We start from the raw sequence: 115,343 nt of genomic DNA on the forward strand, positions 1-115,343 counted from the left end.
TGAAGGCGTCCAGGGCGAGTCAGTTTTGATGGGATCCACATGGTTACTTACCTATTTGTTACTTTATAGTTATTAGTTCCCCGATAAAATCGCTCGGGGAAGACGTTGTTGGCTAGCCGATATTTTAGTGAGTGCGAAAATCAAACCTTGGCACTTTCTAAGATCCTGAATCGAGTTCAGGATGACGCGTGTGCGTCATTGTTTGCATCTTTACGTCTAAAACGCATTCGTCATGCTGGAAGCCATGTAATGGCTATCCAGTATCTTAGATAGTGCGAAATTCAAACTTTGGCACTTTCTAAGGTCCTGAATCGAGTTCAGGATGACGCGTGTGCGGTGTTGTTTGCGTCATTACGTCTAAAACGCATTCGTCATGCTGGAAGCCATGTAATGGCTATCCAGTATCTTAGAGGGTGCGAAGTTCAAACCTTGGCACTTTCTAAGGTCCTGAATCTAGTTCAGGATGACGTGTGCGCGTCATTGTTTGCATCTTTACGTCTAAAACGCATTCGTCATGCTGGAAGCCATGTAATGGTTATCCAGTATCTTAGTGGGTGCGAAAATCAAACTTTGGCACTTTCTAAGATCCTGAATCAAGTTCAGGATGACGCATGTGCGTTATTTTTGCATCATTACGTCTTTAAACGCATTCGTCATGCTGGAAGCCATGTAATGGCTATCCAGTATTTTAGTGGGTGTGAATATCAAACTTTGGCACTTTCTAAGGTCCTGAATCGAGTTCAGGATGACGTTTGTTCTAATTATTTTAATTCTTAAGTCCGATCCTGCTTTGATTTGGTTTAGGTGTCCTCTATTTCTGCTTTCTACGCCTTAGATTTGTGATGTGGATCGACTATGCCCTAGTTTTCAAGGGGTAGTACGGTCGCACTTGCACAGGATTGTGGGAAAAATCATACAAGGGAGCCGAGTTTTCACGTGACTGATTTCACGTTTTTCATAATACCGAAAATTACTTTGCTCACATTTAAATGTTAAGGATGAATGCCAAATTGCACTTGAGTGTGATCATTGTCTCGCGTTGTATGGGGTCACCCCCTTATTGTGGGATCTGGCTCAACAACTTAATTCTCTCTCCCCCCCTACGCCCCGAATACTCCTCCTAATCATCCCCCTTCGTAGGAGGATGAAGCATTGTCAGGGTTGAAGGATGATGACCACAGATGGAAATTACTAAACGATGAGAGTTCCTTTATGAAACCAGCTCAACAAAAAAAGTTCGACAAAAAACAATTCCAAGCAAGCGTTAAGAAACACCTTACAGCGACTTACGCAACGACTGAAGAGAATGCATCTACACGTCAATGGTATCTAGCAATGGGCCAAGCCCTGGCTGAATTCACTACCCTTGACCTGCTTCAAACTGAATCAGACAAGAAAATCACTAACGCAAAAAGCGTTAACTACCTATCACTAGAATTCCTTATTGGCCGTCTAACGGGCAACAACTTGATCAGCATGGGCCTTTACGAGAACGTGACTGATGCAATGGGTGAACTTGGTTTCAACCTAACTGACCTTCTAGAAGAAGAGCGTGACCCATCACTAGGTAACGGTGGCCTTGGTCGTCTTGCTGCATGTTTCATGGATTCATGTGCTGCTCAAGAATTCCCAACTGTAGGTTACGGTCTGCACTACGAATACGGTCTATTCAAGCAATCGTTTGAAGATGGTCGCCAGAAAGAAGCACCTGATGCATGGCGTGGCATTGAAGGCTACCCATGGGAAGTAGCTCGTCCAGAGCTTGCTCAAGAGATTGGCTTCTACGGTGAAGTTCAATGGACTGTTGAGAACGGTAAAGAAGTTCGCAAATGGGTTCCTGGTATGAGCGTTAGAGCTATGCCATGGGATCTTCCAATCGTAGGCTATGAGTCTTCTACGGTTTACCCTTTGCGTCTTTGGGAATGCCAAGCGATTGCACCTTTCTCTCTAGAGAGCTTCAACAACGGTGACTACTTCGAAGCTCAGCACGCGCTGATCGATGCAGGTAACATCACTAAGGTTCTATACCCGAACGACAACCACGAGAAGGGTAAAACTCTGCGTCTAATGCAGCAGTACTTCCACTCTGCAGCGTCTGTTCGCGATATCCTGCGTCGTCACGAAGCGGCAGGTTACTCTCTAGAGGACCTACCTAAGCAAGAGACTATCCAGCTTAACGATACGCACCCAACTATCGCGATTCCGGAGCTAATGCGCATCCTAATCGATGAACGCGGTTTTGAGTGGGATGCAGCATGGGCAATCAGCTCACAAACGTTCGCGTACACTAACCACACACTACTTCCAGAAGCACTAGAGACTTGGCCTGAGTCGCTAATCCAGCGTCTACTTCCTCGTCACATGGAAATCATCTTCGAAATCAACCACCGCTTCCTACAAGAAGTACGTGCAATGTGGCCTGGTGACGGTGAGAAGCAAGCTAAGCTGTCTATCATCCAAGAAGGCTTCCATCGCATGGTGCGCATGGCGAACCTATGTGTGATCGGTTCTTACGCAGTAAACGGTGTAGCAGCACTTCACTCTGCGCTAGTTAAGACAGACTTGTTCCCAGAGTTCCACGAGATGTTCCCAACTCGTCTGCACAACGTAACGAACGGCATTACGCCTCGTCGTTGGTTGAAGTTCTGTAACCCAGGTCTATCGTCTCTTATCACTGAGAAGATTGGCTCTGAGTGGCCAGCTAAGCTTGAACAGCTAGAAGGCATCTCGAAATTCGCCGATGATGCGAAATTCCAAAAAGAATTCATGGCGGTTAAGAAACAGAACAAAGAGCGTTTGGCTGCTTGGGTTAAAGAAAACATGGGTATCGAGCTAGATACGAATGCTATCTTTGATGTGATGATCAAGCGCCTGCACGAGTACAAGCGCCAGCAGCTTGATTTACTACACGTGTTGTCTCTATACCACCGCCTACTGAATGACCCAGCATTTGATATGGCTCCACGTGTTGTATTCTTCGGCTCTAAAGCGGCACCAGGTTACCACCTAGCGAAAGAGATCATCTTTGCAATCAACAAGGTTGCTGAGAAAGTAAACAACGACCCACGCCTAGGCGGTAAGCTGAAAGTGGTATTCATCCCTGATTACCGTGTAAGCATGGCAGAGATGTTGATCCCAGCCGCTGACGTTTCTCAGCAAATCTCTATGGCAGGTAAAGAAGCATCAGGTACTGGTAACATGAAGATGGCTCTAAACGGCGCACTAACTATCGGTACGATGGACGGTGCAAACGTTGAGATTCGTGAAGAAGTAGGTGATGAAAACATCTATATCTTCGGTCTTGATGTTGATGGTGTGAAAAGCACGCAAGCGCGCGGTTACAACCCGTACGACTACTACAATACTGACCACCTTCTAAAAGCGTCTTTGGACCTTCTACTAGGTGAAGAGTTCACCCCTGGTCAACCTGGTCTTCTACGTGCAACGTACGACAGCCTACTAGACGGCGGTGACCCTTACCTATGTTTGGCTGACTTTGCCTCTTATGTTCAAGCACATGAAGATATGGACGCGCAATACCGTGACCAAGCTGGTTGGGCTAAGAAAGCCATCATGAACACAGCACTAGTTGGTAAGTTCAGCTCAGACCGTTCGATTCGCGACTACGTGAACAACATCTGGAAACTAGAAGCGGTTAGCCGTTAATAAAAACAGCAAGGGTGGGAATCAGTTCTCACCCTTGCAAAATTCGTCATCCTGGAATTTGCAACGCAAATATCCAGGACCTTAGGAAGCACAAGGCTTAGACATGTACTTACTAAGATCTTGCTGGGCTGGCTTCCAGTTTTCATCAGGATGACGATACCTCTGATAGCTTGCAGCTAAAAGCTGACAGCTTTTTTATAAGAATTACATTTTGTTTGAAGGCGTGTTTCGTCTTCGGAGAGAGCGATGAAAGAACAATCCGCACTAAAAAAAGTCGCTGAAATGGCTCGTATTGCCGATAGCTATGTCAGTGCTTGGGGAGACCAAGCTAGCGTTGAAGATGAAACCATTGAACGCTTACTTGCAGCTCTAGGTTACGATACGAGCAGTGACGAAGCACTGCTTAAATCAGCAGAGAAAATGCACAAGAAAGAAGTATTAGCGCCAGTGCTGGTGGTTCGTGATGACGAGCCAGTAGAAGTGGAACTAAACCTAGGCGTAAGCGCTCGTGAAAGCGAGTTTGCATGGCGTTTAGAAACAGAGCAAGGTGAAGTCCTTGAAGGCTACCTGCAGTCTCAAATCGTAAGAGATGAGCGCAAAGAGGGTGGTCCACTAGTCTTTGCATTGCCTGCTGAAATTAAGTGGGGTTACCACAAACTGATCGTGACTCGTAAGCGTCGTAAAGCCCCTTATGAGATGACACTGATCGTTACGCCAAAGGCGTGCTTCAAACAAAGTGATATTGAAAACGGCAAAAAACTGTGGGGCCCAAGCATCCAGCTTTATACCCTACGTACTCCTCACAACTGGGGTATCGGTGACTTTGGCGATCTGAAACAGCTAGTGGGTGATATTGCCGCTCGTGGCGGTGATTTTGTGGGTCTAAACCCAATCCACTCATTGTTCCCAGCAAACCCAGAAGGCGCTAGCCCGTATAGCCCATCTTCTCGTCGCTGGTTGAACATCATGTACATTGATGTGAGTTCAGTACCTGAGTTTGCGCTAAGTGTGGAAGCGCAGCAGAAGGTAGGTAGCGCTGAGTTCCAACAGCGTCTGCAAAAAGCACGTGAGATTCAGCACGTAAACTACAGCGAAGTATCCGATCTTAAGATGGCGGTATTGCCTCTTCTATTTGCTGAGTTTAAATCTCGTCACCTAGACAAAAATACTGAACGTGCACAAGCGTTCCTGAGCTTTGTTGAGGAAGGCGGAGAAAGCCTGCTTCATCAAGCCGCGTTTGATGCAATGCACAAAACACTGCGTGATGCCGATGAGCACATGTGGGGTTGGCCTGTATTCCCTGAGAAGTACCGTCGCTTTGATAGCGCTGGCTCTCAAAAGTTTATTAAAGATCACAAAGACTTGGTTGAGCTGTACATGTACCTGCAGTGGATTGCAGATACACAGATCAACGAAGCTCAAGCGCTAGCAGAAGAGAAGGGTATGACCCTTGGTCTGTATCGCGACCTTGCAGTAGGTGTTGCGGATTCTGGCTCTGAAACATGGGCTGATGACGGCAACCTGATTCTAGATGCAAGCATCGGTGCTCCGCCAGATGTATTAGGTCCTCTAGGTCAAAACTGGGGTCTGCCACCGCTGAACCCACAAGTGCTGCAAGAAACAGGCTACGATGCATACGTTAAGCTATTGCGCGCTAACATGAAGCACTGCGGTGCACTGCGTATTGACCACGTATTAGGCCTTCTACGCCTTTGGTGGATTCCGAAGGGTGAGAACGCGACTAAGGGTGCGTACATGTACTACCCAGTGGAAGATATGCTAGCCATCCTTGCGCTAGAATCTCACCGCTTCCAGTGTTCAGTTATCGGTGAAGATTTAGGCACTGTGCCTGATGAAATCGTTGATATCTTGCGTGACGCAGGTGTGCACTCGTACAAGATCTTCTTCTTCGAAAACCACGAAGATGGCAGCTTCATCAAGCCAACTGAATACGCAGAGCAATCTATGTCAGCGCTATGTACTCACGATATGCCAACGCTACGCGGTTTCTGGCACTGTGATGATCTGAAACTGGGTGCTGAGCTAGGTTTGTATCCAAATGAAGAGCAACTTGCTGGTCTATTTGACGATCGCTTAGAGTGCAAGCAGGGTATTTTGAACACAATTCGTGAAAATAACCCACAGTTCTTGTCGACAGGCATTGGTGAAAACGCAGAGTGGGTTCCTATGGATCGCTACCTTGCTGAAGGTCTACAACTGCACGTTGCTGCCGGCTCTTCTGCTCTACTAAGCGTACAGCTAGAAGATTGGCTAGAAATGGAAAAACCAGTGAACATCCCAGGTACTGTTGAAGAGTATCCGAACTGGCGTCGTAAACTGTCTGTGAACCTTGAAGATATGTTTGGCCGTGAAGCAGTTAACCACATAGCAAAACGTTTAACAGAAGTTCGTGATCAAGCTTCCAAAAAATGATAATTGACTGTTTGATGCCTAAAAGTTCGGCACGGCTCAAACTTTCATTTTCGTAATTTTGTTACAGTTCACAGCGAACTGAAATGCCCGCGCTTCAGCGGGCATTTTTGTATGTGGTGATTGCACATTTTAGATAATGTGAACGGCCTCGTCATACTGGAAAGCGAAGCTTATCCAGTATCTTAGGGTGCACAATTCCAAGTTTTGGCACTTACCAAGATACTGGATAAACACTAAGTGTTTTCCAGTATGACGGTTTTTTTGCCGTACTTTGAAGTGTCATCCCGGCCGAAGAGCCGGGATCTTAGAGAGCACATAGTGGGCTATACCACTAATCTCACGACATTCAACATACCTTCAAATAAGTATGTTAATCTGAACAATTAGCTTAGCGGCAACATGATCGCTGACAAAAATAAAACGGCTAGGGTGGGGGCAGGGTGCTCTCACTGATAAAAATTATAAATAAGAACTAATTATCGAAGGAGATTGGGCGTGGAGAAGCCTCAGGACAAATTTAAAACTGCTTATCACAAGTTGAGTCAAGCAGCACTTACTGACCCATTTTCAGTATTAGGCCCATTTGTTAGAGAGAAAGGTCGTTACCTTACTGTTTGGATGCCGGGCGCAAGCCGTGTAGAGGTTATCCTTGGTGATAAGCGCATCGAATTAGTGCGTGACGAGATGGATGCGTTTGTTCTTACTGAAGAGCGTGACCTGACTTTTACTCACTATAAGTTAGCGGTTCATTGGGGTGACGTCGAGCAGATCATCGACGACCCATACCAGTACCACTCTCTATACGAAGAGTTCGATAACTTGCACACTCCTAAAGAGATGTACAAGCATATGGGCTCTCAGTTCGTTACGCTAGAGCGTGATGGTAAGACGATTTCGGGTACTCGTTTCCTTGTTTATGCACCGCATGCGCAAGCAGTAAGCATCATTGGTAACTTCAATGATTGGGACGGCCGTCGCCACCCAATGCAGCGCCTTGATTACGGAATTTGGGGTCTATTCATCCCTGAGTTAGCCGAAGGCTCTCAATACAAGTACGAATTAAAAGGACCACATGGCGAAAGCTTGCCGCATAAGCAAGACCCATGGGGCTTCCAGCACGAGCAATACCCTTCTTTTGCTTCTGTGACTTACGATCAGACCAAATACCAATGGCAAGATAGTGCATGGCAAACGCGTTCGTTGACGGAAAAGCGAAAAGAAGCACTGTCTTTCTATGAGCTGCATGCCGGTTCTTGGAAGCGTAATGCCGAAGGTGAGTTCTTAAACTACCGTGAACTGGCGGCAGAGTTGATCCCGTACCTTGTGGATCTTGGCTACTCTCACGTAGAGCTGATGCCGATTTCTGAGCACCCGTTCTACGGTTCTTGGGGCTATCAGCCGATTGGTCTATTTGCACCAACCAGCCGTTTCGGTTCGCCTGATGACTTCAAATTCTTTGTCGATCAGTGTCACCAAGCCGGTCTAGGCGTTGTGCTTGACTGGGTTCCAGCGCACTTCCCATCTGATGATCATGGCTTAGCGAACTTTGACGGTACGCCTCTGTATCACGATCCAGATCCACGTCGCGGCTGGCACCAAGATTGGAACTCGTTCATCTATGACCTAGGTCGTGAGCATGTTCGTCGTTTCATGGTGTCTAACGCACTGTTCTGGTTTGAGCATTACCACATTGATGGTATCCGTGTGGATGCGGTTGCTTCAATGTTGTACTTGGATTACTCGCGCAGCCACGATCAGTGGATTCCGAACCAAGACGGTGGCAACGAGAACTACGATGCGATCGCTACCTTGAAGTGGATGAACGAAGAAGTGTACAAGCACTTCCCGAACGCGATGACCATTGCGGAAGAATCTACGGCATTCCCTGGCGTATCTGCACCAACATTCTTGGGCGGTTTAGGCTTTGGCTTTAAGTGGAACATGGGTTGGATGCATGACAGCTTGTCTTACATTCAGCAAGATCCTATCCACCGTAAGTACCATCACAACACCATCACATTCCCGTTGATGTATGCACACAGTGAAAACTACGTACTCTCTTTATCTCACGATGAAGTGGTATACGGTAAAGGTGCGATCCACGACAAGATGCCTGGTGATGAGTGGCAAAAAACCGCTAACTTGCGCGCTTACATGGGTTACATGTACGCACAACCGGGCAAGAAGCTGAACTTCATGGGTGCTGAGTTTGGCCAAACGGCTGAGTGGAACCATGATGACCAACTTCAATGGTTCTTGTTGGACTACGAGCGTCATGAAGGCGTGCTGAACCTGACTCGTGACTTGAACAAACTGTACAAGCAAGAATCAGCGCTGCATGATCTTGATTACGACCCACGTGGTTTCGAGTGGCGTTTGCAAGACGAAGCAGAAGCGAGCGTTCTAGCGCATGAGCGTATAGATGAGAATGGTGAGCGCGTATTGGTTGTTTCTAACTTCACGCCTGTGCCTCAACATGAGTTCCGTCTAGGCATCCCTGGTGAAGCTCAGTATGAACTGCTGCTTAATACTGATGATGCGAAGTACAACGGCGCAAACGTTGAAGTGCCAGCGACACTAGAAACAGAAAGCGTTGTAAGCCAAGGCTTAGAGCAATCTGTTCACATGGTATTGCCACCGCTATCGACTGTGTTCTATAAGAAAGTAAAGTAACATCGACTTAGCCTATCAAGCATGGGCTGAATTGATGAACGAACTAAACCCCAATCAGATTATTCTGCTTGGGGTTTTTTAATGCCTATAATTTGGAGTCGGTCAGTTATTAATTGAGCTGTTTATACTAACCTTATGTAAATATTTGGTTTTTCTTTGGCAAAGCAGGATGCTTTGTGCGCTTTAAAGGGACGTTATGAAACACAGTTTGTTGGCAATGTTTGCCTTGTTTTCTTCAGTGGTTAGCGCGGAACAGCAAGAGCTGGATGAAAGACTCAAGATCAACTTAGGCATGTTTTGGATATGGCAAACCGACACTATTGTGGCGGCAACGAAAGAAGGCTTGGTAGGATCTAAAATTCATCTTCAGGATGATCTCAATCTCGACACTGAAAACAAGAACTTTAAGATTGATGGCTACTACCGTTTTACTAACTATCACCGAATTGAATTTGCCTATCTCAGTTTACGTAGTGATGGAAGCAACGAGTTAACACGCGATATTACTTGGGATGGGCAAGAGTATAAAGTCGGCGCGTTTGTAGATTCATACTCTGATATTGATATCTACAAAATTAACTATGCCTACTCGTTTTATCACAATGAGGACGTTGAACTTTCGGTATCCCTTGGTGTGCACGCAATGGATTTTGATGTTGGATTGAGTTCGGGAGTGAAGGTCGAGGACGGTTCGAATGGTGGTGTAATGAGAACAGGGTCGAGCGTAGATCTAATTGCGCCACTGCCTGTTATCGGATTTCGTTTAGACTACCAGTTAGCTGAAGATTGGAAGGTGATAGGTTCGGTCGATTACTTTAGTTTGAAAATAGATGACTATAGTGGCTACTTCCTCGATTTCATAATTTCCGCTGAATATAGCATTACCGAGTCGTTTGCGACTGGGGTTGGTTTTACTTCTACCTCACTCAATTTCTCTGTTGATAAAGATGACGATTTTGCCATGCGACAAGATATGTCCGGTGGTTTATTTTATATTAGCTATATCTATTAGCACCAAGCGCACGCTCGGTTAATACTGGGCTTATTGTTATCGGAAGAACCCTCTTTGTTCTTTGATGATTACACTCATTACTAATTTAAGAACGGAGTCTTATGATCACCTCTTTGTACGCGGGCATTTTAGCTGTTTGGATCTGTTACCTGTCTGTTCAAGTGATTAAACAGCGCCGTAAACATCGAGTATCCCACGCTGATGGACAAGTCGACGACTTAGCAGTAGCGCGCGGTGCTCACAGTAATGCCACCGAATATATTCCTATTGGACTATTGTTATTGATGCTTGCCGAGTTCAATGGTGCGCCTGAGTGGGCGATTCATATCTTAGGTACATTGCTGGTGGTAGGGCGTTTATCCCACGGCTTAGCGGTATTGAATCGAAAAATGAAGGGTCGGGTGTTTGGCATGATGAGCACGTTTGGGGTTATCGGACTGCTTGCTGCATTGAACGTAGTACAGGCAATTTTGTAATAACAGACCTTAGTCTTAAGGAGCAGAGAAATGAAAATTGGTTGGCCACCGGCTTGGTTGCTTGTTTTCTTAGGGCTGCTCCTTAATGTGCTCGCCATAGTGATATCTAGCCAAATACTGGATGATCTATCACGGAAAAATGCGGCTCTGTATGAAGGACAAAACAATAATCTACGGTCTATCCAACTGGCGTGGAACCGAGTTGAGAACCTCGAACGAAAAAAGGAAACATTGCTGGTGGTACTTGGCCACGATGACAGCAATCAAGCGGTGAATGCAGAGCTAGCAAAGCAGATCGAGGTCTGGACGGGTAAACCTGTGCCTGAGCTTTCTATCAATAACCTACAAACCCTGTCACTGATGCTAGAGCGAGAGCAAAACCAGCAGCGCGACCTCATTGATAAGTACTATCTCAATAACATTTCATTGCTAGAAATGACCTCAAAAAACGATATGCAAATTAGCCGCTACAAGAACATTGCGTTGTTCTTGCAGATTTTCGGTTTAGCTCTGATATTAGCGCGTGACCTAAGACGGAAAGATTAGCGGCCAAATCAAGTTTTCAGTCATTTGCCTGCCTATGTTAGAGTAACCACTCTATAGTTGCGATTCACGGACGAACATGAGCGATAAGATCTACTTCAACACCTCTAAGAAATTTAACCTACGCCGTTCTTTGGTGAATGTGGGTACTCGTGTACACCATAAGGTTGCACCTAAGCATGCTCGCAAAATTGCCAGACAATTGTTGCTCACTCCGGTTCGCAGTAAACCTAAGAATCCAGAACCTAAGGGTATGATCAAGGGTGTGGTTAAATCAGCGCATGGCGATCTAACCACTTATACCTTAGGGTCAGGGCCACTGTGGGTGCTGAACCATGGGTGGTCAGGGACTGCCAACCAGTTTTTCCCTTTAATGGAATTTATGGCTCAATCTGGCTTTACCGCCTTGGCTTATGATCAGCCAGCGCACGGTACCAGTGGCGGTGCTTATGGCCATATTCCTGCGTTTGTGCAGGGGTTAGAAGCTATCTTGGACAGTGTCGACAAAGTCGATGGGATCATTGCTCACAGTATGGGGACGGCCTCAACGGTGGAGTGTAAACATCACAAGGCCATTGATTGCCCATTATTGTTGATTGCTCCGGTACTTGAATACCTTGAAAACCTGTTTGGTAGCGTTAAGCGCTCTGGTTATTCGATGAAACTGTTTGAAGAAGTCGTCGAAGAGGTGAGCAGTGAGTATCACTATCCAATTCATACCATTGACCCGTATGGCAAACTGAAACTGCGAGAGCATGCAACGGTTATCGTTCACGATGAAGGGGACCGTTTTACCAGCTTTGAGGTGTCAAAGCGCGCCGCAGATGAGATGGATAAAGTCACCCTGATTGCGACCAAAGGCCTTGGTCATGGTCGAATTATGAAGAGTGATCCGGTAAAGCAAAACTTTATTGAACTCGCCGGCAACTAGTCGTTTCTCCATTTTATACAAGTGCCTCTGTTAATGGTGGCACTTGTTTCTATTCCCTAGTGTCTTACTGGCATATCCAGTATTCCTCGTTATGCCTAAACGTTCTTAATTAGACCTTTGCGAAATAAGAGTCCCACTCCTAGTCTTTAATTAGCATTTGTTAATATAAAGGCGAGCGCAATGAATCCAGTTTCAATCAAAAGCTTTTTCCACTCCGGTTCAAATACTTATAGCTATCTTGTTACTGATAATGCGACAAAATCGAGCGCAATCATTGATCCTGTGCTTGATTACGATGCTGCAGCGGGGGTGACTTCGACCTGCTCTGCTGATGACATCCTCAGATACGCTGAACAACAACACTTAACGCTTCAGTGGATATTGGAGACACATGTTCATGCCGATCACTTAAGTGCTGCTAGCTATCTTAGAGAGCGCTGCGGAGCAGCAATGGCAACGGGAAGAGAAATCACCACGGTACAGTCAACGTTTAAGCAAATTTTTGGCTTAGAAGAGTTTGTTGCTGATGGTAGTCAGTTTGATCTTTTGTTAGCAGATGGCGAGGCGATTCCGTTGGGAGAATCAAACATTCACGTGATGCATACGCCAGGTCACACACCGTCGTGCGTTACCTTTGTTGTAAACGAAACGGCTGCGTTCGTTGGAGACACGATTTTTATGCCCGATATGGGTACGGCGCGCTGTGATTTTCTGGGAGGAGATGCTGAGCAGTTATATGCCTCGATACAGAAGATACTTGAACTGCCGCCGGAAACCGAGCTGTATATGTGCCATGACTATGGACCAAACGGCCGAGAATGCTTATACAAAACGACGGTAGAAGAGCAAAGGAAGAGTAACATTCATGTACACCAAGGGTGTGCTAAGTCCGAGTTTGTTGCGATGCGAAATGAGCGCGATGCTACGTTGGCCATGCCTGCCTTAATCTTGCCAGCAGTACAGATTAATATTCGCGGTGGGCGTTTTCCTGAGCCAGAAAGCAACGGAGTCTCCTATTTGAAGACTCCGTTAAATGTGTTTAAGAAATGATTGACTAAGCGTTGTAAAAGCTCAGAGTAAAGTGCTTAACCCGGATGACCATCCGCCCTTGGCGTGGCGAGCATTTTGGCAAACTTAAGTAGATACAGACCAAAACTTAGCATCCACAATACGGTCGCCACATCGAGTAGTTGCATTGTGTATTCTGGGTATAGGCCAACACCCACACTTCTGACTAAGGCGGACAATATCAATGCACCAAACGCGACACCCATGTTAGGGCCTTGATAGATATTACGCCCGGTATGCCCCATGGTGACACGCGTTATCATGGCTAATATCAGCCCTGAAAGAGCGCCGATAGCAAACAGGTGCAAAGAGGTGTGTGCAAGCCATGCATTTGTCGTTAGCCCCTTTAGTAATAAATAGGCAGGTATACAGGCGTAGGAAGCGTGTAGCGCCCAAACTAGGGGTTCGCTGATGGTCTTCCATGGCTTCCATCTCATCACCTTCACTAATTGAAATACGCCTGCCCAGATAAACAGCGGTGTTTCCAGCTGGCTTAAGGTCAATGGGAAAAAGCTCAAGATAAACAGCAGAACCAGAGGAAGGTTACCTGCGACTTCTAGCCATAACACAGGCTGCGGCTTATCAAAGTTGAATTTGCGAGAGGTAAAGAATGGGATCACTCGCCCGCCCATAACTGACAGCAACAACATGAACCACCAAAGCATCGCTTGCCACACTGCGCTTGAAGTAAAGGGTGCAACACCTGTGATGGTCGCGTAACTGGCGAAGTTCGCAAAGATGGCGAGAGCAAATAAAGGAACGAAGAATAGGTTTCTCCAGCCTTTGGATTTGAATACGCGAGTACCGACCTCATAAGCTACCGCTAATAAGAACAAGCTTTCTACCACAGAGATAAGCCAAAACGGTGCAGGCGTCCAAAAGAGGATACGTGGGGCTAGCCAAAGCGCCACAATGAGACCGAGTCGAGTACCTTTAGTACCGTTAACCCCAGTCCAGTTTTGAACCGCGGTGAGTACAAACCCTGCAACAATAGCCATAGCAAAACCAAACAACATCTCATGAGCGTGCCACCAAAGGGCAGGAGCACCTAATGCTTCCGGCTGCCCGTTTTGGAACGCGTAGATCCACACTGGAACCGCAATAAACGCATACAGGGCACCAAGTAAGAAAAAGGGACGAAAGCCAAGTCGAAGCAATGGTGTGATCGCTTCTTCTTTTGCTTTATCTGTGATGTTTAGCATAGCCAAAACCTTAAAGTTGCAATTTGAATGCAACTTTAAATTAGAGTGGGGGATATTGCAAGTATAGATAAGGGTATCAGCTGACAGCTTTAAGCCTTCAGCTGTCAGGTTTTGGGCCTAGGACCTAGGACCTAGGTTCTGGGATCTTTCATATGTGTCATTCTGGAAGTTGCAAAGCAACTATCCAGAATCTTAGGGGTTGAAAGGGTTGGCTAGAATATATTTGCCTCGGGGGCGGTGTTAGATGCCCGACCAGAGTGCTGGCCCAGAAAACACTTTGGGCATGACGATTTTCTGGGGTTTTTTAGCATGAGTAATGATAGCTTTGACACGAGCGTAGTGAGAAGCTTGATAGCTGATAGCTGATAGCTGATAGCTGATAGCTTTCAGCTTTCGGCTTCAATTTCTTCTCTACTTGCCTTATTCCCAGACATATAAAGCAACTCAGATACCGCTTCCTTAAGCATCACCGAAGGGACTTTTATGAAGTATCCGGCCATCAACAACATCATCACTGGATCGGCGTATGCGGCGTATGCGCTTAGTGAAGTTTGTAGCATTATCCAAGCCGCAACAAAACCTAAGAGTACCGCCACACTGATTAGGGTGTCCATTTGCCATTGCTTAACTTCTGCGGCGATAAGGCCTGAATCTATATCTTTGTTTTTCTTAGCTAACATTGTCCAACCAATAGCGCAGCCGATCACGTTGATAAGGCCGAATAAGGTTGCAATTGAGGTATCGATTTCACGGCCACCATCAATAACAGAGTGAATAGCCGAGTAGAGTGAGATACAGACTAAACCTAGAATAACCGCCCCTTTAATAGCGATGACGATAGGTTCAAGCACCGCTAATCCATTTGGGAAACGTTTACTGTTTGGGCGCGCCATTAGCGTTGCTGCAAGCAATGACAATAAAGTTAACGCTAAGCTGATAAGAGAGTACGCACCATCAAAGATAATGACCATAGATCCGACCCAATTACCCAAGACAATGCCACTAACGGCAAAGCCAAGCGTTAACAGGGCTGAATAAACTAAAATGCGGCGTTCGGAGGAACGTTCTCTACCACTCATGATGAACCTTTTGAATGAAATTAACTGTGGCTATTGTTTGCGAGTGGCAGGAAGCTTTCAATCAAAGTTTGCTTAGGTTCAAGTTATTACTTGAAAGAATGGGAAATTAGTCTTTAATATCAACTGGTTATGCCAACGCAAAGGTGTCAATAATATTGACACCCACTGGAGCTAGAAATCAAACAAGTAATCACTGAGCTTATCGCAGAGCCAAACCATACCAGGGTGCGCTTCCATACCAGTAGAGGAGAACATACAGAACTCTTCTTGGGTGAGCCCGTAAGTGTGCTTAATGACTGATAACGTTTCATCCCTTAATAGATGACGAATGAGCGGTTCTGGCAGAACCCCCCATGCACCTTCTGTGCGAATGGTGCTGAGAATGTAATCAAAACTTGAAAACCCAATGTGTTTGAGAGAAAAGGGCAATAATTCAGGATTATCTTTATCATTGAGGTATGCCAGTGTTACCTGCATAGCGTTACGCAATTCTTCGTCGGAGACACGTCGTTTTTGACTCAGGGGATGGTCTTTATTACATACCGACATCATTCTGAGTTTACCAATGGGCGTATACTCGATTCTAGGGTCGTCAACTCGTTCATAATCAACGCCGAACGCAAAGTTGACCTGCTTGGTTTCGACTAGGTTGGAGAGATCGCCACTGGACGCCAGAATGATGTTAAAGGTGGTGGCCGGGTATTTGTTATTGAGTCGATGAGAGAGCTCTTGCCATATCTCATCTGGAATCGCATCATCCCGGGCAATTCCCACCTCGGCAGTAAAATCCCCCCGTATATGTTGGCAGGTTTGTTTGATGCGCGATGCCATTACCAGCATGGATTCGCATTTTTTGAAAATGGCTTTACCTGCTTCAGATAATTCAAGGTTATTACCACTGCGAACAAACAATTCCGTGTCTAACTCTTTCTCGAGGGCTTTGATTGCCATAGAGAGCTTGGTACGATTGCAATCGAGTTGCCGAGCGGCTTCTGATACGGAGCCATGTTGGGCAACTTGAACAAAGGCTTCTATATGGGAAAGGTTCATTTGTACTCTTTTCCGAATGTGTAGGCTTTCAAAATTAACTGATTGGGTGCTGAAAAATCAAGCGACACATGATCTAAGCCCAATATCTCTTTGTATTAAATGCAATTTTGTATCTTTTTTTACCAAGATTTGCTTTACTCAGCGTAGGCAACAAACTTTAGGATGGATAGTCAGATGGTGCACAATTGGGATGATTATGCTGCTGAGTGGGAGAAAGACCCAGCAACTGCTCAATTCTCAGATCTAGTTTTCGCAGAGCTTCAAGCGCTTCACTCACTGAAAGGCGCAAATGTATTAGATTTTGGTTGTGGTACTGGCTTGTTGAGCCAAAGAGTAGCGCCGTTTGCGCGCAGTGTGGTTGCTCTAGACGCTTCTGAAGCCATGATAGAAGAGCTGGACAAGAAAACCTTGGCGAATGTAGAACCGGTAGTTGACGAGCTTACTCGTGGATTGGTGGCTCAGCACCCTGCATTTAGAAAACAGTTCGACCTTGTTATTGCCTCATCAGTATGTGGCTTTATTCCGGACTTCAAGGAAGCGGCGACTATCATCTATTCGTTACTTGATGAGCAAGGGATATTTGTTCATTGGGATTGGTTGAGTGAAGATGAGTCAGAGGGGCTTACTCAAGAGTCTGCGCACTCCATACTCCATCAAGCCGGTTTTAGTGATATCGAAATCTCTATTCCTTTTGAGATCGAGATGAAAGATGGCACAACGATGCCTGTTTTAATGGGTGTCGCCTACAAGTAAATATAAAACCCAGTTACGTTGCTCGAGCCTCATAGGATTAAGAGACGAATATTTAGCTGGGTTTAAATGCCTCTCACTTTAGGATTAGATTATTCATCGTGAATAATCATTTCAGCATTGCTCATCGACAGAAGTGAGTCTTCCCGCATCTGTAGTTTTTATTTAACATCTAACTCCACTCATCTACACACTTAACGAATTAGTTCGACATAACTTAGTGTGAAAAATAACTCATTATTTAAAATCTCCTATATATCATTTGAAACCTTCATTGATAAATTTATATATTTCCAATCGAAATAAGCACTCAAATAATGACAACAGAAACTTGTCATAAACCTTCCGAAGACCAGCAATATTCACGTTTTGAGCATTAAATAGCCAGTAAGTTATTTATAATGTGATCTAGGCACGCTTTTTATTTGGTTTATTAAAAAATCATTACTACTCTGTTACAAAAGGTGATTTGTAGGACTAGACCACAAATTAGTGGTTTATGACTAAGCAGGGGGACGAGGATATATACCTTCTCTGTAAGTTGCTTTGGGCAAATGAGCGAATAGCATTTTCGCCAATAATAAAGAATAAGTCGATTAAGTCGTACGACATTTACAGTGTTTTTAGCACAACTTTTATACACATAGGTAAATGGAAAGACATTATGAAAAAGACAGTATTAGCAAGTGTAATTGCGGGTATCGCATTTAGTGGACAAGCTTTTGCGGTGGAATTGTATAACAGTGAAGGCACTACCTTTTCATTCGGTGGTCATATTTCGATGGGTATTGGTAACGATGGAAATGATGACTTAGTGGTACAGTCGATTTCCCCTCGAATTAATATCAGCGGTACTCAAGACATGGGAAATGGCTTCAAGGCTGACTTCAAGGGGGAATGGGGCTTCCGTCCTTTGAAAGATACTGATGCAAATGGTGATGAAAAAGATGCGTTTTTTACTCGTTTGGGTTACATCGGTGTTTCTCATGATACCTGGGGACGAGCATCAGGCGGAACAGAGTGGTCACCATATTATTCTGTAGCTGGCATCGCAGATATGCCAATTGCATTTGCCAATGATTTTTTATACGTACAGGGTGGTGCTTTAGGTAGTTCTCGAGCGGAAAGAATAGTAGCTTATCGTAAAACATTTATGTTTGGAGAAAATTTAGATCTTAACCTAGGTGCAGGTTGGCAGGGACAAAACGGGGCCTACGGCGATCGAGGTCAACTTGCTCTGTCGTTTGATCTAGGAGCTATTAACGTAGGTTACGCATTTAGCACGGGCTCTGTTGCCGGGCAAAACGATGATGCTATGGGTAACACACTCTCCGCTAAATATGGTTCATACGGTGACGGACTATTTGTTGCAGCAGTATATGAAATGGGTAGTGACTTCCGTAATGCTCTTGGTGGTGCGGCTTATGACTCAACCAGTGTAGAAGCGATTGCGGCGTTCGCACTAGCAAATAGCCTCAACTTCTCTTTGAACTACGAGTCTCATGAAGATGATGACAGCAGTATAACTGTCATTAGTCAAATGGCACTGCAAGTTGAGTACAACTTCACTCCTGCATTTATGGGTTATGCTGGTTACCAGCTTGACTTAGGTGATGATGTATCAAGTGATGACGATCTATACGCTCTAGGTGTTCGATACTATCTATAACTCTCTTTTATAGAATACCTAATGAAGGCAGGGCGAAAGCTCTGCCTTTTCTTTTGGATGCAACTTCAGTTTTCGTTGGGGGTTTGGACTAAACTTGCTACAATCCGTGCCTTTCTCTTTTAGGTCTGTTTAGACCCAACGTACAGAAGAACACTATGACTACTGAAATCTACAAAGAGTTTATGTTTGAAGCCGCCCATAAATTACCTCACGTACCTGAGGGACATAAGTGTGGTCGTCTGCATGGACACTCATTCTTGGTTCGCCTTTACCTTAAAGGTGAAGTGGACGCTCATACGGGCTGGATTATCGACTTTAGTGATGTAAAAGAGAAGTTTAAACCAATCTACGATCGTCTTGATCATCATTACCTTAACGATATCGAAGGCCTTGAAAACCCAACCAGTGAAGTGCTGGCTAAATGGGTATTTTCGCAAACTAAGCCGTTACTGCCGCTTTTAAGCAAGGTTGAAATCAAAGAAACTTGCACTGCTGGTTGCATCTACACGGGTGAATAACGTGCTTAAAATCAATGAGATGTTTGAAACCATACAAGGAGAGGGCTTCTTTACTGGAGTGCCTTCTATCTTTATTCGTCTGCAAGGATGTCCTGTGGGCTGCGCTTGGTGTGACACCAAACAAACCTGGGATGTGAACCTAGAAGACGAAACAGATTTTAAAACGGTTTTACTAAAGAAAGGCGATGATGAGCGTTGGTGCAGCACGAGTGAATCCGCGCTGGTGGCCTATTGCCTTGAGCAATACTCGGCCAAACACGTGGTCATTACCGGCGGCGAGCCATGCCAGTATGACTTATTGCCTTTGACGAAAGAACTTGAAGCAAACGGCTACCGTTGCCAAATAGAAACCAGTGGTACTTTTGAAGTGCTGGCGACCCCAAACACTTGGGTAACGGTTTCACCAAAGATTGGCATGAAGGGCAAACTTCCTATTGAGCCAAGCGCAATGTCTCGTGCCAACGAGGTTAAGCACCCAGTAGGTAAAGAGTCAGACATTGACGACCTTAAGGCTTTGCTTGAAGTGAGCATGCTGCAAGATGGGGTAGAGGTTTTGCTACAGCCTATCAGCCAAAAACCACGAGCGACTAAGCTTTGTATTGATACGTGTATTGCTAACAATTGGCGCTTGTCGGTTCAGACGCATAAGTATTTGGATATTGCTTAACAACTTACAGCTGTCAGCTTTATCGAGGTCGTATCAGATAAAAACAAAGTCATCCCCGAGTGTTTTTCTGGGCCAGCACTCTGGTCGGGGATCTATAGGTTGAAGAGATTCCCGCTAAGAGCCCGCGGGAATGACGGTTTTATTAGCTATCAGCTTCAAGCTTTCAGCTGTCAGATAAACACAAAATCATCCTCGAGTGCTTTTCTGGGCCAGCACTCTGGTCGAGGATCTATAGGTTGAAGAGATTCCCGCTAAGAGCCCGCGGGAATGACGGTTTTATTAGCTGTCAGCTTCAAGCTTTCAGCTGTCAGATAAAAACAAAGTCATCCTCGAGTGCTTTTCTGGGCTAGCATTCTGGTCGGGGATCTATAGGTTGAAGAGATTCCCGCTAAGAGCCCCCGGGAATGACGGTTTTATTAGCTATCAGCTTCAAGCTCCAAGTTGTTCAAACGCTGTCATCCTCGAATTCTTTTATCGAGGATCTATAGGCTGAAGAAATTCCCACTAAGAGCCCGCGGGAATGACGGTTTTATTAGCTATCAGCTTCAATCTTTCAGCTGTCAGATAAAAACAAAATCATCCTCGAGTGCTTTTCTGGGCCAGCACTCTGGTCGAGGGTCTTTAGGGTGAAGAGATTCCCGCTAACGACATGCGGGAATGACGGTTTCTCTGTCTGATAGCTGAAAGCTTAAAGCTGACAGCTGGTTTTTCACCAATTCCTATACCCGCACGTATCTATATGAAAACGCACTCCCGAATATAGCCCCATTCCCATTTTATTTTCTTTACCCACAATCTTATAAATACTCCAAAGCTTTTTATGTAGCTCTTCGCGGGTAATATCGTTGATGGGTACTAAATCTAAAGCACAAAAGTTGAGATGTTGGCTCTTGGTTGCGCCACCTGAGGTTTGATTGTAATACTGCGTTCTATCGCCAGAGACAGGAACGAGTGGCCCTAGTACGGGTTCGACATGTTCTTGAATGAATTTAACCGTTCGCACCATATTGGGAACGCGTTTTTGATCAGGCACGGTAAATACAGAGGTTCCATTCATCGCCCAGTTTGTACCTTGTAGAAGAATCAAATGTAAGGGCATGGTTTTTAACGGTTCTTCGGTAATCCCTGCGTCTCGGAGTTGTTGCGCAATCTCTCCCACTCGACCTTCAGCTCTATTCATCAGCATCCATCCACGAAATGCGGCACGGGTGGGGACCTTATAGCCTTTAACTTCAATCACTAAGTCATTGTATTCAAGTTCGTTTTCTGAGTCGTATAGCTTAAGCAGATCATTTGATGATGCGGAAAAACTGATGCTTAGTAGCATTAAACAGGCAAGACGAATCATGATGGCTCTCCTTTGCATTTAGTGCTCCCAGTATAGACGCTAATGAAAAAGTTGATGAAAATCGCAATTTATCGAGCCATTTGAATTTGACCGTTTACCTATCGCTATCTATTTTCTTAACCAAGAGAGTGATTGATGTTTATTTGAACAGCGGTGAGCCACAATGTCGGAACATATTTTTTATCGAGCAGGGTATAAGTATCAGCTAGCTGAAGATTTCATTATCAAAGTGGACATTTTCCCGCAGCAGAATATAGATATGGAGTTTATTGGTCTGAGTCTAGATGGTTGGCTTACGGTGCGCTCTGGTTACGCGTGGGATGGTCCCTCCGGCCCTGTAGTGGATACCTCAAGAAATATGCGGGCATCGCTGGTTCATGATGCGCTTTACCAACTGCTGCGCTGTGAACACATACCCGCGCAGAAAAAGGACGCAGCAGATAAACTGTTTGAAAAGATATGTGTCGCTGATGGGATTGATGAATTCACAGCGCATATGTTTTATCTTGGATTAAAACTTGGGGGCAAACCTGCCACCGAACCACGTAACAAGAAGCCTACCTTAAAAGCGCCTTGGAAATAATTATGCTTTGTTGGAGCCTCCCCATATGAGATCGGGGTCAAAACACCTTAAATGTGAGTGTAATATTAAGTAACGACTCTAATCTACCTTGTCTAATAATTGTCATCTATCTGCAATATCATCATCTACCTTGTAGGCGCTATACTGACTTTTCATGCCTTAGATTAGTTATAAAGTAGATTATTATGCCAACTAAGCCCTTGCCTCAACCTTAGTTAGTCAGCATGAGATTATAGCTCCGCCCTGCTAAATCATTCATTCACCCTATGATTACTCGATTTAGGATGATTCTTGATATGGCATGCATCTTGTAGGGTATGGGTATCGGCTGAAGTAGCAGCCTAAGTTGTAAAAGGTGTTTTATGAAAAACCCCATTATTCAAGATAAAGATTCAACACTCGCCACTGATGTTATGTTGCATGCATTTGACTGGCCGTATCGAGAGATTGCTGAGAAGGCTCAGCAGATAAGCCAATTAGGCTATAAAACAGTTTTAGTTTCACCGCCAATGAAGTCGTTGAAACATGAGAAAGGTACCGCTTGGTGGCAGCGCTATCAGCCACAAGATTATCGAATTATTGACAATGAACTGGGTAATACCCTCGATTTTCAGACGATGATGACCTGCTTAAATGACTATGGTATTCGCGTGTATATTGATGTGGTGTTTAATCACATGGCTAACGAGTCGTACTTGCGCTCAGACCTGCAATACCCTAGCCAGCAAGAGCTAGAGGATTACGCGAAGGATCCTGAACACTATGAGTCTTTGAAACTGTTTGGAGACTTAAGCGAACCACTGTTTACAGAAAACGATTTCGTTGAAGCGTTTGGTATAGAGGATTGGCAGGATCAGTGGCAAGTACAGAATGGTCGCATCACTGGCGGGCCACACGATCCGGGTTTGCCTACACTGCGTGATTGTGAGCATGTAATTGAGCAGCAGCAAGCTTACCTGTTGGCTATGAAGGCGATGGGAGTGAAGGGTTTCCGCATTGACGCTGCAAAACACATCTCTATTGAGCAACTGCGTAAAGTGTGGACAAAAGAGGTCACGGAAGGCGTGCACATTTTTGGTGAGATCATTACTGATGGTGGTGCAACCAAGCAAGAGTATGAGCTTTTCCTAAAGCCGTACCTAAAGAAAACTAAGCTGGGTGCTTACGATTTCCCTTTATTTAACACGGTATTACAAGCGTTTCAGCCAAAGGGGCGTATGTCTGCGCTGATAGACCCTTATAACTTTGGTGAAGCGTTGAAGCGTCAGAGGGCCATCACCTTCGCAATTACCCACGATATTCCAAACAATGATGTGTTCCAGGGTTTGATTATGCCGGAAGAGCATGAATGGTTGGGCTATTGCTACATTCTTTGCCGTGATGGTGGTGTGCCGTTGGTCTATACCGACCTTAATACTAGTGGCATCCTTGATTGTGAGGGTAACCCGCGCTGGATGAATGCGTGGCAAGACCCACGTATGAAGACGCTTATCGAATTCCACAATTACGTCCACAGTGCGCGTATGGTGGTGTTGGAAGCGAGTGATGACCATCTGCTGTTCAGTCGTGGGGAACGAGGCTTAGTCGCCATTAACAAGGCTGATACGGTGAAATCGATCCGTATCCGCTGGGATGATCCCATGTTCGATATCGTTCAAGAGCAGGGGATCTCTCCGGTTGATGGCTATTTAGAGTTGGATATTCCTGCGAAAGGGTATTGCTGTTTGGTAGGGGAATAAGCCCTGTCATCCTGAACTTGATTCAGGATCTTAGAGAGTGGCTATGGCTGGCTTTCGCAGATTCTAAGATACTGGATAAATACTGCGTATTTTCCAGTATGACGGTGTGTTTGGGATTAGCTGGTGGTTAGTTCGAAAGGCGTCATCCTGAACTCGATTCAGGATCTTTGAGAGTGCCTATGGTTGGCTTTCGCAAATTCTAAGATACTGGATAAATACTGCGTATTTTCCAGTATGACGGTATGTTTGGGATTAGCTGGTGGTTAGTTCGAACGGCGTCATCCTGAACTCGATTCAGGATCTTAGAGAGTGCCCTGGGTAGGTTTTCGCAGGCTCCAAGATACTGGATAAATACTTTGTATTTTCCAGTATGACGGTGTGTTTGGGATTAGCTGGTTGTTAGTTCGAACGGCGTCATCCTGAACTTGATTCAGGATCTTGGAAAGTGACTATGGCTGGTTTGCGCAGACTCTAAGATACTGGATAAATACTTCGTATTTTCCAGTATGACGGTGCGTTTGAGCAAGGCTGGTTGTTAGCCGGAACGGCGTCATCCTGAACTTGATTCAGGATCTTAGAGAGTGCCCATGGCAGGTTTTCGCAGATTCCAAGATACTGGATAAATACTCTGTATTTTCCAGTATGACGGTGTGTTTGTGATTAGCTGGTGGTTAGTTCGAAAGCCGTCATCCTGAACTTGATTCAGGATCTTAGAGAGTGCCCATGGCAGGCTTTCGCAGATTCCAAGATACTGGATAAATACTGCGTATTTTCCAGTATGACGGTGTGTTTGAGGACGACTGGTGGTTAAATTCGAAAGCCGTCATCCTGAACTTGATTCAGGATCTTAGAGAGTGCCCATGGCAGGCTTTCGCAGATTCCAAGATACTGGATAAATACTTCGTATTTTCCAGTATGACGGTGTGTTTGAGCAAGGTCGGTTGTTAGTTGGAACGGCGTCATCCTGAACTTGATTCAGGATCTTAGAGAGTGCTTATGGTTGGCTTTCGCAGATTCTAAGATACTGGATAAATACTTTGTATTTTCGAGTATGACGGTGTGTTTGAGGACGACTGGTGGTTAAGTTAGAAAGGCGTCATCCTGAACTTGATTCAGGATCTTGGAGAGTGCCTATGGCTGGCTTTCGCAGGCTCCAAGATACTGGATAAATACTTTGTATTTTCCAGTATGACGGTGTGTTTGAGGACGACTGGTGGTTAAGTTCGAAAGGCGTCATCCTGAACTTGATTCAGGATCTTGGAGAGTGCCCAGGGCTGGCTTTCGCAGATTCTAAGATACTGGATAAATACTGCGTATTTTCCAGTATGACGGTGTGTTTGAGGTCGACTGGTGGTTAAGTTCGAAAGCTGTCATCCTGAACTTGATTCAGGATCTTAGAGAGTGGCTATGGCTGGCTTTCGCAGATTCTAAGATACTGGATAAATACTCTGTATTTTCCAGTATGACGGTGTGTTTGGGATTAGCTAGTGGTTAGTTCGAAAGGCGTCATCCTGAACTTGATTCAGGATCTTAGAGAGTGCCCAGGGCTGGCTTTCGCAGATTCTAAGATACTGGATAAATACTTTGTATTTTCCAGTATGACGGTGCGTTTGAGGTCGACTGGCGGTTAAGTTTGAAAGGCGTCATCCTGAACTCGATTCAGGATCTTGGAGAGTGCCCATGGCAGGTTTTCGCAGATTCTAAGATACTGGATAAATACTTTGTATTTTCCAGTATGACGGTGCGTTTGAGGACGACTGGTGGTTGGTTCGAAAGCCGTCATCCTGAACTTGATTCAGGATCTTAGAGAGTGCCCTAGGTTGGTTTTCACAGACTCCAAGATACTGGATAAATACTGCGTATTTTCCAGTATGACGGTGTGTTTGGGATTAGCTAGTGGTTAGTTCGAAAGGCGTCATCCTGAACTTGATTCAGGATCTTAGAGAGTGCCCAGGGCTGGCTTTCGCAGATTCTAAGATACTGGATAAATACTGCGTATTTTCCAGTATGACGGTGTGTTTGGGATTAGCTGGTGGTTAGTTCGAACGACGTCATCCTGAACTTGATTCAGGACCTTAGAGAGTGCCCTAGGTTGGTTTTCACAGACTCCAAGATACTGGATAAATACTTTGTATTTTCCAGTATGACGATGTGTTTGGGATTAGCTGGTGGTTAGTTCGAATGGCGTCATCCTGAACTTGATTCAGGATCTTGGAGAGTGCTCATGGCAGGTTTCCGTAGACTCTAAGCTACTGGATAAATACTGCGTATTTTCCAGTATGACGCACCTATCATGTCGATCAGTGCTGTCTACTTATTCTTCCTTGCTCGGCTCTCGTTCTGCACTGAGCGATACATCTTACCCAATTGCTTATCATGAGAGCGCAGTTCTGCGAGAGATGCGCTATTACGGGCTTGCTCTCTTTGCAGTTTTAGGTAGTTGTTCAAACGGCGGTCGTCTAACTCACCTGACTGTAGAGCCTTTTGAATCGCACAACCTGGTTCGTTTTGGTGTGAGCAATCTGAGAAGCGGCACTGTGAGGCTATCTCTTCGACATCAGAGAAGGTCTCACTTATTCCTTGCGCCACGTTTGCCAGCTGCAGCTCACGCATTCCAGGAGTGTCTAAGAGTACGCCACCACTCGGCATTGGATGGATGGTACGTCCTGTGGTGGTGTGGCGGCCTTTGCTGTCATCTTCGCGAATGGAGCCTGTTTTCTGCGCTTCCGTTTGCAATAAAGTGTTCACGAGAGTGGACTTACCAACCCCAGAAGAACCAAGGAAGGCGACGGTTTTTCCTGTTTTACACCACGCAGTCAGTGACTGAACGCTATCAAAGTCTAGTGCATTAACGGCTTCTATCATTAGCATAGGGTCTAGAGATTGAACCTGTTGCTTTAGAGCCTCTGCATCCTCACACAGGTCGGCTTTGGTTAATACGATCACCGCCTCAACCTGCGCTTCATTGGTTAACGCGAGATAGCGCTCAACGCGGCTGAGGTTAAAGTCATCGTTCAAAGACATTACGATAAATACAGTGTCTATATTTGCCGCTATGTACTGCTCTGCAACCTTAGAACCGGCAGCCTTTCTCGAAAATACAGAGCTTCTTTCTAAACGTCTCTGAAACTGCTGTTCATGATCGAGTAGCGCCCAATCTCCAACGGTCATGGATGGCAGAGACTCATGCATTGGCAGTGACACTTCACCTTTCTCTGTAATGAGCTGATAGCCAGAGCGATGGTGAGCAGAGATGCGAGCAACAACGGAATCTTCATAATCTTCAAGAGTCAGTTGTTGCTGAAAGAAGGGTTGCCAACCGAGGTTTTGAAGGTTCATTTAGTGCATCATCATTTTTTTGACAGGTACTGATAGGTTTAGCATACGACCTGTATCAAAAGTAAGCGTAAGAGGAATCACCATGCCTTCTTTTAATGGCTCTTTGATGCCAAATAGCATGATATGTAGACCATGTGGCTTAAGCTCAGTATCACTTTTTCCTGGAAGGTCTATCTTGTCTAGTTTGCGCATTTTCATCACGCCATCTTGCATGACATGGGTATGTAGCTCGGTGACTTCTGCGATAGGTGTTTTTGCCGACAGTAGTGCGCGGTCTTCCGCTACAGGGTTGTTTATGGTCAAGAAGATTGCACTGGTGGTTGAAGTTGGCGGTGTTTCCTTAGCGTAGGCACCTGAAACGGTTGCAATATTGTTGGCATACGCAAAAGGGGAAAGTAGCACTAGGATGAAAGTAAGAAGGCGAGTTTTCATGGTTGCATCTCCATTGTGATGTCATTAATAGCTTTAACTAGTGGTGCTGGAGTAAGAGTGTGTTGCACCTTGGTCATTTCCGTACCATCAGGTGCGAGAAAGTAAAAGTATGAGCTATGGTCAACGGTATATTCAAGAGCCGAATCTTCAAGTGTCGTTTTTATGTAGATAACGCCGTATTTTTTTGCCAAAGCTTCTAGTGTTTCAGGATCGGCTCGGTAGCCTTCGAAGTTCTCATGAAAGTATTGCGCGTATTGATGGACATCATCGCCAGAGTCTCGGTCGGGATCTAAGGTGACTAAGATAGGACGTATCTTAGTCAGCGCTTCTTCGGGGACTTGGTGTAATGCAGCGCTGAGCATTGCAAGAGAAGTAGGGCAGACATCTGGACAGCGAGTGAAGCCAAAATAGACCACATTGATACGCGGATCGTCTGGATTAAATAACGGCTTTTGCTCTCCATTAGCTCCTGTCACTAAGGGGTGCTCTGCTCGTTCGCTTTGTTGGTGGACTTGCTTTTGGTCTTGGGCATCTAAATATGATTTAACCCCGAAACCTAAAGCAACTGCGACAATCATGGTGAGTGTCCAGCTTTTACTCATCTTTGCATCCTTACTGAGATGGGAAGTGTTCCGTTTGAAGATTGGATGGAACCGATCCATGTCATAGCATCGCTATGGCAAACTGGCAGTAATAAAGAACCAGAAAACGTGTTATTACCTTGATTGCTGAGTACAAACTTTGCCACACCCATGGACATTTCCTTGCCCTCGAGTTCTATCCATAGTTGCTCATCGTTATTATCTGGCCAGGTTACCTCAATAGAGGTGGGCTGCATCGGTGAAACAACGTCTTGTTCTAGCACTATGCTTGCATCATTTATGGTGCAGACTGTGGTGGATAGTTGGCAATATTCAATATCAGATTTCAGTTCTTTATTGGCTAGAGATATCTGAACCGTTTGATAGATATCTTTAGCAAAAAAGCCTAGCGCCAAAGCAAGTATGAAAGCTAGGCCTTTGAAAATGTTGTTCATTATTTGTCTTCGGCAAATTTCTCTAATGCCAATACTAGACCAATTGCGACCAACATCATTACCACTGCTAACGCAGTTTGTGATGGTGTACGCGTAATCGATTCAAAATTGTGAGGCATGAGGTTTTCTTGCAGTAGTGGTACTTGCTCTCCGCTGGAATTAGTGCGCCATGTAAGCGTCTCTTTCCAAGGCCAAATCTTTGGCAGAGTGCCCACCATTAAGCCCACTAAGAACATTAATGTAATGTCTCGAAAGCGCTTTAGTAGCCAAGACAACACGTGAGAAAAGCTTAATAGGCCGATCAAGCACCCGGTCATGAATAACAGAAGGAAAGAGATATCTAACCCCTTCACAGCGCCGATAACAGGGGTATACATACCAATCAATAGCAGAATGAAGCTTCCTGAAATGCCCGGCAAGATCATGGCGCAGATAGCAATAGCGCCCGACAACACAATATTGATCAAAGTAGGTTCAAGATTTAGAGGATTAAGTACTGTGATGGCAAAGGCAAAGGCGATACCTAAGGCAAAGCCTATCCATTTACTCAGTTCAAAAGATTTTATCTGGCGCATAATATGCCAAACAGACACTAAGATAAGACCGAAGAAAAATGACCATAGTGGAACAGGGTGTGTGACCAATAGCCAAGATATCAGTTTGGCTAGTGTGAGTATGCTGGTGAAAATCCCTGCAAATAGAGAGACTAAAAACAAGCCGTTGATATGATCGAACGCTCCCTTGATGCCTTTTGAGCGCAGCACGCCAATAAGAGAAGGGTTAACGCGGCGAATACTCTCCAACAAGGTATCGTAGATGCCAGTGATAAACGCGATGGTACCGCCAGAAACACCAGGTACAACATCGGCCGCACCCATAGCCATTCCCTTGAGGAAATTGGTGAAGTAATTCATAAAGTTAGTTTTTGAAGCCAAGTCCATTAATGTTTGTCATTGTAAGGGAAATGGCGGGGAGGGGGAATAGGAGAAAGCTGTCAGCTTTAAGCTATCAGCGGTCAGAAAATTTTTTCATCGTCATGGTCGGGCATCTGTTTCTTTAAAAGGTCCCCGATAAAACCCTTCGGGGACGACGATCTTCTAGCGGTCAGCTTTAAGCTATCAGCCGTCAGAAGATTTTTTCATCGTCATGGTCGAATATCTGTTTCTATAAAAGATCCCCCCGATAAAACCCGCGGGAATGACGATTATTAGTTGCACGAACCACTTATAGCTGACGGCTTGCGGCTGACAGCTATAAGTTAGATTTTATCGCGTTATTTCGCTAAGTAACTCATCAAGAACTGAGAAATCTTACGCATATCTTCGATAGCGATGTACTCTTCAGTGGTGTGTACTTTAGCCATACCTGTCGACAGGTTAACGATTGTTAGGCCTTTCTCGGCAAAGATGTTGGCATCACTACCGCCACCTGTAGAGGTTACGATTGGCTCGATGTCTAGCTGTGTGAATACGTCTTTTACCGTTTGGATGTGAGGGTGTGATTCAGGGATCTGGAACGGGTTGTATGCGCGAGTTGAAACGATATCTACTTCGGCGCCATGTTTGGTCGCAGCCGCTTCGAAGGTTTCAACCATATGAGCCACTTGCTTAGCTAGTTTCTCTTCATCAAGAGAACGTGCTTCTGCTTCGATGTATAGGCTTGGCATTACGATGTTGGTCGCTTGGCCACCTTTCACAACACCGATATTGGCTGTGGTTTCTTCATCGATACGAGACAGGTTCATGTTTGCGATGGCATCAGAGGCAACAGTCAGGGCATTGATGCCTTGCTCTGGCGCTAGACCGGCGTGAGCAGGCTTACCTGTGATGTTTACCTTAAGGTTTTGCTGACCCGGAGCTACGGCGATGATGGTGCCGATAGGGCCGCCTGAGTCTAAAACAATGCCCATTTCAGATTCGATCTTGCTGCAGTCGAATTGCTTAGAGCCGTGCAGACCACCTTCTTCAAATACAGTGAACGCGATCTCGATGGTCTTGTGTTCAACGTTGTTTTCTTGAAGGGTTTTGATTGCTTCGATGATTGCGGCAATGCCAGACTTGTCGTCACCACCAAGAATAGTGTCACCTGCAGAGCTAATGATGCCGTCTTTGATTACAGGCTCAATGCCGTTGCCCGGCGTTACCGTATCCATGTGACAGCTTAGTACGATGCTACCGTCTAGTTTGCCTGGTAATTTGGCGTAAATGTTGAAGCCATTTGACAGCGTTTCAGGGACTGCTAAGCGCTCTACGTCAAAGCCAAGTTGCTGAAGCTGAGATTCGATTTCAATGGCGACTTCTTTTTCGTTGCCTGATTCGCTGTCAATTTTTACCAGTTGTAGGAAGTTATCTACTAAACGATTTTGATCTACTTGTGTCATGGAATTACTTCTTTATCTATTCATGAAGCGGATAGTTACACATATTGCGTGCTACACGCCCTTGACGCAGATCAATTTTGCGTCCGATTTCAGAATAGATGACCATTAACCCATAGGTGAGTGGCGATACTTGCAGCATAACCAAGGGCAATGATCGGCATCCATTTTAGGTGACCAAAGAAGGTATATTTACCATGGGCGGCACCCATTAATGCAACGCCTGCCGCAGAGCCTATAGACAACAAACTGCCTCCCACACCTGCGGTTAGGGTAACTAACAACCAGTTGCCCATGGATAGCTCCGGCTGCATGGTCAAAATGGCAAACATAACGGGAATGTTATCGACAATTGCGGACAGTATTCCAACCATGACGTTCGCCCAAATAGGATCCCACTGGGTGTACATGATTTCAGACACTAACCCTAGATAGCCAAGCAAACTTAAACCGCCCACACACATTACGACGCCATAGAAAAACAGTAGGGTGTCCCACTCGGCATGAGAAACTCGTCTAAATACATCAAATGGAACCACAGAGCCAAGACGCTTTAGAGCTGCTTTATCGTGATGTGCTTCTGCTTCTGCTCGCTTTTTAGCAAGAGAGCGCGGCAGTGTCTTGCGCAGGTAGAAACCAAAGAATTGTAGGTACGCCAGTCCCATCATCATGCCAATAACTGGAGGGAAGTGCAGTAAACCGTGGAAAGCAACGGCTGTTGCAATAGTTAAGATGAATAAGGCGACGATGCGTTTGGCACCACGCTTTAACTCAACATACTCATGTACGGCATCTGGACTCGTTTTTGGTACAAAGAATGACATGATCACAGCTGGCACTATGTAGTTGACCACAGAAGGAGCAAATAGAGTCAGGAACTGCATAAATTCAACGTGACCCGCCTGCCACACCATTAGGGTTGTAATATCACCAAAGGGACTGAACGCGCCACCTGCGTTTGCTGCAATGACAATATTGACACAGGCTATGTTGATAAACTTGTAGTTGGTTCCACCGACTTTCATCACCACGGCGCACATCAATAATGCGGTAGTCAGGTTATCGGCGATAGGTGAAATAAAGAATGAAAGGATACCCGTTATCCAGAATAGGGAACGCAGGTTGAAGCCCTTACCTACCATCCAAGCTTGAAGGGCATCAAACAGGCGACGCTCTTCCATGGCACTGATGTAAGTCATGGCAACCAGCAAGAATAGAAGTAGCTCTGAGTATTCTAGTAGGTTGTGATCGAGTGCGGATTTAGCCACATCCATCTGCCCTAAGCGCTGAAAGGTAAATCCGATCAAAATCCAGATAAGCCCTGCAGCAAGCAATACAGGTTTAGATTTTCTCAGCTTTAGGACTTCTTCGCCCATTACGAGGCAATAGGCCAACGCAAAGATAACAAGAGCGGCATACCCAACACCTGATTGGGTTAAGTCGGGCATAGCATGACTAGTGGAAGAAAAGGCAAAAGGGGAGACTAAAAGAGAAATTAGCGCCACGCACAACATAGACGAGAAAGACTTCACTGCGACTCCTTGCAGATGATTAGTTAACTTAAACAGTATTCCTTGTTGATTGACTAGACTTAACTGACTGTTAAACAAAGCCAAGTAACAAAGATAACCAGACCCACCTAGCCTAAACCTGAAATGAAAACAATAGCTTGAATTAGATCACCCTTTAGCAAGGCAGATGAAATAACTTTGTTAATTTGAAGAGTGGTTTGAGTTGCGTAAATGCGGTTAGGGAAGTGGTTTTTGTTTGTTCGAGTCACTTGTGAAACCGATGTTTTACTATTAGTTTTAACAGGCTAACTGCAAGAAATTTAAAGGATTACTAATGAGTGAACAAACGAGCGGTCAAGACTCCCCATTGACTAGCAAAAGGGTATTGTTGTTATTTGCCCATCCTTCTCAGTCTCGTTCAGAGGTGAATATTGCGTTATATAAGGCTGCAAAAAAGGTTCCGGGTATCACCTGCGTTGACCTCTACAGCGAGTACCCTAAATACGACATTGATATAGAGCGGGAACAGCAGCGTTTGTTGGACCATGACGTCATCATTTTTCAGTTTCCTTTGTACTGGTACTCCACACCTTCAATCCTCAAAGAGTGGCAAGATTTAGTCCTTGAATATGGCTTTGCCTACGGTCATGAAGGGACTGCGATACAAGGTAAGCATTTTTTCTGCGCTATTACAGCAGGGGGCAAGGAAGATGCCTACCAAACGGATGGCTACAACCATTACACCATTCGAGAGTTGCTGCACCCGATAGAGCAAACCGCAGCGTTAACGGGCATGCACTATTGGGCTCCGTTTGTTTTATTCGGTTCGCGAACGGCGCTAGAAGAAGGCAGGGTTAAAGAACATGTCAAAAGCTGGAAGCAATTGCTGGAGGCGTTAGTAGAGGGGCGAGTGGATGAGAACCTCGCAACGTCTTTACCTCAAATTAGCGGCAACTTAGAAGCCGTGATTAAAGGAGCGCAGTCATGACAGGTTACTTTTTACAGGCGTTTATCTATCTGATTGCAGCCGTTATTGCCGTTCCTATCGCTAAGCGTCTAGGGTTAGGTTCAGTACTAGGGTACTTAATTGCCGGGGTCGTTATTGGCCCAATTGCTGGGCTTGTCGGTGAAGAAACTACCACCATTCAGCACTTTGCTGAATTTGGCGTGGTGATGATGTTGTTCCTAGTGGGTTTGGAGCTTGAACCTAAGATGCTTTGGAATATGCGAAATCGCCTAATGGGGTTGGGAGGCATTCAAGTCTTCGGAACCGCAGGCATAGTGATGGGTATTGCCCTAGTCCTTGGCATGCAGTGGCAAATAGCCTTAGCCATCGGCCTTATTTTCTCTCTTTCTTCTACTGCTATTGTTTTGCAGACCTTTAATGAGAAGGGACTTACCAAGACTGAAGGCGGTCAAAATGCCTTTTCCGTGCTGTTATTCCAAGATATCGCCGTTATCCCGATGCTGGCCTTTATCCCTCTACTTGCTTTACCCGAACTCGTAGAACTGGCTCAGACAGCGGTCGGTGAGAATGCAGACCACCACCCAGAGCTAAGCTTGGTCGCAGGACTACCGGGTTGGGCTTATGGCTTGGTCATCACTGCGTCCATAGCCATCGTTGTAGTCGGTGGCCATTTTGCCAGTCGTCCATTGTTTCGGTTTGTGGCCGCTTCTGGGCTTCGCGAAATTTTTACCGCTACGGCTTTGATGCTAGTGATTGGTATTGCCGCGTTGATGGGGTTAGTGGGGCTTTCTCCTGCGCTAGGTACCTTCCTTGCGGGCGTTGTATTAGCTAACAGTGAATTTAGACATGAATTAGAGTCCAACATCGAGCCGTTCAAGGGCTTGTTGCTTGGACTGTTCTTTATCACTGTGGGTGCTGGCATCGACTTTACGGTTTTGTTCAGTGATTTCTTTGTCATTATTGGTCTGACTCTGGGACTCATGCTTCTCAAGGGCCTTGTACTTTGGGCGCTGGCCATTGCTTTCAAAATCAAAGGGGTTAATCGCTGGCTGTTCGCCTTAAGCTTGGCACAAGCGGGTGAGTTTGGATTCGTGCTGCTTAGCTTTACTATGCAAAACAATGTGCTACCAAACGATATTGCGACAACCTTGTCGTTGGTGGTTGCGCTCTCAATGTTCCTGACCCCAGCTCTGTTTATTTTTTACGATAAGGTCATTCTTCCTAAGTATGAGAAAGCGAGCAATCAAGATGAAGAAGATGACGTTATTGACGAGCAGGGCACAGTTATTATTGCAGGTGTTGGTCGATTTGGTCAGATAGTCAATCGCTTGCTCGTAAACAATGGCGTTGAAACCGTTGTGCTTGATCACCAAGCTACGCAAGTGGCTAACTTAAGAAAAGTCGGCATCAAAACCTACTTTGGTGATGCCACCAAGCCAGACTTATTACATACCGCTGGTATTGAGCATGCCAAAGCGCTGGTGGTGGCGATCGACAATGAAGAGGCGTCCCTTGAATTGGTCAAGTACGTGAGACACACCTATCCGCATGTGAAGGTAATTGCGCGCGCATTTGACCGTGGGCATTCTTATCAACTTCGTCAAGCGGGTGCGAGTCATATCGAAAGTGAAACCTTCCATTCTGCATTAGAAGTAGGAACGGTGGCGCTTCGTTGTATGGGATTCCATCCCTTCCAAATCGAACAGCAACGTAATTCCTATATCAAGGTAGAGAGGGAAAGCTCAGATAATTTGTATCATGCTTGGCTAGATGATGCCGAAGGGGAGCGTTACGATAACAACTTCATCAAACTTTTTGTTGAGTTGGAAGATAAAATACGTGACGCTATGGGCTCAGATCGCAGTGATAACCATACTCGTTCTGAACGAGGGTGGACACCGCCACCAAAAGGATATGCAGATAAATTTGAGGACTCGTCAGAGTGACACAGCATAAATCGTGGCAAACACCACAAAACTTCTTAATCCTGATTTCAATTGTGGTGCCAGTCGCTTTTTCAAGCTGGATGGCACTACTGAATAACTTTGTTATTGAGCGTGCTAACTTTGATGGTGCAGATATTGGTTTACTGCAAAGCGTTCGTGAGATCCCTGGGTTCTTAGCGTTTACTGTGGTGTTTGTGCTTTTGTTTATTAGAGAACAAAAGTTCATGTTGGTGTCGCTGTTTATGCTGAGTTTAGGCACGTTTCTAACGGGCTTCTTCCCCAGTGTCACTGGCTTGTTGTTGACGACTTTATTGATGTCGACAGGATTCCACTACTTTGAAACTTTAAAACAATCCCTCTCGCTACAATGGCTATCTAAGGATGAAGCGCCAGAGATGCTTGGCAAGATGATCTCCATTGGTGCGCTTGCCTCGCTTATCACCTATGGCGCTTTGTGGATTATGCTAGAGGTGATAAAGCTCGATTACATAGTAGTGTATGCCATAACGGGCGGGGCTGCTTTAGTGCTAGTGGCATTGATGACCATTGGCTTTCCGCAGTTTAAAACAGATACCGTCCAGAACAAGAAACTCGTATTAAGAAAGCGCTACTGGCTTTACTACGCTCTTACCTTCATGAGCGGTGCCCGCAGGCAGATATTCACCGTGTTTGCAGGGTTCTTGATGGTTGAGAAATTTGGCTATTCAGCCGCTGATGTGACTTTGCTGTTTTTGATCAACTATTTGTTCAACTTCCTATTTGCCAAGAAAATTGGTCGTTTTATTGGTGTCGTGGGAGAACGCAAGGCGTTGGTATTCGAGTACGTTGGTTTAATAGGCGTATTCTTGGGTTATGCCTTTGTTCAATCCGCGGAATGGGCGGCCGCACTCTATGTTATCGATCATTTGTTCTTTGCTCTGGCTTTAGCTATAAAAACCTATTTTCAAAAAATTGCAGATCCAGCAGATATGGCCTCTACCGCTGGCGTTAGCTTTACCATCAACCATATCGCCGCTGTAGTCATCCCTGTGACCTTTGGTGTGATTTGGTTAACTTCCCCTGCGCTAGTGTTTGTGATTGGCGCGGTAATGGCTGCTGTATCTCTAATTCTATCTTTGAATATCCCAGCGAGGCCGACTGAAGGGAATGAAGTTAGGTTATTTAGCTGGGGTAGGGTGTAGTAGCTATCCTTTATTGCTGACAATGCGCGCGCAGTAAGTAGATGGGTCTTGCTTGGAAAAGCGTAACACAAACTGTCATCCTAGAATTTACGCAGTAAATATCTAGGATCTTAGTGCGCACAATGCGTATTTGGGCAGACTCTAAAATTCCGCTGAACCAGCACTCTGGCGCTACATATTTCTAAAAAGCAACAAGCACAATCGAATAAGCAAAACAATCCCGGCTAATTAGCCGGGATTTGTGGTTGTTAAGAACCTAGGGCCCAGTATCTAGGACCCCAGACCCGATTCTTAATGATCCAAATACAAATAATTCTGCCAGCTCTTCATACGAATCAGAATCTTACGCATGATGGAAACATGGTGGAAACTGTCAGAATATACGGCGATTTGTACGGACGTTCCCAGCGGTAGGTGGTACTGTGAAATATCGTCAGTGATACGCAACTTCACCAGAGCACGACCAGCAACATCGAGCGATTTTGTTCCTAGCAATTTTCCAGAGGCTTGCACTTCACCTTCTGCCATTGCTGGAATAACGTTGACTACCTCACCTTTGAAAACCTTACCAGGTAGGCTTGGGAATAAGAACTCAGCTTCGAAGCCAGGCTTTAGTCGTTGCAACGAGTTTTGACGGAATGCCCCAATATAGTCGTACTCTTCAGCATGAATAAACACCATTGATGGCGCCAGTGGCAAAGGCACTGCCATCTGACCAGGGCGAAGGATCAGCTGCGTTACATAACCATTTGTTGGCGCTCTCACCACTGTTTCATCGAGATTGAACTGTGCTTGAGCCACTTCAGCTTTTATGCGCGCTACTGTGGTGTTTTCACCATCAACTTCAGACTCGTAGGCGACACGGGCACTGTTCTCCATTGCAATTTCTGCTTCTAGATCCGCTTCTGCACCCTTGAGATTTTGGCGGCGAGTGTCAACTTGTTGAGCTGTGAATGCGCCTTTTTTAAAGCCAGCGTAATAGCGATTAAACTCTCTTTTTACTCTATCGCGTTCAGCTCGTGCTCGGTGAACCTCAGATTGCGCTGCCTTGTATTCTGACTCTAACTGAAATACGGCTTGCTCTGCGGCCGCTAAATCGGCTTTTTTACCCAAAAGCTTGGCTTTATAGGGTTCTGATTCGATAGTGAATAAAGGTTCGTCTTTCACTATAAAGGTATCGGGTTTAACATTCACTTCTACGACGTGACCACGAACTGTGGGTACGATAGGGGTGGTGTTATAAACTTGACGACCAATTTGTGTGAAAGGGTGGTTGTAGTTCATTAATAGAATTAGCGTACCAATCAATATAACCCCACCTAATACGGCCGTCGGGACTGACCATTTATTTAAGGGGATCTTGAATATTTTGAAGATCGCGACACAAATAGCGGTGTAAGTGAGTATCAGTAGTAAATCCATTACGCATCTCCCTCACTTTGAGTCGGCTTAGCACTTGTTTGCGGTTGAGGCTGCGACTGCTTAAGCTGTGCGACTTGCTCTGTTAATTCCTGAACCTTTTGATTTAGTTGAGTAATATCATGATGAAGGTCAGATTGTTCTTGTTTTATTTGAGTCATTCCCCAACCTCTATCTTCACGCCATAACGTGGCCCATATCCACAGAAATGGCCATAAAGCGTGTAAGGTGAAAAGGCTGATCCAGCCAGTGACATGGATGGCATCTTGGTGAGGGTGATTGCGTTTTTTTGCAATTTCATACGGGATATCGTGAATAACGATAATGCCGTAGAAAATGACAAGAGCGACGAAAACCAATAGCCCAAGGGCAACGTAATCGAGAGACATGTTTCATCCTTGTAATGCTTGTTCGAATATTGTTATTTCATTTTCGACGTTAATGTGTGTAAATACAACTAGTTTATTGATTACATGGACTTTTTCCATGTGATGTATTGTAAAATTTGTATAGGTATTGAGCTATTCAGTTATCTAAGCAAGTCATCATCTAAATAGAGGCTAAATATTGAATTTCATAGGAGAGATAGCGGCCATAGGTGCGGCTATTGTCTGGGCAATTGCGACTTGGATTTATGGTCAGTTTAGCCATCGTTTTAGCGCCTTACAGCTCAATATCATTAAGGGCGTAATAGCTTCAGCAATGATGTTGGTGGTTTTGCCATTTTTGCCACAAGCAAGTATAGAGATCTCAAAACAGCACGCTTTAATACTGGGTATCTCAGGGGTTATTGGTATTGCTATCGGTGACAGCGCTTATTTTGCGTCGTTGAAGCGGATTGGGCCGAATAACACGTTGCTTCTGGAGTCATTGGCACCTCCATTGTCAGGATTACTCGCGTTACTGTTCTTAGGTTTAGGCCTTAGTATTTTTAACTGGCTTGGCGTTATTGTTACAACAATAGCGGTGACATCCGTAGTACTTCAGCCTTCCGCCAATAGGGGAAGCGTATCTAAATCTGGCATCGGTTTTGGGCTGTTAGCGAGCGTATGTCAAGCCAGTGGCGTCGTGATCTCGCACTTTGCACTAGTGGCAGGGGATATAGACCCGTTAGTCGGCGCATTACTTCGTTTATCAATCGGCGTGCTAGCCGTAGCAATGATTATTCCGTTTGTAGAACGAAAGCCGTTTTCTAGTCTTTTCAAACTAGGCAAAGGTATGGGAAAAACGGACAAATACTACCTGTTAGCGGCAATTGCAGTAGGCACGTTCTTTGCGCTGTGGCTACAGCAGGTGGCTCTTAAGCATGCGAATCCAGCGATAGCACAAACTCTTATCGCAACGAGCCCGTTGTTTATGTTGGTTATCTACAAGATTAAGGGGTTAGCTATTTCTAGGCGCTCGATCATTGGCACCCTAGTGGCTATTGGTGGTATTGCTTTGCTACTGATGGGGTAGTTGGTCACTGAAGTAGTTGGTCAAGTGACAATGGTTTTTCTGATATGCCAGCATTCACCGCTGGCGTTTCTCCAGGCTTCTCTTGATGACACAGATTATTCCACGCTCGATAGATATCAAGTAACGGTAGCAACCCTTCAGGACGCCTTTTTCTTCTTGGTTCATTAACACTGCTTTTGAACATAGCATGAAAACGATCCATGTAATGGGTAACCGGAGACAATTTAGGGAGTTGATGCGCCTGTTTTTGAGTGAGGTTACTTTCTACTAACTGACAGATAGCACGCTGGTCGGCCTTACCTCTCAAGTGCCACTGTTCTGAGAGTGACCAAGGCACCTCAGAGTCTTTAAACTTGAAGATTTGAGGTTTGCTACCTGCTTTACCTTCTGTCCATTTCTCATCATCCAGTTGATATAGAAGGTCGAGTGATTGCTTTTGGCGCATCGCATTGAAGCTTAGCATGGCTGCATCCGCTAGCATGGGCTCAAAGCTCATACTGATGACCACTTGCTCTTTGTTCCCCAGTGAATGGTTTAGGCGTAGATAATGCGCTGCCGTGCAATAGATAGGGGAGACTAAGCTAGATTTAGCTGGGTAATTGAGCTGAGTTTGGTTATGTAAAGGGTTATTGCGGTGACTGCGCTCTTGGTGCCCGGTGCTCATTGACTCTAGGATATCTCGCAAAGTGCTACTTTTGGGTGGGAGCGGCGCTGTATTGATGCTTGCTAGGAAGTCACTACCAATGAAACGATGACCCGTGATGTTTTCTTGCTCGTTCAGGTTTAAAGACTGCAGGGCAATGTAGTGAGAATCCAGGTCAGCAGTGCATACCCACAGTACACCATTGTGGCTTTTAGGTTGTAAAAAATTCCAATCACTACCCAAGTGAAAGTGTTGCCCCTTATTGTGCCAATGATGATCAAACACCGATGATTTCTGGCGGCAAATAGTCGCCATAGATTTGATGTGATCATTTAACGTTTTGGCCTGAATCTTTAGTTTGGCTGCAATTTCTTTAAGGCTAAATCCGGTTAACAATAACGCTAAAATTGTCACGTGGGTCTTCAAGTTGGGGTTTTTTACTGAAAACCTATCGACGATAGTTTTTTGACAACTCTTACAACGATAACGTTGTTTATCTCCACTAAAACCAAAAGCATAGTAGCGGCTAGGGTGCAGCTGAACGTTTAAGCCTACATTCTCACATTGTTCATTTGTGCATGCGGTTAGCCCCAAATTCATGTGTTCAAGTTGTGCTGTTACTTCTTCGTTTAACTCGGTAGGCGAAATGATTGGTGAAATAGAGTGACAGCTAACGCAGGCAATTTGCGGATTATTGATACTAAGTGACAATGAGTAATTAGCGGCATTTAGAGAGCCAAAATCAGCACATAATGGATTTTTGCAGAAGTTAAGCGCAAGTAATTGTGGAGAAAGGCTATCAGACACGGGCAATACTAGGTTTGGAAGATTAGATTGATTTTACCTAATTTTTTGTTCTGCAGACATTTTTTTAATTAGAAGTGCTCGTTTGTTCTATTTGTTGCGTAACATTTAATGATAAGTTAACACTTCGACTCTCAGTCAGAAATCAAGGAATGAAGATGGCAGATGCATTTATAGAAACACCAGACAATACACATATTCAAATCGGCATAAGTGCTTGTGTTTTAGGTGAAAAAGTCCGCTTCGATAGCGGCCATAAGATCAGCAAGTTTGTTACTAAAGAGCTCGCTCCCTTCTTTGATTTTGTTCCCGTTTGCCCTGAGGTAGGGATGGGGATGAGCGTACCTCGCCCAACCATTCGACTAGTGACTAACGAAGAGCGCATCGCATTGGTCGAAACAAAAGACGCTTCTAAAGACTACACCGATGGGATGCTTACCTACTCAAATAACAAGGTAGAAGAACTCAAGGGTCAAGAGTTGTGCGGTTACATTGTTTGTGCGAAGTCACCAACCTGTGGCATGGAGCGCGTCAAGGTCTATTCCAAAGGGGGCGCCTCGAAAGAAGGCATTGGAATGTACACGGAAATTCTAATGAAGGAAATGCCTTGGTTGCCTGTGGAAGAAGATGGTCGCCTCAACGACCCTGTGCTTAAAGAAAACTTCATCTCAAGAGTATTTGGTTTGAGAGATTTTTATGACTGCATGGGAGGCCAGCCTACTTCAGGTAAAATAGTGGCGTTCCATTCTCGTTATAAGTTAACTCTTATGGCGCATCACCCTGATTCTTACAAAGAGTTGGGTCAGTTAGTGGCGTGTGTCGCTGACTATGATCCGGAGGAGTTCTTTCAACTGTATCGTTTGAAGTTTATGGAAGCGTTAACTAATCGCGCTAGCCGTAAAAACAATTCTAACGTTTTGATGCACATTCAAGGTTACTTTAAAAAATGGCTCTCTTCACAAGAGAAGCAGGAGCTTCGTAAGGTCATTGATGAATATCGTGAAGGATTACTGCCGCTGTTAAGCGTGCTAACGCTCATTAAGCACTACCTTTCGCTCTATCCAGACGAATATTTGCAGAACCAAAAGTTTCTTGACCCACACCCGCAAGAACTGCGCTTACGTTACAGTTTGTGATAAGGGGTGTGTATGAGAGGTTTAGTATGGTTTCGTCGAGACTTACGAACGCTTGATAACACCGCGCTAATTCAAGCAATCCGCACCATTAGCGACTCTCAACGCGATAATCAGGGCCTTATGGCCCTGTTTGTTGTTACACCTGAGCAGTGGAAAAAGCATCACATGTCACCGATGCAGGCGGATCTGATTCGCAGACGTTTGGTGACGCTTTCGGAAGAGCTTAAAGCGCTTAATGTCTCCCTGCACGTCGAGACAGTGGCAAGCTTTAATGAATGCCCCTTGTTACTTGCGCAGCTGTGTACTCGTTTCAACATAGACCAAGTATTTGCTAATGCGGAATATGAAGTCAATGAAGTAATGCGTGATGAGGCTACGCAAAAGACATTGTCTGCTCATCAGGTCGAGCTTTCGTTGCTGGCGGATAAATGTGTTTTCACACCCGGCACTTTGCTTAACAAGCAAGGGAGCTACTTTAAAGTCTTTACTCCCTTTAAAAAAACCTGGTTACAACGCTTTTCCGTCGAACAAAGCTTGGTGCATAAGCCAAAGACCATAGAGCGTAATGCGTTATTGGATGAAAACATGCAGGTCAACTCAGATCTGGATTACCCAACTGCAGACAGCTCCAAGTGGCATAGTGATACCAAGACTGTGATTGCAGAGCTTAGGCGCTTTGCCATCGAAAGGGCCTCGGATTACCAACAAGACAGAGACTTTCCCGCTATTGATGGTACGAGCCAACTTTCCCCGTACTTAGCGCTAGGTATGCTCTCTGTCAGGCAGTGTGTGGCTAGGCTCTTAAACGGTCGCCACCCCGAGCAATTAGATGAAGGGGAACAAACTTGGTTAAGCGAGTTGATTTGGAGGGAGTTTTATCAGCATCTGATCTACTTTGAGCCAAAATTATGCAAGGGTAGGGCATTTGTCCCTTGGAGTGATAATTTACACTGGCAAGGAGAGGGCGCACACCTCACCAAATGGCAACGAGGTGAAACAGGTTACCCGATTGTCGATGCCGCCATGAAGCAACTCAATGAAACCGGTTGGATGCATAACCGTCTTCGCATGGTCGTGGCCAGCTTTCTGACTAAAGATTTGCTACTGGATTGGCATGATGGTGAAGCCTACTTTATGAGCCGATTAGTAGACGGCGACTTTGCGGCAAATAATGGAGGGTGGCAGTGGTCAGCCTCTACCGGTTGTGATGCCCAGCCATACTTTAGGATCTTCAACCCCATCTCTCAGGGGCAAAAATTCGACGCCGATGGCAGCTTTGTTAAAAAGTGGCTACCTGAACTAGAAGACGTTCCCACCAAATACGTGCATTGTCCTTGGTTGTGGGCTGATTTCGGGAGTTTGAACTATCCTCAACCTATAGTTGACCATAAACAGCAAAGAGAAAAAGCTTTGCAGATGTATAAGGATGCTAAGGGCAGTGGTGATTAGATTCGTAGTACAGATAGTTGTCTTGATGGCTTTTTGTTTATCAGGTGCACAAGCGGCGACGTTCAAGTTACCAACCGATGGAAGTCATGTTGTGGGTAAGTTACAGCGTCACCAAGTGGAAAGAGGAGAAACCTTTGCCCGCCTTGCCAACGAATATGATGTAGGCCTATTAAGCCTTATTGCGGCCAACCGAGGTATTGACCCTTTCCTTCCTGAAGGAGGGGAGGTGCTAACAATCCCTAATCGTTTTATCTTGCCGACCGCAAAACGTGAAGGCATTGTTATTAATCTTGCCGAACTTCGTCTTTATTATTACGACCCCGATGGAATACATGTGCATGTTTTTCCAGTAGGCATTGGCCGTATTGGTCGAGAGACACCACAAATGGTGACTTCCATTAGTGCGATGATTGAAAGCCCGACGTGGACGCCTCCTAAATCGATAAGAATGGCTTACGAAGAAGAGGGTATTGAGCTTCCTGAAAAAGTGCCAGCAGGGCCAGACAACCCACTAGGGGAATATGCGATGCGCCTGAGCTATGGCTCAGGACAGTATTTAATCCATGGTACAAATAAAGACTTTGGTATTGGACTCAGGGTAAGTAGTGGCTGTATTCGAATGGAGCCTTCAGACATTGAGTGGCTATTTGCGCAAGTAGAGCGAAGAACTCGTGTAGAGATTGTCAATCAGCCTATTAAGATGGCGGTAGAGCCAGACCACAGCGTCTTTGTCGAATCCCATGAACCTTTAACAGCAAGGAACGGCAGCAAACAGTCATTTGATTGGCCACTGGAATTGCAAATATGGTTGGACACTTACCAAGAAGCTTATTCAAGAGTTAATGGCGTCATTCAAATTCAAACCGGAATGCCGATTATGGTGTATGAGGGCTCATTTGAATAATGATGCAATTTTTTGCTAGGTTCTAAGAACTAAAAGTGACAGACACAAAAAAGCCAGCAATTAAGCTGGCTTTAAAATTTAGTGTGTAGTGAGACTACTTGGTGTAAGACTGAGCGATATTGTCTAGGCGTTCGTTTGCACGAGCTGCTTCGTCTTGAGCGGCCATTGCGGCCTCTTTAGCTTCCATTGCAGATTGGTCATGCATTGCTGCATCTTTTTCGTGCGCTGCTTTCAATGCTGCCACATCTTGTTCAAGCTGAGATACTTTAGCGTCTTGATCTGCCATTTTAGCTGTAGTTTCTTCGTCTGGACCTGAAGCACAACCAGCCAATAATAAAACTGAACTAACCCCTGCTATGAGTAAAAATTTATTATTCATACGAACTCCCTGATTTCTTTTTTAGTAAAGCCATAATTACCTTTGGCTTTCTTAGTGTAGACGTTGAATAAAATATGTTCGAATAATTTATAAAAATTAGGTAATTATCTGCAAAATGTATTTTTTTAGTCTTGTGATAATGAGATATTTTTGTGATCTAAGTCGCCAACTAGGGTATTATTAGCCGGATTTTTTTATAGCATGCTTTCTCTATTACTAACCTAGGGCAGGTGAGAAGCATACTAACCCCGTTTAGGAGAGCACTTTGAAGTTTAGAGAATTAGGTTTAGACAATCGTTTAATGAAGAATTTGGATCATTACTCATTTAAGAGTGCGACCGAAATTCAACAGCAGGCCATCCCTGTTGCGTTGGCAGGCAAAGACCTGTTGGCATCGTCTAAGACCGGTTCTGGTAAAACATTAGCGTTTGTTTTGCCAATGCTACACAAGGCTCTTAAAAGCAAAGCATTCTCAGCAAAAGATCCACGTGGTGTTATCTTAGCGCCAACACGTGAATTGGCGCGACAAGTGTATGGCGAATTGCGCACTATGCTAGGTGGTCTTTCTTATACCGCGACACTTATTGTTGGTGGTGAAAACTTCAATGACCAAGTAAAAGCATTGCGTAAATACCCTCGCTTTATTGTTGCAACCCCTGGACGTCTAGCTGATCACCTTGAGCATCGCTCACTATTCCTTGATGGACTCGATACCTTGGTATTGGATGAAGCCGATAGAATGCTAGACCTTGGCTTTGCGCCAGAGCTGCGTCGTATTCATAATCTTGCAAAGCACCGCCGCCGTCAAACACTGATGTTCTCTGCAACTCTAGATCATGCTGAAGTGCATGATATGGCGATGGAGATGCTAAACAATCCAAAGCGTATTTCTATCGACAGTGCTAACGCGCACCACACCGATATCGAACAGAAATTTTACCTCTGTGACCACCTTGACCATAAAGAAGCCATTCTTCACCGTTTAATAGAAGAAGCCGATTACAATCAGGTGATGATCTTTACGGCCACTCGCTCGGATACAGAGCGTTTAACCGCAGAGCTGAATAAGAACAACCTCAAGGCGGTAGCATTGAGTGGCGGACTCACTCAGACGCAACGTAATACCATCATGAGTCAATTTGAACGTACGGTATTTAAAATATTAGTGACTACCGATATTGCATCTCGCGGCATCGATATTGCGAATGTATCTCACGTTATCAACTTTGATATGCCAAAACACACTGAAGAGTATGTGCACCGTGTTGGCCGTACAGGTCGTGCGGGCAATAAAGGCATGGCGCACTCTCTTGTTGGGCCAAAAGACTGGGACAGCTTCAAGCGTGTTGAAAGCTTCCTTCAGCAAGATCTTTCTTTTGATGTGCTTGAGGGCTTAAAAGGTAAATTCAAAGGTTTGAAACCTAAGAAGCCTGCGTTCAAAGGCAAGGGTGGTAAACCCGTTAAGACAGCGACAACGCAAAAGAAAGTGGCGAAGAAGTCTGTTAAGCGCGATAAAACCTTCCACACTAATGTGGCAGTGGGTGATGCGGTGTTTATTCCTAAGAAAAAGACTCCGCCTAAAGTCGATAGTGACGATTAATCCAGCATAGTGTTTGAAAAGCGAAGCCATAGAGCTTCGCTTTTTTTATGTCTGGAAGTTAGGATCTGTTGACCTTTTGAGGTTATTTTTGTAGCGATTTGTTGGGTATTAATACAAGGCAGTCGCTTTTAGGTGTGGTGGTTCCACATGAAAAGTGACTAACGCGGTAGAAATGCCCAACAAAGCGCTACCCGAAGGGCTCGGCAAGAAGGGCTCGTCCAGAACCCATTTACTCTGCGTTGAGCGACTTTTGCTTAGATGACTAGGCGGCAAGTCCCTCGCCTTGATTAAATGATTTCTGGTCGAGCAAAATTTAATCGCAAAAGGTCAACAGACCCTAGTCAATAGGGCAATAAACACCTAATTGTTCGATTGCCTCAAAAGCTGTACGGTAAATTTCTGCAAATTTGTATTTAATTGTGACAGTTTCATGACGTGTAATTGATGTCTATTCGCTCAATATCTCTAGTGGTTTCCTCTGACTTTGAAGGCTGGAGCTTGCAAAATAGCGAATAATTAGTCGCTAAACCTTAAAGGTTTCACTCCGATTTTACCTTGTAACTCGTTGTTATTAATTGCTTTATCTAATCAATTGTAAGTTGATGGTCACCTGATTTTGGCTGATCAATTTAGTATCCAAACTCTGAACACCGCTCAATCCTACGTATCCGAATCGTTGCATATGCACCTTATAAATAACCGTTAATTGTCATTTACCTTTCAAGGTTCTGAAACATAAGTGTCATAAAAGACGCTTAAAGTGTCCCTCGTCGATTAAACAAACCCACGACAATATGAATGTCGTGAAATTGATTCCCATTAAGGATAAACAGATGAAAAAGACAGTTATCGGTGCAGTAGCACTTCTAGGCGCACTATCTATGAACACTGCAACAGCAAAAGAAACTATTTCTGTTGTTGGTTCTAACAGTGCTGCTCCACTGGTTGAAGTTTTTGCTGAAACCTACATGAACAAGGGTGAACCAGTATTTATCGAAATCCAAGCGCCAGGCTCTTCTGCTGGTGTTCGTGCTGCTAAAGACGGTTCTGCTGATTTAGGTATCTCTTCTCGTGACCTAAAAACTGAAGAAAAATCTGACGACCTGAAAGAGTTGGTTATCGCTCGTGACGGTATCGCAGTTGTAGTTAACCCTAACAACTCTGTTCAAGGGCTTACTGCTGAGCAAATCACTGCAATCTACAAAGGTGAAATCTCAAACTGGAGCCAAGTTGGTGGTGACGACAAGCCTATCGTAGCAATCACTCGTGACACAGCTTCTGGTACTCGTGGTGCATTCGAAGACATCATGAGCCTTAAAATGGAAGTATCTGGTATGAAAGTATCAGCGATTTCTCAACGTGCTCAAGTTGCAAACGGTAACGGTGCTCTTAAAGTATCTGTAGCAAACAACCCATACGCTATCGGTTACATCTCTCTAGGTACTGTTGACGAGACTGTTCAACCTCTAGCTATCGATGGTGCGGCTGCAACTGTAGCGAACGTACAAAACGGTTCTTACAAAGTTGCTCGTCCATTCCTAGTACTTTACAAAGATGGCGCGCCAACAGCTGAAACTCAACAATTCCTAGATTGGATGGTTGGTGACGAAGCTCAAGGCATCGCAGCTAAGAAAGGCTACATCACAGTAAACTAATTCGAACGACTTTAAATTTGCTCAGCCTGTGAAGGCTGAGCTTTTACTTGCACCCCATGTTAATGACTGGGTTTAGTGCACATTAGATTTTACCATCGCAATTAATAGTGAATTTTTCTATGAAAAATCAGAATGTTCAGACTTCTGCTATCGCTGGCGGCCCTTCAATTAGAGAAGATCGCGGCGTAGATTGGAGAGAACGAATCTTCCATGGTCTGTTCTTATCCAGTGCCATTATTGGTATCGTTTCACTTGCCATCATTGCTTACTTTATCTTTAAAGAAAGTATCCCTGCATTTCAACAAGCGGGTATTTCTGGCATCGTTTTAGGGCAAAACTGGTTGCCACCGGCGCTATACGGCGTTGCAACCATGATTGTTGCCTCGTTAGTGTCAACGCTAGGCGCGGTTTTGTTCGGTGTGCCAGTGGGTGTATTAACGGCGATCTTTATTGCTGAGATTGCACCAAAGCGAGTTGCTGACCTTATCCGTCCAGCTATCGAACTGTTAGCCGGTATCCCATCTGTGGTTTATGGCTTCTTTGGCTTGGTTATCATCGTTCCACTTATTCAAGATATCTTTGATGTTCCTGCAGGTAACACAATCCTCGCGGGTATCATTGTTCTGGGCGTGATGATTCTTCCAACGGTAATTACCGTATCGGAGACCTCTATCCGCGCTGTGCCTCGCACGTACAAAGAAGGCTCTCTTGCCTTAGGCGCTTCAAAGATTTACACCATATTCAAGCTTCTCGTGCCAGCAGCTCGCTCAGGTATCATGACGGGTGTCATTCTGGGTATCGGTCGTGCACTTGGTGAGACAATGGCAATCATCATGGTTATGGGTAACGCTCCAGCAATGCCAGAAGGCATTCTTGATGCAGCACGTACTCTAACTGCGAACATCGCTATCGAAATGTCTTATGCAAGTGGTGTTCACGCTAGTGCGCTTTATGCAACTGGTGTGGTGCTTCTGGTCTTCATCATGATGCTAAACGGTGCGCTTTTGTACCTTAACCGTCAAAAAGCGAGATAAGAGAAATGGATACAGTAAAACTAAAACAAGCTCGCCAGCGCAAAGACAACATGCTTAAACTGTTTGTATGGTTGTCAGCGGGTCTAACTGTAGGCTTTTTGTTCTGGGTTATTTGGTACATCCTGTCTAATGGATTGCAGTTTGTAGACTGGGATTTCGTCACGGGTGATTACTCTCGTACCGGTGATTCTCAGGGCATTTTCCCAATGATCGTCTCTACGATCTATATGGTTATCGCTTCAATTTCTATAGCGGCGCCATTGGGCATCATGACGGCTATCTACCTCACTGAATATGCAAAAGTGGGCAGTAAGTTCGTTAAAGTGATTCGTTTTTGTACTGAATCACTGGCGGGTATCCCGTCAATTATCTTTGGTCTATTTGGTATGACCTTCTTTGTGACCATTTTGGGATTGGGCTTCTCAATTCTATCTGGTGCATTAACGCTAAGTATTCTGATTTTGCCGGTGATTATCCGCGCTACTGAAGAAGCATTGATGGCTGTGCCACAAACTTTTCGTGAAGGTTCTTACGCATTAGGTTCGTCAAAAATCTACACTATTTGGCGCTTGATTTTGCCAAGTGCAACACCAGGTATTTTGACGTCTGTTATCTTGAGTATTGGTCGTGTTATCGGTGAATCAGCCCCTGTATTCTTGACAGCAGGTATGGTTGCACGTATTCCTGAGTCACTATTTGATTCAGGCCGTACGCTTACCGTTCACCTATACAAGTTAACAACTGAGCTATTTACTATCGACGAGTGGAACCAAGCCTACGGTACAGCGACTGTACTTATCGTAGTGGTACTACTGATCAACATGTTAACCAAGCTAATCGCTAGCCGCTTCAACAAAGCTACTTACTAATTGTTGCTAGATAGACTTTAAAGAATTTAAGAGATACTGAAAAATGAACAAATTTAATATCGAAAACCTAGATCTTTACTATGGCGACAATAAAGCGCTAAAAAGCATTAACTTACCAATCCCATTGCGCCAAGTAACGGCTCTGATTGGTCCATCAGGCTGCGGTAAATCAACGCTTTTACGTTGTCTAAACCGCATGAACGACCTGATTGAAGGTGTGAAAATCACCGGCCTTGTTGAAATGGACGGTCAAGATATCTACGGCAACATCGACGTAGCAGACCTTCGCATTAAAGTAGGCATGGTATTTCAAAAGGCAAACCCATTCCCAATGAGTATCTACGAGAACGTAGCATACGGGCTTCGCGCCCAAGGTATCAAAGATAAAAAGCACATCGATACGGTGGTGGAAAAGTCACTTCGTGGTGCTGCTTTGTGGGATGAGGTGAAAGATCGCCTAAAATCACACGCATTTGGTTTGTCGGGTGGTCAGCAACAGCGTCTATGTATCGCTCGTACTATTGCAATGGAACCCGATGTCATCCTAATGGATGAGCCAACATCAGCGCTTGACCCAATCGCAACGCATAAAATCGAAGAACTAATGGAAGATCTTAAGAAAGACTACACCATTGTTATCGTAACGCACTCAATGCAACAAGCGCGTCGTATTTCTGACCGTACCGCTTTCTTCCTAATGGGTGAGTTGGTAGAGCACGACGAAACACAAGTAATCTTCAGTAACCCAAGAGATGATCGCACTCAGGGTTACGTAAACGGTGACTTCGGTTAACAGCACTGTTTAGAAACGGAATTAACTATAATAATAAGCGATGGAACTTTGCCCCTCTTTGTTAGAGGGGCCTTTTTACGTTATAAGGGTTTCATCATTGGATTGACCTGACAATCTCAGCTGAGTAAACTCAGGTCAGTCTAGATATGAGGTAATAATTGTGAGTGATTTCGAGAAAGAGCTAGCCGATATGGCGGAGCAAGCCGAACAGCAGCCAGAAGAGCAACTTCCTTCAATTGAAGAGCAAAAGCAAATCGTTGCGGAGCTGAAAAAGCTAGAAGAAGCGGGAGAGCTAACACAAGAAGCTCTTGAGAAGCATTTTGCTAAGTTCTACGCAAAATCAGACGCGCCAATTCATTAGATTCGGTCTGATGAGTGTGTAAAAACCGAGCTATGAAGCTCGGTTTTTTTATGCACGCCATTCCATATCGAGGGTACTGATAAAAATAAGTGTTTATATTCCAAAATCGTCTAAAAATCACATACCGAATACTTTGTGAAGTATCAATAGCTTAGATTAATGGCTTCATAGAGCTGTCGATATCGCCTTCTTTTAGATATTGATTTAGCTCAATAAACTTCTACCTTTAAAATGCCTTCAAACGGAATTGTAAAGGCTTCTATCTACATTCCTAAACGTCAGTTAGGGATGATCAGCCTTTCCTTTATATTGGTATACCTCCGTTTGAGCCAGAGACGTTTAGGGAGGAACCATGTCTCTTTCTTATGCATGTGGTTATGTAGTGACACGCTCAGATGAGTTTGCAAGTGCATCCACAGCGATATTGAAACAACACTTTTCATCGACTCGATTTTCTTCATTCACCTGTGTGAGCGATTGCTTCTGTCCAAACCGCGATAAAATTTCAAGAAGTATCTACCTTATTGACATGCAGACGGTCAGCAGTCCTGTGCGAAACGGCGTAAACCCAGTTCATGAACACGGTGATTGGTTAGCCGTTAACGTTGAAGAACAGGGGTTCCAGCTAGGCGATTGGATTCTTAATGGCTTTTCCGGAGTGATAATGAAACGACGCTGTTTAGAACAGCTCGCTCCTGCTGTTGAAGCCATTAGCCATGGTGAGCTTTGGTATAGCCGCCAAGATCTTAGCAAATTAGCCAAAGCTTACGTGACTAACGAGTTTGATCCACACGTAGCTGCGGATGACTTTGCAGTCATTCATGCGCTGACGCCTAAAGAGAAGCATATCTGTCTCATGATCTTGAAAGGATTGAATAATCCTCAGATAGCAGAGTCAGTTAATGTCAGCATCAATACGGTAAAAACCCATGCTTCCAGTGTCATGAGAAAGGTCAATGTGCACTCAAGAGCGGAACTTATTGCGTTAGCGGTACAACAAAAGACAAATTCACCCAAAAATCACCCTATGAATGGAACCTAACTCACCATATAGGGTGACGTGAAAACCAAATAGCAACACTAAGCTTTTCTCGCAACGTGGTTAAAAGTAAAACTTAGCGAGGGATTGAAGATGAAGAGTTTTTGGTTAGCAGCATTAGTCAGCTTGCTGACGCTAGGCATGAGTGGAAGTGTGCTAGCGACAGGTGAAGGTGATAGACACGATAATGATCAAGGGCGTGGACATGATCAGCATCAAGGGCAAGGGAATGGTCATCACCATGACGATGACGACGATGATGATGACCACAGTAATTATGAGTGTGGTCCAAAATGTACCGAGTCAACTCAAATAGTATTGAAAGGTCGCATACCTTGTATCTGTGACATTTCATTGCCATCAGCAACGGATATTAGACTGTTTAGGTCTCGTCAACTTACCCGTGGTGGCAGCATTGATGATGTTGAAGTAGGTAACTTTTCAGCGAGCTGTAATACTGGATCAGTTTACTTAAAAATTGCTTCTGCTAATGGTGCATTGAAGAACATTGACGTAGAGAATACCTATATCAATTACGATGTAGATGTAGGTGGTCTAGGAGTTTTCAATGCTGACACTGGTGGTTCTGAGAAGTCATTTGTTTGGATGTTTGATGAAGGCGGAGTAGCTGTTAATTCTGCAACGATGTTAAAAGTTAAGAACCTAGGTGCTGTTAATGGTAAAACAGCAGGGCGATATAGAGATGTTTTGACCTTAACCGTGAGTGGTATGCCACTTTAATGGCCTAGCAAAAGCTTTCTAACATTGAGTTCTAAATTTATGTGGGCACGTGTGCCCACTTTTCCGTAGGGATATGGAGGGACGTTTCAATGAAGAGGTTTTGTGTATCAATTCTATTGTTGTTAATGGTTTCATTTAATGTATCGGCGTATCAAGTATCACCAATGTTCCAAACTTTTGAGGTTGCAGGTAAAGCCTCTCAAGGGAGCTATGAAATTCTTAATACTGGCTCGCAAGAAATTGTCCTTGAAGCGGTTGTGTACCAAGTTAATTTCGATAGTTTGGGAAATGAAGTGTTGAATGAAACCGGTGATGATTTCTTGATACTTCCTCCTCAATCTAAGATTGCTGCACAGGCTAGTCAACGGTTTAGGGTGAGATACCTTGGGGATGCGTTAATTCCTCAAACGATTGTTTATAGAGTGATTTTTGAACAAATAAAAACGAGTGATGACTCTGAAGAAGGCAGCGGGTCAGTACAGTTTATGGTTAATTTTTCGACCATGATTTTTGTATCACCTATGAACTGTAAACCGGAAGTAACATCATCTATTTCAAATGGTAGCTTAATACTAAGCAATCCCAGTTCATGCGTGTATGACTTGAATCTTACTCGTTTTGAATTCTCTAGTGGTTTGTTATCAGAGTCATTAGGATGGGCTGATTTGAACGTGGAAACAGCAGGGTATTTACTGCCCAGTCGAACCCAAAAAATAAAACTGCCTAAGCAAGTAGTAGATTCTAAGAAGGTAAAGATTATAGGTCCTTATTAGTTCATTGCTATGAAAGCATATTTGCTACTTATTTGTGTTCTTTTTAGTGAGCTACTTTTTGCAAATCAAGAGTGGTTGTTCCCCATGCCTGTTTACTATGACGATAAGGTTGTAGGAGAGGTTAATGTTTTCACTGATGGTGAGTCACTAAAAGGGGTTCCAGCTAATGAAATTAACAAAGTTTTGAGTCGTGTGGTTTCACCAAATATACGTCAAGAAATAGGGAAGTACGGGTCTCAGAAGATAACTAACAAAGAGTTAAACAAACTCGGGGTATGGCTAAAATTTAATTCGAATGATCTAAGTTTGGATATTCAGTTGCAAGCAGATGCAACGAATAAGAATTTAATAGATTTTGATGGTGCTTATAAAGATAAGGTGTATTCAGAATCGGCATTTTTTGCTTGGCACAATGTGTTTAACTTTACCAATGATTATGTAGTAGATGATGACAGTAATGCAGCCAATCGATGGCTAGGAGAGTGGGTAGCTACAGGAAATCTTGGTGGAGCTTTCGGCATTAATTTCGAAGCGGCTGGATATGTAGAAGGAATAGATTCAGAGTTGTTTGAAAGTGACTCTAGAGCCTACAGAGGGGATGTCAAAATGTTCATTGATAGGCCAAGGTACCCGGTTAGATTCTCGCTTGGAGATGTAAGTACTTTGACATCGGGGCATATCCCATCAGTTAATTTGGGAGGGTTTGCTATAGAACGATTATGGTCCAGTCTTCAGCCAGAAAGAAATATTCAAAACGGAGGCTCTCAATCTATTTATTTGAGAGAGAGCGCAAATGTCTATATCTACATTAATGACATCTACTTTACTGATCTCAGGCTTTCTCCAGGCCGATACCAACTAGAGGATTTGCCTTTAGACCAAGGTAGTAACGATATTAGAATCGAGATTCAGTATCAATCCGGACAACGTGAAGTCATCAATTACAGCCAATTTTTCAATACACGTTTATTGCGAAGAGGTATTAGCGATTTTTCGTTATACGTAGGTGCTATATCTAATATTATCGATACTGAATATGAATACGATGAAGAACAGTATGTTGCACAAGGGTTCTATGAATATGGACTAACTGATCACTTAACTATTGGTCTTAATTCAGCGTACCATCCAGACGGTCAAATAATTGGTGGTGTTATTAATTTGGGCGCGCCATTCGGTAATATTGGTAGTCGTTTCAGTGGATTGGCATACCAGGATCAAGACGAGTTCGGAACTATAGCGAGCATTGACTACGAGCACAGCATATTTGGAAACTACGGTTACTCGAGCCCTAACCTACGATTGTCATATGAGGCATTTTCTGATTATAGAGCAACACCATGGATAGTTGGTGGAGATTTAATATCTGGTATGCGGTTGCTAGGGAACTATAGATATTACGTAACTTCAAGTATTGATTACACACTTCGCGGTAGTTGGTTTTTGGATCAAGACTCAGAAGAAAGCTCTTATTTCGGAGCCTTGGACATAACTTGGGCACCATTAGATTTTACTTTTACGAGCAGTATTGAGTATGAGTATGATGAAAGTACATCTGTTGGTGAAACGTCTTATTACTTTGTCGCACGATGGGATTGGTATTCTTCGTTAGATTTTTATTCGGCAAGTGCTGAGTACCAAACACGGACAAACAGGGTTCGCGGTACATTTTCTAAATTTTCCCAGTCAACACCTGGGGGGTATGGTTATGAATTAATTGCAGATGCAGGTGAGGATGACCAGAACTATTCCGTTCGCGGTGATTATGTTGCGAACCGTTTCACGACAGAACTTGAATATCAAGCCGAGCTCGATGATTTAAACGATGAAAAAAATCAGGCCGTATCAGCTAGGTTCAGTACCGCAGTTTCGGTTATGGACACAGATGTTGCCTGGGGAAGAAGCTATCGTGGTCCAGCAGTAATTGTAAAAGTTGATGATACCTTGGAAGCACCTGTCTTAATTAACGGAGTGTCGGAAGATGAACCAGAGTCAATCGCTTCACAAAGCCTATCTGGTTTAGTTCCTATTTACGGTGCACACGGAACATCAACGTTGTATATAGATGTTCCTGACGCTCCACTGGGCTACGATTACGGTCCAGATAGCTATGAGTTTACAGCCGGTACTTATACTGGACATACAATTAGAGTGGGTTCAGAAGCATCCAAAACTGTAATAGGACAAATGTGGGATGAGAACGGTAAACCTATTTCATTAAGAAATGGAGTTATTATTTTAGAAACAGAAGAAAAAGCATTTTTTACTAATAAAGCGGGGCGCTTTGCGTTAGATGGAATGCAGGCGGGACGTTACCGTGTTGAGATGCGAGGACGTCCTTATTTTGTTGGTGAATTGATAATTGAGGATGCTGAGAGCAATCTGGTTTATCTAGAACCAATTAAGTTGACTGTAAAAGGGAGGCAACCATGATTAGGTTTGTAGCTCTTGTACTGACTCTACTAGTAAGTAATTTAGTAATAGCGAAGACTTGTAATGGACGCTGGGATGTTAAGGTTGAGAATTCAAGCATTTCTTTTGTGGGGGAGAAGGCACGCATACCGATATTTATTCAAGCATCAAAAACCTTGAGGGAATGCAACCCACAAGGTGTGTACATCCGCTCCACAGTCCATCAGGGTGTACAGCTACAGAGTAATAATGCCTTATTAAAAGGATGGATTTCAGATGCTTCAGGCTCTAATACCGGATTTATAACTAATAAAGGGGTGATTTACCCTCTCTCTTTAGGAGAGCAGACGAAGTTATGGTTGGAAGTTCCGAATACATTAAGTAGCAACCCGGGTACGTACACCTCACAGCTTAACTTTTCTATAGTTGGGGTTGATGGCATTAAAGCTATTTCTGAAAGAGCACAGATACGGGTTGCTCCTTTTGTAGAACTCAAGGTTAATGGTAAAGGCACGAAGCGTACGATCGTTAACTTTGGCACTCTTAAAACGAATCAAGTGAAAACACTGAATCTGTATTTTCGTGCCAACACAAATGTAGGATTACTCTTTGATGCCGACTATGAAAAATTGAAGCATAAAAAGCTGCAAAATAGTTACGTGCCTTACAGTCTCTACCTTAACAATAAGAAAGTTGAATTTAACAACGCCGTGATATTGCCAAGGGTTGGCTATGGCAAATCTACGAGCAAACAGTTGAAGGTTAGGATTGGCGATACTAGTCAAGCTAGAGCGGGTTCTTATAGCGACACCATCACCATCACCGCCACCGCCCGCCCATAAAAAAATCCCTCGATATTATCGAGGGATTTTCAATTCTAAACACCTAAAAGCAATTACGCCTCAGGAATATCAGCGCCTACTTCTTGATGTAGACGGCGACATGCGCGGCCATCATCGTGGAATAGATGACAGCGTTTAGGGTCGATACCGATAGCGTACTTGTCGCCTGGTTCAACTTGTAGTGTGTCTGGTTGACGGAAGTTGATGTCAGTATCAGCACTCTCTACCGATAGGTAAACTTGAGTTTCTTGACCCAGTTTTTCAACGATAGTCACTTCACCTTCGATGGTTGCTTCTGAAGAATCAGACATCAGTAGATGCTCAGGACGAATACCAAGAGACATACGGTCGCCAACATTAACGGTTGTGCCGTCTACAGGGATATTGAAGGCTACTTTGTTTTCTAGCTCAACTTTCACATATTCTGCTGTAGCTTCAAGTGCGTGAACACTGATGAAGTTCATCTTAGGAGAGCCGATGAAGCCTGCTACAAAGCGGTTGTGCGGGTAGTGGTATAGATCTAGAGGTTTACCTACCTGAGATACGTAACCGCCGTCTAGAACCACAATCTTGTCGGCCATCGTCATTGCTTCAACCTGATCGTGTGTTACGTAGATCATGGTGCAGCCAAGTTGACGCTGAAGTTTAGTGATTTCACTACGCATTTGTACGCGAAGTGCGGCATCAAGGTTAGAAAGAGGCTCATCAAGAAGGAAAACTTGAGGCTGAGAAACTAGTGTACGGCCGATTGCAACACGCTGACGCTGACCACCAGAAAGTGCCTTAGGTTGGCGATCCAGTAGGTGAGTTAGCTGAAGGATGTCTGCAGCATGCTCAACGCGCTTTTTGGTTTCATCTTTGTCTGCTTTAGCCAGTTTCATACCAAATGACATGTTGTCATATAGGTTAAGGTGAGGATAAAGAGCGTATGATTGGAATACCATGCCCACACCGCGCTTCGAAGGCTCGATGTCGTTCATGCGCTGCTCACCAATGTAAAGATCACCAGAAGTAATGTCTTCTAGACCCGCAATACAGCGTAGAAGGGTGGATTTACCACAACCCGACGGCCCTACGAATACTACAAATTCGCCTTCTTTAATGTCTAGATCGACGTTCTTTGAGATTTTTACGTCACCATAGGATTTACAAACATTTTTTAACGTGACACTAGTCATTTGAGTTGATCCTCAATTTTAATTTTTACAACTTAGCACTCATTTATGGTTATCGATTATTCCATGAGCACTAAAAATAGGAAACAGAAGTAATTTTGCAAAATTTTCTATTAGAGAAAAGGAAAGAAAAAAGGTGGTGAACACAAAACTCTAATATCAGAAGCTCCCCCCAGAGCTAGTAGACATTAGACTATTTTGGTAACACCACCTGCCCATTTCGAAATTCCGCTAATATCCCCCGTACTTTGGGTGTGTTCCCCGTCATGAACTTCATCACGCACATCACCAAAGTAACTATTAGCTTATCCTGAAATGTAAATCTAACAAATCTCGTTAGAAAAGGGTTCTTACCATCCATATCTCGGATGTTGCTAGTTTGTGCAATTTTATACCTAGCGACATCCTCCTGATGAGATTTTTTGTAGGGGGAGTAGCGGGGGAGGAGGGGGAGGGGTGGAGTAGAGCGGCAAACTGATCAATATCACTTTTATTGTCCTCATTCTGGTGACCTAAATCACAGGAAATTAGGTTCTGTGATTTAGGTCACTACTGATGAGCGAGCGAGATCACGAAAATGCGCTAGGTTGTATAGGGCGTAGTACTCAGGATGATGATGAGTGAAGGGTACTAGCGGATGATAGATGATGAAATTTGGCTCTCAGGAATAATAATTGATAGCCCTACGTCAATAATAAAAAAGGATTAAACTCATGAAAAAAGCCCTAAGCACAGTGGCACTTGGCACACTAGTTGCTCTTGGTTCGTTTGGTGCAAACGCAGCAATCGAAGAAGGTCAACTTACTATCTGGATCAATGGTGATAAAGGTTACAACGGTCTTGCAGAAGTAGGTAAACGCTTCGAAGAAGACACAGGCATTAAAGTAACTGTTGCTCACCCAGATGGCTTAGAGTCTCGTTTCCCACAAGTAGCTGCTACAGGTGACGGTCCAGATATCATCTTCTGGGCACACGACCGTTTTGGTGGTTACGCTGAAGCAGGTCTTCTTGCTGAAATCAAACCTTCAAAAGAAGTAAAAGAAGGCATTGTTGATTTCGCATGGGACGCAGTGAACTTTGAAGGCAAAACTATCGGTTATCCTGTAGCTATCGAAGCACTTGCTCTTATCTACAACAAAGACCTAGTACCTAACCCACCAAAAACGTGGGAAGAAATCGCAGCTCTTGACGCTGAACTTGCTAAAGACGGCAAGAAAGCAATCATGTGGAACCTGAAAGAACCGTACTTCACATGGCCACTAATGGCAGCTAACGGTGGTTATGCATTCAAACACACTGATGCTGGTTACGACGTGAAAGATGTGGGTATCGACAAGCAAGGCGTGAAAGATGCAATGAACTTCATCAAGTCTCTAGTAGATACGAAAGTAATCTCTGCAGACATGGATTACTCAATTGCTGATTCTTCTTTTGCTAAAGGCGAAGTTGCTCTAACTATCAACGGCCCATGGTCATGGGGTGGTTACGACAACAAAGTGAACTACGGCGTAACAACAATTCCAACGTTCGAAGGTCAAGCATCTTCTCCGTTTGTTGGTGTTCTAACGGCTGGTATCAGCACAGCTTCACCAAACAAAGACCTAGCAGTTGAGTTCCTAGAGAACTACCTACTGACTAACGATGGTCTACGTCAAGTAAACGATGACAAACCACTTGGCGCAGTTGCTCTTAAATCTTTCCAAAAAGAACTAGAGTCTGATCCTCGTATTGCAGCAACAATGGCAAGTGCTGAAAATGGTGAAATCATGCCAAACATCCCTCAGATGAACGCATACTGGGGTTCAACTAAGAACGCTATCATCAACGTAGTTGATGGTCGTCAAACAGTTGACGCTGCTCTAGCTGACGCTAAAGCGCAAATGGTTAAGTAACACCCTTTTAGGAGGGGGTAACCCCTCCTTATTTTTTTGTATTTTATTTATTCGCTAGTAGGTTCTTTTTATGCAGACAGTTCAATCTTCTGGTTCTGTTGAGACGCCTTCCGTTGCCAACAATACTAAGTCAGTATTGAAGTGGGCAACTCTTGGCTTAGTCGGAATTGTAAACGGTTATGCAACCGTTCTAATGTATGCTCGTGGAGAAACGGCCTTTGCCCTTCTTACACTGATTTTAACCGCGTTAGCGCTATACATCTTTGGTAGCAAAAAAACGTACGCACACCGTTATATCTACCCAGGTGTTGCGGGGATGATTTTGTTCATTCTTTTCCCATTGGCGTACACAGTTAACTTAGCTTTCACTAACTACAGTGCGAAGAATCAGCTCACTTTAGAACGTGCTCAGTCAGTTTTAGAAAACCGCACTTTCCAAAGCGGTGATAGCTACCCATTCAAACTTATTAAAACCGCTGGTGGACACATTGTTACCGTCACCGATGGTGAATCAACCTTAGCAACGCGAGAATTTACTCTAACAAAAGACGTTGAAGGTAAAGAACTTGAGCTTGTAGCGGTCGGTGAGAACTCTATCTCTGGTGATGTAGAACCGATTAAGAGCATCATTAAAGCTCGCCCAATGTTAAGCAAGATCGACTTCATCAAACCTGATGGCGAAGAAGTTCGCATGAGCGGTTTGCGTAAATTTGCTGGTGTTCAACCACTATTTGAAAAACATACGGTTGATGGCACTTGGGACAAAGAAACCCTTAAGAATAATGAAACAGGCGAGCTATTTAAGCCGAATATGGAAGTGGGCTTCTATCAACCCGTTGACTCTGACGGTCAATTCGTTGGCAGCACAGTTTCTCCTGGTTTTGTGGTAGGTATTGGTACACACAACTTTGAGCGTGTTTGGAAAGACGATGGCATCAAAGAACCGTTTATCTCCATCTTTATCTGGACGGTCGTATTTGCTGTTCTTACGGTTATCTTTACTCTCGTTATTGGTCTTGTGCTTGCAAGTGTTGTGCAATGGGAAGAGCTGAAAGGCCGTGGGCTTTATCGCGTACTCTTGATACTTCCGTATGCGGTTCCAGCGTTTATCTCAATCCTGATCTTTAAGGGTTTGTTTAACCAAAGCTTTGGTGAAATAAACTTAGTGCTCAACCAAATCTTCGGCATCTCTCCAAACTGGTTCTCAGACCCATTCTTGGCGAAGAGCATGGTGATGATAGTAAACACCTGGCTTGGCTTCCCTTACATGATGATCCTATGTATGGGCCTACTTAAAGCGATTCCAGAAGATCTCTATGAAGCATCAGCAATTGACGGAGCAGGTCCATTAAAGAACTTCTTCCACATTACTGTGCCGCTAATGATTAAACCAATGACACCGCTACTTATCGCGAGCTTTGCGTTTAACTTCAACAACTTTGTAATGATTCAGCTATTGACCAATGGTGGTCCAAACATGATTGGCACATCTGAGCCAGCAGGTTATACCGACCTACTCGTAAGCTACACCTACCGCATCGCGTTTGAAGGTAGTGGCGGTCAAGACTTCGGTCTAGCAAGTGCAATCGCAACGCTTATCTTCCTATTGGTAGGTGGTATGGCACTACTAAACCTTCGTTTCACTAAGCTGTCTCAAGATTAAGGAGCAATACAATGGCAATGGTACAAGGTCAAAACCTTAAATACCGTGTTTGGGCAACACATATTGCTCTATGGGCATTCTTGTCCCTAATTATCTTCCCACTGTTGATGATCATTGCGATCTCATTCCGTGAGGGTAACTTTGCAACGGGTAGTCTTATTCCTGATAACCCATCACTTGAGCACTGGAAGCTGGCATTAGGCTTCTCTGTAACGAACGCAGACGGCACAGTAACACCGCCTCCATTCCCAGTATTAACTTGGTTGTGGAACTCGGTAAAAGTAGCGGGTATTTCTTCGATTCTTATCGTGGTCTTATCAACTACATCAGCTTACGCGTTTGCTCGTATGCGCTTTAAAGGTAAGAGCACCATCCTGAAAGCGATGATGATCTTCCAGATGTTCCCTGCGGTACTTGCGCTTGTGGCTATCTACGCACTGTTCGACAAACTAGGTCAGTACATTCCGTTCCTAGGCTTGAATACACACGGTGGTTTGATCTTCTCTTACCTAGGTGGTATCGCACTGCACGTATGGACTATCAAGGGTTATTTTGAAACCATTGATAACTCGCTTGAAGAAGCAGCAGCGCTTGATGGCGCAACACCTTGGCAGGCATTCCGTCTGGTTCTGTTGCCACTATCAGTGCCAATCTTAGCGGTAGTATTTATTCTGTCGTTCATCGCAGTAGTGGGTGAAGTACCGGTAGCGTCTCTACTACTATCAGATGTTGACTCGTACACCCTAGCGGTAGGTATGCAGCAATACCTATACCCTCAGAACTATCTATGGGGTGATTTCGCGGCGGCAGCTGTACTATCTGCATTGCCAATCACTATCGTATTCCTACTCGCTCAGCGCTGGTTGGTTGGTGGTCTAACCTCTGGTGGTGTGAAGGGTTAAACTCTTCAATTCAGATAAAAGACTAGGGGAGCCTTTGGCTCCCCTTTTTTATGATTTAAAGTGAAATTAGAGGGAGCTGAACATCATAATGATCGTTCGAAGTAGACGGTTTTATGACTCCGACTTCTCCACCATATGTAAATGCACATCTTGCTGTGGAAAAGGAATGGAAATCCCTTCTCGGTCAAAGGTCAGTTTTACTTCTTTAGTTATATCCCAATACACATCCCAGTAATCATCTGTTTTTACCCAAGGACGTACGATGAAGTCCACAGATGACGTGTTGAGGGTATGAACACGAATGTTTGGTTCTGGATTTTTTAGAGTTGCTGGGTGGGCGGTCACTATCTCGGTTAGGATTTTCTCAGCCTTGAGTAAATCATCAGCGTAACCAATACCAAACACCATATCGACCCTACGTAAGCGCTCGTGAGTGACATTTTTGATTACGTCTCCCCAAATTTTACCATTAGGGATAATGATGATTTGGTTGTCGAAAGTTTTGATAGTGGTGTTAACTAAGCTCATGTGACTCACTTTGCCATCTACACTTCCTGCAAATACAAAATCACCTACATCAAAAGGGCGGTAGATAAGCAGCATCATACCGGCTGCAAAATTTGATAGCGTATCTTGAAGAGCAAAGCCAATAATGACCCCAGCGATACCAAAACCCGTTAACACTGGCGCCAGATTAAGGCCCAGCTGTGCTAGGGCAATCATAATGCCTATTATCCACACTATATTGCCGGATATGCCGATAAAGAAGTTCTGCATAAGCTGAGAGAGATTGAGGTTTTTGGACGACACTGTTTTCTTTATGACCTGTCTAACCAGTTTAACCACTACTCTTGTGCTGAGTATGAGTAAAGCAAAGATAAGCAGTTGGAATAGATAGTGCGGTGCGGTAGTGCCTAGCCACTCTAAGGTTGAGTTAGACCAGTGGGAAAGAATCGTTAGTACAACCTTTCCATCAAGTAGATCTTGAGTGATGCTACCAGTGATTTCAAACATTAAACGTTTGTAGTCTGAGGTATCGATGGCAAGTTGATCTGCAACAGATATTAGAGTGCTTAAACTCTTTATTGCAATACTCATGCGTTGTTTTATCACAAGTTGACTGAGCTGCAGACCGGATTTTTCTGACTCAGGACTGACGGAAAGTTGCTTGCCAATGACTCCAATTTGCTGATTTAAGTACTCAACGGTAGCTGAAGTTAAGCGCAAACGCTGCAGTATAACGACTCTAAGCTGCTTTTCTCCTATGCTTTCATCCAACCCTAAGGTTTGAAGCCATTTAATATTTTGCCAACTGGATTGAGTGACGGTATTGAGATAATGCTGTAATTCCTGATAATCATTGATAAGACTTAATCGTTCTTCGTTCTTTGCTGAGTCTATCTTGACGTTAAGCTCTTTAATTTGCTGTTCTAGGTAATCTGTTGCGCTTTTAGAATAGTCTTTTTGTAATTCTATCTGGGTTATTAGCTCTTTCTCGGGTAGGGAGCCTCGGTTTACTGCAGTTGCTAATACCGCTCGTAATTCTTCATTCTTTTGAAATAGCTTAAGTTGCAATGCATCTGTTGTTTCCCCACTAGATATTGCCAACGTATCAGAGAGTTCTTTTAGCTCTTTATTTATCTTTTTTAACTCTTGTTCTGTTCGTGATGTTGGTATTGTTTTAGATTCATCTTGAGCAAAGCTAAATGTGCTGAAGGTGAAAGTAATTGCAAGCAATACTAGGGTGAACAAGGTGTGATATCGAGAAGAAAATATGTCCATATGTATCTCTTAAAGACGTAATTAAGTCTTTGTTTAATATGTTGTTACATATGAGTGTACTACATAATGAGATATCAAATAGGCTGAATAACAGTCCACCCATATCTTTGCTAAGAACATATAGGCTTTATCTCTGAGCGCTGTTATGGACTCATCTTGATGAACAATGGTCCATTAAGTGATCATGTTTGCCATGAAGCGGAACTGATTTTCTCGACGTCATTGCTTTTTGAATGACTGCTGATGATACAAGTGCTATCGATTTAACATGAGCCTAAACACGAGGCTAATAAACACGAAGTTCATAAACCTGGTGAGATCGAAGTCGTTTGTCAAAACATCAATGTATAACTTTTTCTGTCGTTACCAAAAATCACGTAGGAATGTTAGATACTGGCAGCTACAGTACTGATTTAGTTAGATATTTTCGAGGTTTGACGGTGCATGACCTAAGTGTTGCATCAATACATACACACTTTCTTGATGTAACGCGACTTTTCTGAATAGGTGCGCAAATACAGAATCACCACCAAAACATTGGTTAATATAGTGATCGATCTCTTGTTCAGAATACCCTTCCACATACATTGTTCTAACCCAGTGATACTCGACCGATTTTTGGTCTCTGATGACATCAATTCCTAGCTTTAGATCTTCCATTTTTTCTCTTAGTTTTGCATTGAATTGCAAGAAGCTCTCGCAATCACTGCTTTGAAGTAGCGATTTCGCTGATGAATTTAACCAGAAGTAAATGAATAAATGATTACAGTAAGGTTTCAGAAATATTTAAATTATTTCAAATGATGAACAAAGAGGGACGTTTGAAAAGAAGTAACTGATGAGGTGAGACTAGCACGCAAAAAAGCAGTATTTCACTGTGTGACAATAACTTACAGAGACTAGGCCTGCCAAGCGTTAAGGCTTGAATTGTTATGCAATCAAAGATTGACAAAAGTCAGTTATAAAAGCCCGTATAGCCTGTTAGAATACGCGGCTCACAGTAATGTGCACATACGAATAGCTCAGGACAGGGATTAGTTTAGTTATATGTTGAACATTATAAAGTTTGTTACGGTTTGCTCGGTGCTAGCAGCGAGTTTATCAGTAGGAATAACAAACGCTCACGCCAAGCGTCATCATAGAGATGTGATTGATTTTGGCCAACCAGAATATGTGGTTTTGGAAAGTCAGTGTGAGAAAACGGGTTTTAATCTACCTAGAACCATAATGGTCAAGCCTGGGGCAATGGTGGATGTGAGCATTCGTTCTAGCCTGTTATTTCGCCGTGGTTCTCCGGATCCTTACTTGTATGAGTCTGATTACTCTTACAATCAAGTTTATGGGAAGTTGTTACTTGATACGCACTGGATATGCCAGGTGAAGCAAGATGGATTGCATCCAACGCTTTGGCTCGTACCATCCATCGTAACAACTTCTGGTAGTGGCGCGTTTTATTACCTTGGTGTTTATCAAAAAGAGGGTGAACATTTCTCCGTGATACAAGAGCTGTTCCTTGGCGATCGAATTGAGATTGAATCCTTATCCCTTGAAGGGGGTGTGGTCAATCTTAGCTTCAAGCAACATGCACTGGAGCAAGCCATGTCAGATGAGCCTAATGAGTTGATAAGTAAAAAGTTCTCCATCATTGGAACGCAACTGTTCGAACAACGAGATTGAACTTTTGTTGGTATGTGTTGTTTAACTATCTACGGAATGGATTCATCAAAACACGATTACCAAGGCCGTGCTACTTGCCCATTTAGGAAGATAGACGTTTAGTTTGAGCTTTAAAGCTCGTCATTTATAGATAGTGAACATGAGAACATTCTAAATGTTGTCGTTTTCATGCAGATTATTTTAGTAGGTAACTTGGTGTTCAAGCTTAATCAACTTAGTCAACAATCTCGGTCAAGACTCAAAAAGGCCCTGTTGATTTTGCCATTAATTTTTGGCGTTAGTGCAGTATGGTCACAGTCTCAAGGTGAGCGTAAATTTGTCGATCTCAATATAGAAAGCATAGCAATGCCTGCTGTCGCATCTGCTGAAAATAGCAGTGCAATAGAGGCTAGACCTACCTACAGTTACACCATTAAAAAAGGCGATAACCTAAGTGTTATCTTCGCCAAATTGGGCGTTTCTTATAAAAGTCTTCTTAGCATTATGGAAGAGGATTTAAACCACCTATCTCTTGATACCTTACGCCCTGGCGATAAATTGACGTTTTGGATAGACGAAGCATCGGGTTCGCTAGACAAGATGGAACTGGAATTTAACCCAGCCGATAAGGTGCAGTTTACTCGTGTTGATGATGATGCCTACACCTTTAAAGATGTGTCAATTGAAGGTGAATGGAGAACCGCGGCTTTAGTTGGTAATGTTCATGGCAGTTTTTCTCAATCAGCAAATAAATTGGGAATGAACATCAATGAAATACGTGAAATTACAGATCTGTTGAAGGACAAGATGAGCTTTACTCGCGACCTGCGCGCGGGTGACAAATTCTCTGTCGTTCATAAAGTGCAAACGGTAGACGGTAAAGAAACAGGTAGCCGTGAGATAGAGGCGATCAATATCTTTAACCAAGGCCGAGTCATCAGTGCGTATTTGCACACCGATGGGCAGTATTACGACGAAAATGGTGAGAGCCTGCAACGTGCGTTTATGCGCTATCCAGTTAAGAATCACAGAATTACTTCTCCTTTTAACCCTCATCGACTCCACCCTGTGACCGGTAGAGTATCGCCACACAACGGTACTGATTTTGGTGTGGGGGTCGGCACGCCGGTAATGGCGGCGGGTGATGGTAAAGTGATTATGGTACGTAACCACCCTTATGCAGGTAAATACGTTGTACTTGAGCATGGCTCGACGTATAAAACGCGTTACCTCCACTTGAGCCGTATTCAAGTGAAGAAAGGGCAACAGGTGAAAAGAGGGCAGCAGATCGGTTTATCTGGCGCCACTGGTCGAGTGACAGGACCACACCTTCATTACGAATTGCTGATTCGAAATCGCCCTGTGAATGCAATGACCGCGAATATCCCGATGGCGGAATCTGTACCAAAGGCGGAAATGGCTAAATTTGCCGCAAATCGCGATGCTTTGCTGCAAATGATGAAGGAACAAGAAGTATTGCTTGCGAGTCAAAATGATCCGCAGAATAATAAGCAACAAGAATCACTTTAATCTAGGTAAATTTGAATGAACCAGAATGAGTTTGAGCAACTCGTAAAATCAGCCAGCGAATGTGCTGATCTTCCTTCTGCGCTATTGCTATTGCAAGAGTGTGAGTATGAAGAAGTCTCTGAGGTTGCACTATCACTTAAGGGGCAGTTTGCAGTTGCTGAGGTTGATGGTGAGCAGCGTGTATATCATGTCACTACGCAACAAGAAGGCGATGACCTGCAAGAGTTCGTAGAGCACATCATGAATACGGATGAGCACGTTATTCGTTTTGTCGCTTGGTTCTTTGATGCTTATTTTGATGTTAAGCAACGCGACGCTTATAAGCTAGCTGGCAAGACTTACCAGCAGCCAAAACGAAGCTAAGCAATGACCGTGTGAATAATAGATAAATGAATCCGCCATCTGGCGGATTTTTTTTGATTGCAGCTTAGAGATTAGTGTAATTTTTATACATTTGAGTGAATAGAGGTATTCTGTCTTCAAGCTTATGATTTTGTTTGATTTAGTTGTTCAATGATAGTGTTAGGTAACTTTCATTTGCTCATAAATTAAGCTGCCGCGTAATTTGTTTTCATATAAGTGTGATCTATATCTTGTTTTTCTTTCATTCAGCGCTACAATTACTCCATCAAATGAAATTAAATTACAAAATAGAAATTGGAGTACATCATGGGCAACGATTTAGGTGCATTGGTTATTGGTCAACAATCAGCAATCAAAATGATGGAGCAAAAGTTCGATGGCAAAATCGAGCGTCGTAAGCCTTCAATGTTTAAGAAGCTGATGAAGAAGCTAACGAAGTAAGCGTTATCGAAAACGCAAACGGAATTGAAAAAAGGCGCTGATAGTTATCTATCAGCGCCTTTTTGTATTAGGGTTTGTTGACCCTAGTCACTACCTGTACGTGCAGGTATATCCACAACATTGTTCGGGATGACGGTATTGTCTTTGCTGGTAAGCCATTTGTCTAGATTATCCGCACCACCGATATACTCACTGTTCATCCAGATTTGAGGCACAGTAACGGGTGTCTTCTGACCAATATGAGCTTTAACCTCAGGAATCATTCGGTAGAGTGCTGCACTGTCTTTGACAACATCGTAATAGGTATAGGCGATCCCTGCTTGGTCTAGCGCTTTCTTTGCTTTTACACAGTAGGGGCAGGTCGCTTTACCAAACACAATATTGCCTTGTAAATCGTCGCGCTTTGTCCACTCAGCAATAACAGATTGTACTAAAACACCTCGGTTTAACGCTTCACCTTGACTGACTACCTTGCCCTCGACGACCAAGATCGGGGCGTGCCATGCACCGAGTTTCAACGGTTCCCACCAATGAGATAGCCAATCCTTTACCTCAAGCTCTACGTCTACATCAGCAAGCTCATTCTCAAAGGTATCTTTTAGGATGTCTTTCGTTAATGTGCATTCGCCACACGGGATATTGACCTTGAATGGTCCCCAGCTTCCAGCCCAACGATATAAAGTGATTTTGATTGGCTTGATCATGATGCGTTTCCTTGTGCGATATGCGTCTCTTGTTACAGTAGAACATATTGCTGAGGAAAATCTTTCACAACAACACAATTATTTCGTAGAAACAAAAAGACCGAGCATGAAAGCTCGGCCAAAGGACTTATCAGACTGAACTGATTGTCGGATTAGAAATCGTAACGGATACCCGCTTGGATTTGGTCGTCTTGGTTGTCTACTTGCTCGAACTTGTAACCCGCGTATGTGCGTAGGTTGCCGTTGAACTTGTATACCGCTTCAACAGCGAAGTTATCAACTTCATCTAGACCTGTGATAGCTTGCTTAACTGCTGTATCTACGTCGTTGTAGTTGTATACCGCTACAAATGTCCACTTGTTGAGCTTGTATAGAGCTGTGATTTCGAATGCGTTTACATCTTCATCTGCAACTGAACCTAGAGCGTAGTAACCACCAAGAGTGAAATCAGCGATAGAGTACTGAGCTGCAAGGTTGATCTGGCTGTCATCGTCATCACCGTCTGTTTGACCAACATAACCAAGACCTAGGTCAAGGCCGAAATCAAAGCCGTACATTGCAGCAATACCGTAGCTGTCAGCATCTTTTTCATCGTTTGCTAGGTAGTTAGCTTGAACGTTGAAACCACCGAATTCGCCAGAGTATAGGAAGTTGTTTGAACGCTTGTCTTTGTTTCCGTCAACGATATCTGCAGCGTCTGCACCGAACGTAGCCATGGTATCCGTAATGTCAGTAAGCATTACCTGAGCAGAGTCTTGTTTACCGTAAGAGAATTCACCAAAGTTTGTGCCAACACCTGCAAATGCGTAACGGTTAGTGATTTTAGAACCTGTATCAAATTCAGCTTCGTACTTACCAAAGCCGTATAGGTCGTCATTAATTTGAGATTTACCGACGATGTTCAAACGAGCACGGGACTTGTCGTCAAAAGCGCTATCGTCAGCAGATTTGTTGTTATCAGAGATGTTGAAACGAGCTTCTGCACGACCGCCAATCTTTAGCTCTGAAGTGTCATCTTTGTAAACTGTTGCTGCTGCCGCAGAACCAGAAGCCATTACAGCTAGAATTGCAGTAGTTAGTGCTGCCTTTTTCATCTTCAAATTTCCTATTTTGTAAAATATGAGTTCGCACTCTGGAGTATTTATTTGGGCTGTTGCCCGTTTGATTTGCGACTAATTTAGATTCCAAATATGAATGTCTAATGACTCAAAAATGACGGCTAGGTTACGAATGTATGGCACTTTTATTAATCGACTGGAATTTAACCTATTGTTTTTACATAGAAAATTGTGAACGTAACGATGCATATATGGGATGCTGTAATGTTAAGTCATTGAAACTAAACAACTAGAGGATATTGTGTTGCGATATCAGATTAGAATTTCGAGCATTTTTTGATGTGAAAACGTGCAGATATTTATTCCGCCTAGAAAAAACTGTTTTAGTTCAAGTAATTGAGGGTTTTTGTGATCGCGGTCACGCATTGGTTTTGGTGTATTGAACAGTTCATGAGCGGGGTCAGAGCGTAGCCTGAGAAATTGGTATTTACTTTATCTATCACCAACAAGGACCTTGGGGAAAGAACATGCACATCGGAGACTCTAGTAAAAGAGTTTTGCTACCGCTATTTGGTTTATGGCTGGTACTACTTTTCCCTTACCTTCCTGTCAATGCAAACACGCTGTCTGCCTCTGAGGTGGTTAGATTATCTGATCAACAAATGCGGGGTGAATCGGGATACAGCGAGATGACGATGACCATCACTCGCCCAACCTGGACTCGCAGTATGAGCATGAAATCCTGGAATAAGGGCTTAGATTTATCCTTGGTGCTCGTCACCGCGCCAGCGAAAGATAAAGGCAGTGCCTCACTTAAGCGTCACAATGAAATGTGGAATTGGATTCCCAGCATTGAAAAAGTCATAAAGATAGCGCCATCCATGTTAGGGCAATCTTGGATGGGCTCCGATTTTACTAATGATGACTTAATTAACCAAAGTTCCATCGTGGTGGACTACCAACATACGTTCATCGGTAGTGAAGAGGTTGACGGCGTAGAGTGTTACGTCATTGAGGCTAGTGCAAAACCGGACGCTCCGGTGGTGTGGGATAAAGTGCGTTTGTGGATATCAAAGGACAATCTATTACAGCGTAAGGTAGAGTTCTACGATGAATTTGCAGAACTCGTTAACACGATGCAAACCTTTGATATTAAATCTATGGGAGGCCGCAATGTGGCCACGAGAATGCATATGATACCGGCAGATAAAGAGGGACATCAGACTGAAATAGAGATTCACGCCGCCCAGTTTGATTTTGATATTGATGACGCGTTTTTCTCTCAGAGTCAAATGCGCGCATTGAGAGATTAAACCATGTTATTGCGACTGGCATGGCGAAACATCTGGCGTCAAAAACGTAGGACTGTCCTAACGGCGTCTGCGATTGCGTTGACGTTATTTTTGTCGCTGGTCATGCGAGCCTTCCAAGAAGGGCAGTACACCCACAATATCTTAAATAACGCCAAGATGGGTACGGGTGTTGTTCAGTTGCAGAACCCTGAGTACAAAGAGAACAATAGCATTGATGAGCTGTTGCCTGCTTCAGATGAGTTTATCTCTGATACCCGCCAAATTGACACTATTGATTACCTATTTCCTCGTATAGAGAGCTTTATATTGGCGGCCAGTGACGAGCGTTCAAAGGGCGTAATGCTTTCAGGAATTAACCCAACCTTAGAGGACGCCTATTCCAACCTGAGCGAGCGCATTATCAAGGGCGAGTATTGGTCAGCAGACGAAACTGGCCTGGTTGATGGCGTAGTTGTTGGCGAGGGCGTCGCCCAGTATCTTGGACTCACGGTAGGAGATGAGATTGTCTTTTATGGACAAGGCTATCGCGGACAAATGGCGGCAGGGCTTTTTGAGATCAAAGGCATTGTTCATTATCCCATAAAGGAGATGAACAATCAGTTGGTATACGTTTCGCTGAGTGATGCTCAAAAGCTGTTTAGCACAGGAAATCAGGTAACCTCGTGGGTTATTGGGTTGAGCGACCTTTCTAAACTGCCTGCCGTTATACAGAAGCTCAGCGATGCTTATCCTGAAGGCGTATCCATACGTGATTGGCGAGATCTCTCTCCTGAGCTTGAACAAAGCATTGTCTTAGATAGGGTCGGAGGCCTTGTCATGATGTACTTATTGTACATTGTGGTTGGCTTTGCTCTGTTTGCCACCTTGCTAATGATGACACTTGAGCGTTTGAGAGAATTTTCGGTGATGCTTGCCACCGGAATGGCTCGAACTCAATTGCTGCGACTTATCGCTATTGAATCCAGCTTGATTGGCTTGCTGGGTATTGTGGTAGGGGTAGTCACTGCCTCGCCTTTGCTGTTTTATTTTTACCAGTACCCGATTCGCCTAACGGGTGAGATGGCTCAGGCAATGTTAGACATGGGGTATGAGCCCGTGATGCCAGTTTCACTAGATTCTGCTTTGTTCCTAGAGCAAATCGTCATAGTGGCAGTAATAACCACGATTTGTTTGGTGTATCCAATGTGGAGAGTGATGAGGCTTGATGCGGTTTCTGGACTCAAAGGAGGATTCCATGCTCATTAAGCTAGCTTGGAGAAACCTATGGCGAACCCCGCTTCGTACTTCGACCATATTATTAGCCATTGTCATTGGCGTACTTAGCGTGATTTTAATGATTGGCTTTATGTCGGGTTTGATGACCAATATGTTAGGCAATGCGATTCAATGGCAAACCAATGCGATTCAAATTCACCATCCAGATTACGCCTTAGAGCCTGATGTTAATCTCGTTATAAGCGATACAGAATCCATACAGGCGTTGATACAAGCTGAGAAAGCTATAACGGCCTACAGCGAAAGACATATCGTTACAGGAATGATCGCATCAGCCAGAGCCAATCGAGGAATCAGGATATTAGGTGTATCACCAGAGCAAGAAGCGCAGGTAACGCCCATAAAAGACAAGCTTGTAGCGGGGCAATGGCTTAACGCTGAAGGACGAAACCCTATCGTACTTTCAAACAAACTGGCTGATAGATTGAAACTGAAGCTTGGGTCTAAGGTAGTACTGACCTTTAGCGACACCCATGGTGAGGTGACCGGTGGTGCGTTCCGGGTGAGGGGCATTTTTATTAGCCCTAGCGCCTCGTTTGATGACAATAGCGTGTTCGTAAGAAAGTCAGATCTCACTGAGCTTACCGGTGTTCCTGGTATCCACGAAATAGCAATTGCCATGGATGACTATCAACTAGCCCCTGCATTGGCGAGTAGGCTCTCTAAGCTGCTAAACGCAGAGGTGAGTGTAGAAGACTGGCAGACCCTGCAACCCTACTTAAAGACGCTCATATCGAGCATGCAATCCTTTAACTACCTGCTCCTTGTTATCTTTGTGGCAGCGATGGGGCTTGGGATCATTAATATTATGCTGATGTCGGTATTTGAGCGCACACAGGAGTTTGGTGTGCTGATGGCTGTGGGGATGACGCCAGAGAAAGTAAGAGGATTGATTGTATTGGAGGCTAGCTTTTTAGGGCTCACTGGTGCAGGTGTTGGCGTACTTCTAGCGCTGGGTATCACCGCTATTTTACAAACCACAGGCATTGATCTCAGCATTGCATCTGAAGGGCTTGCTGAGTTTGGTATCGATACGTTGTTCTATCCACAAGTGACCTCGTCCCAATACCTTATTTTGGCATTTGCTGTTTTGTTGGTGAGCGTGCTATCAGCCTTGTATCCAGCCAGACAAATTATTAAGCAAAGTCCAATCCAAGCAATGAATGATAAACATTGAGTGAGCGAATCATGACCATCAAAGTGCGTGAGTTAACCAAAACCTACAATCCGAACACTGACTTTCCAGTGGATGCTCTTAAGCAGGTGGACTTATCTATCGAGCAAGGAGAGTTTGTTGCAGTGATGGGGCCTTCGGGATCGGGCAAGACAACCTTGCTCAACATGTTAGGGGGATTGGATACGCCAACAAAAGGGGAAGTAAAGATAGATGATCTCGTCATTACCCGTTTGAGTGAGAAAGAGAAGATTCAATTTCGCCGTGATCAAGTAGGATTCATCTTTCAGGACTACAGCTTACTGCCTGTACTGACTGCACTGGAGAACGTCGAGTTCATTATGCAGCTGCAAGGGGCGACAGAGTCAGAGAGTAGAGATCGTGCCAGCAAGTTACTACAGAGAGTGGGTTTGGGCAGTCATTTGCACAAGAGACCCCCTCAGTTATCTGGCGGGCAACAACAGAGAGTCGCAGTGGCAAGGGCATTGGCACCTAATCCTAAATTCGTAATGGCAGATGAGCCCACAGCCAACCTTGATGCGAAAAGCACCGCCGATCTATTGGATATCATGCAGCAACTCAATGAATCTGAGGGCACCACCTTTATCTTCTCAACGCACGATCCAAGGGTTATCTCGCGAGCCGCTAGGGTGATAGTGATTGATGACGGCGCGGTTACTGAAGATAAATTAAACCCCGATTATCGACCCCATTTGAGTCCAGTGGCTGAGTGAGCAAAGCCATGCGTGCCTTCATCGCCTCCTTACTCTTGGTACCACTGGTTTTGCAGGCGCAAATTCCAGGGCTAGAACCAGAGAAAGACTGGGAGTTGTCCGGTTATGTCAACTATATGATGACAGGCACACTTGTTGATGGTGGGGAGGACCTCTTTGATAACCAAGTTCATAATCGGTTGGACTTTGAGTATCGTTTTAGTAGTCAATTACGCTTTAATGCTAGCGTTCGAAATCGTTTGTTTTGGGGAGACTCAGCGCAAAGTGAGTTATATCGTGAAGTCATTGGGTTTGATCCAGGCTATCTAGACCTCACGTTTAATTGGGGCGAAGGTAGCGACTTTTTCGCCAACACACAATTTGATCGGTTTTATTTTGATTGGCATAGCGACAATTATCAGGGGAGAGTGGGGCGGTTTCGTATCAATTGGGGTATGAATACCATCTGGAATCCCAACGATATCTTTAATTCCTACTCTATTTACGATGTGGACTATCCCGAACGACCCGGTACAGATGCACTCTATTTCACAAGAAAACTAGGCTATGCCAGTGAGCTCAACCTCGCATTTAGTCCCTCAGAAGATAGTGAGTTACACAGCTACTCTGCACGCTATCTATTTAATGTGTCGAACTGGGATGCCCAGGTCATTATTGGAAAGTCTAACCTTGATTTTGTCATAGGCGCAGGGCTTGCTACTGATTTTGCGGGTGCTTCGCTGAAGGCAGAAAGTACCCTATTTAGCCCCACTAAGGATGAATGGCAAACAGCGGATGGCAATGTTCAGTCGTTAACGACATCGGTGGTTTCTAGCGTGGAGCTTGGATATAACTTCTCAGGTGCCAGAAACTGGATGAGCACGGTGGCGCTGTTACATATCACTGAGCCTCAAGACGTGCAAAACGCTATCGTCTTTCTTAACCTACCCTTAACGGCACGAACGCTGAGCTTTACCGAATTCACTGCTTATGCAGACCTAGGGTTTGATATTACGCCGCTGAACCGCATTGTGTTCTCGGGTTCTTACTACGATGACGACTCTTTTTATCTGGGTGTTTCTAGTACCTCTTCGCTATCGAATGATTGGCAATTAGTGGTAGTAGCGCAACGTTTTGATGGTGCCAGTGACAGCTTATTTGGCCAAACACCGAATACCCTGATCTTTGCTAATCTTGGGTGGAACTTTTAACTTGCATTTAGTGTGTCTACCCTTTAGGGTCGTCACCCTTGAAACAGCGCTACTTACCTAATCCATAAAAGGAATCTCCCTTGAGCGACAATAAATTTTCTAAGTTACCTTTATCTCAGTCATTGCTTGATAATTTGACGTCGATGGAGTATTCCGAGATGACGCCTATACAGGCGCAAAGCTTGCCGTTGATGCTAAATGGCAAAGACGTCATTGGTCAGGGCAAAACCGGATCAGGTAAAACAGCAGCGTTTGGTCTAAGCCTTTTAACTAACCTGAACGTGAAGCGATTTCGCGTGCAGTCATTGGTATTGTGCCCAACTCGTGAGTTGGCTGACCAAGTAGCCAAAGAAATCCGCAAGCTGGCACGTACGATTCACAACATTAAGGTGCTCACCTTGTGTGGTGGTATGCCTATGGGGTCGCAAATTGGTTCTCTGGAGCACGGTGCACACATTTTGGTAGGTACACCTGGTCGTATTCTTGATCACTTGGAAAGAGGTCGTATCAATCTAGCAGAGCTGAATACACTAGTGCTGGATGAAGCTGACAGAATGTTAGACATGGGCTTTCAGGATGCTTTAGATGCGATTGTGGCTGAAGCGCCGAAACAGCGTCAAACCTTGCTATTTAGTGCCACATTCCCTGAAAAAATTCAGCAGGTTGCGGCTCGCATTATGCAAGAGCCACAACTTGTGAAGGTTGAGTCTACTCATGAGCAAAGCACTATTTCTCAACACTTCTACAAAGTAGGTGATGACAAGCAGCGTATGCAGGCATTGGAGACATTGTTGCTGACGCACCAACCTGAATCTGCGGTGATCTTCTGTAACACTAAGCGAGAAGTTCAAGAAGTCGCAGATGAGCTTCATTACAAAGGCTTTAGCGTTATTGACCTGCACGGTGACTTGGAGCAACGTGAGCGTAACCAAACGCTGGTTCAGTTCTCAAATAAGAGTATCTCCATTCTTGTTGCCACTGATGTTGCAGCGCGTGGACTCGATGTCGAAAACCTAGATGCCGTAATCAACTACCAACTGTCCCGCGATCCAGAGGTGCACGTTCACCGTATCGGTCGTACTGGCCGTGCAGGCAGTAAAGGTGTAGCGTGCAGTCTGTTCAACGACAAAGAGCATCACCGCGTTGCCATGATCGATGAATACATGGACATTGCCATCGAACCAGAAGCACTACCACAGACCTCGAACAACAAACCGCTTCAGCCAACCATGGTGACCATCGAAATCTCTGGTGGTAAGAAGCAAAAAGTGAGAGCAGGGGACATTCTTGGTGCCTTAACGGGTCAAAATGGCATTGACGGTAAAATGGTAGGTAAAATCAACCTATTTGATATGCGTGCTTACGTAGCTGTCGATAAGTCATTGGCTAAGGTGGCACACAAGAAGATCGAGAACGGCAAAATGAAAGGCCGTAAGTTTAGAGCTCGTATTCTTTCTTAATCGTTACATTTAGCCCCATTGGTTTGCATTGAACTGATGGGGCTTTTTACTATTCCTTATATCTCTTCTACTAGCATTTTATAACCTTCTAGATTTAATCTTCTCCTAACTTATCCTTACTTAGTACGAATAACGTTTTTTTTCACAATAGCTTACTGTATATTTAATGCGTACTAGGAACCTATTGATTAATTGGCTACTTTAATCAATTATCTTGGAATTTAATTCAGTGCAAGATAGTTAAAGGAATGCTTTTGTAGACAAGTTATACGACTGCCTGATGATTAATCAATTGCTTGTTTTTTTATCGAATATCGTACTAAAAATAGTAAAGGTATGATTTTATTCATATTCTATTACTTATTTTTATAATGAATGTCGTCCTGTAAACTGTATTTACATAGACTTTTAATATAAATTATTTATCGTTTTATTCATGGGATCTATAGAAAGGTTATTCAAATGGTACACCGTTGCAGGAATTGTGATACTCAACTGCCATACTTCAGGGAAAGAAGAAGTCTTTTAGAGAGATTACTCTTAAAAAGAAACAAGCGAAAATACATATGCTCTGAATGCGGCCAGACGAACTTTATCTCATAGTCGTTTGTTTGTTGAAGCAATACACTTCTCACCTCTTACTATTCGGACTCAATAGGTAGTAGGAGGTGAGGAGTTGTGAGCAACTCTCTTTCCGAAAAAGCCAACTCTCACCGCAAGCTGTCTGTCAGTTTCTTCGTTATAGTAATTAAAGCAATCACCAGATCTCCGATAGAAGCATTCGGAGATGACAGGGTCCGGATTCGTCATACTCGAAGTGTTTTATTGAGCATCTGTTTTGCTGTCTACCGCGCAATGCAATCACCAGATCTCCGATAGGAGCACTCGGAGATGACAGGGTCGAACTCGTCATGCTCGAAGTGTTTTATCGAGCACCTGACCGTGCTGCCCGCCTTGTAAAGTAATCGCCAGATCTCCGATAGGAGCGCTCGGAGATGACAGAGTCGAACTCGTCATGCTCGAGGTGTTTTATCGAGCATCTAACCGTGCTGCCTGCCTTGTAAAGTCATCACCAGATCTCCGATAGGAGCGCACGGAGATGACAGGGTCCGGATTCGTCATGCTCGAAGTATTTTATCGAGCATCTGACCGTGCTGTCCGTCTCGTAAAGTCATCACCAGATCTCCGATAGGAGCGCTCGGAGATGACTGAGTCGAACTCGTCATGCTCGAGGTGTTTTATCGAGCATCTGGCCGTGCTGTCCGTCTCGTAAAGTCAGCACCAGATCTCCGATAGGAGCATTCGGAGATGACAGGGCCAGATTCGTCATGCCCGAAGTTTTTTATCGGAGATCTGTTACGTGTATGACTCTGCGTAGATGATCAACGTAGAGGCTAGGTGTATGGAACCAATGATATAACCCCAGAGAATAACAGATACAAATCAAAATCATTTCTGTCTATTTATTAAACAGGTTATTTTGGAAGAGTCCAAGGCCTTCCCTTGGAGCAGCTACAATGGCTGATAGATTTCCACAGGACAAAATAAGCATGGATGTTTTTTCTAGGAGCACCTATGTCTACACATAATAACTTGACGACCAATATTGAAACCAATGCGATGCATGCCTACACAAAGGCAAGTGCTGCTGTTGCAGTGCGCTCAGAGCAAAATCAATCTCTGAAGCTAATGCCATATAGAAAGACTCATACCTATTGCCAAGGGTTATTTGATCGCAACGGAAAAGTGTATAAGTTCTTATCTACAAAAGGGAGCAGACATGCTCCAGCGGAAGTGACGGTAAAGTGCGTGTTGAATAATACGCCCTTTAACTTGCCTGAAGGTGAGGTCGCGCAGCTGAGAAGCTTGTTGAATCAGTAAATATATTGGGTATGGAATTCACTATATTGGTGAATCCATACCTCATTGTTACCGCTATCTTTCTGAATACCTAATTTAACGAATCAAGTATGGGAACAGCTTCGATTTTTCTTCAGCAGTCAAACCTTCCACTCTCGCAATGTTGTTGTCTGGAATCGCTTCAGGATCAGGATAGTGCTTCAAAACCCTTTCCATAGACTCTTCACGGATCAAGTGGATAGTGGGGTAAGGCGAACGGTTGGTGAGGTTTTCCGCATCTTCTGGCTCTGTGCCACCGAAACAGTAATCAGGATGAAAACTGGCTACTTGATAGATCCCTTCATAGTCTTCTTGCTTCAACAAAGCATCTACCCAATCTAAGAAGAAGTTATAATCCATAAAGTCTTCAAGCATTGCCGGCGAAACCACCAATGTGGTCTCAAGCTCTTTGGGCTCTTTGCTGTCTAACCCTCGTAATTCCAACAAGATAAACTCTAGTAGCGCCTCTTCGGATGTCGCTTCTGTTACCGCTATCTTTATTTGTTTATTCTTATTTGGCTTATGAGCAAAAGGGCACAAGTTCAGGCCTATGACCACTTGCTCAAGCCAATCCTGAGTTGCTTTCTCAACCTGCTGTATATTCATACTCATATTATTTGGTGTTGAATCCCTGTTTCTGCAGAAAGTCATGCATAAATGGACGTGCTTCCTTGCTGAGTGTCTGGGTGATTTGAGTTGACCATGAAACCGCTTTTTTGTTGTCTGTACGCGTCGCGTAATAGTCTTGAATGTGAGCATCATACTGCGCCAATTCATCCAAGCTTATTGGCTGGTATTGCTCCTGATGCACAACGATAGACTTAGGCAAGCGAGGCTTGGTTTCTGGGTTTTGATTTGGATAGCCTAAACAAAGCCCAAACAGAGGGATGACATGCTTTGGAAGGGCTAGAAGCTCCGTTACTTTTTGTGGATTATTTCGCAGGCCACCAATGTAAACCCCGCCAAGGCCAACAGATTCTGCGGCTGTTAAGCAGTTTTGCGCCATCATTGCTGCGTCGATCGAACCAATCAGTGTTTGTTCGGTAAACCCTAACTGGGCTTCAGGGTGAATTTGCTGGTGGCGATTGTAATCTGCGCAAAATACTAGAAATTCCGCACAGCTTTCCACATAGGGTTGCCCCCCAGCATATTCAGCGAGCTTTATTCTTTTTTCAGCAGTTGAGACACGCACTACGGATACGCACTGAATGAAACTAGAACTGGACGCAGCTAGGCCACAGTCAAGAATAGTGTCGAGAAGGCTAGAGTCGATAGGTTGCTCGGTAAAAGAGCGGATTGAACGGTGGCTGAGTAGGGTGTTGATGGTGCTATTCATCTTGCTTTCCATGCGAAATCATTGGATTTCAGAGTAACAATAATGAGTAACAGAGAAAAGTAACTTATTGAGGAGTTGGTACAAAATAGAATGGATAAAAAGAAGCCCCACACAGCTAAGCTGGTGGGGCAAATTTTAAAACGCAGCAATCCCGCTACAAACACATTCCCTAATACTATCCTTGCTCTGGCTAAGTCCGTTAACCCAATCCTCTGACGGTGTCCTTGAACTCAACGTCCAGTGTTGAATCTTTCGCCTCTCCTGAGGCTCTACTTCCGTGTTGACTACTTCCTAGTAATCGAATCTTCGTCCTGAAGATACCCAGTCCTTTAGGTTTTCCTTTCCTGCCAACTCCCTGTCGACAAGAAACATATTACTGTACTGGTGATTCTTATCAACGGTGTACGAGATTATACGATAAAAAACAGGTGAACGATCATTAATCAATACAATTTATTTCTATTAAATACAATGGGTTATATTGTTAGGTGGGAAGGCGTCTATATCAAAAAACACTTTATTCCCACACCGTTGTGAGAGATCTCTTACAGAGTGTAGAGACATTAGGGAACATCTCTATTTTTGCGGTAAATTGATTGATAATGCAGGCTTTATTACCTACAACTTGTATCCATATCTTTTCTATATGGTTACACTATTTTCTATAGAACTTCCCTTTAATGATCACTCAAAGGAATGAGAAAACCCATGCATCCACATCAATATCTAGACTCGTTGAACAAAGAGTATTTGGCGGTTCATCGCCAAAAAGAGGATCTATTCTGGGAAACCTATATGGGAATCTCAAACGATCAAGCGGGTTCGGCTCAAGCTGAAACCCATTGGAACCAATTTTTAAGCAATGCCGATAGACTCTCAGAAATAGAATTGCAGTTAGAGAAGCTTCAATCGACCCCATCAAATGATGAGTCTGATGCGGTTAAGGCTGGACTTGAGGGGTGGCTTGCTACGTTCAAAGCGCATGCTTTGCCTACTCGTGAAGCGCGAGAGTTGAAGGCTGATTTAATTCAATTTGAGTCTGAGCTATTTGAAAAGAAGCAGCAGCACACTCAAGTCTTTATGGATGCACAGGGCATTAAGCAAGAAGGGTCACTTCCTGTGCTTGCCGCCAATATCCGTACTAGCGATAACGAGTCGGTTAGACAGTCATCGCATCAGGCTATGCTAGATCTTGAGCAATGGTTGCTAGTGAATGGACTTTTAGATCTAGTTAAACTGCGCAATCAATTCGCTCGCTCACTGGGATATGACAATTTCTTTGACTATTCGATTGTGAAAACAGAGCAAATGACCACAACAGAATTGTTCACCATACTGGATGATTTTGAACAGCGAACTCGTGAGAGTAACTTGAACAGTCTTAGGCAGCTGGCAAGTGATAAAGGTGAGCAAGCCCTTAAAGGGCACAATTTTGTGTTCTCTTTTTCGGGTGACGCAATGCGCGATCTTGACCCGTATGTACCATTTTCACAATCGTTACGCCGATGGATTGAGTCGTTTGGTCGATTGAATATCAACTATTCGAATGCGGAGCTGACCCTAGATTTACTCGATCGCAAAGGCAAGTACCCTAATGGGTTTTGCCATGGACCTATCCCATCGTTTTACGACAACTCACAATGGGCGCCCGCTAAGGTTAACTTCACCAGCAACGCTAAACCCGATCAGGTAGGCAGTGGCTACGATGGCATTAACACCTTGTTCCATGAGGGAGGACACGCCGCACACTTTGCCAACGTGAAGATGAATGCTCCATGCTTTTCTCAAGAATTTGCTCCGACATCAATGGCTTATGCTGAAACACAGTCGATGTTTTGTGACAGTCTTTTAGAAGATAGTGACTGGCTAAAGCTCTATGCGTTGGACGAAAATGGCGTGGCCATTCCCGATTCAGTGATAAAAGCGATGATAGAGAGTAAACAGCCTTTCAAAGCCTATACTGAGCGCAGCATTCTAGTGGTACCGTACTTTGAGCGAGCCTTGTACCAATTAGCGGATGAAGAACTCACGCCTGAAAACATCACTCGATTAGCGCGTGAGATGGAGAAAAGCATCCTAGGTCTCGAATGTAGCCCAAGACCGCTAATGGCAATACCTCACTTACTATCAGATGAATCAGCCTGTGCCTATCAAGGTTACCTGTTGGCCCACATGGCGGTCTATCAAACCAGAGCCTACTTCACCAAAAAGTTTGGGTACCTAACGGATAATCCAGAGATAGGTCCTTTGCTAGAAGAGCACTACTGGCATCAAGGCAATGCGGTCAATCACAACCAAACCATCATTCAGCTCACGGGCGAAGGATTTAATGCCAAATACCTTGCTGACGAATGTAATTTGACGTCTGAACAAGCATGGCAGATAGAGCAGGATAAAATCTCTGCGCTTGCAAGCAGGCCTCGAGCTTGCGTTCACTCTCTCAATGCAAAAATCAGCATTGTCGATGGGGATAAAGAGCTTGCGAACAACGAGTTAAGTGACGAGCAAATGTGCCACGATTTTGAGCAGTATATTGTTGAACACTATGGACGTTAATTAGGCTACCTCTTGATGGTAAGGCTAAAAATTGGACATTGCTATATTCCAGTTTAAAAGCAGGGTCATTCTGGAATCTGGGTTAGTCGCTATGCCGGCCCAGCAGACTCTTAGCGTGCACATGGTTAGCTTTAGCACTCCCTAAGATCCTAGATAACAGCGATGCTGTTTCTAGGATGACAGCCTGAGGGGGGTGAAGTTTGTCGGTTGTCTCTCGTTCACAATCCGAGCTCAAGGGCGCTAGGGCTTTATCGCGACCTCTATGAGCCGAGTTAATACTTCTGTTTACCTTATACTTAAAGCTAACGGGTAAACAGGAGCCTAGCATGATTCAAGATTGCAGAGTAAATGGACGGTTATCCCTTTTAATGGTGACTGCTATCGTTTGGGCCGTGATGGCTTTTGAGGTAGTAGCTAGCGAAAAGCGAACACTTAGTTGTAAATTAGATGCTACTCCAGATTACTTCATCTACTACCCAAGCCAACTAGTATTCGAAAGTCAGGACTTTGCAATACTGCACAATTTCCAGGGTAGGGTAAGCACTCATATTGAACTGGCAACAGGGAAAATGATTCGCACAACGTTTATCGGCCAGCCTTTTGACGCTCATACACAAACACTGCAGGGAGAGTGTTTTGAGGCTAGACAGGTCATCAAGAGCTGGCCTGAAAGTGAGCAGTAGACCTCCAATAGTAGAAAATAAAAAAGGCCAGACTCGTTTCAGTGAATCTGGCCTTTTTACCTTTAGATGAGTTTACGCTGATGCTAAAACTTGCTCGTCGCGTTTTTTCAAGAATGCATAGCTAAATCCGGTAACGGCGGTACCCGCGGCAATCGCAACCAAGTACATCAGTACAGGAGAGATGGCATTTGGAATCAGCAGTACAAACAATCCACCGTGTGGTGCTAACAACTCTGCACCGAACAGCATAGAAAGCGCACCCGTTAAAGCGCCGCCAGCCATACAAGAAGGGATCACGCGCATTGGGTCTTTGGCTGCAAATGGAATTGCGCCTTCAGAAATAAAGCACAAGCCTAATACGAATGATGCCTTGCCTGCTTCACGCGCACTGGCTTCAAATTTGCTCTTGGCTAAAAAGGTTGCCAGTCCCATACCGAGTGCCGGTACCATACCCGCCGCCATGATAGCAGCCATAGGCGCATATTGTTGTGAAGCGAGTAGGCCAACACCAAAGGCATAGGCTGCTTTGTTTACCGGGCCGCCTAGGTCAAAGCACATCATTGCGCCTAGCAGAATACCTAGCATAACGGCGTTACCCGCACCCATGGTATTTAGGAAGTTCTCAAGGCCGCTCATCGTCGCTGCTACTGGGCTACCCACCACATAGATCATGACTAGGCCAGTGAAAAGAGTGGCAACAAATGGAATGATCAGGATTGGCTTGAGTGCCTCCATTGATTGCGGCAGTGACAGTTTTTCGGCAATAAACTTGGCACTGTAACCTGCGATAAAACCTGCCGCGATACCCCCAAGGAAACCGGCACCCAGCGTGCTGGCTAGCATACCTCCAACAAGACCAGGAGCCAGTCCAGGGCGATCGGCAATTGAGAAGGCAATATAGCCAGCAAGAACAGGGATCATCAGTGCAAATGCAGAGCCGCCACCGATACTCATTAAGGCTGCCGCTAATGTACCTTCTTGCTTAAACGCCTCGATACCAAATACGAAACTCAGCGCTATGATAAGACCGCCTGCTACCACTACAGGTAACATGTGCGATACGCCAGTCATAAGGTGCTGATAGACGCCTTTGCTTTCTGTAGAGACCTCGGCAGAAGCGCCCCCTTTAGCTTGATAAGGCGTTGCTTCTAAGAAGGCTTTTTCTATTTCTTGCTTGGTTTTCTTAAGGGCTGGCCCTGTCTTGGTACGGTAAAGCAGCTTACCGTTAAAGCGATCCAGTGGCACATCAATGTCCGCCGCTATGATAACAAGATCCGCTTGTTCAATATCTTGCTCTGTAAGCTGGTTTTTGGCACCAACAGAACCTCGGGTTTCAACCTTGATTTGGTGGCCCTGACGAACAGCTTCGTCTTCGAGGGCTTCAGCGGCCATAAAGGTATGTGCGACACCGGTAGGACAGGCGGTGATCGCGACAATCTTCTTACTATCAGAAGGCTCAGTACTGCTAGTGGATACGGTATCACTGGTTAGTGTTACGGCATATTGTTGAGCGTTCTCGATAAATGCGCTGGCATTTTTAACCGCATCTTTGATGCTACCTTGATAGACTTTTTTGTTCACAAGGCGTGATGTATCGATCGCAGTGTCTGAAGCGATAATGACAATTTCAGCGTCATCGATATCTTTCTTGCTAAGGACATAGCCTTCAATGACGTTGGATTGGCATTCAATTTTTGCATCAAGGTTAAGCTCTTTAGCCGCTTTTTCTAAAAGGCCTGCAGCAATGATGCTGTTCGCGACACCACTTGGGCAGGCTGTGATAATTGCAATGTTCATAGGGCAGTCCTTTATTTTGATATTATTGTTTGTTGTACATTGACCTGACTAATGGCCTGTTCAAGCAGTGTTTGGCTTGGGATACCGACTCCGATTTGCGATACCGCTAAGGCAGATAAGGCGGTAGCAAAGCGCAGTAGCGCTTCTTTTTCCATATCTTGCATATGCCCCCAGCACAGACCTGCGACTAAGGTATCGCCGGCGCCAACGGTGCTAACGACTTCCATTTTTGGTGGCTTTGAGAATAACCACTGACCTTGGTTAAGCCACATCACGCCTTGTGCGCCCATCGAAACAACTATGTTTTCGATGCCTTTATTAGCCAGCTCAAGGGCGGCTTGTTGACACTCGTTTGCGTTATTCAATGGCCTTCCAACAAACTCCGCTAGCTCTTCATCGTTGGGCTTGATCAGCCAAGGCTGTGCTTCTAGACCTGCAGACAATGCGGCGCGGCTGCTGTCGAACAGCACCTTCTTGTCCATGGCATGAAGTTTTTTGACCCAAGATGCGCACAGTTCAGGGCTAACACCTTGAGGAAGGCTACCCGCTATCACAAAATAATCGTGGTCTTTAGCAAGCTCAAAGAGGGTTTCTTCAAAGTGCTCAATATCGCCTTGTGTGACTTGTACGCCAGGAAAGTTAATATCACTGACCTTGCCACTATCCTCAACAAGCTTAACGTTGATGCGGGTTGCCCCTTCTACTTGAACGAAAGCATCGCGCGCTTTGATATCATTGAAAAGCTGGCTGAAAAGCTCGGGGTTATCCTTTCCTAGAAAGCCTGTGACGGTGACTTCAGCACCAAGCTCGCTGAGTACCTTTGCTACGTTTACACCCTTACCAGCCGCATGTAACGTGCCTGATTTCACTAAGCTTATAGAGCCCTGATTAAGACTATCTAAGCTTCCCGTGAGATCTAATGCCGGGTTGAGAGTTACGGTTACAACTTTTATGGTCTTCATGCTTGCCTCCTTACCCTTCACCTAGACCAGACTCAATGGCTTTACCTATACCTTCAAGAGCCTGTTTGGCATCACTGCCGTCAGCACTGAACTGCAATTGATGACCGTGTTTTACGCCCATGGCAATTACCTTCATTAGGCTTTTCGCATTAACAGGCTTTGCCTCGCCATCTAGGTTACAAACAGTGATCTTAGATTCAAACTTTTTGGCTTCAGCCACTAACATAGCGCCTGGACGAGCATGCAAACCATGAGCATTTTTGATGGTGAACACAGCGCTATTGTCAGATGATTCTGTGTTCGAAGAAGCTGGCGATTCTTCACCGGTAAACAAAGTAATCAGGCGTTCTGCAGATGCTTGTAATAATTCATTTTGTTTACCTGATGCGACAGTGTCCACAAGGATGTTGAGCATGGATTGATGCACATCGCTGTTGGCAGAAAACGCCACCAAACCTTTAACTAATTCTCCCTCAAACTCACATTGGTTTGATGTGGTAACAAACGACATTGCTGTGCGTTTAGCGCCGTTATCACTTGCCACTAACCATAAACCTTGACCTAGGTGGGTAGGGGACTTGGTTACGAGGTCTGCAACAAATTCGTTTTCAACACATCCGGTATTTTTTAGTAAGCCACCTGCAACTGCTGCCATTTGCAACATATCGCTTGCAGGGAAGTTCAACTGAATAAGTGAGGCATCAAAGTCGGCTTTGAGCTGAACTTCGCCATTAAGTAGGGCAATGATCTGCTGCGCGTTCTCTGCTTGTTTGAGTTTATCTTCAACGCTGTCTGCGGAGAGAACCTTAGTGAGTTGCTTTAGGATACCAAGGTGCTCATCAGATTTAGCCGCAATACCAATGGCTAGGTAAACGGTGTTGCCGTCGCCCCAATCAACACCCTCTGGGAAATGATGCACAGCGACACCGGTATTGTGAACCAGTGAGCGAGTGTCAACGGTGCCGTGAGGAATGGCGATGCCGTTGCCTAAAAATGTAGAGTTCTGTGACTCACGGTTAAGCATCCCTTCCACATAGCCCGCATCGACAAGGTTTTTGCTTGTTAGGGTTTTTGCAATGTCTTGAATCGCTGCCGCTTTATCCGCTGCACTTTGCTGCAACCTAATATCGTTTTCATTTATTGTGAGCATATCCGCCTCAGTGTTATCTAAAATCGCACTCTCTAAGTCGTGCTTTATATTGATGCTAAATCGGTTCAGCAAGTCAGCAAATAAAAATTTCAATCGATTGTACAACCGATGAAATCCTTGGTTGAGCTCTATATATCGATACGAATGTGTCAAAATAGTGATAGTCATCAGCAATTTTGATCATGCTTAACCGTTTCAGCTTTTATAGTTAACCGATTCAGCTTATAGTTCAATAAAAAGAAAGTATTGATCTGGATAACTATGATCAAGTGCACAAATCATTAGGATCATGAATGACTTTAGAAGAGATAGCTAAACTGGCCGGTGTATCAAAAACGACAGCGAGCTATGTGATCAATGGCAAGGCCAAAAAGTATCGCATTAGTGAGAAAACACAGCAGAAAGTAATGGCTGTGGTTGATGAGCACAAGTTCCGTCCCGATCATGCCGCTTCTTCCTTGAGAGCTGGCAGCAGTCGTTCTTTTGGCTTGATCATTCCTGATCTAGAGAACGCCAGTTATGCACGACTTGCCAAATTATTAGAGCAAAACTCGCGACAAGCGGGTTACCAGATCCTCATTGGTTGCTCCGATGATGACCCTAAAACTGAACAGGCTTTGGCTGAAGCGCTAGTGAGCCGCAGGATAGATGCCTTGTTTGTGGCAACATCCATGCCTGATGCCAATGAGTATTATCAATTATTACTGCAAAAAGGTACGCCTGTGATTGCGCTCGATCGTCCGTTAGATGATGAGGTGTTCAGTTGTGTGGTGAGTGAAGACTTTGAGGCCGCCTTGCAACTGACAAAGTCTATCTTAAGCAGTGACGTGAAGAGTGTCGGCTTAATTGGCGCTTTGCCCAACTTGCCAGTATCTAGAGATCGTCAATTGGGTTTAGAAGCAGCGATCAAGAATAAAGGCATCGATTTGAAATTGGCCTATGGCGACCATTTCTCGGCAGATGAAGGACGACGTCTTGTGCAAGAGTGGGTCGCTTTCGATTGCCTGCCTGATGCGATTGTGTGCACGTCATATACTTTACTTGAGGGCGTATTAGATGTTGTGTTACCGGATGCAGAGCTTGTTCAGCGCATACATATAGGGACCTTTGGTGATAACCGTCTATTGGATTTTATCCCATTAAAAGTGAACACCATGGCGCAACGTTTCGAAGAGATCGCAGATAGTGCGTTAGCACTGGCATTGAATGCGAGTGCTAAACGCTATGAACCTGGAGTGGAGTTTATTGAGAGAGCGTTGAAGGTTCGTGCTAAACGCCTCTAACAACAGTTATCAATTCTGAGCTGCGAATGCCTTATCTCGCAAGGTATCTAAGATCAATTGCTTGAGCCATTGATGCGCGGCACTGTTTAATGTGCGCTTATGCTCAACCAAGTACACCTTGATATCCAATTTGGGATCTCCCTGGATTTCAAATACTGGGTCGAGTCTATGTTCGAAGTCATCAATACTTATCAACGAATGTGTTGAGGTGAGCAATTTATCTGAGTCTTGCATCGCATCGATGAGTGTATTGATCTGACCACTCTTAAACACAATATCTCGTTTTAGACCTTTGTTTTCAAGGTAGGTATCAATTGGGTTATGAGTCTCTGATACTGACCTTAGATCTAGGTTAAGATCGACAAATTGATACTCAAGGCAGTCCTTCAGTGTAGTGTCACTTTTTTTCGTAAGCGGGTGGCCTGCAATCCCATAAAATACTGCATAGGTACTACCAATGAGTTCGCTAGGAAACTCTTGGGCATTTGCTGGCTTTTCTATATGTATCGAGAAATCAACAGCACGATCTTTGAGTAAGGTAGTAGGGTCTAGTGAAGCTGGATATTCTACTAAGCTAGCGTTGGGTGCCGCACGCATTATTTCTTTGATCAGTGGCACAGACAGCTGGCGACTCATCAAAGGGGGTAGTGAAATGCGAAAGGTTTGGTCGCAGCTTTGCGGTGAAAATTGAGTACTATCAATTAGTTTACTTACTGATAGCAATATTTCGCTTAGCGGCTCTTGCAGGGTGAGTGCTTTCTCTGTTGGCTGTAGGCCTGCAGATTCTCTATAAAAAAGAGGATCATCAAACACATCCCTAAGTCTTTTTAGGGTGCGACTCATGGCCGGCTGCGACAGATAAAGCGTTTCTGCAGCTCTGGAAACATTCTTTTCTTTTAATAAAACACTTAATGAGACCAGTAGGTTCAAGTCCAGTCGAGACAACTGCTGTTCGAGAGATTTCATGTTATACACTCAAGTTATATTAGTTTAAGAGTAAAAACTTTTAGACGAATATTACTATAGATGGAAATCTCACAAAAAGCAGTCCAGATGCGAACTTTTATAACTAAAACTTTAAATTAATCATTAAGTTAGTTTTTCTTCTAACATGGCACGAATTAGACGCTCTTTGCTTTCGCAGGGTAGGCGGCTGAAAAGTCGTTCTAGAGAATAGATAGGTAGAGTGAGCAGGGTTTGTATATCTTGAGGGTTAGGAGCTTTGATGAAGTACAAATTTGTTACCTTCTGTTAGTCGTTGCTCCATCCGTGGGGTTGTTTTAGTCCGTCGATTTATTAATTTTGAAGAGCGGCTCATTGAGCCACTCATTTTATAAATGCTTAAAAGGTGTAGCCGAGTCCAACGAAGTGGACTTTACCGGTAAAGTGCCCGTTGAGGTCTTTAACTAGACCTGATTGAGCGATATCCATGTCGCCAAAATCTGCGAATTCGTAGTAGATATCGAGTGTGTTTTTGTCCCACGTTTTCGAAACGCCTAATGAGTATCTATGCTGCTCACCAACGGGTAAGTCTGGAGACTGATTGGCTTTATCATCCAGCGGTGATGTCTCATAAGAGTAGCCCGCTTTTAGTGCCCAGTTATTGCGAAGTTTGTACTCGCCACCAAAGCCAAAGTGCCAAACATCCTCGAACTCTCTATTAATGAGATAAGGTAGGTCACTGTTTGGGTAATCAAGTTCAACCAGTGTTTTTTGCCACTTACTCCAATCATGCCATTGGATAGAGGTCATTAGTGTCACGTTACTGTTAATTTTATAGCTTGCACTAATGTCTACCATTGCGGGAGTTACTAAAGGTGCACCATATCGCCCGCTAGCGAGCAATTGGTCATTGTCCGTGTACAAATTAGAAGTGCCAGAAAACTCATGCTCTAACTGAGATCGATAGGAAATACCGACTTTTGTTTGTTCTGAAACATCAAACATCAGTCCTAGGTTGTAACCAAAAGCAAGACTGTCTTCGGTCTCTAGCTCAATGTTATTGGTATTCGCATTGATCAATGCATAGTCAACTTGCAATCCAGCAGCAAAAGCAACGTTATCATCAATTCGATAGGCTACAGATGGGTTAAATTGGTAGGTCACTAGAGCAACATCGGTTAATTGGTTCGCACCTTCCCACTCATATCCATAGTCTAGTGCCGCTCCACCACGCGATGAAAAAGCGATACCGAAAGCCCATTTATCGTTGATGTGGTGGTTGCTGAAATAGCTGATAAGCGGCATGGTTTTATTAGAATCCGCGCCAACGCCACCATTCGCGTCTGTGTACTCCATATCTAGATTCAACACCGTCGCATTGATAGTGTGACGCTCTTCGTCCATAAAGCTCAGTGTTGCTGGATTGGTCCATATCGCAGCTGCATTACCAGTATAAACGCCATCGCCAGCACCACCGGTGCCCATATTAGCGTAGCTTGCTTCAGCCAGAAAAATACCACTGGCACTGGCGGTAGAAGATGCAACAGAAATACCTATTGCGATAGAAATATGATTGCAACGAGAACGAGCAAACGACATAACACCAACCCTAAAATATGAAACTTCTAATAGGATAAAGGGGCAGTGCTATGTTGAGTAATGATAAAAGTTGATTTCAGATATTACTCAAGTGGATTTCGGTTCGTTAATCGAGTCTTGGATCAGGGCAACAAACTGATGGTATCGGCTCGGTAGCGGTCGATCTTTCTTTGAAATCAGGTACAGCTCATCTTCGACATTCGTATTTGGTTCGTGGATATAGAGGTCTGGGTAAAAGGGAGAGGAAAGCACAGCACTCAAGGGCAAAACGGTGAAGCCTATGCCTTGTGCCACAGGGTATAAGATCTGACTCAGCTGGTTGATGTAGGTAATGCGCTTCAGCTCGCGAATTGAAATGTCAGCGAGTTCCTTGTTCCCGCACTCTTCTAAATACTTGGCGAGATACTGCTGACCGTCTGGATGATCAACCAATCCAAGTTGCTGTAACACTTCGCCATTGAGGCTGGTTTTAGAATGCTTCTTTGGTAATACCAAGCATAGTGACTCTGTACCTATTCGAGTAACCTCAAACTCAGCTTGATTGGGCACTTGCGTGACCAGACCGAATAGTGAGTGGCCTTGTTGCACGTATTCACAAATGCGTTTGTTAGGTGCTGCCTCAAATTTTATCTTTAGGTTTTGATGCTCTGACTGTAGTGCAATAAATTTAGGAAATAACCATTGGGCCAGTGCACCAGAGCACGCAAGTTTGATGCTACCGCTATAGGGATCATCAGTTTGTAGGGTATTGAGCAGGTTCTGTTGCTGCTCCATGAGATCGCAGGCGTATTTATAAACAATATGGCCTTGCTCTGTAAGCTCAAAGCTTTTGCCTTTTTTGATCAGTAGAGGGGTACCGCAGGCTTGTTCTAGTTTTTGTATATGTTGAGTAACCCCAGGTTGAGTCATGAAGAGTGCTTCCGCAGTGCGAGTGAAATGGTTGACTTCGACTAAGGTTTTGAAGGTTTTAAGCCAGGTAGGGTTCAACATATTGTTATAAATATTCTTTATTGAGTTATTTATAAATCATAATTTTACATGCAGTTAATGCAAGATAAACTTAGTGCTAGATAGACAATTTAAAAGGAAACTTGAATGAAAGCGCTCACATACAATGCTAGCAGCGACCAATTTGTCCTCAAGCAACTCTCTATGCCTCAGATAGAGACGGGGTGGGATGTTGTAGTAAAGGTCGATGCTGTTGCTCTTAATCCTGTGGATTCTAAAGTACACTTATGGAAAGGCATGGTTGAAAACATGGACGACAATTTTGTAGGTGGCTTGGATGTAGCCGGAGAGATTGTCGAGGTTGGAGATAAAGTCATTGAGTGGAGCGTAGGCGACAGAGTGCTGTACCACGGCAATATGCGCCGAACTCAAGGCGGGTTTGCTGAATATGCCGTGCAAGACTCTCGCACTCTGATTGAGCATCCCGATACTGATTCTGCAGTCGCTGCAGCAACACCCTGTGCAGGCTGGACAGCATGGTGCGCGTTGGTAGATAAGCTGGATATTGCTAAACGAGATTCTATTTTCATCGCTGGTGGTTCAGGCGGTGTAGGGAGTTTCGCGATCCAACTGGCGAAACATTATAAAGTGCCGACGATTATCACTACCTGCTCAGCCAAGAATCATAAATTTGTCGAAGAGTTAGGTGCCACACATTGCATCGACTACCTTGAGTCGGATGTTGTCGCTAAGGTAGATGAAATTATGCAAGGCAAAGGCGTCGAAGTCGCCCTTGATTGTGTGGGTGGAGACAATGATATTTTGTGCAGCAAAGTCTTAGGCTACCAAGGTCAAATGGTAGAACTTGTTCAGGTTGTTCGTCCAGAAGCGTACGACAATGCCTTTCTTCGAGGGTTGAGCTTTCACCAGCTTAGTTTAGGGTCTGGGCATGTAAATCATCGCCGAGGTCGCAACGCCATTGTCAGCGCAGGAAATGCGTTTAACCTGCTATTAGAACAAGGCGAAATTACGATGCCTCAGTTGCAGATCATCTCTCTAGATGAAGCAGGCGATGCTCTGACAAAAATCAGAGAACAGAGAACGGTTGGGAAGGTTGTGGTTACGTTTTGAGTTACCTCAGATGCCCGATAAGAGACTTCGGGCATGACAAAAGTTCGTCACCTTCGAGTGCTTTTATCGGAGGTCTAGGTACTTCCTTTGCTAGTTACTCGGTATAGCAGATGCCCGATAAGAGACTTCGGGCATGACCAAAGTTCGTCACCTCCGAGCGCTTTTATCGGAGGTCTAAGTACTTCTTTACGAGTTACTTGGCATAACAGATGCCCGATAAAAGACTTCGGGCATGACAAAATCTCGTCACCTCCGAGTGCTTCTATCGGAGGTCTAAGTACTTCCTTTACGAGTTACTTGGTATAGCAGATGCCCGATAAGAGACTTCGGGCATGACAAAAACTCGTCACCTCCGAGCGCTTTTATCGGAGGTCTGGGTATTTTCTTTGTGAGTTACTTGGTATAGCAGATGCCCGATAAGAGACTTCGGGCATGACAAAAGTTCGTCACCTTCGATCGCTTTTATCGAAGGTCTGGGTGCTTTCTTTGTAAGTTATTCGTTATAGTAGATGCCCGATAAAAGACTTCGGGCATGACGTAATGATGGCTTTGACACGAGCGTAGTGAGAAGTTTGACGACTGATAGCTGATAGCTGATAGCTGATAGCTGATAGCTGATAGCATTCAGCGGTCAGTTTTTTAGGACCTAGGTTCTTCCATATTTGTCATTCTGGAAGTTGCATAGCAACTATCCGGTATGCCGGCTCAGCAGAATCTTAGGTAGTGACCAACTCACCCATAACATCCCTTACTCTTCATCACTAATATTCAAACCCAGCACTACCTAAGATCCTCGATTAAAGACTTCGAGGATGACATCATTTTTAGCATAATCAGAATTCATGGCGGTTTAGACGTCTAGACGTTGACAATATAGCGGTATGCCACTAGTCTACGCGCTCTTTTGTTTTTGTGATCTTGGTAACATGTCTAACGCTACTCCCCCTACTTCTATATCGCCTTCTTTTAAGGCGTTATTACCCCTGTTTTTATTCCTCGCACTTTTCATTGGTACAGGTGTGTATATGACGCTTCAAGAAGTGGAGATGGCGTTCTATCAATTGCCAGCGCCGGTAGCAGCATTACCTGCTGTTGTGTTGGGTATTGTGTTAAGCAAAGACAAGCTGAATACCGCTATCGAACAGTTTCTGCGAGGTGTTGGGCATACTGACATTATCGCTATGTGTGTCATCTACTTGCTAGCCGGTGCATTTGCCGCTGTAGCGAGTGCGACTGGCGGTGTAGAAGCGACGGTAAATCTGGGACTGACGATGATCCCAACAGCGCTTATCTTGCCTGGCATATTCATAATCTCTGCATTCATTGCTACATCGATGGGTACCTCCATGGGCACCATTGCCGCTGTTGCGCCTGTGGCTCTTGGAATTGCCAACGCCGCTGATATGGACGTAGCACTGACTGCGGGTGTTGTATTGAGCGGGGCTATGTTTGGTGACAACCTATCGATTATTTCTGATACCACCATAGCGGCGACTCGCTCGCAAGGCTGTCAGATGCGCGATAAGTTCAAAGAGAACATCCGTATTGCTTTGCCGGCGGCGCTTTTGGCATTGGTGCTGTTTGGTATTAATAGTAAGGCATCACAAGTGCCGAGTGTTGAAGCGGTAGATTGGATTAAGGTCATACCTTATCTGACCATCTTGGTATTGGCAGTATCGGGCGTGAATGTGTTCGTGGTACTGAGTTTAGGTATAGTGCTAGCAGGAGCAATTGGATTTGTATCTACGACTGACTATACCGTGAGCGGCTTTGCAAATGATATCTACACAGGCTTTGGCAATATGCAGGAGATATTCCTATTGTCGATGCTGATTGGCGGTATCAGTGCCCTAATGAAGCAGCAAGGCGGCTTGGCGTACATTACCGACCGAGTGAGTCGAATGATTCGTGGCCATAAGAACAGCCAACGCGGGGCGGAGATGGGTATTGCTTCGGTGGTGAGTCTAACCAACCTTTGTACTGCTAATAATACGGTATCCATTATCGTTGCGGGTGGCGTAGCTAAAGAATTAGCACAAGAGAACCAGGTATCCGCGAAACGAAGCGCTAGCTTATTAGATATCTATTCTTGCGTTATTCAAGGCGTATTACCGTACGGCGCTCAGATTTTATTATTAGGCTCTATCTTTGGTTTATCACCACTGGCAGTGGTGGCTAATTCATATTATTGTTTCTTCTTGGCTATTGCAGCGGCATTGACCATTATCATAGGTAAGCGTTAATCTAATAAAGCCGTCAACAGGCCCTAAGAAATTCAGCGACATCAGAGCCATGCAGATAAAGTGGCTCTTGTCGTACTCGAGCAGTGGAGAAAGGAATGCCTCAATTAACAACTCTAGAAAAAACGCTGATAGTGAGTAGCACATTTGTCCTTATTGGCACGTTTTTCACAGAGGATATGATTGGTTTCTTTGACTTTATGATTGATGTGTTGTCTTTCTAAATTATTCCAATCAAAACCACTAGAATCGAAGAAGTTTGTTCACAGATAAGCGTCCTTTAATGGGCGTTTTTTTATAACTATTTTTTAGGATTGTGACGCTCTAAACCCTTTCAATTCTTACTTGTAGAGCAAACGTGGCATGCTTCACAACATCATGTTTTCTTTCATAAAAACAACATCTTCGAATATTTAAACACGATAAACTGCGGTCACTCCCTGAATTAAATACAGTTACTGAGGACCCAGAATGTCAACGATTAGCTTAGATGGAGCTTGGTCTCTTACTTCCCCCCAACGCCCTGAAATTTCAGTTCCAATCACAATGCCGGGTGATAATTATCACGCCCTGATGAATGCTGAGATTATCGAGAATCCTTATGACGGGGTAAATGAAAAGGACGTGCAGTGGGTGGCTGAGTGTGAATGGCTAATCGAGCGCACTTTTGACGTTTCAGCACAGCAATTAGCTTGCCAGTCTTTAGATTTGCATGTGAGTAGAGTCGATACCTTAGCGACATTTGTGGTCAATGGTGAAACCGTCTTCACTACTAGTAACATGTTTCGAATTCATCGAATTGACCTGAAGCCGTTTCTAATTGAAGGTGAAAATCGAATGCAGGTCCATTTTGCAAGGGTGGATACAGAAGCCAAACGCAGAGCAGAGCAGCTACCTTTTCCTATTCCTTCCTCAATGGGCGCAAATAATCAGCTGCCCCACATGAATCTTATACGAAAGACTCAGTGCCATTCTGGCTGGGATTGGGGTATCTGTTTGGTGGTATCAGGCATTTATGACGCCATACAGATTCAACCAATTAACAAACTTCGTTTACAGCAGGTTCAGACAGAGCAAAACTGGCTACCTGATGGCAGCGTTGAAGTATTGGTAACCGTTACTCATCAAGCGGTCGCGGGAGTACCGATTGAGATTAGTTTTGGCTCTCAAAGCACGACCATACTATCTTCGGCAGAAGGTGAAACGACTGCGCGATTTTATGAAGCGTCCCCCGAGTTGTGGTGGCCTGTAGGTTATGGTGAGCAACCTCTGTATCAACTTCGCGTGAGCGTGGATGAACAGGAGATTGTTAAGCGGGTTGGACTGCGTCGCTTAGAACTCAATAACGAAACGGATAGCGTTGGCTCTGCGATGGAGTTTAGGGTTAATGGCTTTCCTATTATGGCTAAAGGGGCGAACTGGATCCCAGTGGATGCGATGCCGTCCAAGCAGACTACAGAGCGTTATGAAACGCTACTGCGCAGCGCAGTTGATGCCAATATGAACATGATTCGAGTTTGGGGTGGTGGCCAGTATGAGTCTGATTATTTTTATGATTTGTGCGATGAGCTAGGTCTTTTAGTATGGCAGGATATGATGTTTGCCTGCTCGTTGTACCCGTCAACGCCTGAGTTTATCGCTGACGTAGAGCCTGAATTACGCGATCAGATTCAAAGGCTTCGAGACCATGCCTGCATTGCTCTGTGGTGCGGCGACAACGAGGTAATCGGTGCTTTAAACTGGTACGAAGAATCACGAAACAATCGCGATAAATACGCGGTTAACTATGATCGCTTGAACCGTAAGCTACATGAGATCATTGCAAAAGAAGACCCATCTCGCTGTTTCTGGCCAAGTTCGCCCTGCAATGGTGGGCTCGACTTTGGCGATGCGTGGCATGAAGACAATCGAGGTGATATGCATTTTTGGGATGTGTGGCACTCAGGGGGCTCTTTTGATGCTTACCTTGGCATCAAGCCACGATTTTGCTCTGAGTTTGGATTCCAGTCATGGCCGTCGTTTGCCGAGGTGAAAACCTTTGTGCCTGAGAGCGATTGGAATGTGACTTCACCAACATTTGAAAGCCATCAAAAAAACGACAGTGGCAATAGCATTATCACAGAGATGTTTACTCGCTATTTTCGCTTCCCTAAGGGGTTTGAGCAGATGTTGTATCTTAGTCAAGTGCAGCAGGCGATAGCCATCAAGACGGGTTGTGAGTATTGGCGCGCACAAAGTCCAATTTGTCGTGGAATGCTGTACTGGCAATTGAATGATAATTGGCCAGTAAGTTCTTGGTCTAGTATTGAGTATTCGGGGCGCTGGAAGCAACTGCACTATCATGCCAAGCGCTTTTATTCCCCGGTGTATTGTCCTTTTGTGGAGACCGACGAGGCGATTACTTTGCATTTAAGTAATAACAGTCGTGAGAATAAACAAGTCACAGGACGTGTTGTTCGAGTTGATTGGCATGGTGAGGTTCTCGGCGAATGGCCTCTCGATCTCAACCTTCAGGCCGATCAAAATATGGTTGCGTGGCAACTGCCAAAGGCTGAGTGGGAAAACGACCAACACAACAGCTTTTTCCATGTGAGCATAGAGACAGAGAGTGGAGTAAACCAGAACACTTGGTTTACGTCCCCTAAATTCAAATCTCTAGATCTGCAGCGTGCCAATATACAGGTTGAAGCGGATGGTGATTCAATTTTGCTATCAACAGATAAGCCGGCCTTTTTCGTGCATTTAGAGCATGATGGAGCAGGGCGCTTCTCTGACTCTAGCTTTACCTTGCTACCGTATGAAAACAAGAAGGTACGCTATCTTGGAGAAGACCAGGCATTGATGCTGGAGACTCTGCGAGTGTACGACCTATCGAACAGCTATTAAAGTATGTAACCATTGCCTAAGGGATGTTAAGTGGGAATATTAGAGTTGGTTTTATTGTTTATCGCAGGCGTGATTGGCGGCGTGATGAACTCCATCGCGGGAGGAGGCAGCTTTGTCACCTTTCCTGCGCTAATGCTAAGTGGTGTCCCTCCGGTAATGGCCAATGCCAGCAATACCCTCGCATCTACCGCTGGATACCTAAGTGGTGCGTACGCGTTCAAAGACGATATAGCCAAAGACAAGCAAAACCTGCCTAAGATCATACTGTTTAGCGTGTTAGGAGGAGGGCTCGGGGCTTGGTCATTGATGACCGTCGAGGAGAATACATTTTTAAAGGTGGTTCCTTGGCTTTTGCTGTTTGCGACTGTGCTCTTTATTGTCGGACCTAAATTCAATCAACTGTTGCAGGCCACAGCGAATCGTTACAAACATGCCTCTCAGGTAGGGCAGATCTTGATATGGGTTGGTTTGCTGGTGGTGGCCACTTATGGTGGCTTCTTTAATGCTGGTCTTGGGATCATATCACTCAGCTTTCTGGTCATCGCTGGCTATCGTGACATCAACGTTATGAATGGCGTTAAGCTGCTAATCTCATGTGGTGTGTCGCTAACGGCTATTGTTATTTTTATTGTTCAAGGGGCTATTGATTGGCACGCAACGTTAGTGGTGTTGGTTGGCACATTGGTCGGTGGATACTATGCGGCGCATATTTCCCGTAGGCTTCCACAGATATGGGTAAAGAACATTGTCATAGTGATCAGCGTTTCAATAACGGTCTATTTCTTCTATAGCACTTATCTATAGACTGTTTTATGTCGCACACGAAAAAGGCTCGGTCAACTGACCGAGCCTTTGTGTATTGCCTTACGATGCCAACAATTAAGCTTCTGCTGTAGAAACTAAGCTGTTATCTGTACCACAATCGTTTGGTACATAATCATCTGCTTTAGGATCGTTTTCCCATACTTCGCCATCGATTAGGTAACGAAATTGAAATTGTTCATTCTTAGGGAAGCGAGTCTTAAAGTTGAATGCTTTCTTGGTTTTGTTGTACTTCATCGCAACAGGTTGCCAATCAGTGAAGTCACCAGCAACAGAGATTGATTGCTCTTCTGTCTTTGGCCATTCAAAAGTCACTTCAACTTCGTTTTTGGTTTTGAAAAATCGTTTTTTAAGCACGGCTATATTCCTTATATATGTAATCCAACGCTATTTTAATTTTCAGCGATTAAAATATGAACTGCAAGTAATTTTGTAATTTTATAACTAAATTTTAAGAAGCTTATCAATAAGTTGCTCTGTTCTAACAAAAATGTATGAATTTGTAATAGGGAAAGAGACTATTTCGTTGATAAGTTACAAACTAAGCCATCACTGAGAAAAATAGTTGATATGTTCAAGCCTTTTAAACAAGGGGGGATGTTTCGTATCAATTGTCCTAGATCTGTTCAGCTTTAATTGAACAATAAAAAGCCCGCGAACAATGGATAATGTTGGCGGGCTTTTCTCATTTTTACTATGACAAATGAAGCGAACTTGTTTACTCGTATTCTGCGGTACATTGATATGTAGCGCGCCATATTAAGTCTCTCGAATGCTGAATGGTATTTAAAAGATCTTTCCCTGTGATCTGTGGGATAGCAAGTAACACTCTTAAGTCCAACTCAGACTCGGTAGCTTGATATGCTCGAACATGGGTGAACGTTGTTCGCTCATTTTTCTTTAACATCGCACTATTTATGCAAATGCCGAATGAGTCTTTATTCATGTCTAAACCTCCCATTGTCAAGACAGAGATAGTGTAACCTCTACCACTTTCGTAGTATATAATGATCTGTTCAATTTTTGAGCTCGATCAAGAGAAGGGTTCAAGATATTTCACTCCATATAAGACATGGTATGTTACAGAATGGGTGGTGGTTTTGTTTATTATCAAACAATCAGAATATTACTCTGTTGCGGGCGTATGAATAGTGAGCTGTTCGTATTGTAAACGTTTACTCTTGTATAAAATAATTTGACCCACTTTGAGTGACTTTTTATGCATCAAGACTTTTGGTCTTCATACTAAAGATAAGATGGCCCTTTTGTTTTTCTGGTAACAATTGAACGACAACTTGTGTGGATGGGGGGTGGTTAGAGGTAAAACATCCTCAATAATCCTAAAGGAACAGTGCCTAAAACTTAAGCGGCTTTGCTCGTTGTTCATCATAAAAGGTGGGTAATGAGCTATGGATTTGTTAATAAGTTACTGTGCAGCGGCTTGCGATCCAAATCCTAAATTAGAGCGCATCTAAAACTAAATTCCCTTTTGATAAAAGTGTAGATTCTGAGAACGTTGCCTTTTTTATTCGATAGGCATCTGGCACTTTCAGGTGTATTCAACTGCTGTTATGTCATTGCTTTTCATCAAGTTAACTCGTTATCGTGCATAACCCGTCAGCCAGCGATATTGACGAATTCAACCTATTTTTGTGATCAAACCGACAATAACTTCCTGGTCTACCAATAATGACTTTGTCAGCATAATATTTTGTTTACCTGTGTATGCATGGTGATTCTTTGAAGGGAAACATTAGAGTCATATAAGTCAGTGTTTCGATACAACAAAACGGATTAAGGAGAGGTAAAGGAGAAAACTCACCGATTATTGGCCAATGGGTAAACCGAAGTGATTGAAATACTTCAAGCCGCTATTGATTTTCTAACCCCTAATATAGTGCGCTCTTTCGTGTTGATTAAGGCTCTTTTATTGTCACTTCCTTACTTTTTACCAGAGACATAACTCATTAATTTAAAAGCTGTTTGATGAATACTGACCAAGATGTAACTGTTTTTCGTAGAATTACAGTTGGAACACAATTTTTACCTTCTAACATAGGGGAAAAAGGTTCCAAATTGACGGTAAGTTGCTAGAATGTTATGAAGGTGAAAAAGGAACGTGTTTGCAATGTTCCAATGTTAGCTGTACTGCCTTGATTAAGGATCGTCGAGGCGGAAACAAGGATGTAGGCTATGGAAGAGCAAGTACTGATCACAGATGTGTCTGTTGTAGAGACTCACGGCAAGGCTGTTGTCATAAATGCGTCAAGCGCGGCAAGAGCGGTCAAGAAAGGCGACACCTTGCAAAAGGGTGACGTACTTTTAATTGGTGAAAATGCCAAAGTCATGGTTCAGTATGGCGATAAGGCTGAGATTTTTGACCAAAATTGCGCAGTGTGTGTCGCTAGTGTTAGCCCTGATGAAGCGAGTCAGTTAGCTTCATCTCAAACAGATGTCGCATTACAACTTGAGCAAGAACAAGCGCAGTACACCGAGCAAGACATCGCGCTAGTGCAACAAGCCATCTTGAACGGTGAGGACCCCTCTGATGCGTTAGAAGCCGCCGCTGCCGGAAAAAACGTTAACGCCGAACATGCTGCCAACGACGGATTTGTTACCGTCGAAATGAACTACATAGAAACCCATCCAGAGACTCAATTTCAAACTGATGCCTTCATTCAAGAGCTACTACCGCTAGACGACGATGGTTTAACCATTAGCTTTGCCGAAGGTGGGGGAAGTATCGCTACCGCACTTGTCGAGGGCTCTCTTTCTCAAAGTACCTACCCACAAACGACTGTCGGCTCTTTCTTTATAGAGCAAGCGACATTTGAACTAGACGTAGCAAGTTTTGAAGTGGCTCCGTTGGATATTGATCAAGTGCTCGCCGAGCTTAATGCCAATATTACCTCTGCGGGCGAAGCGGTTTCCTTTATCTATGACGCTAGCGTAAATGCTATCGTTGGCTCTGTAGATGGTGAGGAAGTCCTTTCTATTACCATCACCCCAAATCCAATAGAAAACGGCATCGACCTAGTGGTCACTACGGTGATTTCAGGACCTATTGATCATATCGACTTTAGCGGCGACTACATTTCAGTCTCTGATGATAAGCTGAATATCGGGTTCGACATTACGGGTAAGGACTCCAGTGGATTTGAGTTAGTTGATCCTATTTCGTTTAGAACCGTTATCGCAGACGGAAACAACCCTGGTTTTGATTCAGTTGTCGCCACGGATACGACCATTATCAGTGAAGGGGAAGAGGTTAGTGCTAATTCTGCTGATGGTGATACAGGACTCTCTTTAGGAAGTGATACCGCAGCATATTTAACCATTAATGACGCCCTATTGAGCGATCCTATCTGGTCTTCTCTTACCTCTAATGGCTTGCAAACCAGTGTGACGTTAACGTCAGATTCCCAAGTTGATGTGGATTCCAACCCTATCGTCGACAAGATAGTAGTAACGCTGGCCGATGCACCGAGCGTCGTCGTTCTAGAAATTGTTGTCAATATTGACGGTACCTACATCGCCACATTAAAACAGCCACTAGATCAGGACTCTACGAATCTAACTGAACTTGATATACCTGTGCATGTAGTGGATTTCGATGGTGATGCGACACCTTCTACCATAAAGGTGGTTATCGAGGATGGAGCAGATCCAACGGGTGAACCAAGCCTGCTTGATTACACCGAGATTGTAGGAGAACAAAGCCAAACTCGAACCATAGAGTTCACTAAAGGCAGTGATAATCTTGCTGACATTTCTTTCGAATCGACTGTAGAGACAGACCCTAACTGGACTAGCATTCTAAGTAACGGGGAAGCAACCAACGTAAGCGTTTCTGAAGATGGGAAAACCCTTACCGTAACCACCGTAGGTGGTGACCCAGTTCTAGAAGTGGTTATCGACAATAGTGGCGAATACACCCTGACACAATACCGCGCTATTGAGCAGGATAATAACGTTTTAAGACTGGTTTTACCGACGACAGCTACAGATACTGATGGTGATTCAGTCACTGAAAATATCAATATAGTAATCCGCGATAACACTAGCCCAGAGGGCGCACCGAGTGAAGTTGATTATGTTGAGACGGGGGACGCAGGACAGACTATCGTTGGCCAGATAGACTTCACTGTCTTTAGTGATGCTATTGAAACCGTGCAATTTGCTGCATCCACAGAGACCGATCCAATTTGGAGCGGCTTGACCTCGAATGATACGCCGGTAGATGTTTCTCTTTCAGAAAATAATACGGTATTGACTCTAACAACCATTAGTAACCCAAGCGAAGTGGTGATGACTATTACGGTCAACACCGATGGCTCATATACAGTGGTACAAAATGCCGCTCTAGATCACCCGTTAGATAACCTGTTAGAGCTGCCCATCACGGTTATAGCTACAGATTATGATGGTGATACTGGCAATGAAGTCATTACTATCAAAGTGAACGATGGCTTAGACCCAAGTGCTCAAGACTCCAGTGTCGAATTTACCGAGCTTGAAGATGGGCTGCGCAATGCCGCAGGAACGATAAGAATTGATAAAGGTTCAGACGATATTGCCACTGTTGTATTTGCCCCTGCCGTCCTCAACGATCCGGTTTGGACCGGTATTACCTCAGATGGGATTAATACAGAGCTTAGGTTAGAAGATAACGTTCTTACCGTTTACTACATTGTTTCAGACCCCTTACCAGCACAAGAGGTGCCAGTTCTTGAGGTGACTATAGGTCTTGGAGGGCGTTACTTAATCCAGCAGTTTGAATCTATTGATCAAGACGATGACTCGCTGGATATTGAATTAATCCTTCCTGTAGTGGTAACAGATACCGATGATGACGTTGCTACAGCAAATATTTCCATCACCATTCTTGATGGTGCAAATCCAAGCGCAGGTGATGCGACGGTTGAGTTTGTAGAGAAATCCACAGAGCAAACCTTTATCGATCATTTTGAAATTGATCAAGGTGCAGATGCGATTGATAGCATTGTATTCAATGAGGCTGTGCTCAGTGACTCTGATTGGACTGGACTTGTCAGCAACGATCAAGGCCTAGAACTATCGTTAAGCGCAGATGGCACCTTGCTTTCTGTGTTCGTCGTAGGAGATTCTGCGAATGTTGTGTTGGAGGTTGAGCTTCTAGACCTAGCTGGCAATTTCCGCGTGACTCAATTTCAAGCCCTTGATCACTCCGTAGTGGAGCAGCTAATGCTGACACTGCAGGTGGATTTGACGGATACCGATGATGACGTCATTTCAACCAATATTAACGTCAATATCACCGATGGTTTGGATCCAAGCCTAACTCCAAGTGTTGCTCCGAATATCAATGAAGCGGGAAGTGAGATTTCTGTTAGCGGAACGGTTGCTGTGACGATGGGTAGCGACAATGTCGATACGGTGGTATTTGATAAGACGGCAGTAGAGGCAAACGCGCAGTGGACCGGTTTGCTCAGTAATAATTTGAATACGGAGACTCTAGTTACTGACAATGTGCTTGTTGTTTATATCGCAGGCGATCCAAGCAATGTAGTCCTTCAGGCTGAAGTTAATGCAGACGGCACTTATACGGTTACACAATTTCAGGCACTTGAGCACAATACCAATGACACCCTTACGCTAACCCTTCCGGTTGTAGTAACAGATACGGATAACGACTCCGTAACAGAGTCGATCACTATCAGTATTCTAGATGGTGATGATCCGGTTATTTCAGACAGTGTGGTAGAGCTGTTTGATGATAGTACTAACACTGAGCAAACCGGCTCTCTTAGCTTGAATGTTGGCAGTGATATCGTCGAATCTATAAGTGTGACTCTTACCTCGGCAGAGCTAGCCGCCTGGGACGCGTTAACGAGTAATGGCCAAGCCACCAACCTAAGTGTTGTTGATGGGAGTTTAGTCCTAACGCTGACAGATAACGTTACAGAGGTATTGCGCCTAGATGTTGGACTTGATGGTAACTATTCCATCACCCAATTCCTCTCTCTTGACCAACCTGTAGACGATCAAAATCTGCTTTCAGTAACAATGACTGCGACCGATGCCGACGGCGATTCGGATATTGCCGTTATTGATATCACCATCAATGATGGTATGGATCCAAGCAGGCCAGGTAACGTCTCAACACCATTGAATGAAAATGACATCCCGTCATCTGAAGCTGGCGATATTCTATTGAGTCAGGGTGTGGATGCCATCGCCAGTGTCGAGTTTAACGACAGTGTGCTAAGTGATGCCACTTGGCTGGCTCTCACCTCAGATAATCGCGATACCGAGCTTTCCTTAAGCGAAGATGGCACAACATTGGTTGTTCATGTTGCAGGCGACTTAAATGATGTGGTTCTTAACGCGACAGTCTCTTTTGACGGCACGTACATAATCGAACAGCTGCAAGCTCTAGAACAAGATGTGAATAGTAATATCAATGATCTCACCTTGATTGTCGATGTTACCGATACTGATGGTGACGTGAGTTCCACCACTATATCTATGCCTGTCACTGACGGTGATGATCCTGCAATCTCAGACGATGGCGTAACGATGGAAGAGGATCAAATTGGTGATCCTAACTTCCAGCCACAAGATGGCGATTTAGGTCTATTGAAGGGATCGGATCTGATAGAGTCCGTTGTTATTGATGACTCTATTTTATCTAATTTAGATTGGACTTCAGTGACGAGTAATGGCGTCGCGGTGAGCCTTGATCTCTCTTCGACAAATCAAGTCGGTATTGACGATACCTTGCTGCTAAGTCGCGTGGACAATGGCGCTCCAGTACTGAGAATTATCGTTAATCTTGATGGAACATACACTGTTGAACAGATTGCTCCGATAGACCAACGCAATGGCGATTCAGTAACACTGATTCTTCCTGTATCGGCAAATGATGCTGATGGAGACAGTTCCCAAGCGAACATCAGCATTATCATTAACGATGGTGCAGATCCAGCGGGGGAAGATAGCACTATTAATTTGACTGAGACGACCGGTGTCGTTACCGGGGGAGACCAGATCGTCTTCACTCCAGGTAGTGAGGACATCGCTGATATTTCATTTGATCCAAACGTTGTCAACGACCTTGTGTGGACAGGCTTGCAAACCAACGGAGAAGGGGTTGAGGTTGAGCTAACCGATAGTAAGACTCTGGTGGTCACTTCGCTTTCGGGTGAGGAAGTATTGCGGGTCACTATCGACAACGATGGTAATTACCTTGTTACTCAGTCTAAGCCTATCGAGCAAGATCCAACTACAGACCTAACAAAACTAGTGCTACCTGTCATTGCCAGTGACTCCGAGGGTGATAGTGGCAGTGCAAATATCAATATCAATATTTCAGACAATGTCGCTCCGACGGCTCCACCAAGCGCAGTTGCCTATGTAGAAACGGGTGAAATTGGACAAACAAATACAGGGAGTATTAGCTTTACCCCAGGTAGTGACGTAGTTGAGACCCTTGTTATCGAAGCGGCTATCGAATCTGACCCAACATGGGGTGCCCTGACCAGTAATGGTGAGGCAACCGATGTTAGCCTTGATACCTCTGGTAAGACGCTGACCGTTACGACTGACGGTGGTGTTGAGGTACTTGTCGTCACTATCGACGATGCGGGTAATTACAGCGTGGTACAAAATGCGGCTTTAGACCAGTTGTCTGATGACGATATCAGCGATCTATTAATCCCCGTTATTGGTACAGATTACGATGGTGATTCTAGCGCTGCGAATATTAGTCTTAAGATAACTGACGGAGACAATCCAACAGTTGCCGCTGGCTCAATCAGCCTCGATGAAGATGATGTCTCGACCGATACAGCAACGGACACGGGTAGCATTAATCTGAACAAGGGTAGCGATGCCATTGATTCTGTTGTCTTTACCTTATCCGATGAACAAAAAGCCGAATGGGAAGCGTTAACCAGTAATGGTCAATCAACGCAACTGGTGGTGACTGACACCGGTTTAACAGTGCAACTTTTAGATGGCACACCGGTACTGACGCTGAGCATTGATATCAGTGGCTCGTACACTTTGACCCAGCTAGAGGCAATCGACCAAGTTGATGATTTGACCTCATTACAAGTTGGCGTTGATGTGACTGACACAGATAAAGATACCGTGTCTACGATCATCGATATTAGCATTGCTGACGGTGATCAATTTGCGATTGCCCCTGTTGAGGCAAGCTGGAACGAAGACAGTATAGGCGATGCAGGTGCTCTGCCAATTACTGGTACTTTAGGTTATAAAGGCAGTGACGCAATCGCTGAGGTGGCTATTGAACTGTCTGATGAGCAGCGAGCTGCTTGGGAAGACATTACTAGCAATGGTGAAGAAACCACACTAACGGAAACGGCCAATGGGCTTGTTGTGACTGCGCTCAATGGCGATGCAGTCCTTGAAATTACCGTGAATCTTGATGGCACCTATACCGTTAATCAGTTCTTGCCAGTAGATCAGGACGAAAACGATTCAGAGAACCCAGATCAAATCGCGTTAGAGATTGGCGTTGCTGTCACCGATACGGATGACGATGTGACTCGTGCGCCTGTTTCTATCAAGATTACCGATGGCACAGACCCAGCATTGACCAATGATGTGGCCGACCTCTTCGAGAATGATATTGGTGATGTCACGGCGCAGCCGTTTGAAGGGGATCTTTCTCTTGTTGCAGGCAGTGACCTAGTCACTAGCGTTGCCATTAATAGCTCGCTAGAAGACGACAGTGCATGGCTTGCGCTCACCAGTAATGGTCTACCTACTGAGGTTACGCTCTCCTCTACCAATCAAACGGGTGTCAGCGATACCCTAACGGTAACGCTAGAAGACGGCACTGTGGTGATGCAGGTTATCGTTAACCTTGATGGCACCTACAGCATAGATCTGCGTGAACCGTTAGACCAAGATATTGATAACCTGACTAATTTAAGCATTCCTGTTGATGTGACTGACAGTGATCTTGATACCACTTCAGCCACAATCTCAGTCAATGTGACCGATGGTAATGACCCAAGTGGCATCGATAGTGATGTTGAATGGACAGAAACTACCGGTGAACAATCCGCTGACGGTACCATTTCATTTACTGCTGGCAGTGAAGATATTCAAAGCATTGAGTTCGATCCTGCGGTTCTAGACTCTATTACCTGGAAAGGATTGATGAGTGAGGGGGAGGGCGTCACACTCAGCCTTTCTAACGATGGTAAAACCCTGACGGTGGTCGGCATTGACTCAGCGGAGCCTGTCCTGACAGTGACTATCGACAACGGCGGCAACTATGATATCACTCAACACAGACCCATAGAACAAGACAGCGCCACAGACATCAATGATTTGGTGCTTCCTGTATTGGCTAAAGACTCCGATGGCGACTCGGGCTCTGCAAACATCAATATCACTATTAACGATGCGATAGCGCCAACAAGTGCTGATGCCAATATCAATGTTAAAGAGGAAGGTCTGCCAACGGTTACTAATGGCGAAATCATCTTTACACCGAGCAGTGATTCCATAGAAACCTACGAATTCGATTCAAGTATTGCCAGTGACGGAATATGGACTGCGCTGACGAGTAATGATGAAGCAACAACGATAACAGTGACTGCAAACTCGATTATTGTCTCTTTAGACAGTGATCCCGATGCCATTGTTCTCGAACTGACGCTAAACTCGACGGGCGGTTTTACCCTCACTCAAAACCTTCCTTTGGACCAAGATTTAGCGACCAATATCAATGAACTGATAGCGGGGGTAATCGCAACAGATTTTGATGGCGATACCTCTACAGCGAATATCGTACTCAAGATAACGGATGGTGCAGATCCTCTAATTACCGACGGTACATTGAGCTTTATCGAGCGAAACGATGGTATGCCGATGAATGGCTCATTGAACATAACCAAAGGTATCGATGATATTGTCAGCGTTCAGTTTGATGAGGCTGTGCTTACCGACCCTGCATGGACTGGCATAACCAGTGATAGTCAGCCGACGCAGCTGCAACTCAATAGCGAAAAAACTGAGCTTATTGTGTACAAAGGCGGAGATGTCAGCAACGAGGTGTTGAAGATCACTCTGAACCCTGATGGTAGCTACACTCTTATTGAAAGCGATGCCGTTGATCAGCCTAGTGATACTGAGCCTGTGGCTTTGCAAATTGACGTTATTGTAACCGATACTGATGATGATAGTGATTCGGGAACTATTAGCATCAATATATACGATGGTGAGGACCCTATCGTTAACGACGCTGCGGTAGATTTTGTCGAAATAGAAGGCCAGCAAAGCTTTAATGAAGTGATAGAGGTGATTGCCGGAGTCGATGCACTTGAAACGTTTAGAATCGATACCAGTGTAACTTCGGACCTCGATTGGCTTGGGCTAATCTCCAATGATCAAAGCACCGAGGTTTCATTGTCTGCTGATGGAACCTTGTTGACCGTATTTATTGCTGGTGATTCATCTAACAAGGTTCTTGAGATCCAAATTAATGATTTGCTCGGCAACTATACAGTCACTCAATTTCAAGCCCTTGACCATACCGCTGCAGAAGCACTGCTTCTCAATATTCCAGTGACAGCCACTGACTCTGATGGTACGCAAGCAAGCGCGAATATTGCTCTGACTATTCGTGACGGCGATGATCCTGTGATCAGTGACGATAGTCAGAGTTGGAGTGAGGATGATATTTCAGTCATTTTCCCTATCTTCACTGATGTGGATCTTGTCTCTGGTAGCGATGATATCGCCCAGATGCGCTTCACGTTAACCCAAGCCCAAACCGCTGCTTGGGAAGCACTCATGAGCGATGAACAACAAACGGTGTTTACTGCTACAGATACAGAGATCCGTGTTACCTTGCTTGATGGCACTGAGGTATTGGTGGTCAGCTTAAATATCGATGGTAGCTATAGCATTGAGCAATTCCTAGGACTGGATCAGGACGATTCAGGTATTACTCAGCTTACGCTAGGCGTTGAGGTAGAGGATACGGATGGTGACACAGACACTGCTACCTTAGATTTTACTATTGGTGACGGTGAGATTATCACCACAGACCCAGCCGATGTACGCTGGAATGAAGACCAGATAGGAGACACCGGCTATCTGTTTGAGGGTGATCTGAACTATCAAGGCAGTGATGGCATAGACACTGCCGTTCTTGAGTTAACGGCAGAACAATTGGCCGCATGGCAAGCAATAACGGTGAACGGAGAGGCGACAGCACTTGAGCAGAACGCACAAAGCTTAATCGTGAGCGTAAATAACGTTGTTGCTTTGAAACTGACCTTGAATACCGATGGCACCTTCAAACTTGAGCAGTTCTTAGCGGTCGATCAAGACAATAATGGAACCGATCAAACCCTGCTAAGTGCGGGAGTTGTATTCACCGATACTGATGGGGATGTGACAAATTCCAGTATTACGGTCACTATCGATGACGGTAGTAATGTTATTTCAAGCGATCAAACGGAAAGCTGGAATGAGGATGAAGTCGGTAGCAGTACTCAGCCAATAACCGGTGATATCGGTCTTATCTTGGGGCCTGATGACCTTGCAAGTTTAGATTTTGAGTTAACAACAGACCAGCGCACAGCTTGGGAAGCTATCACTAGCAATGGGCAGGATACCAACTTAGTAGAAGGTGAGCGCTCTTTGGAGCTGCAGCTTGCAGATGGCACAGTCATACTGTCTATCTCCATGGACATCGACGGCAACTATGTTATTGAGCAATTCGACTCGATAGATCAGCCCGCCTCTGATCTAACAGAGCTCTCAGTAGGCACAGTGGCTATTGATGGAGACCTTGATGAAACAAGAAGTACCATCAACATCAACATCGAGGATGGCACTAATATTGGTCTCAGAAGTCGTCGCGTTACCTTTAGTGATGATGATATAGGGACAGACGCATTACCCGTTACGGGTGATTTGGAATTGACGCTAGGCAGTGATGCCTTAGTGCGCCTAGAGTATAACCCTACCAATAATCAACAGAACAACCTAAGCGCCGTGACCAGTAATGGTAAAGCCACCGATTGGACCCTTACTGAAAATAATTCCTTAATTACCGTCTTTTTAGAAGAGGACCCAACGTCCATTGTTCTAACTATGAAACTGAACATGGATGGCACTTACACCGTTGAGCAACTACAAGCGATTGATCAATCGGGAAATCAAGACAGATCCAACCTTAATATTCGAGTGAGTGCTGAAGATTCTGATGGTGATGTTACCAATGCCGTTGCTCGAGTTCGTATCAACGATGGTGCGGATCTGACTTTTAACGAAGACCCCATTGTACTTGAGTGGAACGAAGATAATATCGTCGGTGTGGTTGATTTTCCGGTCACAGGCGATGTAGGCCTTACTAAAGGCGCTGATGATATTGCCTCAGTGATCTTCTCTCTTTCGGCGAGTCAGCAAGCTGCCTGGGACTCTTTGACCTCAAATGGAATGGCGACAAAAGTGGTTATCGGTGTCGATGGGCAAAGCTTTAGTTTAGTGACCGATGATGCCAATGAAACACCGGTATTTGTGGGTAGTATAGACATCAATGGTAACTACAGCTTTGAACAACTAGAAGCCTTGGACCAGTTAGCCTCTGACGATCTTAACCGTCTGGGTATCACTGTAGAAGCGACAGATACGGATAACGATACGGTCACTAAAGAGATCTCGATTAACATCGAAGATGGAACGGACCCAAGGTCTACTGATCAAGCCGAATCAGTGGATGAGAACGTTATCTTAGATGCGGATGCAGACCCAGTCAGTGGCGCTATCGCTTTAGTGCAAGGAATTGATGCCGTCGCCTCTGTTAAGTTCAACGCAGATGTATTAACTGATAGCGCCTGGACAAGCCTTGTGAGTAACAACCAAGGAGTAGAGCTTGTACTTAATGCTGATGGAACCATGCTCACGGTTCATGTCGCTGGAGATAGTGCCGATGTAGTGTTAACGGCCACGGTCAATCTTGATGGCTCCTATACGATTGAACAGTTGCAGGCGCTCGAGCAAGACAACAACAATTCAGATATTAACGAATTAACCTTGGTGGTAGATGCGACCGATACTGATGGCGATGTCAGTTCTGCGAATGTTAACATCCAAATCTCTGATGGTAATGATCCTCTCGTTGACCTTACTCCTTCACTGACATTGCAAGAAAGTAATATTGACCAAGGAGATACTGGCGCGCCTCCAATTCAAGGTGGTAATGATCCTGATGGAAACCTAGAGAATGGCAACACTACAGTGACCTTCCTTAAAGGCACTGATGATGTAGAAGCTTTTTATATAGATACTGCCAGTGTCACTGCAAGTTATGTGGACAATGGCGGCCAGACTCAGTTGTTCCCTCTCACTTATCAGGGTGTTGCTATCTCTTTTATTGCTGTCACTGGCGGTTATATGGGAGTTGCAACAATCAACGGGCAAACGCTCGATATCCTTTCACTACAGATTAATAATGATCTGAGCAGCCCTGACTTTGGTCGATTTGATTTTGAACTCATTCGAGCGATTGATCATCCCATTGCAAATGAGTCCGATACCTTAAGTATTAACCTTCCTGTCTATGTGCAGGATATGGATGGAGATAATTCACTTCCTAAGCCTTTGGTGGTTAATGTTGTGGATGACGTACCTGAGGTAGTGAGCAAGTCAATATCAGTTGTGGAAGGGGATGATGCGAGCACAGTCAATGTGCTGAAACAAAGCGGGCTTGACACTGATGGCGCTGATGACGGTTCGCTAACTCAAATTACGATTGGTAACACGACCTTAAATATTGACCCCTCTGGTGGCTTCCAGAGCTTCGATCTTTATAGCGATGGTAGTGACCCTGCAAATCCTAGCGATACCACTCTGCTTATGGGTGTCATTGAGGTCCACCCTGATGGTCGTATTCGCTTTACAGCAGCTGATGATGTGCAACAGGGGGGAGATTCAGTCAGTATCGATGTGAATGTTACTGCGACTGATAGTGACGGTGATACCGACACTAATCCTGTGACTATCACAGTGGATGACATTACTTCTGAGATCACCTTATCTGAAGCAAGTGGTACAGAGGATGCGGGGCGTAACGTCACACAAGGTGATACCAACGCACAGGATAACCTGCCAGCAGGTGATGCACCGATCAAGGTCAACATTGCGGTCAATACCGGAGATTTTGATAACAACGAACAACTCGGCGCTATTACTATCACAGGCGCAGATGCTGCTGAGGGTGATTTTTATTACTTCGACGGTGCGAACTACATCGCTCTACCGGTTGTGAGCGGTGAGGTGATTCTCAGTAAAGCTCTATTAGAAACATCGACCGTCGACAACGAAAACTGGCTAGTTGAGAATTTGTTCTTCGTTCCTGCGCGTCACCAAGGCTCGGAAGGAACAGATTACACTTATGACTTTAGTGTAGAGGTATATCGAAACAACGCTGTTAGTGAAACGCTGGATGGCAGTCTTACCGTAGAGGTCAAAGCCATCGCGGATACTGCGACTTGGGAGCCGTCTGCGGGCAACTTTGAAGTGACTGTAGATGAAGATGGTGATGATGCTGTCTTGCAAATTCTAGCGCAAACCCAAGACCAAGATAGCTCTGAAACCATTACCTATGAAGTGAGCTTTGTGGATGATTTTGGGCAGGAGTTACTTATTGATGGAGTCGTGCAAACCCCTGATGAGAATGGTCTGTTCATTATATCTGCGGATGATATAGGTAAAGTGACTGTTAATCCAGCGGACGACTGGAGTGGTACCATTCAGCTTCAGGTTGTTGCTATTACGACCGAGAGCGATCCAAATGCAGAAGTGCCGCAAGCTCGCTCGGAAGAACGCTATTTCACTATCAATGTGAACCCTATAGCGGATGAGGGTACGCTTAACGTCACTCGTATTGAGATCGACGAAGATACAACGACTACCTTAGGTCAACACATCTCAATGAACCCATCATTAGATACAGATGGGTCAGAAGCACTGTTTGTTCAAATATCCAACCTAGCAGACAGCAATGGAAACTTAGCGACATTAAATTGGATTGGCAGTGGTGTCAGTCAAATTGTTGAGGTTGCCGATGGTGTTTATGAGATTCCTTACGACCAACTGGAGTTTGTTGAATTCATTCCATTTACTCAAAGTAACGTAGATTTTGAGCTAACCGTTACCGGCATTGTTCGCGATTATACACAGCAATTAGAATCGATAGATGAAGTCACAGGCAATGGAACGTTTGTAACCATAACTGATGACAGAGTACTCGATGCTCGTCAGCTTATTGTCGATCTCAAAGGTGTGGCGGATTTCCCTGCCATCAGTGTTGATGGATTAGGTGATACTTGGCAACCAATCATCAATGCAAGTGGCCAAGCATCGGGTGTCGAAACTTTGGTTGATGAGGACACTGATATACCGCTGAGCTTTAAAGTCATAAGCGGAGAGCTTGCTGACTCTCCTGATGATGATTCCGAATCATTATCGGTTTTAATCTCTAATATCCCAAATGGCGTGATGGTGCTTGATGAAGACGGGGAGGCAGTTGACCTTGTGTTCGTTGGTTACGATGATGCTGGTGGTCCGATCTATCAAGCAAACCTAACTGAGGCTGGTGTTGATACAGGAATAATTTTAAGACCTATTCCTTCATTTACTGGCAATATCGATCTTAAAGCGACCTTGGTCGTCACTGAAAATGATGGTGATGTGCGGGTTATCGAAGGCGATATTGTTATAAAAGTACAACCAGTCATTGATGCTAAAGATGGCTATGAGCGCACTTCTACTGGTAACGAAGACACCTTTATTGAGATTGACTGGCGACCAACAGGAGATGATTACCCTGACTCTGACGAGGTGATTAAACTAGTGACCATTACAGGCTTCCCAGAAGGATCAGAGGTTCGTGTTAATGGCACAGTGCTAAGTGTGGGTGCAGACGGAAAAATTACTATTTCAGAAACAAACGGACTTCGTGATCTACTTAATGGCTCTGGCAAAGTAGAAGTGAAACCTCCACAAGATGACAGCCGGGATTTCACCTTAGATGTACAGGTAGAAGTCACTGAGGACGATTTTGAATTTACCGACGGTCAAAGTGAATTTGAGGATTCCGCTACGACCATTATTAATGGCACGATAGACGTTGTGGTGCGTCCGGTTGTTGAGTCTGATGCCATATTGTTTGTTACAGACTTAGACGACAAGGTTACAGGTGACATTAATAACCCAATTGTTGCTAATGCTAATGGTGCGGTTAATTTTACTATC

The 115,343-nt window shown here is 44.5% G+C and carries 88 protein-coding genes (2 of these 88 running past the window's edge); 57 read left to right on the forward strand and 31 right to left on the reverse strand.

Annotated features, from left to right (window positions below; genetic code table 11):
• Nucleotides 1-41, reverse strand: the 5' portion of a protein-coding gene (malT, locus tag OCU35_RS14705; protein WP_261826412.1) for an HTH-type transcriptional regulator MalT. Its footprint begins 2,665 nt before the window's first position; 41 of the gene's 2,706 nt are visible here — the first part of the coding sequence; it begins with the start codon at nucleotides 39-41; its stop codon lies off the left edge, out of view.
• 67 nt (nucleotides 42-108) lie between these two features.
• Between malT and OCU35_RS14710 the strand changes: the two genes are divergently transcribed.
• The 10 genes from OCU35_RS14710 to OCU35_RS14755 all read left to right on the forward strand — a co-directional run bounded on the left by OCU35_RS14710 (nucleotide 109) and on the right by OCU35_RS14755 (nucleotide 12,784).
• Nucleotides 109-273, forward strand: a complete 165-nt coding sequence (locus OCU35_RS14710) for a hypothetical protein (protein WP_261826413.1) — start codon at nucleotides 109-111, stop codon at nucleotides 271-273.
• 15 nt (nucleotides 274-288) lie between these two features.
• Nucleotides 289-777: a hypothetical protein gene (locus tag OCU35_RS14715; protein ID WP_261826414.1), complete on the forward strand. Its 489-nt coding sequence runs from the start codon at nucleotides 289-291 to the stop codon at nucleotides 775-777.
• Nucleotides 778-1,212: 435 nt separating this feature from the next.
• Complete coding sequence (locus OCU35_RS14720; protein ID WP_261826415.1) at nucleotides 1,213-3,666, forward strand: glycogen/starch/alpha-glucan phosphorylase; 2,454 nt, start codon at nucleotides 1,213-1,215, stop codon at nucleotides 3,664-3,666.
• 246 nt (nucleotides 3,667-3,912) lie between these two features.
• Nucleotides 3,913-6,099: a 4-alpha-glucanotransferase gene (gene malQ / locus OCU35_RS14725; protein WP_065210825.1), complete on the forward strand. Its 2,187-nt coding sequence runs from the start codon at nucleotides 3,913-3,915 to the stop codon at nucleotides 6,097-6,099.
• A gap of 495 nt (nucleotides 6,100-6,594) precedes the next feature.
• A complete protein-coding gene (gene glgB, locus OCU35_RS14730) occupies nucleotides 6,595-8,772 on the forward strand; it encodes a 1,4-alpha-glucan branching protein GlgB (protein WP_261826416.1) in 2,178 nt (725 codons plus the stop codon).
• A 196-nt stretch (nucleotides 8,773-8,968) separates the two neighbouring features.
• On the forward strand, nucleotides 8,969-9,784 hold the full coding sequence (locus tag OCU35_RS14735; protein WP_261826417.1) for a hypothetical protein: 816 nt from the start codon (nucleotides 8,969-8,971) through the stop codon (nucleotides 9,782-9,784).
• A 101-nt stretch (nucleotides 9,785-9,885) separates the two neighbouring features.
• A complete protein-coding gene (locus tag OCU35_RS14740; protein ID WP_261826418.1) occupies nucleotides 9,886-10,260 on the forward strand; it encodes an MAPEG family protein in 375 nt (124 codons plus the stop codon).
• Between the two features lie 30 nt (nucleotides 10,261-10,290).
• The gene (locus tag OCU35_RS14745) at nucleotides 10,291-10,806 is read left to right on the forward strand and encodes a hypothetical protein (RefSeq protein WP_102430032.1); all 516 of its coding nucleotides are present in this window, start codon (nucleotides 10,291-10,293) and stop codon (nucleotides 10,804-10,806) included.
• A gap of 76 nt (nucleotides 10,807-10,882) precedes the next feature.
• On the forward strand, nucleotides 10,883-11,734 hold the full coding sequence (locus OCU35_RS14750) for an alpha/beta hydrolase (RefSeq protein WP_102496425.1): 852 nt from the start codon (nucleotides 10,883-10,885) through the stop codon (nucleotides 11,732-11,734).
• A gap of 180 nt (nucleotides 11,735-11,914) precedes the next feature.
• Nucleotides 11,915-12,784 carry an MBL fold metallo-hydrolase gene (locus tag OCU35_RS14755; RefSeq protein ID WP_261826419.1) on the forward strand — a complete coding sequence of 290 codons (870 nt, stop codon included), beginning with the start codon at nucleotides 11,915-11,917 and terminating at the stop codon, nucleotides 12,782-12,784.
• Nucleotides 12,785-12,819: 35 nt separating this feature from the next.
• Here OCU35_RS14755 and OCU35_RS14760 read toward each other — a convergent pair whose 3' ends face one another.
• From OCU35_RS14760 to OCU35_RS14770, 3 genes are all read right to left on the reverse strand, one after another.
• Nucleotides 12,820-14,004 (reverse strand): NnrS family protein, encoded by a 1,185-nt coding sequence (locus OCU35_RS14760; protein WP_102380815.1) that lies wholly within the window; start codon nucleotides 14,002-14,004, stop codon nucleotides 12,820-12,822.
• A gap of 386 nt (nucleotides 14,005-14,390) precedes the next feature.
• Nucleotides 14,391-15,083: a cation transporter gene (locus OCU35_RS14765; protein WP_261826420.1), complete on the reverse strand. Its 693-nt coding sequence runs from the start codon at nucleotides 15,081-15,083 to the stop codon at nucleotides 14,391-14,393.
• A gap of 171 nt (nucleotides 15,084-15,254) precedes the next feature.
• Nucleotides 15,255-16,133, reverse strand: coding sequence for a LysR family transcriptional regulator (locus OCU35_RS14770; protein ID WP_261826421.1), 879 nt, complete (start codon nucleotides 16,131-16,133; stop codon nucleotides 15,255-15,257).
• Nucleotides 16,134-16,307: 174 nt separating this feature from the next.
• Between OCU35_RS14770 and OCU35_RS14775 the strand changes: the two genes are divergently transcribed.
• From OCU35_RS14775 to queE, 4 genes are all read left to right on the forward strand, one after another.
• Entirely contained in the window at nucleotides 16,308-16,886 is a 579-nt protein-coding gene (locus tag OCU35_RS14775) for a class I SAM-dependent DNA methyltransferase (RefSeq protein WP_017027378.1), read from the forward strand.
• Nucleotides 16,887-17,547: 661 nt separating this feature from the next.
• On the forward strand, nucleotides 17,548-18,552 hold the full coding sequence (locus OCU35_RS14780) for a porin (RefSeq protein ID WP_017027377.1): 1,005 nt from the start codon (nucleotides 17,548-17,550) through the stop codon (nucleotides 18,550-18,552).
• Between the two features lie 155 nt (nucleotides 18,553-18,707).
• Entirely contained in the window at nucleotides 18,708-19,070 is a 363-nt protein-coding gene (gene queD, locus OCU35_RS14785) for a 6-carboxytetrahydropterin synthase QueD (protein ID WP_017027376.1), read from the forward strand.
• A 19-nt stretch (nucleotides 19,071-19,089) separates the two neighbouring features.
• A complete protein-coding gene (queE, locus tag OCU35_RS14790) occupies nucleotides 19,090-19,737 on the forward strand; it encodes a 7-carboxy-7-deazaguanine synthase QueE (RefSeq protein ID WP_038132717.1) in 648 nt (215 codons plus the stop codon).
• 709 nt (nucleotides 19,738-20,446) lie between these two features.
• Here queE and OCU35_RS14795 read toward each other — a convergent pair.
• Nucleotides 20,447-21,064: a D-Ala-D-Ala carboxypeptidase family metallohydrolase gene (locus tag OCU35_RS14795; RefSeq protein WP_261826577.1), complete on the reverse strand. Its 618-nt coding sequence runs from the start codon at nucleotides 21,062-21,064 to the stop codon at nucleotides 20,447-20,449.
• A gap of 184 nt (nucleotides 21,065-21,248) precedes the next feature.
• On the opposite strand from OCU35_RS14795, the gene OCU35_RS14800 reads away from it, so the two are divergent.
• Together OCU35_RS14800 and OCU35_RS14805 are read left to right on the forward strand one after the other, a co-directional pair.
• Nucleotides 21,249-21,668 carry a DUF1353 domain-containing protein gene (locus OCU35_RS14800; RefSeq protein WP_102376775.1) on the forward strand — a complete coding sequence of 140 codons (420 nt, stop codon included), beginning with the start codon at nucleotides 21,249-21,251 and terminating at the stop codon, nucleotides 21,666-21,668.
• A 362-nt stretch (nucleotides 21,669-22,030) separates the two neighbouring features.
• The gene (locus OCU35_RS14805; RefSeq protein WP_261826422.1) at nucleotides 22,031-23,407 is read left to right on the forward strand and encodes an alpha-amylase family protein; all 1,377 of its coding nucleotides are present in this window, start codon (nucleotides 22,031-22,033) and stop codon (nucleotides 23,405-23,407) included.
• A 2,310-nt stretch (nucleotides 23,408-25,717) separates the two neighbouring features.
• Here the strand turns inward: OCU35_RS14805 and rsgA are convergent.
• The 7 genes from rsgA to nhaD all read right to left on the reverse strand — a co-directional run bounded on the left by rsgA (nucleotide 25,718) and on the right by nhaD (nucleotide 32,105).
• Entirely contained in the window at nucleotides 25,718-26,746 is a 1,029-nt protein-coding gene (rsgA, locus tag OCU35_RS14810) for a ribosome small subunit-dependent GTPase A (protein ID WP_261826423.1), read from the reverse strand.
• Entirely contained in the window at nucleotides 26,747-27,178 is a 432-nt protein-coding gene (locus tag OCU35_RS14815) for a copper chaperone PCu(A)C (RefSeq protein WP_102431009.1), read from the reverse strand.
• Nucleotides 27,175-27,780, reverse strand: a complete 606-nt coding sequence (locus tag OCU35_RS14820; RefSeq protein WP_017032421.1) for an SCO family protein — start codon at nucleotides 27,778-27,780, stop codon at nucleotides 27,175-27,177. The genes OCU35_RS14815 and OCU35_RS14820 overlap by 4 nt, the downstream gene beginning before the upstream one ends.
• A complete protein-coding gene (locus OCU35_RS14825) occupies nucleotides 27,777-28,214 on the reverse strand; it encodes a hypothetical protein (protein ID WP_261826424.1) in 438 nt (145 codons plus the stop codon). Before OCU35_RS14825 ends, OCU35_RS14820 begins: the two co-directional genes overlap by 4 nt.
• Nucleotides 28,214-29,128 (reverse strand): DUF368 domain-containing protein, encoded by a 915-nt coding sequence (locus tag OCU35_RS14830; RefSeq protein ID WP_261826425.1) that lies wholly within the window; start codon nucleotides 29,126-29,128, stop codon nucleotides 28,214-28,216. The genes OCU35_RS14825 and OCU35_RS14830 overlap by 1 nt, the downstream gene beginning before the upstream one ends.
• A gap of 359 nt (nucleotides 29,129-29,487) precedes the next feature.
• Nucleotides 29,488-30,594 carry a M20/M25/M40 family metallo-hydrolase gene (locus OCU35_RS14835; protein WP_065210807.1) on the reverse strand — a complete coding sequence of 369 codons (1,107 nt, stop codon included), beginning with the start codon at nucleotides 30,592-30,594 and terminating at the stop codon, nucleotides 29,488-29,490.
• A gap of 89 nt (nucleotides 30,595-30,683) precedes the next feature.
• Entirely contained in the window at nucleotides 30,684-32,105 is a 1,422-nt protein-coding gene (gene nhaD, locus OCU35_RS14840) for a sodium:proton antiporter NhaD (RefSeq protein WP_017028646.1), read from the reverse strand.
• A 364-nt stretch (nucleotides 32,106-32,469) separates the two neighbouring features.
• Between nhaD and OCU35_RS14845 the strand changes: the two genes are divergently transcribed.
• The 3 genes from OCU35_RS14845 to OCU35_RS14855 are packed head-to-tail and all read left to right on the forward strand — an operon-like array spanning nucleotide 32,470 to nucleotide 36,196.
• The gene (locus tag OCU35_RS14845) at nucleotides 32,470-33,090 is read left to right on the forward strand and encodes an NAD(P)H-dependent oxidoreductase (protein ID WP_026026175.1); all 621 of its coding nucleotides are present in this window, start codon (nucleotides 32,470-32,472) and stop codon (nucleotides 33,088-33,090) included.
• Entirely contained in the window at nucleotides 33,087-35,015 is a 1,929-nt protein-coding gene (locus OCU35_RS14850) for a monovalent cation:proton antiporter-2 (CPA2) family protein (RefSeq protein ID WP_102552116.1), read from the forward strand. Before OCU35_RS14845 ends, OCU35_RS14850 begins: the two co-directional genes overlap by 4 nt.
• Nucleotides 35,012-36,196 (forward strand): MFS transporter, encoded by a 1,185-nt coding sequence (locus tag OCU35_RS14855; protein WP_065210805.1) that lies wholly within the window; start codon nucleotides 35,012-35,014, stop codon nucleotides 36,194-36,196. Before OCU35_RS14850 ends, OCU35_RS14855 begins: the two co-directional genes overlap by 4 nt.
• 291 nt (nucleotides 36,197-36,487) lie before the next feature.
• On the opposite strand, the gene OCU35_RS14860 is transcribed toward OCU35_RS14855, so the two are convergent.
• Together OCU35_RS14860 and OCU35_RS14865 are read right to left on the reverse strand one after the other, a co-directional pair.
• Nucleotides 36,488-37,618 carry an HlyD family secretion protein gene (locus tag OCU35_RS14860; protein WP_017028650.1) on the reverse strand — a complete coding sequence of 377 codons (1,131 nt, stop codon included), beginning with the start codon at nucleotides 37,616-37,618 and terminating at the stop codon, nucleotides 36,488-36,490.
• Complete coding sequence (locus OCU35_RS14865; RefSeq protein ID WP_017028651.1) at nucleotides 37,618-38,004, reverse strand: DUF3302 domain-containing protein; 387 nt, start codon at nucleotides 38,002-38,004, stop codon at nucleotides 37,618-37,620. The genes OCU35_RS14860 and OCU35_RS14865 overlap by 1 nt, the downstream gene beginning before the upstream one ends.
• A 178-nt stretch (nucleotides 38,005-38,182) precedes the next feature.
• On the opposite strand from OCU35_RS14865, the gene OCU35_RS14870 reads away from it, so the two are divergent.
• Entirely contained in the window at nucleotides 38,183-39,073 is an 891-nt protein-coding gene (locus OCU35_RS14870; protein WP_102451827.1) for a DMT family transporter, read from the forward strand.
• Nucleotides 39,074-39,077: 4 nt separating this feature from the next.
• Here the strand turns inward: OCU35_RS14870 and OCU35_RS14875 are convergent, their stop codons facing one another.
• Nucleotides 39,078-40,523 carry a hypothetical protein gene (locus OCU35_RS14875; protein ID WP_261826426.1) on the reverse strand — a complete coding sequence of 482 codons (1,446 nt, stop codon included), beginning with the start codon at nucleotides 40,521-40,523 and terminating at the stop codon, nucleotides 39,078-39,080.
• Nucleotides 40,524-40,678: 155 nt separating this feature from the next.
• Here OCU35_RS14875 and OCU35_RS14880 point away from each other — a divergent pair, with 155 nt between their 5' ends.
• From OCU35_RS14880 to OCU35_RS14890, 3 genes are read left to right on the forward strand one after another with little or no spacing between them, the layout of a single operon-like run.
• Nucleotides 40,679-41,656: a YbgA family protein gene (locus tag OCU35_RS14880; protein ID WP_261826427.1), complete on the forward strand. Its 978-nt coding sequence runs from the start codon at nucleotides 40,679-40,681 to the stop codon at nucleotides 41,654-41,656.
• Nucleotides 41,657-41,668: 12 nt separating this feature from the next.
• Nucleotides 41,669-43,105 carry a deoxyribodipyrimidine photo-lyase gene (gene phrB, locus OCU35_RS14885; protein WP_261826428.1) on the forward strand — a complete coding sequence of 479 codons (1,437 nt, stop codon included), beginning with the start codon at nucleotides 41,669-41,671 and terminating at the stop codon, nucleotides 43,103-43,105.
• A complete protein-coding gene (locus OCU35_RS14890) occupies nucleotides 43,083-44,009 on the forward strand; it encodes a L,D-transpeptidase family protein (RefSeq protein ID WP_390208987.1) in 927 nt (308 codons plus the stop codon). The genes phrB and OCU35_RS14890 overlap by 23 nt, the downstream gene beginning before the upstream one ends.
• A gap of 94 nt (nucleotides 44,010-44,103) precedes the next feature.
• Here OCU35_RS14890 and OCU35_RS14895 read toward each other — a convergent pair whose 3' ends face one another.
• Nucleotides 44,104-44,388 carry an Lpp/OprI family alanine-zipper lipoprotein gene (locus OCU35_RS14895; protein ID WP_261826430.1) on the reverse strand — a complete coding sequence of 95 codons (285 nt, stop codon included), beginning with the start codon at nucleotides 44,386-44,388 and terminating at the stop codon, nucleotides 44,104-44,106.
• A 265-nt stretch (nucleotides 44,389-44,653) separates the two neighbouring features.
• Between OCU35_RS14895 and OCU35_RS14900 the strand changes: the two genes are divergently transcribed.
• The 11 genes from OCU35_RS14900 to OCU35_RS14950 all read left to right on the forward strand — a co-directional run bounded on the left by OCU35_RS14900 (nucleotide 44,654) and on the right by OCU35_RS14950 (nucleotide 56,507).
• The gene (locus OCU35_RS14900; RefSeq protein ID WP_017028658.1) at nucleotides 44,654-45,988 is read left to right on the forward strand and encodes a DEAD/DEAH box helicase; all 1,335 of its coding nucleotides are present in this window, start codon (nucleotides 44,654-44,656) and stop codon (nucleotides 45,986-45,988) included.
• An 833-nt stretch (nucleotides 45,989-46,821) separates the two neighbouring features.
• Nucleotides 46,822-47,643 carry a phosphate ABC transporter substrate-binding protein gene (locus tag OCU35_RS14905; protein WP_017032408.1) on the forward strand — a complete coding sequence of 274 codons (822 nt, stop codon included), beginning with the start codon at nucleotides 46,822-46,824 and terminating at the stop codon, nucleotides 47,641-47,643.
• A 119-nt stretch (nucleotides 47,644-47,762) separates the two neighbouring features.
• Nucleotides 47,763-48,677: a phosphate ABC transporter permease subunit PstC gene (gene pstC, locus OCU35_RS14910; protein WP_017028718.1), complete on the forward strand. Its 915-nt coding sequence runs from the start codon at nucleotides 47,763-47,765 to the stop codon at nucleotides 48,675-48,677.
• 5 nt (nucleotides 48,678-48,682) lie between these two features.
• Nucleotides 48,683-49,546, forward strand: coding sequence for a phosphate ABC transporter permease PstA (gene pstA / locus OCU35_RS14915; RefSeq protein WP_017028717.1), 864 nt, complete (start codon nucleotides 48,683-48,685; stop codon nucleotides 49,544-49,546).
• A gap of 43 nt (nucleotides 49,547-49,589) precedes the next feature.
• Nucleotides 49,590-50,339: a phosphate ABC transporter ATP-binding protein PstB gene (gene pstB / locus OCU35_RS14920; RefSeq protein ID WP_017028716.1), complete on the forward strand. Its 750-nt coding sequence runs from the start codon at nucleotides 49,590-49,592 to the stop codon at nucleotides 50,337-50,339.
• 160 nt (nucleotides 50,340-50,499) lie between these two features.
• Nucleotides 50,500-50,700, forward strand: a complete 201-nt coding sequence (locus OCU35_RS14925; RefSeq protein WP_017028715.1) for a hypothetical protein — start codon at nucleotides 50,500-50,502, stop codon at nucleotides 50,698-50,700.
• Between the two features lie 352 nt (nucleotides 50,701-51,052).
• A complete protein-coding gene (locus OCU35_RS14930) occupies nucleotides 51,053-51,742 on the forward strand; it encodes a helix-turn-helix transcriptional regulator (RefSeq protein WP_017028714.1) in 690 nt (229 codons plus the stop codon).
• Between the two features lie 90 nt (nucleotides 51,743-51,832).
• Nucleotides 51,833-52,480: a hypothetical protein gene (locus OCU35_RS14935; RefSeq protein WP_261826431.1), complete on the forward strand. Its 648-nt coding sequence runs from the start codon at nucleotides 51,833-51,835 to the stop codon at nucleotides 52,478-52,480.
• An 89-nt stretch (nucleotides 52,481-52,569) separates the two neighbouring features.
• Nucleotides 52,570-53,253 carry a fimbrial biogenesis chaperone gene (locus OCU35_RS14940; protein ID WP_017028712.1) on the forward strand — a complete coding sequence of 228 codons (684 nt, stop codon included), beginning with the start codon at nucleotides 52,570-52,572 and terminating at the stop codon, nucleotides 53,251-53,253.
• 9 nt (nucleotides 53,254-53,262) lie between these two features.
• Nucleotides 53,263-55,686: a fimbria/pilus outer membrane usher protein gene (locus OCU35_RS14945; protein ID WP_261826432.1), complete on the forward strand. Its 2,424-nt coding sequence runs from the start codon at nucleotides 53,263-53,265 to the stop codon at nucleotides 55,684-55,686.
• Nucleotides 55,683-56,507 (forward strand): Csu type fimbrial protein, encoded by an 825-nt coding sequence (locus OCU35_RS14950; protein ID WP_017028710.1) that lies wholly within the window; start codon nucleotides 55,683-55,685, stop codon nucleotides 56,505-56,507. The genes OCU35_RS14945 and OCU35_RS14950 overlap by 4 nt, the downstream gene beginning before the upstream one ends.
• 53 nt (nucleotides 56,508-56,560) lie before the next feature.
• Here OCU35_RS14950 and malK read toward each other — a convergent pair whose 3' ends face one another.
• Nucleotides 56,561-57,685: a maltose/maltodextrin ABC transporter ATP-binding protein MalK gene (malK, locus tag OCU35_RS14955; protein ID WP_017028709.1), complete on the reverse strand. Its 1,125-nt coding sequence runs from the start codon at nucleotides 57,683-57,685 to the stop codon at nucleotides 56,561-56,563.
• Nucleotides 57,686-58,395: 710 nt separating this feature from the next.
• On the opposite strand from malK, the gene malE reads away from it, so the two are divergent.
• From malE to malG, 3 genes are all read left to right on the forward strand, one after another.
• A complete protein-coding gene (gene malE, locus OCU35_RS14960) occupies nucleotides 58,396-59,574 on the forward strand; it encodes a maltose/maltodextrin ABC transporter substrate-binding protein MalE (RefSeq protein WP_017028707.1) in 1,179 nt (392 codons plus the stop codon).
• Nucleotides 59,575-59,644: 70 nt separating this feature from the next.
• Nucleotides 59,645-61,237, forward strand: a complete 1,593-nt coding sequence (gene malF / locus OCU35_RS14965) for a maltose ABC transporter permease MalF (RefSeq protein WP_261826433.1) — start codon at nucleotides 59,645-59,647, stop codon at nucleotides 61,235-61,237.
• Nucleotides 61,238-61,248: 11 nt separating this feature from the next.
• Entirely contained in the window at nucleotides 61,249-62,139 is an 891-nt protein-coding gene (gene malG, locus OCU35_RS14970) for a maltose ABC transporter permease MalG (RefSeq protein WP_017028705.1), read from the forward strand.
• 111 nt (nucleotides 62,140-62,250) lie between these two features.
• On the opposite strand, the gene OCU35_RS14975 is transcribed toward malG, so the two are convergent.
• Complete coding sequence (locus OCU35_RS14975) at nucleotides 62,251-63,921, reverse strand: mechanosensitive ion channel domain-containing protein (protein ID WP_261826434.1); 1,671 nt, start codon at nucleotides 63,919-63,921, stop codon at nucleotides 62,251-62,253.
• Nucleotides 63,922-64,338: 417 nt separating this feature from the next.
• Nucleotides 64,339-64,581: a hypothetical protein gene (locus OCU35_RS14980; protein ID WP_017028703.1), complete on the reverse strand. Its 243-nt coding sequence runs from the start codon at nucleotides 64,579-64,581 to the stop codon at nucleotides 64,339-64,341.
• Between the two features lie 387 nt (nucleotides 64,582-64,968).
• On the opposite strand from OCU35_RS14980, the gene OCU35_RS14985 reads away from it, so the two are divergent.
• The 4 genes from OCU35_RS14985 to OCU35_RS15000 all read left to right on the forward strand — a co-directional run bounded on the left by OCU35_RS14985 (nucleotide 64,969) and on the right by OCU35_RS15000 (nucleotide 67,911).
• Nucleotides 64,969-65,598, forward strand: a complete 630-nt coding sequence (locus OCU35_RS14985; protein WP_261826435.1) for a hypothetical protein — start codon at nucleotides 64,969-64,971, stop codon at nucleotides 65,596-65,598.
• 168 nt (nucleotides 65,599-65,766) lie between these two features.
• Nucleotides 65,767-67,107 carry a peptidoglycan DD-metalloendopeptidase family protein gene (locus OCU35_RS14990; RefSeq protein WP_017028701.1) on the forward strand — a complete coding sequence of 447 codons (1,341 nt, stop codon included), beginning with the start codon at nucleotides 65,767-65,769 and terminating at the stop codon, nucleotides 67,105-67,107.
• 15 nt (nucleotides 67,108-67,122) lie between these two features.
• On the forward strand, nucleotides 67,123-67,470 hold the full coding sequence (locus OCU35_RS14995; protein WP_017028700.1) for a hypothetical protein: 348 nt from the start codon (nucleotides 67,123-67,125) through the stop codon (nucleotides 67,468-67,470).
• A 306-nt stretch (nucleotides 67,471-67,776) separates the two neighbouring features.
• Complete coding sequence (locus tag OCU35_RS15000; protein WP_017028699.1) at nucleotides 67,777-67,911, forward strand: hypothetical protein; 135 nt, start codon at nucleotides 67,777-67,779, stop codon at nucleotides 67,909-67,911.
• Nucleotides 67,912-67,994: 83 nt separating this feature from the next.
• Here OCU35_RS15000 and OCU35_RS15005 read toward each other — a convergent pair whose 3' ends face one another.
• Both OCU35_RS15005 and OCU35_RS15010 read right to left on the reverse strand, forming a co-directional pair.
• Nucleotides 67,995-68,615: a glutaredoxin family protein gene (locus OCU35_RS15005; RefSeq protein ID WP_261826436.1), complete on the reverse strand. Its 621-nt coding sequence runs from the start codon at nucleotides 68,613-68,615 to the stop codon at nucleotides 67,995-67,997.
• Between the two features lie 152 nt (nucleotides 68,616-68,767).
• The gene (locus tag OCU35_RS15010; protein ID WP_261826437.1) at nucleotides 68,768-69,709 is read right to left on the reverse strand and encodes a porin; all 942 of its coding nucleotides are present in this window, start codon (nucleotides 69,707-69,709) and stop codon (nucleotides 68,768-68,770) included.
• A 491-nt stretch (nucleotides 69,710-70,200) separates the two neighbouring features.
• On the opposite strand from OCU35_RS15010, the gene OCU35_RS15015 reads away from it, so the two are divergent.
• The 7 genes from OCU35_RS15015 to OCU35_RS15045 all read left to right on the forward strand — a co-directional run bounded on the left by OCU35_RS15015 (nucleotide 70,201) and on the right by OCU35_RS15045 (nucleotide 78,700).
• Nucleotides 70,201-70,986, forward strand: coding sequence for an outer membrane lipoprotein-sorting protein (locus tag OCU35_RS15015; protein ID WP_261826438.1), 786 nt, complete (start codon nucleotides 70,201-70,203; stop codon nucleotides 70,984-70,986).
• A gap of 3 nt (nucleotides 70,987-70,989) precedes the next feature.
• Nucleotides 70,990-72,231 carry an ABC transporter permease gene (locus OCU35_RS15020; RefSeq protein ID WP_261826439.1) on the forward strand — a complete coding sequence of 414 codons (1,242 nt, stop codon included), beginning with the start codon at nucleotides 70,990-70,992 and terminating at the stop codon, nucleotides 72,229-72,231.
• Nucleotides 72,221-73,438, forward strand: coding sequence for an ABC transporter permease (locus OCU35_RS15025; RefSeq protein WP_261826440.1), 1,218 nt, complete (start codon nucleotides 72,221-72,223; stop codon nucleotides 73,436-73,438). The genes OCU35_RS15020 and OCU35_RS15025 overlap by 11 nt, the downstream gene beginning before the upstream one ends.
• An 11-nt stretch (nucleotides 73,439-73,449) precedes the next feature.
• On the forward strand, nucleotides 73,450-74,169 hold the full coding sequence (locus OCU35_RS15030; protein ID WP_038133134.1) for an ABC transporter ATP-binding protein: 720 nt from the start codon (nucleotides 73,450-73,452) through the stop codon (nucleotides 74,167-74,169).
• 8 nt (nucleotides 74,170-74,177) lie between these two features.
• Complete coding sequence (locus OCU35_RS15035) at nucleotides 74,178-75,359, forward strand: hypothetical protein (RefSeq protein WP_017028692.1); 1,182 nt, start codon at nucleotides 74,178-74,180, stop codon at nucleotides 75,357-75,359.
• An 80-nt stretch (nucleotides 75,360-75,439) separates the two neighbouring features.
• Complete coding sequence (gene dbpA / locus OCU35_RS15040) at nucleotides 75,440-76,819, forward strand: ATP-dependent RNA helicase DbpA (protein ID WP_261826441.1); 1,380 nt, start codon at nucleotides 75,440-75,442, stop codon at nucleotides 76,817-76,819.
• A 1,575-nt stretch (nucleotides 76,820-78,394) separates the two neighbouring features.
• A complete protein-coding gene (locus OCU35_RS15045) occupies nucleotides 78,395-78,700 on the forward strand; it encodes a hypothetical protein (protein WP_017028690.1) in 306 nt (101 codons plus the stop codon).
• Between the two features lie 75 nt (nucleotides 78,701-78,775).
• Here the strand turns inward: OCU35_RS15045 and OCU35_RS15050 are convergent, their stop codons facing one another.
• On the reverse strand, nucleotides 78,776-79,330 hold the full coding sequence (locus OCU35_RS15050) for a DUF1415 domain-containing protein (protein WP_017028689.1): 555 nt from the start codon (nucleotides 79,328-79,330) through the stop codon (nucleotides 78,776-78,778).
• Between the two features lies 1 nt (nucleotide 79,331).
• Nucleotides 79,332-80,054: an oxygen-insensitive NADPH nitroreductase gene (gene nfsA / locus OCU35_RS15055; RefSeq protein ID WP_017028688.1), complete on the reverse strand. Its 723-nt coding sequence runs from the start codon at nucleotides 80,052-80,054 to the stop codon at nucleotides 79,332-79,334.
• Between the two features lie 708 nt (nucleotides 80,055-80,762).
• On the opposite strand from nfsA, the gene OCU35_RS15060 reads away from it, so the two are divergent.
• Nucleotides 80,763-82,610, forward strand: a complete 1,848-nt coding sequence (locus OCU35_RS15060) for a M3 family metallopeptidase (protein ID WP_017028687.1) — start codon at nucleotides 80,763-80,765, stop codon at nucleotides 82,608-82,610.
• Between the two features lie 326 nt (nucleotides 82,611-82,936).
• Nucleotides 82,937-83,293: a hypothetical protein gene (locus OCU35_RS15065; protein ID WP_102376835.1), complete on the forward strand. Its 357-nt coding sequence runs from the start codon at nucleotides 82,937-82,939 to the stop codon at nucleotides 83,291-83,293.
• Nucleotides 83,294-83,365: 72 nt separating this feature from the next.
• Here OCU35_RS15065 and fruA read toward each other — a convergent pair whose 3' ends face one another.
• Genes fruA through fruB form a run of 3 tightly spaced genes read right to left on the reverse strand, consistent with a single transcriptional unit; the run spans nucleotide 83,366 to nucleotide 87,202 of the window.
• On the reverse strand, nucleotides 83,366-85,090 hold the full coding sequence (fruA, locus tag OCU35_RS15070) for a PTS fructose transporter subunit IIBC (protein WP_261826442.1): 1,725 nt from the start codon (nucleotides 85,088-85,090) through the stop codon (nucleotides 83,366-83,368).
• An 11-nt stretch (nucleotides 85,091-85,101) separates the two neighbouring features.
• Complete coding sequence (gene pfkB, locus OCU35_RS15075) at nucleotides 85,102-86,052, reverse strand: 1-phosphofructokinase (RefSeq protein ID WP_017028684.1); 951 nt, start codon at nucleotides 86,050-86,052, stop codon at nucleotides 85,102-85,104.
• A 10-nt stretch (nucleotides 86,053-86,062) separates the two neighbouring features.
• Nucleotides 86,063-87,202, reverse strand: coding sequence for a fused PTS fructose transporter subunit IIA/HPr protein (fruB, locus tag OCU35_RS15080; RefSeq protein ID WP_026026178.1), 1,140 nt, complete (start codon nucleotides 87,200-87,202; stop codon nucleotides 86,063-86,065).
• A 293-nt stretch (nucleotides 87,203-87,495) separates the two neighbouring features.
• On the opposite strand from fruB, the gene cra reads away from it, so the two are divergent.
• Nucleotides 87,496-88,485 carry a catabolite repressor/activator gene (gene cra, locus OCU35_RS15085; protein ID WP_017028682.1) on the forward strand — a complete coding sequence of 330 codons (990 nt, stop codon included), beginning with the start codon at nucleotides 87,496-87,498 and terminating at the stop codon, nucleotides 88,483-88,485.
• Nucleotides 88,486-88,494: 9 nt separating this feature from the next.
• On the opposite strand, the gene OCU35_RS15090 is transcribed toward cra, so the two are convergent.
• From OCU35_RS15090 to OCU35_RS15100, 3 genes are all read right to left on the reverse strand, one after another.
• Nucleotides 88,495-89,451, reverse strand: coding sequence for a LysR family transcriptional regulator (locus tag OCU35_RS15090; RefSeq protein WP_017028681.1), 957 nt, complete (start codon nucleotides 89,449-89,451; stop codon nucleotides 88,495-88,497).
• Between the two features lie 375 nt (nucleotides 89,452-89,826).
• Nucleotides 89,827-91,026, reverse strand: a complete 1,200-nt coding sequence (locus OCU35_RS15095; RefSeq protein ID WP_017028678.1) for an OmpP1/FadL family transporter — start codon at nucleotides 91,024-91,026, stop codon at nucleotides 89,827-89,829.
• A gap of 87 nt (nucleotides 91,027-91,113) precedes the next feature.
• Nucleotides 91,114-92,016, reverse strand: coding sequence for a LysR family transcriptional regulator (locus tag OCU35_RS15100; RefSeq protein ID WP_017028676.1), 903 nt, complete (start codon nucleotides 92,014-92,016; stop codon nucleotides 91,114-91,116).
• Nucleotides 92,017-92,121: 105 nt separating this feature from the next.
• Between OCU35_RS15100 and OCU35_RS15105 the strand changes: the two genes are divergently transcribed.
• From OCU35_RS15105 to OCU35_RS15125, 5 genes are all read left to right on the forward strand, one after another.
• Entirely contained in the window at nucleotides 92,122-93,105 is a 984-nt protein-coding gene (locus OCU35_RS15105; protein ID WP_017028674.1) for a zinc-binding dehydrogenase, read from the forward strand.
• A 926-nt stretch (nucleotides 93,106-94,031) separates the two neighbouring features.
• Nucleotides 94,032-95,348, forward strand: a complete 1,317-nt coding sequence (locus OCU35_RS15110) for a Na+/H+ antiporter NhaC family protein (RefSeq protein WP_026026238.1) — start codon at nucleotides 94,032-94,034, stop codon at nucleotides 95,346-95,348.
• 95 nt (nucleotides 95,349-95,443) lie between these two features.
• Complete coding sequence (locus tag OCU35_RS15115) at nucleotides 95,444-95,569, forward strand: hypothetical protein (RefSeq protein WP_017029604.1); 126 nt, start codon at nucleotides 95,444-95,446, stop codon at nucleotides 95,567-95,569.
• 247 nt (nucleotides 95,570-95,816) lie between these two features.
• Complete coding sequence (locus tag OCU35_RS15120; protein ID WP_017029603.1) at nucleotides 95,817-98,231, forward strand: beta-mannosidase; 2,415 nt, start codon at nucleotides 95,817-95,819, stop codon at nucleotides 98,229-98,231.
• Between the two features lie 84 nt (nucleotides 98,232-98,315).
• Nucleotides 98,316-99,035 (forward strand): sulfite exporter TauE/SafE family protein, encoded by a 720-nt coding sequence (locus tag OCU35_RS15125; protein ID WP_237334558.1) that lies wholly within the window; start codon nucleotides 98,316-98,318, stop codon nucleotides 99,033-99,035.
• 75 nt (nucleotides 99,036-99,110) lie between these two features.
• On the opposite strand, the gene OCU35_RS15130 is transcribed toward OCU35_RS15125, so the two are convergent.
• Entirely contained in the window at nucleotides 99,111-99,410 is a 300-nt protein-coding gene (locus OCU35_RS15130) for an isoamylase early set domain-containing protein (protein ID WP_017029601.1), read from the reverse strand.
• Nucleotides 99,411-99,771: 361 nt separating this feature from the next.
• On the reverse strand, nucleotides 99,772-99,999 hold the full coding sequence (locus tag OCU35_RS15135) for a hypothetical protein (RefSeq protein WP_026026237.1): 228 nt from the start codon (nucleotides 99,997-99,999) through the stop codon (nucleotides 99,772-99,774).
• 1,247 nt (nucleotides 100,000-101,246) lie between these two features.
• Here OCU35_RS15135 and OCU35_RS15140 point away from each other — a divergent pair.
• On the forward strand, nucleotides 101,247-115,343 hold the 5' portion of the coding sequence (locus OCU35_RS15140) for a retention module-containing protein (protein WP_261826443.1). 5,190 nt of this gene lie beyond the right edge of the window; the window shows 14,097 of its 19,287 coding nt (coding positions 1-14,097); its start codon is at nucleotides 101,247-101,249; its stop codon lies off the right edge, out of view.

Origin of the sequence: Vibrio breoganii, assembly GCF_024346795.1 — a bacterium.
Taxonomy (GTDB): domain Bacteria; phylum Pseudomonadota; class Gammaproteobacteria; order Enterobacterales; family Vibrionaceae; genus Vibrio; species Vibrio breoganii.

Excerpts from the sequence above, each read along its gene's own strand:
- OCU35_RS14720 (WP_261826415.1), top strand. The coding sequence starts at position 1,213 with ATGAAACCAGCTCAACAAAAAAAGTTCGACAAAAAACAATTCCAAGCA.
- malQ (WP_065210825.1), top strand. The coding sequence starts at position 3,913 with ATGAAAGAACAATCCGCACTAAAAAAAGTCGCTGAAATGGCTCGTATT.
- OCU35_RS14735 (WP_261826417.1), top strand. The coding sequence starts at position 8,969 with ATGAAACACAGTTTGTTGGCAATGTTTGCCTTGTTTTCTTCAGTGGTT.
- OCU35_RS14740 (WP_261826418.1), top strand. The coding sequence starts at position 9,886 with ATGATCACCTCTTTGTACGCGGGCATTTTAGCTGTTTGGATCTGTTAC.
- OCU35_RS14745 (WP_102430032.1), top strand. The coding sequence starts at position 10,291 with ATGAAAATTGGTTGGCCACCGGCTTGGTTGCTTGTTTTCTTAGGGCTG.
- OCU35_RS14750 (WP_102496425.1), top strand. The coding sequence starts at position 10,883 with ATGAGCGATAAGATCTACTTCAACACCTCTAAGAAATTTAACCTACGC.
- OCU35_RS14755 (WP_261826419.1), top strand. The coding sequence starts at position 11,915 with ATGAATCCAGTTTCAATCAAAAGCTTTTTCCACTCCGGTTCAAATACT.
- OCU35_RS14760 (WP_102380815.1), bottom strand. The coding sequence starts at position 14,004 with ATGCTAAACATCACAGATAAAGCAAAAGAAGAAGCGATCACACCATTG.
- OCU35_RS14765 (WP_261826420.1), bottom strand. The coding sequence starts at position 15,083 with ATGAGTGGTAGAGAACGTTCCTCCGAACGCCGCATTTTAGTTTATTCA.
- OCU35_RS14770 (WP_261826421.1), bottom strand. The coding sequence starts at position 16,133 with ATGAACCTTTCCCATATAGAAGCCTTTGTTCAAGTTGCCCAACATGGC.
- OCU35_RS14775 (WP_017027378.1), top strand. The coding sequence starts at position 16,308 with ATGGTGCACAATTGGGATGATTATGCTGCTGAGTGGGAGAAAGACCCA.
- OCU35_RS14780 (WP_017027377.1), top strand. The coding sequence starts at position 17,548 with ATGAAAAAGACAGTATTAGCAAGTGTAATTGCGGGTATCGCATTTAGT.
- queD (WP_017027376.1), top strand. The coding sequence starts at position 18,708 with ATGACTACTGAAATCTACAAAGAGTTTATGTTTGAAGCCGCCCATAAA.
- queE (WP_038132717.1), top strand. The coding sequence starts at position 19,090 with ATGTTTGAAACCATACAAGGAGAGGGCTTCTTTACTGGAGTGCCTTCT.
- OCU35_RS14795 (WP_261826577.1), bottom strand. The coding sequence starts at position 21,064 with ATGCTACTAAGCATCAGTTTTTCCGCATCATCAAATGATCTGCTTAAG.
- OCU35_RS14800 (WP_102376775.1), top strand. The coding sequence starts at position 21,249 with ATGTCGGAACATATTTTTTATCGAGCAGGGTATAAGTATCAGCTAGCT.
- OCU35_RS14805 (WP_261826422.1), top strand. The coding sequence starts at position 22,031 with ATGAAAAACCCCATTATTCAAGATAAAGATTCAACACTCGCCACTGAT.
- rsgA (WP_261826423.1), bottom strand. The coding sequence starts at position 26,746 with ATGAACCTTCAAAACCTCGGTTGGCAACCCTTCTTTCAGCAACAACTG.
- OCU35_RS14815 (WP_102431009.1), bottom strand. The coding sequence starts at position 27,178 with ATGAAAACTCGCCTTCTTACTTTCATCCTAGTGCTACTTTCCCCTTTT.
- OCU35_RS14820 (WP_017032421.1), bottom strand. The coding sequence starts at position 27,780 with ATGAGTAAAAGCTGGACACTCACCATGATTGTCGCAGTTGCTTTAGGT.
- OCU35_RS14825 (WP_261826424.1), bottom strand. The coding sequence starts at position 28,214 with ATGAACAACATTTTCAAAGGCCTAGCTTTCATACTTGCTTTGGCGCTA.
- OCU35_RS14830 (WP_261826425.1), bottom strand. The coding sequence starts at position 29,128 with ATGAATTACTTCACCAATTTCCTCAAGGGAATGGCTATGGGTGCGGCC.
- OCU35_RS14835 (WP_065210807.1), bottom strand. The coding sequence starts at position 30,594 with ATGACACAAGTAGATCAAAATCGTTTAGTAGATAACTTCCTACAACTG.
- nhaD (WP_017028646.1), bottom strand. The coding sequence starts at position 32,105 with ATGTTGTGCGTGGCGCTAATTTCTCTTTTAGTCTCCCCTTTTGCCTTT.
- OCU35_RS14850 (WP_102552116.1), top strand. The coding sequence starts at position 33,087 with ATGACAGGTTACTTTTTACAGGCGTTTATCTATCTGATTGCAGCCGTT.
- OCU35_RS14860 (WP_017028650.1), bottom strand. The coding sequence starts at position 37,618 with ATGGATTTACTACTGATACTCACTTACACCGCTATTTGTGTCGCGATC.
- OCU35_RS14865 (WP_017028651.1), bottom strand. The coding sequence starts at position 38,004 with ATGTCTCTCGATTACGTTGCCCTTGGGCTATTGGTTTTCGTCGCTCTT.
- OCU35_RS14880 (WP_261826427.1), top strand. The coding sequence starts at position 40,679 with ATGGCAGATGCATTTATAGAAACACCAGACAATACACATATTCAAATC.
- phrB (WP_261826428.1), top strand. The coding sequence starts at position 41,669 with ATGAGAGGTTTAGTATGGTTTCGTCGAGACTTACGAACGCTTGATAAC.
- OCU35_RS14890 (WP_390208987.1), top strand. The coding sequence starts at position 43,083 with ATGCTAAGGGCAGTGGTGATTAGATTCGTAGTACAGATAGTTGTCTTG.
- OCU35_RS14895 (WP_261826430.1), bottom strand. The coding sequence starts at position 44,388 with ATGAATAATAAATTTTTACTCATAGCAGGGGTTAGTTCAGTTTTATTA.
- OCU35_RS14905 (WP_017032408.1), top strand. The coding sequence starts at position 46,822 with ATGAAAAAGACAGTTATCGGTGCAGTAGCACTTCTAGGCGCACTATCT.
- pstC (WP_017028718.1), top strand. The coding sequence starts at position 47,763 with ATGAAAAATCAGAATGTTCAGACTTCTGCTATCGCTGGCGGCCCTTCA.
- pstA (WP_017028717.1), top strand. The coding sequence starts at position 48,683 with ATGGATACAGTAAAACTAAAACAAGCTCGCCAGCGCAAAGACAACATG.
- pstB (WP_017028716.1), top strand. The coding sequence starts at position 49,590 with ATGAACAAATTTAATATCGAAAACCTAGATCTTTACTATGGCGACAAT.
- OCU35_RS14930 (WP_017028714.1), top strand. The coding sequence starts at position 51,053 with ATGTCTCTTTCTTATGCATGTGGTTATGTAGTGACACGCTCAGATGAG.
- OCU35_RS14935 (WP_261826431.1), top strand. The coding sequence starts at position 51,833 with ATGAAGAGTTTTTGGTTAGCAGCATTAGTCAGCTTGCTGACGCTAGGC.
- OCU35_RS14940 (WP_017028712.1), top strand. The coding sequence starts at position 52,570 with ATGAAGAGGTTTTGTGTATCAATTCTATTGTTGTTAATGGTTTCATTT.
- OCU35_RS14945 (WP_261826432.1), top strand. The coding sequence starts at position 53,263 with ATGAAAGCATATTTGCTACTTATTTGTGTTCTTTTTAGTGAGCTACTT.
- OCU35_RS14950 (WP_017028710.1), top strand. The coding sequence starts at position 55,683 with ATGATTAGGTTTGTAGCTCTTGTACTGACTCTACTAGTAAGTAATTTA.
- malK (WP_017028709.1), bottom strand. The coding sequence starts at position 57,685 with ATGACTAGTGTCACGTTAAAAAATGTTTGTAAATCCTATGGTGACGTA.
- malE (WP_017028707.1), top strand. The coding sequence starts at position 58,396 with ATGAAAAAAGCCCTAAGCACAGTGGCACTTGGCACACTAGTTGCTCTT.
- malF (WP_261826433.1), top strand. The coding sequence starts at position 59,645 with ATGCAGACAGTTCAATCTTCTGGTTCTGTTGAGACGCCTTCCGTTGCC.
- malG (WP_017028705.1), top strand. The coding sequence starts at position 61,249 with ATGGCAATGGTACAAGGTCAAAACCTTAAATACCGTGTTTGGGCAACA.
- OCU35_RS14975 (WP_261826434.1), bottom strand. The coding sequence starts at position 63,921 with ATGGACATATTTTCTTCTCGATATCACACCTTGTTCACCCTAGTATTG.
- OCU35_RS14980 (WP_017028703.1), bottom strand. The coding sequence starts at position 64,581 with ATGGAAGATCTAAAGCTAGGAATTGATGTCATCAGAGACCAAAAATCG.
- OCU35_RS14985 (WP_261826435.1), top strand. The coding sequence starts at position 64,969 with ATGTTGAACATTATAAAGTTTGTTACGGTTTGCTCGGTGCTAGCAGCG.
- OCU35_RS14990 (WP_017028701.1), top strand. The coding sequence starts at position 65,767 with ATGCAGATTATTTTAGTAGGTAACTTGGTGTTCAAGCTTAATCAACTT.
- OCU35_RS14995 (WP_017028700.1), top strand. The coding sequence starts at position 67,123 with ATGAACCAGAATGAGTTTGAGCAACTCGTAAAATCAGCCAGCGAATGT.
- OCU35_RS15000 (WP_017028699.1), top strand. The coding sequence starts at position 67,777 with ATGGGCAACGATTTAGGTGCATTGGTTATTGGTCAACAATCAGCAATC.
- OCU35_RS15005 (WP_261826436.1), bottom strand. The coding sequence starts at position 68,615 with ATGATCAAGCCAATCAAAATCACTTTATATCGTTGGGCTGGAAGCTGG.
- OCU35_RS15010 (WP_261826437.1), bottom strand. The coding sequence starts at position 69,709 with ATGAAAAAGGCAGCACTAACTACTGCAATTCTAGCTGTAATGGCTTCT.
- OCU35_RS15015 (WP_261826438.1), top strand. The coding sequence starts at position 70,201 with ATGCACATCGGAGACTCTAGTAAAAGAGTTTTGCTACCGCTATTTGGT.
- OCU35_RS15020 (WP_261826439.1), top strand. The coding sequence starts at position 70,990 with ATGTTATTGCGACTGGCATGGCGAAACATCTGGCGTCAAAAACGTAGG.
- OCU35_RS15025 (WP_261826440.1), top strand. The coding sequence starts at position 72,221 with ATGCTCATTAAGCTAGCTTGGAGAAACCTATGGCGAACCCCGCTTCGT.
- OCU35_RS15030 (WP_038133134.1), top strand. The coding sequence starts at position 73,450 with ATGACCATCAAAGTGCGTGAGTTAACCAAAACCTACAATCCGAACACT.
- OCU35_RS15035 (WP_017028692.1), top strand. The coding sequence starts at position 74,178 with ATGCGTGCCTTCATCGCCTCCTTACTCTTGGTACCACTGGTTTTGCAG.
- OCU35_RS15045 (WP_017028690.1), top strand. The coding sequence starts at position 78,395 with ATGTCTACACATAATAACTTGACGACCAATATTGAAACCAATGCGATG.
- OCU35_RS15050 (WP_017028689.1), bottom strand. The coding sequence starts at position 79,330 with ATGAGTATGAATATACAGCAGGTTGAGAAAGCAACTCAGGATTGGCTT.
- nfsA (WP_017028688.1), bottom strand. The coding sequence starts at position 80,054 with ATGAATAGCACCATCAACACCCTACTCAGCCACCGTTCAATCCGCTCT.
- OCU35_RS15060 (WP_017028687.1), top strand. The coding sequence starts at position 80,763 with ATGCATCCACATCAATATCTAGACTCGTTGAACAAAGAGTATTTGGCG.
- OCU35_RS15065 (WP_102376835.1), top strand. The coding sequence starts at position 82,937 with ATGATTCAAGATTGCAGAGTAAATGGACGGTTATCCCTTTTAATGGTG.
- fruA (WP_261826442.1), bottom strand. The coding sequence starts at position 85,090 with ATGAACATTGCAATTATCACAGCCTGCCCAAGTGGTGTCGCGAACAGC.
- pfkB (WP_017028684.1), bottom strand. The coding sequence starts at position 86,052 with ATGAAGACCATAAAAGTTGTAACCGTAACTCTCAACCCGGCATTAGAT.
- fruB (WP_026026178.1), bottom strand. The coding sequence starts at position 87,202 with ATGCTCACAATAAATGAAAACGATATTAGGTTGCAGCAAAGTGCAGCG.
- cra (WP_017028682.1), top strand. The coding sequence starts at position 87,496 with ATGACTTTAGAAGAGATAGCTAAACTGGCCGGTGTATCAAAAACGACA.
- OCU35_RS15090 (WP_017028681.1), bottom strand. The coding sequence starts at position 89,451 with ATGAAATCTCTCGAACAGCAGTTGTCTCGACTGGACTTGAACCTACTG.
- OCU35_RS15095 (WP_017028678.1), bottom strand. The coding sequence starts at position 91,026 with ATGTCGTTTGCTCGTTCTCGTTGCAATCATATTTCTATCGCAATAGGT.
- OCU35_RS15100 (WP_017028676.1), bottom strand. The coding sequence starts at position 92,016 with ATGTTGAACCCTACCTGGCTTAAAACCTTCAAAACCTTAGTCGAAGTC.
- OCU35_RS15105 (WP_017028674.1), top strand. The coding sequence starts at position 92,122 with ATGAAAGCGCTCACATACAATGCTAGCAGCGACCAATTTGTCCTCAAG.
- OCU35_RS15110 (WP_026026238.1), top strand. The coding sequence starts at position 94,032 with ATGTCTAACGCTACTCCCCCTACTTCTATATCGCCTTCTTTTAAGGCG.
- OCU35_RS15115 (WP_017029604.1), top strand. The coding sequence starts at position 95,444 with ATGCCTCAATTAACAACTCTAGAAAAAACGCTGATAGTGAGTAGCACA.
- OCU35_RS15120 (WP_017029603.1), top strand. The coding sequence starts at position 95,817 with ATGTCAACGATTAGCTTAGATGGAGCTTGGTCTCTTACTTCCCCCCAA.
- OCU35_RS15125 (WP_237334558.1), top strand. The coding sequence starts at position 98,316 with ATGAACTCCATCGCGGGAGGAGGCAGCTTTGTCACCTTTCCTGCGCTA.
- OCU35_RS15135 (WP_026026237.1), bottom strand. The coding sequence starts at position 99,999 with ATGAATAAAGACTCATTCGGCATTTGCATAAATAGTGCGATGTTAAAG.